84 protein-coding genes and 5 tRNA genes (2 of these 89 cut by a window edge) are annotated in these 115343 nt (G+C 31.5%); 53 read left to right on the top strand and 36 right to left on the bottom strand.

Translation table 11 applies throughout. The annotated features are described in order from the left end of the window. The 15 genes from V9L05_RS01370 to V9L05_RS01300 form a co-directional block, all read left to right on the top strand. Positions 1–63, top strand: partial view of a hypothetical protein gene (locus tag V9L05_RS01370; protein ID WP_338814074.1) — the 3' end only. It extends 252 nt beyond the left edge of the window; only the last 63 of its 315 coding nucleotides appear in the window; the start codon falls outside the window, past its left edge; its stop codon occupies positions 61–63. Positions 64–70: 7 nt separating this feature from the next. Then, a complete protein-coding gene (locus V9L05_RS01365) occupies positions 71–595 on the top strand; it encodes a hypothetical protein (RefSeq protein ID WP_338814073.1) in 525 nt (174 codons plus the stop codon). After that, the gene (locus V9L05_RS01360) at positions 567–1139 is read left to right on the top strand and encodes a hypothetical protein (protein ID WP_338814072.1); all 573 of its coding nucleotides are present in this window, start codon (positions 567–569) and stop codon (positions 1137–1139) included. Before V9L05_RS01365 ends, V9L05_RS01360 begins: the two co-directional genes overlap by 29 nt. Further along, on the top strand, positions 1126–1416 hold the full coding sequence (locus V9L05_RS01355) for a hypothetical protein (protein WP_338814071.1): 291 nt from the start codon (positions 1126–1128) through the stop codon (positions 1414–1416). Before V9L05_RS01360 ends, V9L05_RS01355 begins: the two co-directional genes overlap by 14 nt. Continuing rightward, positions 1413–2012 carry a hypothetical protein gene (locus tag V9L05_RS01350; RefSeq protein WP_338814070.1) on the top strand — a complete coding sequence of 200 codons (600 nt, stop codon included), beginning with the start codon at positions 1413–1415 and terminating at the stop codon, positions 2010–2012. Before V9L05_RS01355 ends, V9L05_RS01350 begins: the two co-directional genes overlap by 4 nt. Beyond that, positions 2005–3630 carry a hypothetical protein gene (locus V9L05_RS01345; RefSeq protein WP_338814069.1) on the top strand — a complete coding sequence of 542 codons (1626 nt, stop codon included), beginning with the start codon at positions 2005–2007 and terminating at the stop codon, positions 3628–3630. Before V9L05_RS01350 ends, V9L05_RS01345 begins: the two co-directional genes overlap by 8 nt. 541 nt (positions 3631–4171) lie before the next feature. Next, positions 4172–4759: a hypothetical protein gene (locus tag V9L05_RS01340; protein WP_338814068.1), complete on the top strand. Its 588-nt coding sequence runs from the start codon at positions 4172–4174 to the stop codon at positions 4757–4759. A 108-nt stretch (positions 4760–4867) separates the two neighbouring features. Further along, positions 4868–5200 carry a DUF6876 family protein gene (locus V9L05_RS01335; RefSeq protein WP_338814067.1) on the top strand — a complete coding sequence of 111 codons (333 nt, stop codon included), beginning with the start codon at positions 4868–4870 and terminating at the stop codon, positions 5198–5200. Positions 5201–5278: 78 nt separating this feature from the next. Then, positions 5279–5713, top strand: a complete 435-nt coding sequence (locus tag V9L05_RS01330) for a hypothetical protein (RefSeq protein WP_338814066.1) — start codon at positions 5279–5281, stop codon at positions 5711–5713. A gap of 79 nt (positions 5714–5792) precedes the next feature. Further along, positions 5793–6353, top strand: coding sequence for an ArdC-like ssDNA-binding domain-containing protein (locus V9L05_RS01325; RefSeq protein ID WP_338814065.1), 561 nt, complete (start codon positions 5793–5795; stop codon positions 6351–6353). Positions 6354–6715: 362 nt separating this feature from the next. After that, on the top strand, positions 6716–7057 hold the full coding sequence (locus tag V9L05_RS01320) for a hypothetical protein (protein WP_338814064.1): 342 nt from the start codon (positions 6716–6718) through the stop codon (positions 7055–7057). After that, complete coding sequence (locus V9L05_RS01315) at positions 7054–7398, top strand: hypothetical protein (protein ID WP_338814063.1); 345 nt, start codon at positions 7054–7056, stop codon at positions 7396–7398. The genes V9L05_RS01320 and V9L05_RS01315 overlap by 4 nt, the downstream gene beginning before the upstream one ends. Further along, positions 7392–8762, top strand: a complete 1371-nt coding sequence (locus tag V9L05_RS01310; RefSeq protein WP_338814062.1) for a hypothetical protein — start codon at positions 7392–7394, stop codon at positions 8760–8762. The genes V9L05_RS01315 and V9L05_RS01310 overlap by 7 nt, the downstream gene beginning before the upstream one ends. Positions 8763–8770: 8 nt before the next feature. Beyond that, positions 8771–9757 (top strand): DUF6712 family protein, encoded by a 987-nt coding sequence (locus tag V9L05_RS01305; RefSeq protein ID WP_338814061.1) that lies wholly within the window; start codon positions 8771–8773, stop codon positions 9755–9757. A gap of 11 nt (positions 9758–9768) precedes the next feature. Continuing rightward, on the top strand, positions 9769–9984 hold the full coding sequence (locus V9L05_RS01300; protein WP_338814060.1) for a hypothetical protein: 216 nt from the start codon (positions 9769–9771) through the stop codon (positions 9982–9984). A gap of 72 nt (positions 9985–10056) precedes the next feature. Here the strand turns inward: V9L05_RS01300 and V9L05_RS01295 are convergent, their stop codons facing one another. The 4 genes from V9L05_RS01295 to V9L05_RS01280 form a co-directional block, all read right to left on the bottom strand. Then, entirely contained in the window at positions 10057–10470 is a 414-nt protein-coding gene (locus tag V9L05_RS01295) for a hypothetical protein (RefSeq protein ID WP_338814059.1), read from the bottom strand. 72 nt (positions 10471–10542) lie between these two features. Continuing rightward, positions 10543–10740 carry a hypothetical protein gene (locus tag V9L05_RS01290; protein WP_338814058.1) on the bottom strand — a complete coding sequence of 66 codons (198 nt, stop codon included), beginning with the start codon at positions 10738–10740 and terminating at the stop codon, positions 10543–10545. Positions 10741–10889: 149 nt separating this feature from the next. Beyond that, entirely contained in the window at positions 10890–11324 is a 435-nt protein-coding gene (locus tag V9L05_RS01285; RefSeq protein ID WP_338814057.1) for a hypothetical protein, read from the bottom strand. Positions 11325–11424: 100 nt separating this feature from the next. Continuing rightward, positions 11425–11613: a hypothetical protein gene (locus V9L05_RS01280; protein WP_338814056.1), complete on the bottom strand. Its 189-nt coding sequence runs from the start codon at positions 11611–11613 to the stop codon at positions 11425–11427. A gap of 150 nt (positions 11614–11763) precedes the next feature. Here V9L05_RS01280 and V9L05_RS01275 point away from each other — a divergent pair, with 150 nt between their 5' ends. From V9L05_RS01275 to V9L05_RS01215, 13 genes are all read left to right on the top strand, one after another. Beyond that, positions 11764–11982 (top strand): hypothetical protein, encoded by a 219-nt coding sequence (locus tag V9L05_RS01275; RefSeq protein ID WP_338814055.1) that lies wholly within the window; start codon positions 11764–11766, stop codon positions 11980–11982. 106 nt (positions 11983–12088) lie between these two features. Next, positions 12089–12511: a hypothetical protein gene (locus V9L05_RS01270; RefSeq protein ID WP_338814054.1), complete on the top strand. Its 423-nt coding sequence runs from the start codon at positions 12089–12091 to the stop codon at positions 12509–12511. A 23-nt stretch (positions 12512–12534) separates the two neighbouring features. Continuing rightward, positions 12535–13098: an N-acetylmuramoyl-L-alanine amidase gene (locus tag V9L05_RS01265; protein ID WP_338815405.1), complete on the top strand. Its 564-nt coding sequence runs from the start codon at positions 12535–12537 to the stop codon at positions 13096–13098. An 82-nt stretch (positions 13099–13180) separates the two neighbouring features. After that, positions 13181–13816 carry a hypothetical protein gene (locus V9L05_RS01260; RefSeq protein WP_338814053.1) on the top strand — a complete coding sequence of 212 codons (636 nt, stop codon included), beginning with the start codon at positions 13181–13183 and terminating at the stop codon, positions 13814–13816. Further along, positions 13813–14205 carry a hypothetical protein gene (locus V9L05_RS01255; protein WP_338814052.1) on the top strand — a complete coding sequence of 131 codons (393 nt, stop codon included), beginning with the start codon at positions 13813–13815 and terminating at the stop codon, positions 14203–14205. Before V9L05_RS01260 ends, V9L05_RS01255 begins: the two co-directional genes overlap by 4 nt. Continuing rightward, positions 14205–14726, top strand: a complete 522-nt coding sequence (locus V9L05_RS01250; RefSeq protein WP_338814051.1) for a hypothetical protein — start codon at positions 14205–14207, stop codon at positions 14724–14726. Before V9L05_RS01255 ends, V9L05_RS01250 begins: the two co-directional genes overlap by 1 nt. Further along, complete coding sequence (locus V9L05_RS01245) at positions 14723–15568, top strand: hypothetical protein (protein WP_338814050.1); 846 nt, start codon at positions 14723–14725, stop codon at positions 15566–15568. The genes V9L05_RS01250 and V9L05_RS01245 overlap by 4 nt, the downstream gene beginning before the upstream one ends. A gap of 9 nt (positions 15569–15577) precedes the next feature. Further along, on the top strand, positions 15578–15979 hold the full coding sequence (locus V9L05_RS01240) for a hypothetical protein (protein WP_338814049.1): 402 nt from the start codon (positions 15578–15580) through the stop codon (positions 15977–15979). Beyond that, on the top strand, positions 15979–19767 hold the full coding sequence (locus tag V9L05_RS01235) for a phage tail tape measure protein (RefSeq protein WP_338814048.1): 3789 nt from the start codon (positions 15979–15981) through the stop codon (positions 19765–19767). The genes V9L05_RS01240 and V9L05_RS01235 overlap by 1 nt, the downstream gene beginning before the upstream one ends. Before the next feature lie 3 nt (positions 19768–19770). Continuing rightward, positions 19771–22080, top strand: coding sequence for a hypothetical protein (locus V9L05_RS01230; protein WP_338814047.1), 2310 nt, complete (start codon positions 19771–19773; stop codon positions 22078–22080). Then, complete coding sequence (locus tag V9L05_RS01225; protein WP_338814046.1) at positions 22077–22541, top strand: hypothetical protein; 465 nt, start codon at positions 22077–22079, stop codon at positions 22539–22541. Before V9L05_RS01230 ends, V9L05_RS01225 begins: the two co-directional genes overlap by 4 nt. A 10-nt stretch (positions 22542–22551) precedes the next feature. Further along, entirely contained in the window at positions 22552–24390 is a 1839-nt protein-coding gene (locus V9L05_RS01220) for a hypothetical protein (protein WP_338814045.1), read from the top strand. 2 nt (positions 24391–24392) lie between these two features. Further along, entirely contained in the window at positions 24393–24818 is a 426-nt protein-coding gene (locus V9L05_RS01215) for a hypothetical protein (protein WP_338814044.1), read from the top strand. Between the two features lie 258 nt (positions 24819–25076). On the opposite strand, the gene V9L05_RS01210 is transcribed toward V9L05_RS01215, so the two are convergent. From V9L05_RS01210 to V9L05_RS01195, 4 genes are all read right to left on the bottom strand, one after another. Beyond that, positions 25077–26264, bottom strand: a complete 1188-nt coding sequence (locus V9L05_RS01210) for a phage integrase SAM-like domain-containing protein (protein WP_338814043.1) — start codon at positions 26262–26264, stop codon at positions 25077–25079. Between the two features lie 233 nt (positions 26265–26497). After that, a tRNA-Arg gene (locus V9L05_RS01205) sits at positions 26498–26571 on the bottom strand. An 84-nt stretch (positions 26572–26655) separates the two neighbouring features. After that, positions 26656–26733: transfer RNA gene (locus tag V9L05_RS01200), tRNA-Pro, on the bottom strand. A 54-nt stretch (positions 26734–26787) separates the two neighbouring features. Continuing rightward, positions 26788–26874 (bottom strand) — tRNA-Ser (locus tag V9L05_RS01195). Between the two features lie 660 nt (positions 26875–27534). Here V9L05_RS01195 and V9L05_RS01190 point away from each other — a divergent pair. The 3 genes from V9L05_RS01190 to V9L05_RS01180 all read left to right on the top strand — a co-directional run bounded on the left by V9L05_RS01190 (position 27535) and on the right by V9L05_RS01180 (position 31828). Next, complete coding sequence (locus V9L05_RS01190; protein WP_338814042.1) at positions 27535–28554, top strand: phytanoyl-CoA dioxygenase family protein; 1020 nt, start codon at positions 27535–27537, stop codon at positions 28552–28554. A gap of 107 nt (positions 28555–28661) precedes the next feature. Next, positions 28662–30413 carry a carbamoyltransferase gene (locus V9L05_RS01185; RefSeq protein ID WP_338791238.1) on the top strand — a complete coding sequence of 584 codons (1752 nt, stop codon included), beginning with the start codon at positions 28662–28664 and terminating at the stop codon, positions 30411–30413. Positions 30414–30667: 254 nt separating this feature from the next. Further along, on the top strand, positions 30668–31828 hold the full coding sequence (locus tag V9L05_RS01180; RefSeq protein WP_338814040.1) for an MFS transporter: 1161 nt from the start codon (positions 30668–30670) through the stop codon (positions 31826–31828). A gap of 4 nt (positions 31829–31832) precedes the next feature. Here the strand turns inward: V9L05_RS01180 and V9L05_RS01175 are convergent, their stop codons facing one another. From V9L05_RS01175 to V9L05_RS01155, 5 genes are all read right to left on the bottom strand, one after another. Then, positions 31833–32960, bottom strand: coding sequence for an acyltransferase (locus V9L05_RS01175; protein WP_338814039.1), 1128 nt, complete (start codon positions 32958–32960; stop codon positions 31833–31835). A 78-nt stretch (positions 32961–33038) separates the two neighbouring features. Continuing rightward, positions 33039–33890 carry an alpha/beta hydrolase gene (locus V9L05_RS01170; protein WP_338791241.1) on the bottom strand — a complete coding sequence of 284 codons (852 nt, stop codon included), beginning with the start codon at positions 33888–33890 and terminating at the stop codon, positions 33039–33041. 248 nt (positions 33891–34138) lie between these two features. After that, positions 34139–34690 carry a hypothetical protein gene (locus tag V9L05_RS01165; protein WP_338814038.1) on the bottom strand — a complete coding sequence of 184 codons (552 nt, stop codon included), beginning with the start codon at positions 34688–34690 and terminating at the stop codon, positions 34139–34141. 103 nt (positions 34691–34793) lie between these two features. Next, positions 34794–35009, bottom strand: a complete 216-nt coding sequence (locus V9L05_RS01160) for a hypothetical protein (RefSeq protein WP_338791243.1) — start codon at positions 35007–35009, stop codon at positions 34794–34796. Positions 35010–35333: 324 nt separating this feature from the next. Further along, on the bottom strand, positions 35334–37826 hold the full coding sequence (locus V9L05_RS01155) for a DUF3160 domain-containing protein (protein ID WP_338814037.1): 2493 nt from the start codon (positions 37824–37826) through the stop codon (positions 35334–35336). Positions 37827–38653: 827 nt separating this feature from the next. Between V9L05_RS01155 and V9L05_RS01150 the strand changes: the two genes are divergently transcribed. After that, complete coding sequence (locus V9L05_RS01150) at positions 38654–43573, top strand: type ISP restriction/modification enzyme (RefSeq protein WP_338814036.1); 4920 nt, start codon at positions 38654–38656, stop codon at positions 43571–43573. Between the two features lie 187 nt (positions 43574–43760). On the opposite strand, the gene V9L05_RS01145 is transcribed toward V9L05_RS01150, so the two are convergent. After that, positions 43761–43834 (bottom strand) — tRNA-Arg (locus V9L05_RS01145). A gap of 165 nt (positions 43835–43999) precedes the next feature. Next, positions 44000–44073, bottom strand: a tRNA-Arg gene (locus V9L05_RS01140). Positions 44074–44823: 750 nt separating this feature from the next. On the opposite strand from V9L05_RS01140, the gene V9L05_RS01135 reads away from it, so the two are divergent. After that, entirely contained in the window at positions 44824–44961 is a 138-nt protein-coding gene (locus tag V9L05_RS01135; protein ID WP_338814035.1) for a hypothetical protein, read from the top strand. 136 nt (positions 44962–45097) lie between these two features. Here the strand turns inward: V9L05_RS01135 and V9L05_RS01130 are convergent, their stop codons facing one another. The 3 genes from V9L05_RS01130 to V9L05_RS01120 form a co-directional block, all read right to left on the bottom strand. Continuing rightward, positions 45098–47470, bottom strand: coding sequence for a T9SS type A sorting domain-containing protein (locus V9L05_RS01130; protein WP_338814034.1), 2373 nt, complete (start codon positions 47468–47470; stop codon positions 45098–45100). A gap of 219 nt (positions 47471–47689) precedes the next feature. Continuing rightward, positions 47690–49513 (bottom strand): choice-of-anchor Q domain-containing protein, encoded by a 1824-nt coding sequence (locus V9L05_RS01125; protein ID WP_338814033.1) that lies wholly within the window; start codon positions 49511–49513, stop codon positions 47690–47692. A gap of 579 nt (positions 49514–50092) precedes the next feature. After that, positions 50093–54577 (bottom strand): MG2 domain-containing protein, encoded by a 4485-nt coding sequence (locus V9L05_RS01120; RefSeq protein WP_338814032.1) that lies wholly within the window; start codon positions 54575–54577, stop codon positions 50093–50095. A 208-nt stretch (positions 54578–54785) separates the two neighbouring features. On the opposite strand from V9L05_RS01120, the gene V9L05_RS01115 reads away from it, so the two are divergent. After that, complete coding sequence (locus V9L05_RS01115) at positions 54786–57647, top strand: T9SS type A sorting domain-containing protein (protein ID WP_338814031.1); 2862 nt, start codon at positions 54786–54788, stop codon at positions 57645–57647. Between the two features lie 83 nt (positions 57648–57730). Here the strand turns inward: V9L05_RS01115 and V9L05_RS01110 are convergent, their stop codons facing one another. From V9L05_RS01110 to V9L05_RS01095, 4 genes are all read right to left on the bottom strand, one after another. After that, complete coding sequence (locus tag V9L05_RS01110; RefSeq protein WP_338791252.1) at positions 57731–58222, bottom strand: YfiR family protein; 492 nt, start codon at positions 58220–58222, stop codon at positions 57731–57733. 513 nt (positions 58223–58735) lie between these two features. Next, positions 58736–62557, bottom strand: coding sequence for a T9SS type A sorting domain-containing protein (locus V9L05_RS01105; RefSeq protein WP_338814030.1), 3822 nt, complete (start codon positions 62555–62557; stop codon positions 58736–58738). Between the two features lie 139 nt (positions 62558–62696). Continuing rightward, positions 62697–66521, bottom strand: a complete 3825-nt coding sequence (locus tag V9L05_RS01100; protein ID WP_338814029.1) for a T9SS type A sorting domain-containing protein — start codon at positions 66519–66521, stop codon at positions 62697–62699. Between the two features lie 150 nt (positions 66522–66671). Further along, positions 66672–70397 (bottom strand): T9SS type A sorting domain-containing protein, encoded by a 3726-nt coding sequence (locus V9L05_RS01095; RefSeq protein WP_338814028.1) that lies wholly within the window; start codon positions 70395–70397, stop codon positions 66672–66674. Positions 70398–70628: 231 nt separating this feature from the next. Between V9L05_RS01095 and V9L05_RS01090 the strand changes: the two genes are divergently transcribed. Continuing rightward, positions 70629–71423: a hypothetical protein gene (locus V9L05_RS01090; RefSeq protein ID WP_338791256.1), complete on the top strand. Its 795-nt coding sequence runs from the start codon at positions 70629–70631 to the stop codon at positions 71421–71423. Positions 71424–71443: 20 nt separating this feature from the next. Here the strand turns inward: V9L05_RS01090 and V9L05_RS01085 are convergent, their stop codons facing one another. From V9L05_RS01085 to V9L05_RS01070, 4 genes are all read right to left on the bottom strand, one after another. Next, on the bottom strand, positions 71444–75235 hold the full coding sequence (locus V9L05_RS01085) for a hypothetical protein (protein WP_338814027.1): 3792 nt from the start codon (positions 75233–75235) through the stop codon (positions 71444–71446). A gap of 28 nt (positions 75236–75263) precedes the next feature. After that, positions 75264–75815, bottom strand: a complete 552-nt coding sequence (locus V9L05_RS01080; protein ID WP_338814026.1) for a hypothetical protein — start codon at positions 75813–75815, stop codon at positions 75264–75266. A 3-nt stretch (positions 75816–75818) separates the two neighbouring features. Then, positions 75819–77306: an AAA family ATPase gene (locus V9L05_RS01075; RefSeq protein WP_338814025.1), complete on the bottom strand. Its 1488-nt coding sequence runs from the start codon at positions 77304–77306 to the stop codon at positions 75819–75821. A 480-nt stretch (positions 77307–77786) separates the two neighbouring features. Then, positions 77787–79178, bottom strand: coding sequence for a DEAD/DEAH box helicase (locus V9L05_RS01070; RefSeq protein ID WP_338791261.1), 1392 nt, complete (start codon positions 79176–79178; stop codon positions 77787–77789). 295 nt (positions 79179–79473) lie between these two features. Between V9L05_RS01070 and V9L05_RS01065 the strand changes: the two genes are divergently transcribed. The 5 genes from V9L05_RS01065 to V9L05_RS01045 all read left to right on the top strand — a co-directional run bounded on the left by V9L05_RS01065 (position 79474) and on the right by V9L05_RS01045 (position 85867). Then, positions 79474–79635 (top strand): hypothetical protein, encoded by a 162-nt coding sequence (locus tag V9L05_RS01065; RefSeq protein ID WP_338814024.1) that lies wholly within the window; start codon positions 79474–79476, stop codon positions 79633–79635. Between the two features lie 501 nt (positions 79636–80136). Next, positions 80137–80574 (top strand): hypothetical protein, encoded by a 438-nt coding sequence (locus tag V9L05_RS01060; protein WP_338814023.1) that lies wholly within the window; start codon positions 80137–80139, stop codon positions 80572–80574. An 88-nt stretch (positions 80575–80662) separates the two neighbouring features. Next, positions 80663–83563 (top strand): DUF2339 domain-containing protein, encoded by a 2901-nt coding sequence (locus V9L05_RS01055; protein ID WP_338814022.1) that lies wholly within the window; start codon positions 80663–80665, stop codon positions 83561–83563. 15 nt (positions 83564–83578) lie between these two features. After that, the gene (locus V9L05_RS01050; RefSeq protein ID WP_338814021.1) at positions 83579–84064 is read left to right on the top strand and encodes an NADH-quinone oxidoreductase subunit C; all 486 of its coding nucleotides are present in this window, start codon (positions 83579–83581) and stop codon (positions 84062–84064) included. A gap of 132 nt (positions 84065–84196) precedes the next feature. Next, a complete protein-coding gene (locus V9L05_RS01045) occupies positions 84197–85867 on the top strand; it encodes an IS1182 family transposase (protein WP_338812234.1) in 1671 nt (556 codons plus the stop codon). A 53-nt stretch (positions 85868–85920) separates the two neighbouring features. Here the strand turns inward: V9L05_RS01045 and V9L05_RS01040 are convergent, their stop codons facing one another. Further along, positions 85921–90114, bottom strand: coding sequence for a T9SS type A sorting domain-containing protein (locus V9L05_RS01040; protein ID WP_338814020.1), 4194 nt, complete (start codon positions 90112–90114; stop codon positions 85921–85923). A gap of 489 nt (positions 90115–90603) precedes the next feature. Here V9L05_RS01040 and V9L05_RS01035 point away from each other — a divergent pair, with 489 nt between their 5' ends. The 3 genes from V9L05_RS01035 to V9L05_RS01025 all read left to right on the top strand — a co-directional run bounded on the left by V9L05_RS01035 (position 90604) and on the right by V9L05_RS01025 (position 94129). Further along, the gene (locus V9L05_RS01035; RefSeq protein WP_338814018.1) at positions 90604–92328 is read left to right on the top strand and encodes a dynamin family protein; all 1725 of its coding nucleotides are present in this window, start codon (positions 90604–90606) and stop codon (positions 92326–92328) included. A 192-nt stretch (positions 92329–92520) separates the two neighbouring features. Further along, entirely contained in the window at positions 92521–93273 is a 753-nt protein-coding gene (locus V9L05_RS01030) for an SDR family oxidoreductase (RefSeq protein ID WP_338814017.1), read from the top strand. A gap of 355 nt (positions 93274–93628) precedes the next feature. Further along, positions 93629–94129, top strand: a complete 501-nt coding sequence (locus tag V9L05_RS01025; protein ID WP_338791269.1) for a hypothetical protein — start codon at positions 93629–93631, stop codon at positions 94127–94129. Positions 94130–94503: 374 nt separating this feature from the next. Here the strand turns inward: V9L05_RS01025 and V9L05_RS01020 are convergent, their stop codons facing one another. After that, the gene (locus V9L05_RS01020) at positions 94504–94680 is read right to left on the bottom strand and encodes a hypothetical protein (RefSeq protein ID WP_338814016.1); all 177 of its coding nucleotides are present in this window, start codon (positions 94678–94680) and stop codon (positions 94504–94506) included. Between the two features lie 83 nt (positions 94681–94763). Here V9L05_RS01020 and V9L05_RS01015 point away from each other — a divergent pair, with 83 nt between their 5' ends. The 5 genes from V9L05_RS01015 to V9L05_RS00995 all read left to right on the top strand — a co-directional run bounded on the left by V9L05_RS01015 (position 94764) and on the right by V9L05_RS00995 (position 100302). Beyond that, positions 94764–95504: an RluA family pseudouridine synthase gene (locus V9L05_RS01015; protein ID WP_338791270.1), complete on the top strand. Its 741-nt coding sequence runs from the start codon at positions 94764–94766 to the stop codon at positions 95502–95504. A gap of 20 nt (positions 95505–95524) precedes the next feature. After that, entirely contained in the window at positions 95525–96025 is a 501-nt protein-coding gene (gene coaD, locus V9L05_RS01010; protein WP_338791271.1) for a pantetheine-phosphate adenylyltransferase, read from the top strand. An 85-nt stretch (positions 96026–96110) separates the two neighbouring features. Continuing rightward, entirely contained in the window at positions 96111–97868 is a 1758-nt protein-coding gene (locus V9L05_RS01005) for an ABC transporter substrate-binding protein (RefSeq protein WP_338791272.1), read from the top strand. A 99-nt stretch (positions 97869–97967) separates the two neighbouring features. Continuing rightward, positions 97968–98543, top strand: a complete 576-nt coding sequence (locus tag V9L05_RS01000; protein ID WP_338791273.1) for a YqgE/AlgH family protein — start codon at positions 97968–97970, stop codon at positions 98541–98543. A 262-nt stretch (positions 98544–98805) separates the two neighbouring features. Beyond that, positions 98806–100302, top strand: coding sequence for a GH3 auxin-responsive promoter family protein (locus V9L05_RS00995; RefSeq protein ID WP_338794213.1), 1497 nt, complete (start codon positions 98806–98808; stop codon positions 100300–100302). 511 nt (positions 100303–100813) lie between these two features. On the opposite strand, the gene V9L05_RS00990 is transcribed toward V9L05_RS00995, so the two are convergent. From V9L05_RS00990 to V9L05_RS00980, 3 genes are all read right to left on the bottom strand, one after another. Beyond that, positions 100814–101962 (bottom strand): tyrosine-type recombinase/integrase, encoded by a 1149-nt coding sequence (locus V9L05_RS00990; protein WP_338791277.1) that lies wholly within the window; start codon positions 101960–101962, stop codon positions 100814–100816. Positions 101963–102049: 87 nt separating this feature from the next. Beyond that, entirely contained in the window at positions 102050–103123 is a 1074-nt protein-coding gene (locus tag V9L05_RS00985; protein ID WP_338814015.1) for a hypothetical protein, read from the bottom strand. Positions 103124–103277: 154 nt separating this feature from the next. Beyond that, positions 103278–104282 (bottom strand): phosphoribosylaminoimidazolesuccinocarboxamide synthase, encoded by a 1005-nt coding sequence (locus V9L05_RS00980; RefSeq protein ID WP_338791279.1) that lies wholly within the window; start codon positions 104280–104282, stop codon positions 103278–103280. Positions 104283–104675: 393 nt separating this feature from the next. Between V9L05_RS00980 and V9L05_RS00975 the strand changes: the two genes are divergently transcribed. Next, positions 104676–105284 (top strand): bifunctional nuclease family protein, encoded by a 609-nt coding sequence (locus tag V9L05_RS00975; protein WP_338791280.1) that lies wholly within the window; start codon positions 104676–104678, stop codon positions 105282–105284. 200 nt (positions 105285–105484) lie between these two features. Here V9L05_RS00975 and V9L05_RS00970 read toward each other — a convergent pair whose 3' ends face one another. Further along, the gene (locus V9L05_RS00970) at positions 105485–106309 is read right to left on the bottom strand and encodes a Nif3-like dinuclear metal center hexameric protein (RefSeq protein WP_338814014.1); all 825 of its coding nucleotides are present in this window, start codon (positions 106307–106309) and stop codon (positions 105485–105487) included. A 172-nt stretch (positions 106310–106481) separates the two neighbouring features. Between V9L05_RS00970 and V9L05_RS00965 the strand changes: the two genes are divergently transcribed. Continuing rightward, a complete protein-coding gene (locus tag V9L05_RS00965) occupies positions 106482–107885 on the top strand; it encodes a cyclic nucleotide-binding domain-containing protein (protein WP_338814013.1) in 1404 nt (467 codons plus the stop codon). A 21-nt stretch (positions 107886–107906) separates the two neighbouring features. Here the strand turns inward: V9L05_RS00965 and V9L05_RS00960 are convergent, their stop codons facing one another. The 4 genes from V9L05_RS00960 to V9L05_RS00945 form a co-directional block, all read right to left on the bottom strand. Then, positions 107907–109622 carry an AarF/UbiB family protein gene (locus V9L05_RS00960; protein WP_338791285.1) on the bottom strand — a complete coding sequence of 572 codons (1716 nt, stop codon included), beginning with the start codon at positions 109620–109622 and terminating at the stop codon, positions 107907–107909. Between the two features lie 342 nt (positions 109623–109964). Then, complete coding sequence (locus V9L05_RS00955; RefSeq protein ID WP_338814012.1) at positions 109965–110342, bottom strand: hypothetical protein; 378 nt, start codon at positions 110340–110342, stop codon at positions 109965–109967. Positions 110343–110668: 326 nt separating this feature from the next. Continuing rightward, positions 110669–111715 carry a hypothetical protein gene (locus tag V9L05_RS00950; RefSeq protein ID WP_338814011.1) on the bottom strand — a complete coding sequence of 349 codons (1047 nt, stop codon included), beginning with the start codon at positions 111713–111715 and terminating at the stop codon, positions 110669–110671. 7 nt (positions 111716–111722) lie between these two features. Beyond that, on the bottom strand, positions 111723–112706 hold the full coding sequence (locus V9L05_RS00945; RefSeq protein ID WP_338814010.1) for a hypothetical protein: 984 nt from the start codon (positions 112704–112706) through the stop codon (positions 111723–111725). A 616-nt stretch (positions 112707–113322) separates the two neighbouring features. Between V9L05_RS00945 and V9L05_RS00940 the strand changes: the two genes are divergently transcribed. From V9L05_RS00940 to V9L05_RS00930, 3 genes are all read left to right on the top strand, one after another. Further along, positions 113323–114303 (top strand): pyruvate dehydrogenase complex E1 component subunit beta, encoded by a 981-nt coding sequence (locus V9L05_RS00940; protein WP_338791289.1) that lies wholly within the window; start codon positions 113323–113325, stop codon positions 114301–114303. Positions 114304–114432: 129 nt separating this feature from the next. Next, the gene (locus V9L05_RS00935) at positions 114433–115056 is read left to right on the top strand and encodes a hypothetical protein (protein ID WP_338791290.1); all 624 of its coding nucleotides are present in this window, start codon (positions 114433–114435) and stop codon (positions 115054–115056) included. A 168-nt stretch (positions 115057–115224) separates the two neighbouring features. Further along, positions 115225–115343 carry the start of a hypothetical protein gene (locus V9L05_RS00930; protein ID WP_338814009.1) on the top strand. The gene runs 985 nt beyond the window's last position, so only the first 119 of its 1104 coding nucleotides appear in the window; its start codon is at positions 115225–115227; its stop codon lies off the right edge, out of view.

Below are 115343 nucleotides of genomic sequence, written 5' to 3'. Positions count from 1 at the left end.
AGTTCTGCGACTGTGGAACTACCAAAAAGCACTCGCAATTCTAAGAAAAACAAAGCCGAATAGCTTTGTCTTGAAACAGTGCGAAAAATCTGAAAGTGATTTTCATAATGACATTCTAAAAAAAGAAATTGAGGCGTTGCAGGATATTCAAGATGAAGAACCTCAACGCCTTAATACTATTGTTGCTAAAGCTCGTCCAAAGAAGTTAGAAGAATTAGAAACTGAATGGAAAGACAAATATAAGATTGCAAATTACAAATTTACCAATCTTGATTTTATGGATGAAGAACAGCGTAGGGTAGCTTGTCATGATATTCTTGATGAATTTGATATTATCAATGAATATCAGCAAATAACCGATACTTGGGAAACCGAAGGAATCGTAAAGCCTAAAAAGTCAGAAATAGAAGCTAAAAAAACAAAAGCAGATATAGAAAATTTGCCTGATGATTTAGCAGAACTTTACAGGATGTTGAATAATAATCGTTCAAATCGTTCGAAACACAAAGGGCGCAAGAAGTACGATTATTATAATGAATTGGTCATTGCAATAGAAAAAAAAATAAATGCTATTCAGTCCGAAGGAAACAAATAAAGAACTTTTAAAAAAAGAAGAAACTACAAGTAGTTGTTCAGGACAATCATTCAAAACTCCAAAAATTCAAGCAAAAGAAATCAAAACTCGTAAAGATTTGAGGGCAACTATCAAAGTTTTAGAGAAAGATTCCTTTTTAGAGTTCTGGACGAATGGAGCTTGGAGTAATGCTGATTTAGTGGAATTTGTTTTGGAGCAGACGGGTAAAGCAAATTTATATATCTGTACATGGTCAATTACAGAAGTTCCCGTCCGAAAGCTATTTCTTCTTAAAGAGAAAGACTTGATAGGGAGCATAAAGGCTTTGTTAGATTATCGTATCGAAACGACAAGTCCAAAGGCTATTCCTTTTTTGAAAACATTTGCTGAAATACACCTTACCAAGGTACATGCAAAGATTACGCTTATAGAAGCTGAAAATGCTTTTGTAACGATTAATAGTAGTGCAAATTTTACTAAAAACCCTCGTTTGGAGAGTGGATATATTTCTACTCATAAACAGAGTTTTGAGTTTTTTAAGAAAATATTTGATGAGTATAAATAATCTGACTCAAGAACAAAAAAAAGATATAGAAGATTTTGCAGCCGTGTATTTTTCTCACGAGCAAATCTGTATTGCCTTAGAATTAGATTTGGATGAATTTCAATCTGATTATGACAATGAAGGCGAAATATATAGAATAGTACAGAAAGGGAAGCTACAAAGACTATATAAACAAAGAAAAATGATATTTGAATTAGCCGAAAATGGAAGTACTCCAGCTCAACAAATGGCTATGAAGATTATAGAAGCTCAATCACTAGAGGAACTAAAGCTATGAATCCAGTAACATTAGATAATCTTGATGTAGAAATTATTATAAAAGCATTACAATCAAATAAAGGTGAATGGTTAGAAAGTCTTACTGATAATCAAAAAGCTTTATACAAAAGATGTGAGCAAGCAAATGAACTTATTCATAAATGGAAAAGTCGTAGCAAGGTTGTACCTATGTTTGTTAAGATGTTTAAAATCACTCCAACAGATGCCTATGTACTCTATAACAATACGCAAATCATTTTTGGAGAACATGTCAAGAATAACAGCAAACCATTTTTTGTAGATATTCTTTTAGAACAAATTTTTGAAGTTTACAGGCTTGCAAGTGAGAAAAATGACTTAAAAGAAATGAATGCTGCAAATAAGCAGCTTCAAGTAGCTATCGAAAAATTCTTTCCTGAAACGGATGCTTTATTGCCAGAAGATATCAATATTCCTGCAATTGTGATGGGATTCTATCCCGAAGAGCTAGGAATGAATTTGCCTACTGAAGTAGAATTACAAAAACGAGTTTCAAGAATACTTGATTTTAAAAAGAAGAAACAAAACGAATATACAGATTTTGAAGAGATAGAAGCTCAAAATAGTGATGATTGAACCTGCAAAACGACATTTCAATAAACCTCAGCTACTTTCTCATTTGATTTTTGCCCAAATAATGATACTTATTTGGGGAAGAGGAACAGGGAAAAGTACAGGAGTTATTGCGCCTTGGACTTTGAGGAATGTTATTGCAATGCCAAGAAGTAACGGCATTTTTGTCGGAAAGACTTATGAGCAGCTTCTCATCAGGACACTTCCTCCTGTAATCGCAGGATTGGAAAAATTAGGCATTTATGAAAACCGTCATTATTTTATTGGCAAATTTGCGCCTAAATCGTGGAAATGGGATAAAGCATACACAAAACCAATCAAAGCTGATCATTATATCCATTTTTGGAATGGTGCAGGAATTTACCTTGTTTCTCAGGATAGGGTAGGTTCTTCAAACTCACTTTCAGTTGATTTTGTCGCAGGTGATGAAGCAAAATTACTTAATAAAGAAAGGTTAGATGAAGAAGTATTATTGACATTGCGTGGAAATGCTCAATATTTTGGTCATTTATCAAATCATTATTCTCAGTTATTTACGACTGACCGTCCAAAAGGAGCTGCTGCAAAGTGGCTTTTGAATTCTGTAAATGAAATGGATGCCGAAGTGATAGAAACTATTTTACAGCTTTCTGCAATCGTAGAACAGCAAAAAATAGAACAATATCATAAACCTAATAAAGGTAGAGCATACAGAATTTCAATAATGGAAGAGCAGCTCCACGCTCTCCGAAAAGGGACTACATTAGTTAGTTTTGCTTCGACCTTGGATAATATTCATGCATTAGGTTTTGATGCGATTTCAAATATGAAACGTAACCTTACTCCTACGGATTTTACGCTTTCTGTTTTGAATAAAGATACTCCGACTGTTGAGGTTGCTTTTTATCCTACTTTTGATATTCAACGATTAGGTTATAATAAGCCTAATTACTCATTTATAGAGTCTTTAGAATATAAAGAACTTAGAAATAAAGAAAGAGATTGTAGGCATGATGGCGACTTATGGAATGCGCCTTTGGATATTGCTTTTGATAATAATAATAAAATTAATAGTCTTGTTATTGGTCAAGCGCACGGAAGATATTATGACATAATAAATGCAATGTTTGTGCTAGGAGAGAATAAAGAGTTCTTAAAAGACTTATGTAAAAAGTTTGATGCTTACTATAAGTATCATAAAATTAAATGTAATAAGATACACTTCTATTATGACCACACAGCAAAGAAAGGGGATGATAGAGGTAACAAGACATCAGCCGAATCTACAGTAGAAGAGCTGCAAAAATTAGGTTGGGAAGTAGAAGAGCATGACACAGGACACGCACCCGACCATACAGTACGTTATCCTTTCTTTATTACAGCATTCAACAATGAAGATAGTAGATTACCTATCTTTCGTATCAATGAAGACAACTGCAAACCTTTGATAACATCATTAGAAGATGCAGGTAGTTACCTAACACTAAAAGGAGAAACAAAGAAGGACAAGAAGACCGAACAGAGTACACTTATACCACCAGAAGAATCTACCCACTTCTCCGAAGCATTTGATATGCTTATCTATCCTAAGTTTGCTCATCTTATCCAAGAGCAGGCGTGGAGAGGTGTACCAGTACCTTAGATTATTATTATATACAATTTCCAAAAGATTGCCACTTGAATTTTTGAAGCTCGCAGCTTAACACAAAAATTCAAGTGGCATTTTGTATAGGAAGCAGTTGAGGTTGTTTTTGCCTTTATTTGCCCTTTATAACGTGTTTGTGTGCATTTCTTTTTGAATACGATTGTGTGTGTAAATCCAAATAAAGTTCAATATACGCATTAAAAAGTGTGTCAAAACAAGCGATACTCAACAGCACAAAAGCAAGTCAAATGCCCTCACATATCGGAAAAAATCACTTTTGGCAATTGCCGTTCTTACTAGTGTGTGTCGGCAGTTTAGAGAGTGATTTTTGATAAAAAATTTTTAAAAAAATGTTATTAAAGTATTGATAATCAGTCTTTTAGCTATTAAAAAACAAATCAAAAAACTTAATTTAATTTGCCTAATATATTAGGCAAATTAAAAATATTTTCGTATCTTTAGGTATTGAAAGAGGGTAGTAATGCATCATCTTTTAATACTCTTTTTATTTTTTTTATACAAAATTAAATTTATTATTATGTCAAATTCAAATGTAACAACCGTAAAAAAAGAAACTCCTAAAAATGCACCTAAAAACGGAGCAAAACAACCCACAGCAGCCGAGTTACAAAAGCAAATAGAAAAGCTAGAAAATGAAAGGCTTGAAATGATTGCAGATTTGAGAGGGTTAGAGGAGGAAAAAACAGACTTAGCGCAAGAAGTTGAAAAAACACTTTTAGAAAATGCTACTTTGAAGGCAAATGCAAAACACGCAAAAGAAGAAACTCAAAAACAAATTTCAGAAGCGCAAAAAAAAGCAGAGCAAGCAGTAAAAGCAGCTATTAACCCAACTCATGCAACAGCTGAAGAAAAACTAAACTCTTTAGGTAAAGCTAATGAAATAAGCGAACTGTTAAAAAGGAAAAAACAAAGTTATGAAGAGTTTACTTTTGCCACAAAAGCAGACGAAAGAGAGTATGTAAGAGTAATTTTTCAGCGTTCAGAAAGTAGTAAGTTTCCATTAGGAAACCCAGAAATTACGAAAACTCTTATAGAAAAAACGAAAGAGTTTATGTTAAAATCTATTGAGGAAACTGAAAAAGAACTTTTAATGTATCAAATTTAATTATTTTTTACTATTATCAAATTGATAACAGTGAAATAAAAAAATCTTATAAACGGCTATTTATAAGGCTTTTTAAAATCAATTTTCAATCTTAAATTAATTATTACAATGACTTATTATAGATATACAGGTGGTTTATTAATTACCGAAGGAATAAAACATTTTGCAGAAACAAATCAATGTTTTTGGCTACTTGATGTTATCGCATCCTATCAAAGACAATGCAACAAAGATGAAATGTTAAGAGAGTTCCAAATATGGACGGTAGAAGCAAAAGCAACACGCACTTACAAAAATCAAGTAAAAGTTATTTGCAGCCGAGATACTGACGATGACGCATTTTTTCAAAAAATACGTTTCTCTGATATTACAGATTATACAGAATTACCTATCAAAATCTATGTAATTGATAATGTTATTTTGTTGCCTTCTGAATATTAATCAATAAAAAAAAGTCTTATAAACGGCTATTTATAAGACTTTTTAAAATCAATTTTCAATCTTAAATTAATTATTACTATGTCAGTAATCGCATTCGAAAAAGAAAAATTTTGTCAAGTATTAGAACATGTTTTAGTAAATAAAAAAGTAAAATCTTTTTTGCTAAATCATATCGAAGAAATAAAAGAAGATATTTATTTCTATAAAAATGACAATGAAAATGAGGTAATTGAGTCTATAATATGTTATTGTTTTTGGTACGCTTACATAGGTAACCAAATGGCATATAACATTAATTATCAAGAAAATAATCCTATTGATTATGAAGATAAAGAGGTCGCAAAAAAAGAGTTTGAAAATGAAGTTCAAGAACTCAAATTTATTGCTTCTAAAATTAGCTCATTTAACTATAATCTTTATACAAATAATGGTAACTGTTTTTACCCCCCTAGTTATTTAAAATACTGGAATATTATATATAATTTCTTCAAACAATTTGATACAGAATTATAATTTCTAATAAAAAAAGCCTTGTCAGACGGCTATCTGCAAGGCTTTTAAATCAATTTTATTTCTAAAATTAATTATTACAATGACAAATATACAAGAAATTACGGAATTTGCAAATCTACATGCAGCCGAATACGGCACAAGCCGAAAAGAAAAATATATTTTTCTCTCAAATCTTAGCAGAAATCTAAACAAAGCAATCGAAGACGATGCACTAACAGCCGAATTTTTTGAAGATTGCGAAAATACAAATGCAATTCTTAGAAAACACTATCAAAACCAGTATAGAGTCGAAAGATTCAACACTTTTCTAGGTTGGAAAGAAGAAGGCTTTAAGGTAAAAAAAGGCTCTAAAGCTTTTCTATTTTGGAGTAAGCCAAAAGTACCAAAAGCGAATGAAGAAGGGAAAAAGATTGTAGAAGATTTTAATATAGATGAAGATGCTGACGAACACAAAAAATATTTTATTTCTCACCTTTTTTCAAATTTGCAAGTTGAAGAAATCCAAAAAAGTAAAGAAGCTAAAAAAGTTCTTGAATTGATGGATAAAGATGTCGACTATCAAAAAGCAGTAAAAATAGTTTTAGTAAATAGTAAAGTTTCAAAAAAGAAACTAGAAAAAGAGTTAAATAATTATATCTAAATAAAATCATTTTTTTATCAAACTTTTCTACTTCCAAAATTCATTTTTTGGAGGTAGATTTTTGTGCTTTATAGTGTACTATTTTTTTGAATTTGGGCGAAGGCATACTCATAATTCTTGATAACTCTAAAAAAAAGGAAACAAAGTAACCAGTTTTTTAGAGTTATCAAGAATTATGACGGCAAAAATTTAAAGCAAAAAGAAAAATCTAGGCTTTTTTGCTTTAAATTTTTACAGGTTATAGCAGTTTTCATGTCTCAGAACTTATAATAGACAAAAATTTATAGTTAGTTAGGGTTAAAAAAATTCGTACAACATTCTTTCATTCGTGTTTTCTTTCCTTTTTTGTATCTAAAAAAAGAATGAACCTACAAGTTATAGAAAATGCTCTCAATGCTTTATTACTGTCTTTTTCAGCCAAATATCTTGTATTTGATACATTAATGAATGTAAGTACAGCTACAGTTACAACAGTTGATTTAGTTGATTTAGCTAGTAAACTATCTGTTGTTGCTCTGCTACTAATTGGTGTATATTTTATCAATAGAGAACGAAACACTCTAACTGATAAAATGGAAAAAGCCTATAAAGAGTTAATTGCTCAAAAAAATGAAGTCATTGATTTAAAAAATAAAAGTATTGAAGAAGCTAATAGTGAAAAAGAGTATTGGAAAGATAAATATCTAGCTCTTTTAGAAAAATGATTTCAACCCAAACAATATTTTTACGAGATGCTCTAAAGCAAATGAATGCTAGAGACGAGGATAATAATTTGATTCCTTTTTCTCTAAGATTGTACACAGCAGATCGAAAAAATAGGACTGGAGGACAATTACTCTATTTTGAAAATTGTGTCATTTCAAAACTGGCAAGACTAACAGAACTTCAAAAAAAATATAGAAGACTTGCTTTAAAGGACAAGACAATAAAAGCAAATCATTGGGAAAACTCTACTAGAAATATTCTTTTACTAAACTCTGGAGAAATCAGAACAGTACATATTCGCCTAATCACTCATTTCAATTCTCAAAAAATAATATGGTAGACAATGTCATTCACGCAGGAAGTACACCGAATGGAGAAGCATTTGTTTTTCCACAATTAGGGCTGCTCACTCATGTATCAACTTCAACATACACAAATGCAAAAAAGCCTTTACCTGCAAATCCAAAAGATTTAGACGCAGAAAGTCAAAGTTCAGAGGTGTTTTATTGGGGAGATGATAATAATTTTCCTGCTCAGTTAATTAAAAGAATTAGAAAAAGCACAGTAATTCCTTCTACTTTAAACTGGAAAGTAAAAGCTTTATATGCTTTAGGTTTAGAATATGGATATTATGAAACACAAGGAAAAGAAAAAATATTTATTCCTTTAGATGATGATGAAATTGAAAATTGGATAGAAGATTCTAAAGTAGTACAGTATTTAGCAAAAGCATTAAAAGACTTTTATACATTTTCTAATGTATTTCCTGAGCTTGTTTTGTCAGTAAATAGAGAAAAAATAAATCTTTTAGTTGCTCAAGAAGCTAGTTTTTGTCGTTGGTCTAAACAAGAAGCTGATGGACGATTCAAATACTGTTATATAAAATCAAATTGGGATTCTGATGAAGTTGAAAAAAAGGCAATAAAACGCCCAGTTTTAGATGCTTATTTTGATAATGTAGAAACTTTAAAAGCTAGAAAAGAATATAATTTTATTTATCCTTTGTCTTATCCGTCCACAGCTTCTATAGGTTATCAAGAACCTGAATGGCAATCTATTGTACGTTCAGGATGGCTAGATTTAGCTGAAGCTATTCCTTTATTCAAAAAGGCGTTACTCAAAAATCAAATTACTGTAAAATATGTAGTAAAAATTCCTAGTTATTTCTGGTTAATGAAATACCCTGACTGGAATAAATATACGCACGAAGAAAAAATAGAAAAACAGAAATTAGTCTTTGATGAGTTTCAAACATTTATGTCTGGAGAAGAAAATGCAGGAAAAGTGTTTTTCTCACATTATGCTTTTGAAGCAAAAGGAGGAGGAATAAAATATCCAGGTTGGGAATTTGAGCCTTTAGATGATAAAATAAAAGATGGCATTTACTTAGAGGATAGCCAAGAAGCAAATAGTAATATGTTATTTGCTTTAGAAGTACCTACTGCTTTAAGAGGAAACTCTCCAAATAATTCTGGACATGGAGCAGGAAGTGGCTCAGATGTTCGTGAACACATGAACTTGTATTGGCTTCTTACAACTCTAGATGAAGATATACTTTTGCAACCTTTTTCATTTATCTCAAAATACAACGGTTGGAATAAAAGGTTAGGAAAGCGCATCAAATGGCGTTTCAAAAAAACAACCATGCAAACCCTCAATCAAGTTTCGCCAAAAGATAGAGAAACAAACCCACAACCTAACTAAAAGCAAAGATGAAATTACTTATAAAAGATACTTTAGAAGTGAAACAATACACAGAAAATGTAGCACTTACAAAAAGTATTAAAAATATTCGTCATTCTCTGAAAACAGCAACGACAAAATTTTTATTTAGATATATTCCTAGAGATTTTTATTCAGATTTCTCTAAAAAGTATGATGAAGGAGAACTGAATGAATTTGAAGAAGAACTATTACCTTATCTGCAAGAAACTATAGTATTATACGCTTTTGCTATTTCAACAGCAAAAAGGCAAGTTATAGAAACAGATTCTGGAATTCATATTGTCAGCACACCAACTCAAAAAACAGCTTTCGAACATCAAATAAAAGCATTAAAAGATTCTTATTTAGAAGACGCAAACTATGCACTAGAAGAACTTTTAGAATTTCTTACAGAGAATGCTGAAAAAAAAGAGCTTTTGAAATGGCGAAAATCTGAATTTTTTACAGATTCTACAGAGTGTTTTGTAAAAAACTCTAAAGAGTGTAACAAAATCGCATCATCTTTAAACATTGAAGCAAGACATTTTATAGAAATGAAGTCTGATTTGAAGAATGTTCAAGAAAAGCAAATCAAAGCTACTTTGACTCCTTCTTTATATGAGCAGCTACTCACACAATACAAAGAAAACAAAGTAAGTGAGTTAAATAAAAAACTCTTACAACCAATCAAAGAGGCTATTTTGTATCTAGGTTATGTAAAATACACCGACTTACAGCAGCTAAAAAATACTACAGATGGAACTACTATTCCAGAAAAATCAAATAATTCTTTGTTTTCAAGAAAACAAGCAACTGGAAAAGTTCTAAACGCTTTTTCTTTCAGATTATACGAAGAAGGAAACGCAGCTCTAGGAGAACTCAAAACTCTCTTAGATGAAAACTACAAAGATTATCCCCTGTACGAAAACTCTAAAAACTTTGGACAACCTAAAGTTATCCAAAATGACAAAAACAATTCTTATTATGTACCTTAAATTTTAAAACAATGGCAACCGTATCAGAAGCAGTTATTACCATAAAAGTAAATCAAGATGAAATTTTTACAGAAGCTAAACTCAACAAAGGCAACGAAACAATTACCATAAAAGATGCCGATGGTTTAGACTTTAGAATAGAAAATTATCCAAAAAACAAGTTAGATGATTTGATTGCTGTTCTTACTGCAATCTCAACATCAGCAACAACAGAATTTGCTGCATAACGGAAATAAATCCACTTACTTACAAACAAAAAAGCCTTTCAAATTAGTTTTTGAAAGGCTTTTTTTTGTGATTTATTTTCCTTCTATCATATCAATACGTCTCTTCATTCGTAAATCTAAGTCGTAAAGTTGTGATAAAAAAGTAGTTATACGAGTAAAATCAATGGTTTTGTGAGCAATATCACTTTGTTCAAATTCATTTTCAGGTAGATAAGAAATCCAATCTGAAAAAACGATATTTAGTGATTTGAGTGGAACAGCTAAACCATCTTGACCAAAATAATCACTGATAGTTTCTAGTAGTTTGTTTTTGTCTTCAATAAGCATTTCTCTTTGCTTACGAATGTGGAGAGGTTCTTCTTTTTCTGCTATCTGAATAGATAGAGATTCTTTCATTTCTGAATTGATAGCCTCATTCGCTTTTGCGTGTACGCTTCCAGTCTGCGTTTGGTTCGCAGTTTCTTTTTCTTTAAATTTGTCTTGCATTTTGTCTTGCAGATTAAAGTGTAATGCCCATTGGTAAAACTTCTCACGGTCGCCAATGGGTTTTTTAATTGATTAAATTTTTAAGTTTTCAATATCCTTTTTCATTTCTTCTTTTAGAAGTTTTAATAAGGTTATTTTTTGATTGTCTGTAAGTTTATCTGCATTATCTTTAGATAACTTATTGTACAATCCCCCAGAGCTTAGTCCAAGTTTTAGAGATAAATTAGTTTTTTTTATTCCCCATTTTTCTAAAAATTCTTCAAGCTCCATATAGTTATTAGTTGTGATTGATATTTCAAATATAGTAAATATATCTTTTAAACAAGAAGTCTTTTATAAATAAAAATTATTTTAAAAAAAATAGCCCTTCAAAAACGAGTTTGAAAGGCTATTTGATAAATTAATTTAACAAAGGTTAACTATTCATAAACTTCAACGGTATTTCCATCTAAATCTATTTTAGCCTTTTTATATTCTACAACCATTCCTCCAAAACTATTTCTAGCCTTGTATTTTGTAATTATGGTCATAAACTGCATATCCTCGCTAAATTCTACTATTTTGGTTTCTATGTGTTCATAACTATCAGAATCTTTCAATAAACCTTTTAAATCATATTCAAAATTGATGTGTGAGCCATCATAAGGACTAAATTGGTCTTTGAAGATTTCTTTGTTTGCTGCTTTTGTAATGTCTTCTTGAGTTGTCATATCTACTTCCCCAGATATATCTACGACTTCTTCAGTCGTTTTATTCTCAGTAGATTGTGTATTTGTACCACAAGAAGATAAAAAACCAAATAATAAAGCAACTATCAAAGATTTATAGCTAAAAAACTTTTTTTTACTGTACATTCTATGATTTGTTAAGTTGTTGATAATGTAGAAATGTTCTACAAAAACAAATTAACAAAAAAGACTTTCAAAACTAAAAGAAATGAAAGCCTTTTTGATTTTATTCAGAAGCTAACTGAATCATTTTTTTTGTGTGATTATCAAAAGCTGAAATGTAATCTTCTTTAGTATTGCATTTATCACTTTTTATATAATCCATCGTGTTTTTTGACACTTCCTTAATTTGTTGAGAATTGTCGTTGAAAGATATTTCTTTCTCATTGCCTTTTTCTTTACTTTTGCTTTGCATAAATTTAGTTTTTGTAAGCACAACATTTATTCTACCCTTCGAAAAGTTGATAAATTGTTGTGCTTTTGTTTATAAAATAATTGAAATCAAAACTACAAATTTTTATTGATTTAGCCTAATATATTAGACAATTGTTTGTATATTTGTTTTATGAATAAACAACCCGAACAACCCGAAAAGCCAAAGATTTTAAAGTTTATAGAAGAGCGTCGACCTTTTTTGAGCATACAAGGCGTTGAAGAAGGCGCACAACTTCCTGATAAGACCTTGCAAAAATATTTGTACGGTATTCGTGCATTCCCAAAAAAGCACATTCCTAAATTAGAAGCTTTTTGTGAAGAATATTTTGGTTATGTAAAAGAGGAATAAATAGGGTAAAAAAGGCTCGTACAACATTCTTTAAGTTCCTCTTTTCAAATAAATTTGAGTCTGTTAATTATTCCAATTACTTACTTTTTACTCAAATTTATTTATTATGTCATTCCTCGTACAAATCGCAGCGAGCCATTTATCGAAGGTTATCTTTCGCAAAGTTCCTGCAAAATTCAAAAAATTTCTTACTTTTCTTGTAGCTATTGTGATTAATTCTGTGTCCATTTTCACAGACAGCAACCCAAATGATGAGGAGCAAATGGAACAAATGCTTGAAGCAAAATCTTCTGAACTTTCTGTTTTCGCAGTCGATGAGCAAGCCCACATTTTGCGTAAACGTGTACAGCGTGGTGAAATCTCCCAAGATGATGCAGATGATACTATTGCAACAGGACAAGCCTACAAACTTATGCTTCTAAATCTGAATACAAAAGGCAATTTAGATATTGTCTTGACAGAAGGGGATGAAAAAAAAAGCCCCGAGTTAGTGAAAACGATAACCTCCCAAGTCCTGACACAAGCCTAGAAAACACACCAGTTCTAAACGAAATAAGTGAGGAAGATTTATTTCTACATTTACATAAACCTGCAAAGCGTATCAAATTTGGCGTTCTGCACACAGGAGCAGGAAACCCAAAAGCAACTGCTCGGTGGGTTTATGAATATCTAAGAAAGCCATTAGCCCAAGGAGGGCGTTGGGAAGATGGTTCTCCAAATGGAGGTTATCATGTTTTTGTTGAACTTGATGGTACAGCAGTTTTCTTAGTAGAGGATGAATTGGTTACTTATGGTGTTGGAACGACTCCTTTTGATGGTATCAAAAATGGCAATACACTACATATTTCGTATGCAGGAGGATTAAACGCAGGTATAATTTCAAGAGCGCAAGTCGAAAGAACAGAAAAACTAGTCAAGCAATACACAGCATTATATCCTGAAATTGAGTGGCTTGGACATAATCAAGTATCAAGAAAACTTTGTCCTTCGTATTCTGCTCCTAAATTCTTGCGTGAAATTGGAATCCAAGAGAAAAATATTTACGATAAAGACCATTACGGCATAGCAGCAACTTTGAAATCGCCTTATGAATACCTTCGAATTAAGGGAGAATAACAAATTACTAAAAACTAAGCTACTCCCATCAACATGGGATGAGCTTAGTTTTTTTCAATTAAAAAAAATTCTTTCTAAGAAAATGAGCAAATGGCAAATTTTCTTTCTCTTTATAAATCTGAAATGGTATCAATTCAGATTACTCTATTTACTACGACAAATAAGAAAAACGGATTTATGGAAAATAGAACATTTTGCAGACTGGGTAGAAGAATCTGAACGTCATATTACAAAACAATTTATTCCTTCTTTCAAAATTCGTTTTACGAAATTCAAAGGAAAAGAGAATTTTGGTAGTCTTAATTTTTGGCAATTTGTACAAGCTGATACATTCTCACAAAAGTACATTCAGACAAAAGACAAAGCTCATTTGATTTCTTTTTTGAATGTTCTTTATACATCAAAATCAAAGAACTCAAAAAAGTTATTAGCCAACTTAAACCCTTTGTATGCCAATATTATACTTCTATGGTTTCAAGGAAACAAAATTGAACTTGTAAAACGATACAAACAAGTTTTTCCTCAAGACACAGAACCGAACGAATATAATTATACAAATTTTGGTTGGGTAGGAATCATAAAAAGCCTTTCTGTTGGTCTTACAGATATGAAAAAAGTAGGAGAAGAACCAGTTCATACAGCTCTAAATTATCTAAATATGGAAATCACACATAGCAAAGAGCGAGAAGCTGAAGCTAAAAGACAAGCAAAAAAATGAAACCAAAAAAACTGATAAGAGAGAAAATCAAAGAGAAATTGAAAGAAGGTAAGTTTGAAAATATTACGGATAAAACCGAATTAAATAAGCTCTATGCCTTAAAAATCAGAGAAGAACTAGCCGAAATTCAAAATTCAGAACATAAAGATATTGATGAATTTGCTGATTTATGTGCTGTTGTTCTAGCATTTGCCTTTCAAAATGGATATTCAGTTCATAAAGTCTTTGCTGCAATGAGTTTAAAATCTTCTCAAAAAGGAATGTATAGCGATTTAGCTCTAACAAACCTAAATCCTAATAATCCAAGTAATAGAATCTATTTTGAACAATCTGAAGTAGAGATTACACCACTTAATCTAAAATTACTTACTGGAATAAGAGCAGAATAATGACAATAGGCGATTACATAACATATTTTGAAGCTATTGCTAAATCTTTAGTTGATATTCTGCACACAGAAGAATCAAAGCGTTTTACTACGCTTGATATTCATGAAGCCTTAAACGGAATGATTTCCGATATGGATTTCAATGAGTTTTGTATGCTCCTTACAACCTACGAAGGACAATTACAGCAGTATGATTATGAAAGTCCTATTTATCATCAATCTGAAGGAGGTTTTATGATAATAAAACATGTTGAACAAAATGATTTTCGCAACCAAGATCAGACTTATAGAGAAGCGGAAATAATAGGCTATAAAATTATAGCTAAGATTTTGGAAGACAAAAAACAGTCTTCTCGTTCGCATAATTGCCCAAAAATGATTACGGATTTTGATGCTAATTCTGTCGAAACGCTTAAAGTAGGTCCTAAATTCGATAATTGTTTTGGTATGCTCTTTACATTTTCAATTACTTCAAATGTATCTGATTATGTCAAATACAGAAAGGAGGATTGGCAAGAATGATAACACGTTACCCAGAAAATGAATGGAATTTTGGAGGTATTTGCGAAATACGAATCTTGAAAAGATGCGATTTTCAAAATAACCAAGTCATAATCGAAAGATATAGAGGTACAGGAACAATCAAAATATCTGCAAATGATGAACTATTAAACGTTTTTGAATTTGCTTATCATACTTATTTATCTGCTCTACACGACCAAAAAGGAAACACATCACAGCATGGTTATTTTGCAGAACAAGGATTTTCTTTTGCAGTTGCTAAAAATCGTCATGAATTGCTCAATTATTTTACACAGTTACAAGATGAACCTCTTACCGTTTTGGTCAAAAGTCAAAATGATACTTGGCGAGTAATTGGAACAGAAGAGGATTGGGCTTTAATTTCGGCTTCAACAAAATCAGGGCAATTAGTAGAAAATGCTAATGAAATGATTTTTGAGGTGCGTTGTGCTTCTCGTTATTTAGCTCCTTTTCTTGAATTTGAAAAAAGAGAAGAAGTAATTGTAGAACCTACTGGTTGTTTTGAAAGTGGAGAAGGATTTTCTCATAACAGAACATACCCGATTGAAAGGCGAATGTTATATAATTATGGTCGCTTTGACCGAGTTGGTACTTATAAGCTATCTTATTCTTTAGACTTAGGAACTAGAATAATTATAAGATATAACTCGGATTCTAGTATAATAGATGATAGAACTGTACAGCCTTCAAATGATGGTTTCTACACATTTACAACAAATGGACAACCATTTCTAGTAATAGTAGAAAAAATGAATGGTCGTAGAGATACTCAACCTTACAATTCAGTTGGCGTAGCTCCTCCTTGTCTTCCTTCTCCTTAGTCTCAAATTATGGGAATTATAATAGAAACTTTCAAATTTGCTCAACAATATTCAGCAAAAACAAATCAATTTTTACGTCAAGAAATGCAAAGACTTGATGTAAAAGATTCAGGGGATTTGGAAAAAACTCTTTCTGAATCTGTAAGACGAAAAGGCGATGAAATAATTATCGATACGATTTTCAAAACTTATGGAAGATATGTCGATATGGGCGTAGGTTTTAAATCTAAAAAACAGCAACGGCAACAAATGGAGGAAGCATTAGGAATAAAAAGAAGAAAGAAAAAAGGCAGAAAAGGCAAAGTTTGGTGGTCAAGTGTATGGTATTCAAGACTCAACTCACTTGCATCAGGAATAAGTTATAAACTAATAGAATCTACAGTAAAAACAGTCAAGAATTTAGAGAAATAATGGCACAAGAAAAAGTACAGGTAACAGCAATAATTGACGGTAAACAAGCTATAAATGAGCTTGGTAAGTTGGAAATTGCACAATCAGAACTAAAGAATGAAATAAAATCTTTAGGAGGTCCTGTACGTCAATATGAAAACGCACTCAAAAAGTTAGAGAAATACAAAGTCGGAAAAGAAAAGTTTGAGTCTGCACAAAAAGAAGTGCAAAGGCTTAACTCTTTTATTTCTAGATATGATAACTTGCTACAATCTGCAAATAATACACTTGCAAAAACAAGTGAAGGGACAGCAGAATATGGAAAAGCAAAAACAAAAGTTGATGCACTTACAAATTCTATTTCTAACTATAAAGCACAGCTACAAGCTGCAAATAAAGAAGTAAAGAAAAATGAAAATGCTGCAAAACAGTTTGATAAGCAAGATAAAGAAGTAAAAAAACTAGAATCTAGTGTAAAAAATTATGATGATGCACTAAAACGTGCAAGTGATAATCAGAAAAAAATAGAAGAAACTACAGCTTCTTTACGAGCGCAAGACATGACAATGCGACAATTACAAAAAGAAGCTAAAAAATTAAAAGTACAGCTAGATAATACAGTGTCTTCAAGCCCAAAATGGGCAGAAATGAAAAAGCGTTTTAATGAGTTGAATACTCAAATTCGTAGTCAAAATGATGAGCTAAACTCTACACAAACAGGTTGGAAAAAATTCACTTCTTCCTTCAAAGGCTTTGGCGTAATGGCTGCTGGAGTAATTGGAGGCGAAATTGTTATGCAGGCATTCCAATGGATTACTTCTTTTGTCATTGGGATTGCCACAGGAGCAGCCAAAATAAGTGATGAGCTTTCTGATATTCAGAAAAGTACAGGAATGACAGCCAAGGAAGTAAAAAGTCTAAACTCTGAATTAGGAAAGATTGATACCAGGTCCTCAAATGCAAGTTTGAGGGAAATTGCAAAAGTTGCAGGGCAGCTTGGAATCAAAAAGGAAGAAATAAAAGGATTTACCGAGCAAGTGGACAAAATGAATGTTGCCCTTGGCGATGAATTTAGTGGAGGAGCTGAAGAAATTACTCGTAAAGTTGGTACACTTCAAACACTTTTCAAAGAAACTAAAAATTTGAAAGCTGATGAAGCGATGAATAGAATAGGTTCATCACTCAATGCACTTGGCGCAGCAGGTAAAGCTCGTGCGCCCGAAGTGTCTGATTTTGCTAATCGATTGGGAGTATTAGGAAAGTTAGCTCCTTCCATTCAAGAAACTTTAGGATTAGGAGCTGCACTAACTGGGGAGTTTGGATTAACAGCAGAACAAGCTGCTGGAGGTGTTAGAGGTATTATTTTAGAAGCAGGTAAAAATATAGGAGCTTTTGCTACACAAATTGGCATTACTCAAGAAGAATTTAAAAACCTCTTGAATAATGATCCAAATGAAATGTTTTTACGTTTAGGGCAAAGTATGCAAGGTTTGAATAATGACCAAATCATCACGGCTCTAACTAATATGAAAGTCGGAACAGATGATGCTATTGCAGTAATGCAGCAGCTCGCAGAAAACACAGATTTAGTTGTAGAAAAACAAGCTCTTGCAGCAAAAGAGTTTGATTTAGCTACTTCTTTACAAGCAGAATTCAACCTAAAAAATGAAAACTTTGCAGCTACTTTAGAAAAAGCAGGCAAAGCGTGGAATTCATTCGTTGCAGGAATTGGCTCAACTTTTCAGCCTATTATGCAGGTTGCTTTACAGTTATTCACAAAACTATTTTCAAAAACGGAGAAAGCACCCGAATCTTTGCAGCCATTAATAAAAGTTTTCTCAAAACTTTGGGATAGCTTAAAAACTATTTTTGGTGCAGTTTGGGACGTAATAAATGCATTTGGGATATTTGATGGCGAGTCTGATTTATGGAGGTCTTCTATCAAAATTTTGGCAGCAGTTGTCGAAGTTTTAGCTTTTCAGTTTAATTATGTTGCAAAAAAAATTAAAGAAGCAAAGAAAGATTTTATAGAGTTTTATAACGAATCTGAAACATTTCGCAGAATTGTAACAGGTTCAGTTGCAGCAGTAAAGCAAGTGTTTCAAAATTTCTTCAAAACAGTTGGAGATGGATTTGAAGCTATTAAAGATTTGCTAGTTGCGATTGCAACAGGCGATTTGAAATTATTTGAATCAGCCCTCTCTAAAACTTGGGAGGTTTTGAAAGATTTAGCGTATGGTAATGCCGTAAAAGTAGGCGAAAAGTTCGCAGAAGGCTACATCAAAGGAGCAGATAAAATAGAAATAAAACCAAAAGTTGATACAGTAGAAGCCGAAAAAAAACTAGAAGATTTCACAAAAAAACAAGAATCCTTAATTGCTAAAGTACAAGGACTTAAAAAACTGTCCAGTTCCGATAAAAATCCAGTTATCCAAGAGTTAGAATTTTATTCGCAATCTACTGAAGAACAGCGTAAAGCAATAGAAGAAAAAGTAAATCAACTTATTGCTACTAATAATCAAAGGCTTTTTGCTTCGAATAATAAAGCGGCAGGCAAAAAAGCTAATAAGGAAACTGATGATTTAATAAAACAATGGCAAGAATTTAACAATAAAATTCAGCAGTATAAAAAAGAAAATTTTGAGAGTACGCTTTCTGAACAGGAAAAAGAAATTTCAGCCGTTGCTGACAAGTATAATGCTATGCTTGCCGAATTGGAAAAATTCCAAAAAGCAAAAGAAATTTCAGAAGCCGAAAAACAGGCTAGAGAAAATGAGCTTACTGAACTCTTCAAGCAAGAAAGACTTGCTATCGAACAAAAATACAAAGAGCAGGAACTAGCAGCCAAAGAAGAAGCTAGAAAACAAATAGACGAATCATTATTAGACGAATTCGACTCTGAGTTGCTTGCAGTAGAAAATAAGTATAACGAGCTTATTCGCCTTGCTGAAGAACATGGTTTAGAAATTACAGCTTTAGAACAAGCTAAAGCAGATGCCATAGATGCGATTTACAACAAACAAACTGAATCACAGACGGCAAAAACAATAGAAGAAAATGAAAAACAAAGACAAGCAAATTTTGAGTTTGCAGGTTCTTTGATGGACATCTTCACAGCTACAAATAACTTGATGGGCGAACAGTCAGCAGGTTATTTAGAGTTTCAAAAAATGATAACCATTGCACAACTCGCAATAGATACAGCAAGTGCAATCTCTTCTATTACCTCCAAAAGTGCAGCTACTTCTATTACTCCAATCGACATGGCTATAAAAATAGCTAGTGGAATTGCAGTAGTAATTGGAAATATCGCAAAAGCAAAACAAGTTTTGAGTACAGCAGAGATGCCAAAAGCACCAAAATTTGATAAATATTCAAAAGGAGGAGGAATTAATATTACTGGAGATAGTCATGCAAATGGAGGAGTTAGTATGATAAATAAAGCAGGTCAGAAAGTCGGAGAAATGGAAGGAGGAGAAAGCTATTTACTTCTTTCTAAAGATACGACTAGAAACAATTCTCCTTTAATAAACGCACTTTTGCAAAGTTCACAGACAAACGGAGCAGCCGTTCAGCCAAATTTTGCAGGAATGCAACAGGCTATCCGAACAAGTAACACAACTATTAATAATACTACAAATCAAAATAGTAATTCAGATGAGCTTTTGATGCGATTGATAGCAGAAACTAGAATGAATAGAGAAGCATTTGAAAATATGAAAAGAGAATCTAAATCTTATGTTGTTTACTCTGAATTTAAAGATGTAGATGATAGAATGAATTCTATAAAAAATTACCAAGGACAATAAAATATGGCAGTAACTCTAAATAGCGCATCCTTTCTAAAACCAGATACTCTAACTCCTCGTTTGGCGTGGGCTAGAAATGTTGTCTTTATAAATCTACAAGCTGATGCAAACTGGCATCTAAATAATTCTTATTATTTAGAACTAGAGATAGGTATTTTTGACATAAATACACTTTCTTTTGCAAAATTAGGCGAATCTTTAATCGAAGAGCCAAGTTCTTCAGGAACTGTAATTTTTGAAATACAGCAAAAAATGCAGGACTACCAAGGCATTAATATTCCTGTTCCTAATTTTAACTCTACACAAATTGTACAACATACAACACCAAAATTTTACATAAAAATATTTGAAGTTGTAAATGGTACAAAAACACAAATTCCACTAGATGGGATGTCAGGTTCTATCGAAAACAGATATTATTTAGTAGAAGCAGTAGATGCAGCTTTAGACAGAGAAAATTTTTCGTATCAACAACAAGAAGATTGGTTTTTTGGAGATATTCTAAATGGGGATAGACGATTTTTAACAAGCGTAGAAGATCCAAAATCTACTACAAAATATGCAAACGAGTTTTTATACTGGTTTGCTTCTCAAGCAAATAGAGATTTGACAGTAGATTGCAAAATCTACTATGATGATGACACTGAAGAAACAGTAAGATTATTTGATTACTTGCCAGGTTATCACATTCAGTGTATTCCAACTCGTTACGATATAATTAAAGCTAAATCTACACAACCTTTTAAAAATATAATTGCGTGGAGTGTATATGCTGCATATAATTCATTCCTGGTATCTCAATACTTCAGGTATGAGATTGCAGATCAACCAAACCGGGAAGCAAAATATTTTCTTGCAAAAAACAGTTTCGGTGTATTTGACACTTTAGTTTGTCAAGGCGATTTCGAAGAGTTTTTAGAAGTAGAAAATGAAACAGCTTCTAAAAGAGATTTTGCTAACTATGCGCTCACAGATGCGCAAAAATTCATTATTTCTCAAAAGGGAACTCGTGGAGGAACAGCAAATACAGCTTTTCTAAATCGATTGCAGTCTGTTGTAAAGCAAGATTTTGTCCTTAGTAGAGAAATGCTCATACAAGCAGAAACAGGATTTATTCCAATCTTTGCAGAAAAAATAAAGCATATTTACAGTCAAAAAAATAACGGATTAATAGGACTATCTTTTGAGTATGAACACGCTCACAATGTCAAACACTATACAAATAAGATATTTAGACCAGTTCTAGGAGAAGTTCCTACACCTCCTACTTTGCCAAAATTTACAATTCGTAACACAGGTGCAGTAAATAGCTACGTAAGAGTAGAATATGATGCAATTACTATAGATGTTGCGCCAAATTCTGAAGAAAGCATAGAAATAGGCGAAAGTGTTTCTATAACAGTTACTTGGGGAATTGTAGACCTAGATTTAGGTTTCTTAGATGACTCTACAATAGACATTTCTTATCCAAATTATTCTTTTCCTAGTCGCATAATAAATGCGACTTTTGATAGTGTTGTACAAGCAGGTAATACAGTGGTATCTATTCCAGATCAGAATTCTGTCAAAAGAGCAAGAAGTTTTACTTTTTCAATGCCAAATAACGATTATTTTGCAGAGATAAAGTTTAGAGAATTAGAATTACTCTTAGACTACAATTTTGAAGATCCTTATTGTGTAGATAGTGTAAATGATGGTCAACAGGTTGTAACACTAAAAGACAGAATTAATAGAATTCCTCAAATAACACAATCTACTCCTACTTTACGAGGAACAAAACAAAACAATTATATAAATCTTTCTGCAAATCAAAAATATCAAATTACTTATCCTTCTATACCTTCTTTAGCAGGAACAAGTGTAACTACTTTAAGTCTATTTTTTGTAGGAAAAGCTACACAATTAGCTAACTCAAACATACTTGAGTTTTGGGATAATACCAGTAATTACCTCTATGGTTCTGCAAGACTTGCATATGGAAGTGGTAAGCTGTTTACTGCATATAACGCAGGAGGAGGGGGGACTTCAAATCTAATACCTAGCTTTTCAAGCTACTTGAATATGCCTTTTTTATTTAGAGATTTACAAGGTTCTGCTTATCAATTTGGCAGTATGAATGCTTTTGTGGATGGACAGTATTTTAGTCATTCTCATCATTCTCATATCAAGGATTTCTTTCCCCTTCAAGGTATTACAGTAGGAGGAGCAGGAGCAACAGATATATATAGAATACTACAAATAAAAGATAGTATTACAACAGAAGAGAGTAATATAATCACAGAAAAGCTTAAAGAAAAATATAGCGTACTATGAAACTAATTTTTAAACAAGATTCTGCTTTAGAAAAAGTACGCATATTAGATAACATGCGAGATGAAATTTCTAAAAAGATTTACCAAGGTGTAGAATTTTCAAACGAAGCTACACTTGCTTTAGCTATTTTTCCTATTTCTGAAGCAGAAACTATTTTTAGTATTGTTGATGACAAAATAGTTAAAGGAGCTTATAATTTTAAAGTAGAAAATCCTAAAAATTGGGGGTATTCTTACGCAGAATTTCACCCAAGTAGGTATTACAATTTAGAACAATACGAAGGACAAGAACTAATAGAAAAAACAGCAGAACAAGAAGAAAAAAAAGACTGGGTTTGCTATTATATTTCTCCAGTAGAATTAGAAAAAATTGGCTGGACTGATGAAAAGCAAGTTCCTTTTTTCGTAACTGAAGTGTTCGAAAAGTTAGATTGTATGCCAGATGAAATTGTAAACGATTAAATAAACCAATATGCTAGAAATAAGCACAGGAAGCGCATCTTTAGACTTACAAAACGATGCAAAAATTACGATAAAACAAAAATCTTCTCTTTTTACAATACTAGAAAAAGAGGATAAACAGTCGTATTCATATCCTTTTACACTTCCTCGTTCTCGTATAAATAACAGCGTTATTTCTAACACTTTAGAAGAACAAAAAGCAGAAACTTTACAGGCTATTCTACGTGCAAATGGTGTTCGTTTGTTTAAAGCAGATTTGATAACAAAAAGAAGTAATACAGGATATGAGGTTAATCTACAATTAAATAAAAAAGTAGATTTATTTAATCGTAAATTAAACACGCTCTTTGATGAATTAGGGACATTTTTTATTACAGAAGATAATCATTTTGTAGATTTAGAATTACGTTCTGTTATTATAAATGCTTTCACTCCTTGGAGCAACTTTACAGGCTCTATTACGGCAGTTGTAACAGGCATATCTTATACCGTAACAAGCACATGGGATAATCTTATGTCCGACTTAGCAAATGCTATTAATGCAGATACTAACAGCAATGCTATTGCTACTCCAAATGGAATAGATAGAATAAAAATAGAACGATTTGATTCAAATTTACCTTTTTACGCATATGCAGATAACACAAAAACAACAAATTCTGTAAACCCTTCTGTTTTAGCTTTTTTACCATATCTAAATGATTCTTTTTATAATAAAACTCTAGCAAAAACACACGCAAATGCAATTTATTCTTTAGTAGATTTTAGAAATTCAGAATACTGTTTTCCTTTTTTTCTTGCAGAAATAGAAACAGATAGTACAAACCCGATTGGCTTTCCTTTCATTGCTATAAATGCAGTAGACCAAAGTACAGCCGAATATGAAGCCTACAACGATGCAGTATTTTTGCCAAATTTTCGCATTACTGCATTAATAGAAAAAATATTAAGTTTGGTAGGATGGAAGTTAGAAAGCGATTTTTTGAAAGATATAGAAGTCGAAAAGTTGTTTCTAACAAATGCTTATGCAGTTGCAGAAAAAAACTCGGGTACTTGGCATATTACACAATATCTACAGTTTTTTGTAGCAGACTGCTTACCAGATATTTCTTTCGCTGAATTAATTACAGAACTTCAAAGCCTTTTTTGCATTAATGCAGATTACGATCATACTCGTAAAATTTTAAAAATAGATACTGCAAATTCTATTATTTCAAATAAACTTGCAAAAGAGTATGAGTGCACAGAGTTTTTTTCAGAGAAAGAAAAAGAAACTGCATCAGGATATATTCTAAAGTACAATTTAGAAGAAAAAATGGAAAAGATAGAAAAGCTAAATACAGGCTTTTTAACTTCAAAAATAATCGGAAATGGAAAACTGCCAATTGTAAGTAATTTTCCTTTTTTGCCACTTTATCAGGCTTTTCCAGATGTTTTTGCGTTTCCTTTTCTAGAAGGAGGTTTGAGGATGCCAAATTCTTTTGCAAAATTTGGGTACGTACAAGGCTTTAATATTTTACAAAAAGAATTTTGGCTCAAAGAAGGTGTAGTAAAATCAATTAATTTTATGTCTTATGTAGATAAGCAAGCAAAATTTCAAACTAATAATTATTCGCTGTTATGGGAGGTCCTATACAATCAATTTTGGAAAAATTATCTTGAGCTCTTAGACAAAAGCGAAGTAGAAAGAGAAATTATTTTTACTTTTTCAGAACTGCAAAGCTTAGATTTATTGAAGCGCATAAGGCTAGAGTACTCTAATTACTACATAAAAGAATTAGAATATACTTTAACTAATAACGAACAATTTCGTATATTGGCGAAAGTAAATTTAATTAAAACTATTTAGAGATGAATGCATTAGTAGAGAATCTAATCAAACAAAAACATCCTAGCGATACCAAAATCAAAATTATAACAAAAGGAAAAGAGTATAATTATGATACATTTGATTTTTCTTTTCATAAAGCAGCAAAAGCTAAAGTTTCTGATACTAGAACAGTACTTATACCAATAGAGATAGATTTTAATGAATCGTATCATTTATTTGGAATATCTTTTTGTATTACAACTGAACAGTTAAAATCACATCCTAATTTTCTTAGTGATTGTGTATTTTTAAACCAGGGTAAACAAGAACACAAAATGATACTGCAAACTAGAAACAACATACTTGAACTGTTTAATTTAAAAATAGAATCACAATATTTTTTTGATGTTACAAGGTTTGTTTTTTTGATTGACCCTAAACAACACGGAAAACTACAAGGATTATGATACCAAATAAAAAAACAAGAGCATATATTTTTATACCAATAGCTATTTTAGTTACTTGGTTGATTGAATTTAAACATTTACAAATATTTGAGCATAGCGTTTTATCTTATTTAGGACAAGGGCTGTTTGTTTGTTTATTTTTTGTATTTTTTTGGCTTGGGCTATGCCATTTTACAAACAAAATATTTTCTTATTTCGGATATGAGGAATAATAACTAAAATTCATAATAAGAGGATAAAATAAGCCCTAAGTTTGATTTAATCTACCAAATGCTTCACATCATCCAAAATCTTTTCTGGAAGAACAGCAGCATAATGTCTTAATGTCGTAACGATACTAGAATGCCCTAATAATTTTGATACAGTGTCAAAGGGAACATTGTCAAAATTCAAAAGAACAGTTGCAAAAGAACGCCTAGCCACGTGTGAAGTAAGCGCAATTCTATCTATTCTAGCTAAAGTTCCTATTTCTTTTAAATATGAATTTCGGTTTCCTAATGCTTTTATAGGAAGCTGATAATTACATTTTTCTAAAATAGTCCTAGCTTTGGTAAAAAAAGGAACTTCTACAAGATTACCGTTTTTGCGTCTTCTCGTACAAATCCACGTTTGACCATTTTTTTTTACAAAATAAGCCTTGGGATTTTTTGCAAAAATTCTCAAATCTATATCCGAAAGTCCAACAGCGCACTGGAATAGAAAAACTGTTTTTTCATCTTCAAGCCGTTGCATAGGCATTTTCTTTTTTTCTATCCTAGAAATTTCATCAGGATAAAGAAAATTTATATTTCGTTGAGGTTTTTTTGTCTTAATTCCAAGATTTTTTAATTTGTTTCTATCTAAAAATTCATCATCCAATGCATTTTCAAATGCAGTTTGAACTTTAGTTACTTTTTTTCGTGCATGAGGCTCTCCATTTCCATTTGTGCGCAAATACAAAAAAAACTTTTTGCCCAATCCTTTATCGAATTGATTTGCAGGTAAATGTTTTGAGCTTTCAAGCTCTAAAAACTTTTCTAAATCTTTGTAAATAGTTTTATAAGATTCTACTGTACGATGTTGAATATCGCCTAAATCAGCTTCAATCTGTCTTTCTTTTAAAAGATTTTCGAATACTTCTAATACAGTGATAGGAGGTTTTGAGTTTCCCTTATAAGTTGTCTTGACAAGGAGCGCAGTTGGATTTGCGCCAGTATTACACAGACGATTAAAACATTCCATCAAATCCGTTTGAATTTGTGTAAGTCTATCGTTGTACTGTTTTGCGAATTTGTGGGAACGAATAACAGGGTTAACCCATTGCTTCGCAGATTCCAAAACAATTCCAGTCGCTATATTTTCTCGTTGTCCATTTATGGAAATCCGAAAGCGAATAGATAACTTGCCGTTTTTTAATTTTTGACTAAAAAGTGAAATATACAACTGATTGAATTTTTTGTAAATCATTTTACGATTTTGAAAGATTAAACAATTATTAAATTGTCTTTCAAAATTTGAAAATGATTTTAGCCTTAAATAAGTTAGAGATACCTTGATGGTTTTAAGATACCTAGCGAGATACTAAATAAAACATATAAGGGATAGCTTTAAATAGAATGCGCTTTAATTAAGTTTTCAATGCTGCAATACATCATTTTTTCTTTTAAAATGCCTTTTTTCCTTTTGAAAAATGCTCTCAGTGATTCCTTCAGGACTCGAACCTGAAACCTACTCCTTAGAAGGGAGTTGCTCTATCCAGTTGAGCTAAGGAACCAATCTATAAAACAAAAAAATTGCTAGATTAAAAATAAATTTATACTAGATAAATTAGTTTTACGACTAACAATTTTTTATATTTTGGTCGGGATAGCAGGATTCGAACCTGCGACCTCCACTTCCCAAAAGTGGCGCGATGACCGGACTACGCTACATCCCGATTGATAATTAATAAAAATAATATTTACTTTTATAGTTAGTTTATTAATTATTGTAGAGAGGAAGGGATTCGAACCCCCGGTACCCTTACGAGTACAACACCTTAGCAAGGTGCCGCTTTCGACCACTCAGCCACCTCTCTATATTTTATTCTTGCTTTTGTTTTCGTATCTGAGTGCAAAACTACAACTAAATTATTTTAATTCCAAATCAAATTAAAAATTTATTTAGAATAATTTAATTCATTATTAATATTGCTATTTCAGTTAAAAACAATTGGTATTTTTATTACCATTTTTCCCTTTTGGTGATGCAAAGTAAGTAACTATTTTTGACATACACAAACAAAAATTATTTTATTTCTAATAAAAAAACCTTATTTGTAATGAAAGATATTAAAAAATGGTTCTAAATTATTCGTTATCAATTTGTTAGAGATTACAATTTATTTTGTTTTTTTTTCTGATTTGCTCAAATATTTTTTTAAAATCAGGCAAAGTTAAATTTAGGGTTTAAAAATAAATTTCAGTTGATTATACCTTATCATAAAATGGTTATGTATATTTGCACCTAAATAGCAATTCAAAATTAGTTTTGCATTGCATGTTTAAATTGGTCTATTCAAATGCAGGTTTAATTAAATCAATAATTCAAAGTCTCATAAAATATATAATATATATTTTATTTAATGAGAAGCTAGAATAAAATAGATACATTTTTTAAAATATATTCAAACTATTTTATATTATAAAAAGCTTGTTTGGGATATATAATTTAAGCCTTTTTCTTTAAAAATACTCTTATGCAAAATATAAAAGACAATTCAGTAGATAATTTTTATGAATCTCCTGCTCCTCATGGTGGAACTTTTGAAGTTCCTATAAATTATGACGCTCAAAATGATGTTTATGATACATTAACTACTCCTGCTATACAAAAAGAATATTACGAAAAAGAGGGGTATCTGATTATTCGCAACCTGATTCCTGAATCACTTTGTGATGCAGCTAAAGAAGCATTTGATAAGGAAGTAAAATCATATCAAGGTTATATTTATAGACAGGCTTCTGCCAATCCAGAAAAACATAAATTGACGGATTATCAGTATATGATTAATTCTATTCTCAATATTCAATCTTTAGATAAAAATAAGTTTCCAGTTTTCAGAGAAAAAGGAATGGAAATATTGACCTGTAAAGAATTCAAATCAGCTTTAAACAATTTAATGTCTGATGATCCAAAATTAGTTCAGAGTATGTATTTTGAAGGAAACCCAGCTACTTGGGCGCATCAAGATAGTTATTACTTAGACTCTTCAGAATTGGGTCGAATGGTGGGAACTTGGATAGCTATTGAAGATATTGCACCAGGAGCAGGGCGTTTTTATGTTTATCCAAAAAGTCATTTGATTGATATGGAAAAAAATGGTGGTGATTTTGATATTGCTTTCAATCATGATAAATACAAAAAATTAGTTGTGGATATTATTCATCAATTCAAATTAGAATGTAGCGCACCTGTTTTGAGAAAAGGGGATGTTCTTTTTTGGCATGGAAAAACAATTCATGGAAGCCTTGCTACTACTCAACCCGAACATTCTCGTTCTTCTTTTACAGGACATTATATTCCTACTTCTACCGATTTTTTACAATACCAATCTCGCATCAAAAAATTGAATCTTAAAAGAGTAAATGGAATTGATGTAAACTTTCCAAAAGATCAAAATGAGAGCCTTAACCGTTTGATTTTGAATGTAGAAACTACATTTCCTACTGCTTTTCAGATGGCTAAAAAATTAGCTATCAAATTAGTTACTAAATAATTCTTTTTACATAAAAATATATTAATGTCTAAGTTTTTATAAGTGTTTTGGTTTTATCAAAACATAGTAAAATACTTAGACTTTTTGCTATTCTTAACTATTCACACATGTACATTTTAGGTCTTAATGCTTATCACGGAGATTCTTCTGCTTGTATTCTTAAAGATGGAAAATTAATCGCTGCTACTGAAGAAGAACGTATCAGACGCATTAAACACTGGGCTGGGTTTCCAACAGAGGCAATTAAATTTTGTCTGAAAGAAGCTGGTATTTCTATTGAAGATGTAGATTATATTACAATTTCTCGTAATCCTTCATCCAATTTATATAAAAAAATTATCTTTGCTGCCAGCAAAATGATTAGTTATGATGCTATAAAAAGTCGTCTTCAAAACTCAAAAAAAATAGGAGGAGTAAAACAAGAATTAGCAAAAGCATTTCAAATAAACGAAAAAAGCATAAAAGCAGAAGTCAAAAATATTGAACATCATCGCTCTCATTTGGCAAGTGCCTTTTTTCCATCAGATTTTGATGAAGCTGCTTTACTTTCTATTGATGCCTTTGGAGATTTTACTTCTACTATGACAGGAACAGGTAAAGGCAACCAAATTACTGTTCTTGACCAAGTCAATTATCCACATTCGATAGGTGAATTTTATACCACACTTACTCGTTATTTAGGTTTTCCAAAATATGGAGACGAATATAAAGTAATGGGACTTGCTCCTTATGGTGAGCCTGTTTATTTAGAACAGTTTAGAGATATAATAAAATTCAAATCCAACGGACTTTTTGAACTCAATTTAGATTATTTCAGACACGATAAAGATGGTGTTACGATGTCTTGGGAAGGTGGCGAACCTCATGTAGATACACCTATATCACCACTTTTAGAAGAAAAGTTTGGTAAAATGCGTACTAAAGATGAACCTCTTACACAGCATCATATCAATTTGGCTACTTCTATTCAACGCATTACAGAAGAAACAATTTTTCATATTCTAAATCATTTGCACAAAAAAACAGGTTTGGATAATTTGTGTGTAGCTGGTGGAGTAGCTCAAAACTCAGTAGCCAATGGAAAAATTTTGCAAAATACGCCTTTCAAAAAAGTGTATGTTCCAAGTGCAGGACATGACGCAGGAACAGCTTTGGGTTCGGCATTGTATTTTTATAATCATGAACTAAAGAAACCTAGAATAGAACCAATTTGGGATGCTTATACAGGAAGTAATTATTCGGATACAGAAATAGAGACAATTCTAAAACACGAAAAATCAACGAAAGAAATAGCAAAAGACATTCAGTATTCAGTTTTGAATGATGAGGAATTATATAAAACAGTTACAGATGCTATTCTTGACGCTGGTGTAATTGGTTGGTTTCAAGGAAGTGCAGAATTTGGACCTAGAGCGTTGGGCAATCGTTCAATTTTGGTCGACCCAAGAAGAACAGATGCAAAAGAATTATTGAACGAAAAAATAAAACGCAGAGAAAGTTTCCGTCCTTTTGCTCCTTCTATTTTAGAAGAATATGTAGAAGAATATTTTGAAGGTGCTGACAAAGTTCCATTTATGGAAAAGGTCTATCCTATCAAAAAAGAAAAACATGAGGTGATTCCTGCTGTTACTCATGTTGATGGAACAGGACGTTTACAAACTGTTAGTGCAAGCACAAATCCACGTTATCATAGACTCATTGATACTTTTAGAGAACAAACAGGTGTTCCAGTTCTTCTAAATACTTCCTTTAATGAAAATGAACCTATTGTAAATACGCCACAAGAAGCATTAGATTGTTTTTTACGTACCAAAATGGATATTCTTGTATTGGGAAATATTGTTGTGAGAAGAAAATAAATCATTCTAATACTTTACAAAATCCTTTATTAGCTATTTTTAATAGTTGATAAAGGATTTTTGTATTATAATTATTAATAAAACTTTCTTAAAACTCCTCAACTTTGAAAACTAACTTTGATTACTTTGTGTTAGCATGTTTTTTTATGTATTGATACTCTTTTTACAAAAGTTTTATACCTGTCTCCTATCACGTTTTGAAAAATAAATCCTTTATACTCTTTTTGCTGGCTGCTGCCAATTTCACTCATATCATGGACATCATGATAATTATGCCATTGAGTGATCGTCTCATGAAACTTTTTGAAATTGTTCCTCAAGAATATGCCCTTTTGGTTTCTGCTTACTCTTCTTGTGCTTTTATTGCTGGGCTTTTAGGAGCTGTTTATTTAGATAAGTTTGATAGAAGAGCAGCTTTTTTGTTTGTATACGCTTGTTTTGGAATGGCTACTTTTGCGTGTTCGTTTGTTCCTAATTTTTATTTTTTCTTGATTTTTAGAGGAATAGCTGGTTTTTTTGGTGGCATAATTGGCGCACTTGTTTTAGCTATGGCTAGTGATTTGTTTGTAGCTGAAGAAAGAGGAAAAGCTGTAGGAATAATTATGATGGCTTTTTCGGTAGCCTCTGTTATTGGGGTTCCGACAGGTTTGTATTTAGCTATAACATTTGATTGGCATGCACCTTTTCAGCTTTTAGGTATTCTGAGTTTTATTATTTGGATTATTTCTTTTAAATATATTCCTTCTTTGCGCTCTCATATAGATGCTAAAAACAAAGCTGATTTGGGAAATGGACACAAGGAAACAAGAAAAGAAGCTCTATTAGAAATCTTAAATTCTAGAAATGCTCGTTTGGCTTTGCTTCTAACTTTTACGCTTGTGCTTGGGCAGTTTATGTTGATTCCTTTCATTACTCCTTATATGATTCGTAATATTGGTTTTTCAGAAGAACAAATCACACTTATTTATTTTATTGGAGGAGGTTTTACTATTTTTACAGCTCCTTTAGTTGGGCGTTATGTAGATCGTTTTGGACCTAGAAAAATGTTTAATATTATCCTTCCTATTTCTTTCATTGCCGTTATTTTACTTACTCATCTGACTGATATTCCTGTTTGGGTTGCTCTCTGTGTAACAACTTTCTTTTTTGTTTTTGGAAGTGGACGTATGGTACCTGCTCAAACGCAGCTTACTATGGCAATTCCGTCCAAACGAAGAGCCAGTTTTATGAGTTTAAATTCTTCTGTTCAACAGCTTGGTTCTGCTTTAGCGTCTATTATTGGTGGTTATATTGTTATTGAATCGGCTAGTGAGACAAAAGAATTAATTCACTACAATTGGGTCGGAATTATAGCAGTTTGTATTGGCTCAATTACTTTGATTATTTTTCCTTTGATAAAATCAGTTAAGGATTAATAAGTCAAAATTTTCTTCTTAACCAATTATTCAAAGGTTCAGAAAAATAATTGAAGATTATTCTACCCAAAAAATAAGAAAGTAAAATTAAGAGCAACGAGTAAGGAATTAAATAATTGCTACTTAATTCAAGATATTTATAAATCTGAACACCAAAAATTACGACAAACATGTGTGTCAGATAAATTTCATAACTATAAACACCCATACTTTTGAGCCATCTAAAAGCTAAGTAATCTTTTTCTTTTCCCATTTTATGATGATTATGAAGCCAAAGTAAAAGAAAAGAAACTCCTACTGAAAGAATTGTGATATTTAGTCCTAAACCTACTAAACCTAAGTCGTAAACAATCTTTTTAAAGTAAATAATAAATAGTATTAGAGATAAACCTACCAAACAAAAAATACGTAAAAGCCACTTCTGAAAGGTGATTTGGTCAGCTATAACAGCAATGAAACAGCCAAAAGTGATAGCATCGAAATAAGCAAAATAGCCTTTAGAAGCTAACTCGTTTCCTTCATAGAAATATATTCTAGCATACGGCGAAAGACACATAAAGAAAATCAAAAGAAAGAAAAGTTGCCATTTATTTCTTATAAAGAAACAAATAATAGGAAAGAGTAGGTAAAATACTTCTTCAATAGAAATAGACCATAATACGTCCCAACTTGCAGGAAGATAGCCTACCTGTATTTCAAGCCAGTTGATATGAAATGTAAGTGCAGCAAATACGGAACGAGCTAGAGACGCTTTTTTAGGATTTATTACAAAACCATCTATTTGAAAAATATGAAAACAGGAAAGAATGAAGATCAATGTAAAAAGCAGAGGAATTATACGGGCAAAGCGAAAAAAATAAAATTTTTTCACATCAATTTGTGAGACTGCTCCCCATTTTGCTATTACCGATTTTGTGATCAAATATCCTGATAGAGTAAAGAAAATAACTACTCCATACATTCCATTCCAAAAAATAAGAGAAAATAGCTTTTTAGGCAAAATTTCTTTTAGAAAAGTGGTAGAATAACCAAAACGAATATTGAGATGCAAGAGAATAACAAACAAAATAGAAAATCCTCTCAAAATATCTATTCCAATATTTCTATTCTTTATAGTAATGGGATTTTTCAAATTTTATTTTTAATAATTATTAAGCATAAAAATATAATTGAGTAAAAATTTATTGAGTATTGACCTATAAAACTAAATTTAAAACTCCTCACTCAGAAACTTTACAACAGCTTTGCTTGTCTGAACAGGAGCTTCTTCCATTGGCAAATGTCCAACACGTTCATAAATTAGCATTCTATTTTGTGGAATCAGCTCATGAAAACGGTGTGCATTACGAACAGGAATCCAACGGTCTTCACGTCCCCACATTATCAAAACAGGCATTGCCAAATTTTTGAGGTTCTTTGTATTTTCTTTGTGTTTGTTATTTACAAGTAATAAAAATGCTTCTGGATTTCCATCTCTAGTAAAAAGTTCGTAGTAACGCTCTATCATTTGAGGCGTAATTTTGGACTGATTATAATATACCTCTCTTACAAACTGCTCCAAAACATTATGTTGAATAACATACTTTATTACACGTCCAAAAAATGGTGTACGAGCCATTTTGAAAGGTAAGGGAATGCTTTGAGCATCCATAAAGCCTGCTGCATCTAAAAGGATTAGTTTCTGCACTTTTTTAGGATAATGAAGCGCATACTCCCAAGCGACCCAACCACCTAAAGAACTACCACCTAAGTAAAATTTCTTTATTCCTAATATCTCTAAGAAACTATTTAGATAATGTAAATGTCTTTTCATTGAATAATCATCATCAGGAACACTTCCTGTAAGGGCAAACCCAGGTAAATCCAAACGAATAATCTGATATTTTTTAGAAAGCCGTTTTGTCCATTCTTCAAAAGTATGTAGAGAAGAAAAAGCACCATGTAGCAAAACAAGAGGTTCGCCTTTGCCCTCAATTCGATAATGAATAAGCGCACCATCAACACTCAAAAAACGTGAATGTTGGTTTGTATATTTTTGTAGAAGATTTTGGAATTCGTTCACAAAGAGCAGGTTGAAGTAAAATGAGTTGTTGTACTAAAATGAAAGTTGAATAATTTGTGTGTTTTTGGTTTTCTTATGATTTTTTGAATGTTTATTTCTCAAAAAATCTTTCCGAATAACGCAAATTTATATCAATTTTCATAATATATCTACCTAAAAAAAGTAAGCATAAGCGCATTTAAATTCACTAAAGAGGTATTTATTACATTTTATCATTGTCAAATTGCACTTTTTATTGTGTTTTCTTCCTAATAACTGCTTGTTTTTTCTAAGTCTAAACCTTGCCATTGGGGAACAGTTCGGAGATAACGATAGGAGTTCAGTCTATAATTACGACTAGTAAAAAGGCTAAAAAATTGTCCTACTACAAGTAAAACTCCCCCACCATATATCATAGTTTCTCCTTTTTCTACATTAAGCAATGTAGCCACTCCTCCCAAAACGCCAAATACAATTCCTGCACCTGTTCCACTTGCATGTGCTGCTCTTGATAATCCTGCAAAATAGCTATCTTTTTCTACATGAATCATTTTAAAATCTTCTAAAGGTATTTTTGCTACTCCATTTATTGTTATAGAGTTCGAATCAATGGCTGTAATAGTAGCTGTTCGTCTAAAATTTTCATCTTTGAGTTTGAATTTTAGCTCCTCCCCTATATAAAAGCGAATACGCTTTTTTCTTCCTGGCTTGTTGAGAGTAAGATAATAATCCTTAGAATTTAGACTGACTTGAGAAAAAACTTCGTTTCCTAAAAAAAAGAAAGTAATACAGAGTAATAAAAATAATAATTTGAATTTCATGGCAATTTATTAGATAGAAAGTAGTAGAAAAAAAAGATTTAAAAAACCATGTTCCTCTATAATTTTGAGTAGTTATGGTTTATCAAATCTAAAAGAATAAAATCTATTCTTCTTCATCCTGTTTTTTATGCTTTTCTTTCAAAGAGCCTGTTTTTGCATCTTGATTTCTTATTTTTTTATCATAGAGTGTTTTATCTAAAAACTTATTTATTTGCTCAGCATCATACGAAGTTATAATTTCGCCAAACTCATTGACATGAACATTCAACCCTTCTAATTCTGGGTTTACTTTCATTTTTTTGTCTTTTTTCTTGCTCATAATTTTATTGTGTTTGATAGAGATTTATGTAAAATGGTTGTTTTTTTTGCTGTACGAAAAAAAACAGAACTAATGTTGCAATTTTATTTCATAATAAATCACAAAGACCATCTATAAAATAGAATAACTACATAAAAGTCAAATACGTTTCAAAAAGAGAAATAAATTTGATTATTATATTAAACGTTATCACGGTTAAATTAGTAATGTTCATTTTTCCATAGCGCAGGGTTTGCAAACCCTGCGCTATGGAAAAATAAGACTGGTTTGTTTTTCTATAACTTGCTAATTATTAGACCTGTAAACAACCGTGATAACGTTTATTTAACAACCCGAACTATACATTACCTTTTCATTTGATTTTGGTTTCTGCTCTCCTTCATATAAAATTGGATTCAAAAACTTTGGAAGACTTGGTTTTTCATCTGTTTCTAAAATCTTTTGCCACTCTTCATCATTTAATCTTGTATTTGGGTCTTTTACAAACTCGTGATAACCAAAAGTTCCTCCACGAGTAAGGTATAAATAACCATCTATTTCTACAATCACAAAAATATCATTTACTTTTCCTACTCCTACGTGCAAAATTCCAGCTTTTTGAGTATCCACATTATTGGTATAAATATCTGCCACAACAGCAATTGATTTGTCAGTTCCTGTTACATTTTCCCAACTATCTAAGTAGGAAAGTTGATTATCAATAATAGAAAGGGTAAACATTTCGACTGCTCCCCCTATATATTCTAACTCTCTGTATTCTTGCTCTGTCACTTTTTGTCCTGCCAATTGCTTTTCAGAAATCTTACCTAGAAATTCTATTTGCTCACGCATTTGAGTGGTTTTACCTTCAAAAGGCTTAAATAAATTGTGTTTTTGCAAAAGTTTTTTGTTCAAATCGACAAGCTCCAAAAGTCGCTTCCAAAAGACGGTATTTGGTTCTACATAAGCAACTGTATAAGGGTTTGGAGGTCCATCACCACCACATTCTGCTGCCATAGGTTGTTCGGCATACAGAATTGCATCGTGTTTGAGTTCTGCCCACGAAGCAAGGCTTGTGTTGAGTGTTTTCAAATCCCACATTTCACTTTTCAAATGAGCAGGTGTACGTTTATCATACTCAAAACTTCCTAAAAGTGTATAAATCCATTTATTATAAACAGCTTCGTCCCATTCGTTATAATCTTTGAGTTTGGTTTGTAAGCCTTCTAGTCTTGGCATATATTCTTTCCAGTTATTTTTTTCGTCATATACTTCCACCAAATTTTTCTGTGCTGCCTGATTTCCAAAAGCTGCAAAAACATCTAACCCTTTTGGAAAAGGACGTTTTGAAGGCTGTCCTTCTTTTATATCTACCAACCTTTGCAAGATTTCATTATCTACTAAATAGCGTTGAGGCATCAGATTGATTTTGTCAGGACAAGTTTTTTCTATTTCAGGTTTTATTTTATTTAAGTTTTTTGCTAATGTTGCTAATTTAGTTCTAAGAGTCTCTAAAGGAGCTTTTTGTGTAAGTGTTTGAGGCGATTGAATACCAATTTCGCCCAAAAGATTGACAATATTGAGAGCTGAAAGATTATCAGGTTCACCAATCAAAAAAGTAGTGGGTTCTAAAATTCCTTTATAAAGTTGAATCAATGATTTTCCTTGTGCTGATTTTTCAGTATTCAAAAAGTGAGCATTGAGAGCCATTCTACGCAAATGTTCATCTTTATCCAAACACTGGGGAACAGTCTGAATCCAAATCATAGCACGAAAATAATTTTGCAATGTTTTTTTGCGTGTATAATGTCCACGAGGTTTGAAAAGACTATATGCAAATTTTGTATCTTGATAATCTAAAAACTCTGATGTCTCATCACTTTCTGCTAGTACGTTTTCAATTTCTTGTTTGTAAAATTCTTTATGTGCTTCAATGACAGGCTTATTTTTTTGGTTTAATAAATGAAGTGCAATAGCAAAATAAGTAGAGTTCCACTCGGCTGCTTTTTTGAGTTCTGGGTCTGTTTCTGATTGTGCTAAATTATAGTTTGCCTTATACAATCCCTCACAAAGATTAGTGAGCATAGGAGCAAAATTTTCTTCTTCTAAGGTTCTCAAAACATACATAAAATACATATGAAAGAGCTGTAAATACATATCATTTGTTACAAAATGTGGGGTTTGACGATAATCATTTTCTTCATATACATGAAAAAACTGAATATTATCATTTGGAACAATTGCAAACCCATTTTGAGCTATTTTATTCAAAAACTGCTCATCTACATTTTCATATTGCCAAAGATTGATAACATTGTTAATATTGGGAACTGTTTTTCCATTTACTTCAATATAATTTTCTTGCTTTTTAGCTTCTTCCAAAACCTTTATTTTTTCTGCAAAAATACTTTCTTCAGCACTTAGTTCAAGGGGCATTACTTTATCATCATATTCTTCGGCTTCCCAACGTTTCATCATCAAGGAATCATACCAACCTTGTGCGCTAAAAAAACCACGTAAATCAGCATTCATAAATAAATAACCTTTCCTTGCTACAAGTGCATTTCTAAGCAAGCGAAGTTCTTCTAACGATTTGGTAGTCAAATCTTGGTTAAGGTCAATATTGTAATAATCACCTTTTAGAAGGTCTTTTTGATAAGAAATCGCATTATTATCTTTATATTGAGTACTATCTGTTTCTAGATCAGGATTAGTTGATACAGAGGTAGTATCAGGAGTATTGTTTTCTTTGATGGGTTTGGTATCGCCACACGAAGAAAAAACAACCACACAAAGACTAAAGACAAAAATTTGCAGGAAAATTATATTTTTTTTCATTAGATAAATAATTTGGTCAAAATTGTTTGTAGTGAAATTGTTTAAATTAAAACGAAAAAATAGTAAAACCTTAAACAACTTCAACGATTTTATTCCAAAAGTTAGATAAAATAATTTAGAAAATGAATTTTTGAGTAGTTTTTTAACTTGAGCAAATTTACTTTTCTAGTAGATTTGAATCCTTAAACTTTGCTTTTTTTGTAAAAAATACAAAATAGTTAGTTTGTCCTTACAAATTTTAAAAATCCTCCTTGTAGGTTACATAAATGAGTTTTTTGCTAATTTCATGGAATATTCTATTTTGTACAAATCTACCTACTCTTTTTCTTAAGGTATTATTCCATCTTTCGACATGGTTAGTTTGTCCCACATCTTTCCCAACACTATGGTGTTTTCCAGTTTTGATTATATTTTTATAGGCTTTCCAAAAGTCGAAACACGTAGTAGATTGTTTATAATTTTCTGAGGAAGCATTTCGTTCATTTTTGAGAACAGTGAAACCTGTCTAGTGCTGAAATAGTGTTACAGGTTTTTAGATAAATTAAATATAGATCAGGCAGTCTTTAGATTTTCTGATTTTTCTCTTTTCAACGCATTGATTTGTAAAGAAAAAGACAAAATTTTGTCAATTCTATCAATTTTTGAATTTTATGCAACTACTCTAAATAGCCTTCAAATGACTTGAAAAGAAAAAATAGGTGTAACCACAAAGCTATATTTGTGAACCATCAAAAATATGCTTTTAACCTTCAAAAGAAATTCTAGTCTTTTGAAGGTATTTTTTTTATGTATATATTTACTCACTATTTACAAAAAAGTGTATTAAAATGAAAAACTCCTTTATTTCCGTATTAGAAAAATATCGTAAAATTTCCTTTTCAGAAAGAGATAAGGGAGATAGATTTGAGAGGTTGATGAAAGGTTATTTGCTTACAGACCCAAAATATGCTCACAAATTTCAATATGTTTGGTTGTGGGAAGAATTTGTAGGCAAAAATGATTTAGGGGGAAAAGATACAGGAATTGATTTAGTAGCTCTTACTCACGAAGGCGATTATTGGGCTATTCAATGTAAATGTTACCAAGAAACAGCTACTATTGATAAACCTTCGGTAGATTCATTTTTATCTACTTCTAGTCGTACTTTTAAAGATGCAGAACTCAAAACTCAATCTTTTTCGCATCGCCTTTGGATTTCTACTACTAATAAATGGGGAGGGAATGCAGAAGAAGCAATCAAAAATCAAACTCCTCCAGTTTCTAGGGTTAATCTTTTTGACCTTATAGATGCGCCTTTAGATTGGGAAGAATTAGAAAAAGGAATTACAGGAGAAAAAGCAAGAACAAATAAAAAAACACTCCGAAAACATCAAACAGAAGCATTAGACAATACAGAACAACATTTCCAAAATCACGACAGAGGAAAATTAATAATGGCGTGTGGAACAGGTAAAACATTTACTTCACTCCGTATTGCAGAAAAACAAACACAAGGAGAAGGACTTATTTTGTTTCTTGTTCCTTCTATTGCACTTTTAGGACAAACTCTAAACGAATGGTATGCTGATGCTTTTGAGCCAATAGATGCAATTTGTATTTGTTCTGACCCAAAAATCACTAAAAAAAGACAAAAAGCTGATGATATAGATACGACTTCTGTACACGATTTGGCTTTACCTGCTTCTACCAATGTAAAGGATATTATAAAACAATTTCAATCTTTTGAAAAGAGTAAAAATAAAGGCTTAAAAGTCGTTTTTTCTACTTATCAATCCATTGATGTAATTATCAAAACACAAAGAGAATTAGAAAAAATAAATTCAAAATATGCTCAATTTGATTTAGTAATTTGTGATGAAGCACACCGAACAACAGGCGTTTCATTAGCACATGAAGATGAATCGGCATTTACAAAAGTCCATAATAATCAGCTAATCAATACTAAAAAAAGAATCTACATGACGGCAACACCACGCCTTTATGACGATACTAGCAAAAGTAAAGCAGCACAAGCAGATGCTATACTTTGTTCTATGGATGATGAAGAACTCTATGGACAAGAAATGTATAGAATTGGATTTGGACAAGCTGTCGAAAAAGGCTTATTAGCTGATTATAAAGTGCTTATTCTTACGCTTAGTGAAGATAATGTTCCCCCAGCAGTTCAGAAAATGATAACCGATAAAGAAAGCGAAATCAATACCGATGACGCTTCAAAACTAATTGGTTGCATCAATGCGCTTTCCAAACAAATGCTAGGAGATGAAGGACTTTTGAAAAAAACTGACCCAGACCCAATGCGAAGAGCTGTTGCATTTTGTCAGAATATCAAAGTTTCAGAAAAGGTAACTTCTAATTTTAATACGGCTTCTGAAACCTATATATCAGAATTACCAACTGAAAAACAAACCATTACTCAACTTGTAAGTTCTAAGCATATTGACGGCTCAATGAATGCAACAGAAAGAAATGATTTGTTAGCGTGGCTTAAAGATGAGCCTAAAGAAAGAGAATGCCGAGTTTTGACTAATGTACGCTGTTTGAGTGAAGGTGTTGATGTGCCTTCTCTTGATGCTGTTTTGTTTCTTTCTGCTCGTAATTCGCAAGTAGATGTAGTACAGTCGGTAGGTAGAGTAATGCGAAAATCAGAAGGCAAAAAGTACGGTTATATAATTATTCCTGTTATTGTGGCTTCTAGTATGGAAGCAAATTTGGCTTTAGATGACAACAAAAATTATAAAGTTGTTTGGACAGTCTTGAATGCACTTAGAGCGCACGATGACCGTTTTGATGCCATTGTAAATAAAATAGAACTCAATAAAAACCGTCCAGAGCAAATACTTGTCGGAACGCCTGAAATTTCTTTTGATAGTGATGGAAATCCTGTCTATGGAAACGAAGGAGATGGAAGTAGTGAAAGAGAAAAAGCAACTCAACTAAATATTCATTTTGAAAACTTGCAACAAATAGTATTTGCAAGAATGGTGGATAAAGTAGGAGATAGAAGATATTGGGAACAATGGGCAAAGGAAGTCGCTCAAATTGCTCAAAGACAACAAGAACGAATTACCAAATTAGTCAAAGACAACCCAAAACACAACGAAGCATTTGAGAGCTTTTTGAAGGGATTGCATCAAAATATTAATCCCTCTATTTCGCAATCAGAAGCTATCGAAATGTTGTCGCAACATATCATTACAAAACCTGTCTTTGATGCTCTTTTTGAAGGCTATTCATTTGTAGAAAATAATCCAATTAGTCAGTCTATGCAAAAAATGCTAGATGTGTTGGAAGGAGAAGTACTTGAAAAAGACGTAGAAAAACTAGAAAAATTCTATGATTCTGTCAAATTACGTGCCTCTGGAATAGACAACGCAGAAGGAAAACAACGCATTATTATCGAACTCTATGATAAGTTTTTCAAAACGGCTTTTCCTAAACTCGTAGAAACATTAGGCATTGTATATAGTCCTGTTGAGGTCGTGGATTTTGTGATTCATTCGGTAAATGATATTCTCAAAAAAGAATTTAATCGTTCTATTTCTGATGAAAATATACATATTCTTGACCCTTTTACAGGAACAGGAACTTTTATTACTCGTCTTTTGCAAAGCAATCTTATCAATAAAGAAGATTTACTGCGAAAATACACACAAGAAATCCATTGCAACGAAATTGTATTACTTGCCTATTATATCGCTGCCGTAAATATTGAAAATGTCTTTCATGATATTCTACAAAAACAAGAGAAAGAGGAAAAAGAAAGCGAATACCAAGCCTTTGAAGGAATATGTTTGACAGATACTTTCCAATTAGGAGAAGCACAAAATAGTGAACATCTTTTTTCTGATATGTTTCCTCAAAACTCAAAACGAGTAGAAAAACAACAAAAAGCACCATTACGAATAATAATTGGAAACCCTCCTTATTTCATAGGACAAAAATCAGCAAATGATAATGCTCAAAATCAAGATTATACAAAGCTAGATAGCCGAGTTGCAGATACATATACAAAATTATCATCAGCAGGATTAAATAAATCTTTGTCTGATTCTTATATAAAGGCTTTTCGCTGGAGTAGTGATAGATTAGATGAAACAGGAGGAATAATTTGTTTTATTTCGAATGGTGCGTGGCTTGATGGAAATAGTACAGATGGTTTTAGAAAATCAATAGAAACAGAATTTACTTCTATTTATGTATTCAATTTGAGAGGAAATCAACGAACAAGTGGAGAACTAAGCAGAAAAGAAGGAGGGAAAATATTTGGTTCTGGGTCAAGAACGCCTATTTCGGTTACTCTTTTAGTTAAAAATCCTGCTGTTGAAACTGAAAAAGCAACTATTTATTATCATGATATTGGAGATTATCTAAATAGAGAAGAAAAATTAGAGATTATTAAAAAATTCAAATCATTTGGAAATGAAGAAATGAAACTCAAAATTTTAAAACCAAATGAATACGGAGATTGGATAAATAAACGAAATGATGCCTTTGATGATTTTATTCCTTTAACACCTAAAAAGAAGTTCAATCTAAAAGCACAATCATTTTTTAATGTTAATGTAATTGGAGTTTCCTCAAATCGTGATGCTTGGGTGTCTAATTTTTCACAAAAAGAATTAATAGAAAATATAACAAATACTTTGAGTTTTTATAATGCTCAAATATTAGAATACAAAGAACTTAGTAAAAAAAATAATCAACTTGATATTGATAAATTATTTTTAGGCAATCAAAATAAAATCAGTTGGACAGTAAATCTCAAAAAGGACTTATTAAAATCAAAAACCCATAAATTAAATACTTCTTCCATAGTTAAAATTTTATATAGACCTTTTTGTAAATTAAATCTTTATTATGATAAATCTCTAATTGAAAGACCTGGATTAAGTAGTAAATTATTCCCAAACAAAATCTTATCTAATAGGATTATTTGTATTACTGGGGTTGGCTCATCAAAACCATTTTCAATTATTGTTTCAGATAATATCGCAAATTTGGATACGCTTGAAAAAGCTCAATGCTTCCCACTTTATTACTACGAAGAAAACGAATTTATCCAAAAAGGAATGTTTGATGATGATAGTAGTCGTTATGTTCGTCGTGATGGAGTAAGTAATTTTATTTTTGAGAGAGCAAAAAAGCAATATGGCAAGAATGTAAGTAAGGAGGATATTTTTTATTATGTCTATGGTTTTCTTCATTCTGTTGATTATAGAGAGGAGTTTGCTAATGATTTGAAAAAAATGCTTCCTCGTTTGCCTTTGGTAGAAGATGTCCGTGATTTTTGGAAATTTAGTAAAGCAGGAAGGCAATTAGCAGACTTGCATCTAAATTATGAAAATGTAGAAGGCTATAAAGGTGTTTTGATTTTGTATAATAGAAAGTCCATACAAGAAACAGTCGCCCAAAATGCCGATGAGATTATAAATTATAAAGTCAAAAAAATGCGTTTTCCTAAAAAAGACAGGAAAGACACCATTATTTATAATTCTCAAATCACGATTGAAAATATTCCATTAGAAGCCTACGACTATGTAGTCAATGGAAAAAGTGCTATTGAATGGATAATGGAACGCTATCAAATCAAGACGCACAAAGATAGTGGCATTGTCAATGACCCAAATGATTGGGCAACCGAAGTAAATAATCCAAAGTATATTTTAGAATTGCTTTTGAGTGTGATTAATGTCAGTATGCAAACGGTAGAAATTGTAAAAGGACTTCCGAAAGTGAGTTTTTAGTTTTTATGAAAAATCCCTATTCAAATTAATGAATAGGGATTTTTATTGATTTTTATATTTCTACTTTGTCTAAATTTTTAGCTTCCAAAAAGTAGGTGTAACCAAAATACACACTTTGGAAAAAACAAAAAACCCTGTTTAGGTAATCTAAACAGGGTTTTGAGTGTATTAAAAAATACTGAAATTGTGAACCCGACAGGAGTCAAACCTGTAACCTCTACAGCCGTAATGTAGTGCTCTATTCAATTGAGCTACGAGTCCATTTTATTTAACTAATTCGTTTACTTAAAAACGAATGCAATTACAATTTGTTATATTTTTTTTATCAATCTGTAACTATTTACAAAACTACTCAAAATAATAAATAGTTCCAAAATAATTTTATGTAGTTGTTGATGTTTCCACCAACAACTAAACATAAACTTGTGAACCCGACAGGAGTCAAACCTGTAACCTCTACAGCCGTAATGTAGTGCTCTATTCAATTGAGCTACGAGTCCAGTACAAATTAATAACATTCTTTTGTTGTTATTGCGAGTGCAAAGGTAAGAATGTTTTTCTAAAATACAAACTAATTTTAGAGATTTATTTGATAAAATAGTGCAAAAAAAGAATATACAAGTTTGAAAAAGAAGTGTTGTGTTCTGTAATACTTTTATAATCAAATGTTTAAGTCGTTTTGCTTTCTAAAATTGACTTTGTTTTTTTTTCTAAAACTTTCAACTCTAGCTATTTTTTACTTCATAAACTAAACCAAATTTTCTGAGTATTTTTAAAACTAAGAGCAAAATTATCAATATATAAAGTCAAGCAACAACTTTTAGATGAGTATTTATTAAAAAAGCTAAATAACTCAACTGTACAGGAATATACATACTGAAAATACAAACTCATGAAACAACAATCACAGAACGTGTTGTAATTACAAAATGATTTTCATAACATAAAAACGACTTTTTTATTGCAGAAAAAAGGATTTGTTAAAAATTATTAATTAAAATAAAAAAACATCTCCAATATAACAGAGTATATGTTCTTGCAAGTAGACAGTATTTTTAATAATTTTTCCAAAAATCACATACTTTTATTACCTACCAAGTTTTTGAAGCCACATTTAAAACAAACAAGTTGAGTAGTAATCATTAGGAGAGTTTAGAAAAACGTGAAAATAAAAAATAAAACAAGAATAATAAATCACTCATTCAAATTATACACCCAAAATGAATATCTTTTTAGTGAAAAAAGTGTAGATGATTTATTTTTTCCAATACATATCAGTTTCAGATTTTATTGGAATAACTCCATTAGAAACATTTGCTAGTTATGATGTTATGAAAAATCCTGAAAATGAAAATGATTTTGTTCATTTTGTAAGGCATTTAGAATAATATTTTTCTGTCTTAGCTATGGAGACGAAAAAATATTGATTTATCTTTGAATAAGAAGTAAAAAATGGCTATCCATCAAAAAAATGAATAGCCATTTTTGTATTAAAATTTGATTGCTACTTATATAGACTCTTTTTTACTCTTTAACGATACGTTTACTGATAGTTTTTTCATTATTCGAAATTTGTAATAAATAGATTCCATTCGAATAATTATTCATATCAATCATTCCTTCCAAAAATGCACCTTCTTTTTCTTGTTGTATTTCCCAAACAATTCTACCCAAAGCATCTATAAGTTGAAGTTGATAACTTTCTTGAATAGCTGTTTTTAGACTGTACGATACTGTTTCAGAAGCAGGATTTGGATAAACAACTAATTGATTTTGCTCAGAAAAAGCAGTTATTGATGGTTTTTTGAATAGCAAAACAAAACGTTTTACATCATTTCCTTTTTCAGCTAAAAATTCATATTCTTTTTCTTCTTTTAGATTGTGCAACGTTTCGGTTAAAGAATCATACAAATATAACTCACTCAAAGAATGAAAATACTTAATTTCTCTAACACCAATGATGTGTTTTCCTGCTTCTACTACATTTATGGCTAAAGGAATTTGTAGAGTTTCATCAAACGCATCTAGTCCATTGATGGCAAAAACTTTATTTTCAGTATTATAAGAATATAAAGTAGCAAAATTACTATTTTGCTTATAGATTTTGAGCGCATCGTATTTGGAATCAAAATTTTGAGTTGCTCCTTCTATAAAATAAATAGCTGTTTCATCTGTTTTATTATCTTTAGTAATGCCTAATTTAATTAATCCTTCTTTTAAGCCTTGTGTTTGAGAAGTTTTGAAGAAACGAGTATCTTGATAAGTAGTCGGACGGTCTTCATTTTTCAATTCTAATGTTCCTGTGGGTGCAGTAGCTTGTACAAAAAATCCTTGTGCTGCTGCAATATCTTTTGTTCCTCCATTTATACCTACACCTGTTCCAGCTACATAATAGGCAAAAGTACCATTGTACTGACTGGTAGGAATGTCCAAATAAATTGTATTTGCAAGATTATTATTTCCTGTATTGTCAGCTATTATTTTTTCCCAATCTAAAGGAGAAGGATAAGGATTTCCTACTAAATTATAACCTTGTTGAGGCAAACTTCCACCACTATTTGTAAGATTAATAGTATAAATACCATTATTAAGATTTCCATTAAATTTTAGAGTTTGCTCAGTAGCAATATTAGCTTGATAGCCTTTTCCAACTTCTAACAAATCAGTAGCAGTAGAGGTAGGAACACGATAATTAGAGATAAACTCATTATAAAACGCACTCGTTGATGCACCTGCATTGGTTTCATCATAGATAAAAAAAGTAGGAAAAGGACGAGTATAAGCAGGTTCGGCAGCCGTATTATAGTTTATATTCAAAATCAAATCCATATAAGGAGCAAATTGATTAATAGCTGCATTAGAGAAAGGAGAAGAAAATAAATGATAGGCTTTTCCATCAAAACCAATTCCCCCAGAAGCAGGAATGGTAGAAGGAGTAGGCAAGTATCTTTCCATAATCACATTTCCTTGAATAGTATTATCATCAGCATCATTAATAACCATGGCTGTTCCTGTGACTGTTGAGCGAAGCGCAAATTCTGTACTTCCATCAATTATCATTTCACTAGTAGCTTCTAAATGAACAAGTTCTAAAACAGACATTTTTCCTGTAATAGTAAGTCTATTTCCATTATTTACTTTGATTTGGTCAATTTCTATTTGATTGTAAGAAGTTGCATCAGAAGTAAGAAACAAGGTTTTATCAATTACTACATCTTCATCATAGCGACGATTAGTAAGAATTTTGAGTACATCGTTGGGATTTGCAGCATCAACAGCAGCTTGAATAGAACTAAAAACAGTAGTTTGATTTACATTCAATACATCATCAGAACAAGATATAGGCGCAGTAAAAAGTCTATTTTCTGTGAAATTACAACTTGCTACTGTTGAAAAAGAAGCAGTTACATCAACTACATTTCCATTAGCATCTAAATTGGTAAGGGTAACGGTTTGAGGACTTGAAGTAATCGGAAAATTTTGTCCATTGACTACCAAAAACCCTGTTGAAGGCGCATCGGTATAAGTAACGATTACTTCTTGATTATATTTATTAGTTGTAATATCACAAGTGGTTTGAGTGGCTGTTGTAATAGCAGAAATAATACAAGAAGTAGGGACAGTTGTGGTACAATTGATTCCTGTTCCATTGTCCCAACCTACTGCTGAGGCACAAACAGCTGTTTGAAGGTTTGGAGTGAAAATGATGGTATAATCGTGAGGTGAACCTCCTGTTCCGATTTGTGTCATACGAGTTCGGTCTATTTTTAATGGACTAAACCACGAATCTGCCCGAACTACTAAATTATTATCTCCATTCAAATACATGTCGTTTACTACTAAAGTATTGGCATTTCCACTACTCAAAACAGATTTTATATAGGTTCCATTATTCAAAATACCTTCTCCTGTTGTTGTATTTATTTTTAAAATAATGGATACTTTTGCCCCTCCTCCTTGTCCATAGCTTGTTAGCCAGCCTGCTGTGGTAAAGCGAGTATAATTAAGTCCAGGTTGTGTTCCTGTCGCTGAAAAAACAGCATATAAATCTGTTCCTGACCAAAAAAGTCCATAGCCTTTTCCGTCGTCATTAGTTGTTTCATAATCTTCTCTACATCAATCCAAAATACCACTTGTATATTTAAGCAAGATAGGGTTTTGATTATTTGCACTTACTTGACGATAACCAATATAATAAGAAGAACCTCCAAAAGTAAGTGTAGCACCTCCAGCAGCAATAGCTTGTGCTTCTGTCATACCACAATTTAGAAGTACACCATTCTCAATATCAGCAGGAAGAGGAGGATCTTCAAATTCTACTGCCCCAATATCACATTGTCCTACTCGTGCAACTCCTCGCTGGTCAGTAGAAGTACATCCTGCACCTGTATCAATAGCTGGACTTGTAGGTTGTAACATCATAGTAGGAGAAATTCCTCCATTATCAGCAATGGCTTCCAATAAAGGGTTTGCAATCGTAACAGAATTAGATACATTATAATCATTAGCATTATTAGTAAACTTATTAGGAAACTGAATATTATTTCCCAAATCATTCATAGCATTAGAAGAATGTTGTTGGATATTCCACGTATTTCCTCCATTTGCAGCAGTATTCTGATAAAAAATGTTATTCTTGATTTTTGTATAAGTAGGTGCTAATAAAGCTCCCCCTACCCAGCCTGCGTGATTATTAGCAAACGTACAGTTGGTAATTCTCAAATCTCTAGCTGCACTCATTTGATAAAAAGCAACTGCTCCACCATTAGCAGAAGTTCCTCCAGTTAGAGTAGTTAGCAATGCCTTATTATTATAAAAAGTACAATTTATGATTTCTGTATCTACAAAATCAGCACGAATAGCTCCTCCAGTAACAGCAGCACGGTTATTAGAAAAAGTGCAATTTTTGACTGTAAAACCTCTGTTGAGAGAATTATTCATGTGTTCTAATGCACCACCTCCACCACCAGTATCGGCACCCATACTATTGGGAAGTCTTCTAGCTTCATTATTATTAAAATAACAATCTTCTACTGTTACTTTATCTGTCTCATCAGCATACAAATGCAAAGCTCCTCCATCGGATTGAGCTATATTATCTTCAAAAATACATCTTCTTATTTCTATATCTCCATTGTCTATATTAGCTGCATTACTTGCTCTATCTGTATAAATACACCCTCCAAATCCTCTCAAAAATGGATTCGGATTTCCATTATCATAAAAAGCATCTTTGGTAGTATTTCCTCTAAAAATGCAATCTTCCACCGTAAGAGAAGAATTCAAGCCATTAATGGCAGCTCCATTTATGCCTTTATTATTTGTAAAAGTACAATTTCTTATTATGTGTGCTTTAGAACCCCACAACATAACCGTCGAACCTCTTTCATTATTAAGCGCAACAGAAGTATTTTGGTCAAAAGTACAGTTGAGTATCGTAGAAGTTCCTTCAAAATGATTAAAGATTGCACTTCCACCTTGGTCTGCACGATTAGTAGAAAAATGACAATCTTCAACTCTCAAAATACCTTGATGTGTAGTTCGAATTGCCCCTCCATATTCTACTGTTCGCCCATTTATGAAGCGTAAATTTTTTATAGTTAGTGAAGTAGGATTAACAGAGGTAGAGTTTAATCTTAAAATACGAACGCTATTATTTCCACTTAAAGTAAGGTTTGGAGCATTTGAACCATCAATAATTAGATTTTTTCCTATCGGAATTTCTAAAGTAGAAGCAAGTGTTATGGTCTGACCTGCTAAGGCAGCATCAAAAGTGATGGTTTCGCCAGAATTAGCACACGAAATAGCCTCTCTTAGAGAACCTGTCCCCAAATCGGCATTTGTACTCACTACAGTAGAACACAAAACACGAGTAGCTTGTGTAGTAGTAGAAATAAAAAAGACGAACAACATAAATAAAATTGAAATATAGTTTTTCATAGAGATGTAGGGAAGGTTTGAAAAATTAGATGAGCTAATAAACATTAATGAAGTTAATTATATTTTTTATTAAATTCAAATTTAGATTCTTTAAATTATCTATTATTTTTTATTTTAAAAAAAACTCTATTATAGCCTTATTTATGAATTTTAAGACGTATAATTCTTAACTAACCTTTGAATAAAATAAGTATAATAAATGGATAATTTAAAAGAAAAACAATGAATAATTATATTTTAATCAAAGAAAGAATAATGGTCTTCTTCCTTTTTATTGTGTAGTTAGCCATGAGGATACTTCACTACGACTACAAAACACTCCTTTGACTTATTTAGGGATTTGTTAAAAAAATTAGGCAGAGAGGAAAATCTAAAAAACTTAGGGTAACTCAAGTTTGAAAGTAAAATAGAGCTAAGGAACAATTACTAATTAAGATTTTAAATTATTGATTATCAATGATTTAGAGTTTGTAAAAAGAGTGCTTTAATTAATTTCTATTCCTAATCAAGAAAAAAACGGCTATCCATAAAAAAATGAATAGCCGTTTTGTATTAAAGTTGAATTTAACTGATAACTGTTTACTGCTGACTGATAACTGAAATACCTTTTTTCCAGTCTTTAAATTCAGAAGTATAATAGAGATAAGCCGAAGAGGCTGCTCCTTCATATTCTCCTGCCAAATCTGCCTTCAAATCAAGATGAATAACTTTTTTCTCGTTTGGAGTCATCTGACGGTAATAAAAAATGACACTATGCTCACGAATTTCATAAAAATCAACTTTGTTTTTTTCTATGAGTTCTTTGAGTTGCCAAGGCTGTGCCGAAAGTCCCCCTGGTAAGCCTACAATTGCTATTGTCATCGGCAAGCCTTCTTTAGTTGTGTTTTCTAAAGTGGTTGTAAGCCTAACTGTTTCGCCTATTTTTACTTTACTTTCAGCCAATGACGTTTCTAATTTTACACTGCATTTATCACTACTTTTTGGTAAATCTGTAAACCATTCTGCCGAAAATGTATAAGGCAAAGGTTCTTTTACACCTACATAATTAATACGAACAGTGTTTTTGCCAGCCTTCAAATGCTTTCCTAAATTATTTACTTCAATAGCATTTTGCTCTCCTGCTTCGTAGTGTGCTGTACTGATTTTTGAGCCATTTACATAGATTTCAATATCGCCACTTTCAGGAGTTCTTTGTGCATATTTTGCATACGTGGTCAAAGATTTGAGAGCCAAAACGGTACTTTGTGTATTTCCAAAACCACCATAAGGCGAACGAGAACCTACTAAATATTTTACACCATTTTGTAAAATAGGCATTCGTTTTTTATCAGACTTCATTAAAGCAAGAAGAGCTAAAGAAGTCGTTTCTGCTGTCAGTCCTTGTCCTGTTGAGCGAGTGATGGAATGTTTTGTTCCTTCCCATTGTCCTTCTTCTTTTTGAAGTAAAATAAGAGTTTCCAAAAGTTTTTCAGAACGATTATCATTCAAATTCTGTAACGTATTTACTACAAGTCCAATCAAATAAGGATCTTCAGATTTAATTGCATTTTGATATGCTGCTTCTGCCTCTGCTTTAATATCCTTAAAGCCAGCTTCTGAAAGGGAATAGGTAATGTAGGCATTCGTAATGTCATCATCTGCACCACCAAAAGCATCTAAAGCTCTTGAATTGCGCTTAAATCCACCTTTTCCATCTTTACGTTCCATCAGCCAGTTGGTCGTTCTGGTTAGCATTTGCTCATCAACTAAATTTCCTGTAACGGCTGCCATGTCTTTAAATTCCATCAAGCCATAAGCTGTTAGAGCTTCATGAGCAGGATTTGCGCCAAACCATTCGTAACCTTTGTCTTTCGATTCGAAAGAAATTAGGCGTTTGTAACCTCTTTCTGTCAAATCTTTTGCTTTATCTAAGGCTGTTTGTTGTTCTGTAGTTAGATTTTTTTGAACAGAAAGATAATCCATTACCAAAAGATTTGGATAAGTAGAAGATGAAGTTTGCTCAAAACAACCATACGGCTCTCTCAAAATAGATTCAATTCCTGCCAAAAGATCATCCAAAACAGAAGGAAAAGCTGTAAAAGTTGCTTTACTTGTTCCCATTACAGGACTTGCAATTTCAAACGAATAGGTTTTATCAACACTTTCTCCAGATAAAGCAATGGCAGCAGGAAATCCTTTTGAAAAGACTTCGACTTCTTGCTCAAAACGGTCTTGAACTCCATTTTGTCCGACAAACTGAACAATAAATTTACCTTTTCCAGCTTCGTTTTCAATCAAGAAATCCATATTGACAACCTTTGTTTCATTGGGTTGTAAAGTGATTCTACTTTTCCATTTGCTTTCAGAAACAGGAATCCAAGAAGAAGGATAATCTGCTGAAATGCTGCCACTCAACTCCTTTTCAGTATTGTTTTGTAACATTAAAGGAATAGAAATTTTATCTCCCATTGACATAAATAAAGGCAATTTTGTATCTAAACTAAAAGGTAATTGTGTATAAAAAACACTTTCAGTTCTTCCAATTCCTCCGTCTGTTGCAATTCCTTCACAGATAGCACGGAAAGCCGTAATTTCATCAGAAGCATAAAATTCTACTTGTGATTTTCCTTTTGCATCAACTTTTATATTTCCACTCCAAAAAATGGTGCTTCTAAAATCAGTTCTTGATTTAGATTTAGTTTCGCCTTCTTTCTCATTATTTTTGGTGGAATAATCTACTTTAGGAAAAACTCTAGCACGATGATAAGTTATGACTGGAAGGTTTGGTTTTTCTTCTTTTGCAATTTTTTTATTCATTTTACCAAAATCCTCTCGTCTTCTGTCCATTATGATGACTTCATTTAATTCCTCTTCTACCTCTGCTACTTCCTCTTTATCAGCTATTTCCACAACAGGAGCATTATCAAGAATTGCAATTTCGTTTTCTAAAATATCTCCTTTTATTTCATTTTTTGGCATTTCTGCCATTACAACTCCATCATCGAATTCTACATCTTTTTCTCCACCACCTGCACGCATTTTTTGCATTGCCATCATAGGAACACCATCATTTAGTGCTGCTCTATTTACAGCACCTGTTTTTCTTTTTAGTCTTCTATAATCATAAAATGTCAAAGTATATGAAGAAGAATATGCTCCAACACTTTGAGTGGCAGTTTCTGAGCTATCAGTTGCTACAAGTGTAATAGGTTCATGAAGTTTATAATTTTGAAATTCAAAATATCCTTTATCATCTGTTTTGGTAGAAATATCTTGTCCTTGAATTTCTACTTTCACATTTTTGGCAGGTTTTCCACTATCATTTTTTACATATCCTGCAATAATACTTTTTTCTGCATTGTATTTCAAAGTGATAGACGATTTTTGAATCTGTTCCCAAGTAAATTTTCTCCAACCGTGAGTAAGCATCAATAAATCTCTAGCTTGTGCAGCTTTCTCTTCCTCCTTATCAAAGTAAAAACGAGGTTCTTTGACTTCTCCTTTCAAATCAGCTTCTAATAAAAGATGCGAAAGAATATGACTAGATTTGTCATCAGCGAAAGAAAGCAATTTATCATCGACAACAGAAAGGGAAATATTTGCTGGCATCGGAATTCCTCTGTGGTCTGTAACTTTAATATCTAAGGTAACTTTTTCACGAGGTTGGTAATTATCTTTGTCTGATTTTACTTCAATATTAAGCTGTTTTTCTGTATTCAAGAAAACCAAACGCTCTGCTCGTTCTATTTTTTTAGAATCAAAAAGTGTAAAATTAGCTACACCAATAGGCATTTCATCTGTCGGAATGTTGATAGTATTCTCTCCTTTTTTGACAGAAACTTTCTTTGAAAAAATAATCTCTCCACGCAGTGTTCCAACTAAAAATACTTCTTCCATTATAGGAGAGTAGATAGAAAACTTCAAATTTGAAGTATCATACGTCTTTTCTTTATCAGATTTCGAAATAGGAAAGTTTAATTTTAATCCATACCCGATTTCTACTGTTTCGGGTAATTTGTAACTCGTTTCTACTCCTTTTGGACTTGTAATTTGGGCTGTGTAAACTTCTCCTTTTTTAGCTTCAAGCTCAAAATTTCCCATTCCTTTATGAAATGATGAAAAATTACCCACTTCTTTTCCTTTAGAATCTATAATAATTCCTTGAACATCAGCAGGTTTTCCAAATTCGTCTTTACACCAAAAAGCTATATTTGAAGAAGTGTTTGCCAAAATATCTCCTCCTTCTGGAAAAAATTGCAAATCAAAAACGGTATTTGCTAAAGGAATAGAACGAGAAATAGATTCTGTTTGTCCGTTGTGAGAAAGCAAGACATTTAAAAGTCCGTCGGCTGTATCTAGTTTTTTAGGTAGTTCGAAGGAAATAACTGTTTTTCCTGCTGCATCTGTTTTGGCTTTTGATTTTGAAATAACTTGACCTTTCAAACTCACTACAAATTCAACATCTTTATCTGCAAGAGCTTCGTTGGTAAGGCTTTGCAAATCTAAATTTGCCTCTACTTTGTCGCCAGCACCATAGGCATCTTTTTCAAAATCTAGTTTCATTTTTAAGCGAGGCAAAACTACTTTCTGAACAGTTATTTCCTTTTCAAAAATGAGTGGATTGCCGTTTTGATCTTTTTTATCACTTTCTTCTATTACAAAATTTTCTTGCCATTTTGTGTAGGCTTTTATTTTATATAATCCTCCTGCTGCATCTTCTGTCAGGTCAAATTCGCCTGATGCTGTACCATCTTCCAAAATTAATTGAATCTTTTTTGCTACGTTTCCTTTTGGGTCAATAAATTCGACGTGCAAAATATCGCTCCTTTTTGAAGGTTTTAAAGTTGCTTCGTCTTGGACGTAGGCTTGAAACCAAATTGTTTCTGACGGTTTGTAAAATGGTTTGTCTAAATGTAAATAAACTCTTTCAGAGCTATATTTTTCTTGAAAAATGTTATTTATTTCTGTTAGTTTTTTGAGCCATTCGTCACCAGTTTTTGAACGAAAACCCCAAAGAGTAACTGCGCCTGCTGTTAGAGCTGCGCCTGCAAGTAAGTGCCACATACGAAAAAATTTGAGTTGCATAATTGATGTACTAATAATAGGTAAATTAGGAAATTTTTATGAATAATTTGTCACTATTGTCTTATTTTATTGATAAGATGCAAAACAAATAGAAATTCCATAATTTTTAGGAAAATAATTTTGACCTTTTTTTTATTGAAAAATTGTAGTAGGAAAAAGAGAGTTATTAACTCTTTTTATTTTTTTATCAAAATTAACCTTTCATTTTATGTTTCGTTCTCCTTTACAACCAATTGGATACCTGTTTTCTCTTCAAAAAGTTATTTGTGTGTCTTGCTTTGCTTTTTTATTTAACCTCTTATTTTTATCTACTACATTTGGAAATATTTATACTGTAACAAACCTCAACAATACAGGATCAGGTTCTCTGAGAGGATGTTTAGTGATAGCCAACTTTGTTCAGGGTATAGATACAATAAAGTTTGATGTAGAAGGTACAATTTATCTTCAATCTGAATTACTAATTACAGAAGGTGTTTTTATAGATGGTACTTCTTCCCCAACCTACAATTATGCTTTAACACCTCGTGTAACTCTGAATTGGTATGCAGGGAGTATAATAAAAGCCCAAAATTTATCTAATCTTACTATAAAAGGATTAAAAATAATGAGTAATTATCCCTCCTTTCCTAAAGATGGTATAGAGCTTTACAATTGTAAAGCAGTAGTAATAGAAAAAAATAATATTTCAAATAAAAGAAATGCCATTGTGGGAAATAATATTACTGATATTAAAATTGTAAATAATGATTTAAGAAGTTCTGGATTATATTTTAGTAGTGGTTTGTCAGCAGCTATTTATCTTAATAATCTTACAGCTAACAATTTAATAGGAGGAGCGTATATTTCAGGAAATAAATTTGGGTATCTAAATCCAACCAATACTTCTCCAAAAATAGCTCGTTTATTATATTTGGAAAAAGCTAAAAATATTACTATTTCTACTTCAGGAGGAAATATTAATATTACAAACGGAATGAATGTTGAAAATCCTATTTACTTGAAAGACATTGAAAACCTACAAGTTAGTTATCTTAATCTAAGTGCTAATACTGTTCCCTCAACCATTGAAGACTCTCGTTCATGTGGAATAAATATTATAGATAGTAAAAATATTATTTTAAATTATCTAACAATTCGTAACAGAAATAATGGCATCATAGCCCAAAACTGTACAGATATTAGTATTCAATACAATGATTTAAGAGATAGTGGTTTTGATTTAGGAAATCTTGCTATTGATGGAGCTGCAATAAATTTGAATACTATACACAGTAAAAATATCATAGGAGGCTTGTATATTAATGGAAATAGATATGGAAATTATCTTCACGATGTTCAAAATATATTTCGTATCACAAAAGCTAATAACATAAAAATTGATACTAGAAGAAGTTATTATAATAACAATACTAACATTATTATTGATAGAGGTGGTTTGGGAGCTACTAGTCCTTTTATTTTAAGGGAAATCAATAATTTATCTATTAGTAATATAGATGTTACTGCTGATCAGAATAGTATTTTTGAAGGTATTGCTTTTGATATTGCTGATTCTGAAAATATTAGTATTGTAAGGACTAGTGCAAGAAAAAGATTAGCTTCAGTACAAGCTATTAATGTTAGAGATATACAAATCCTAAACAATGATTTTAGAGATGCAGGAGTAGGCTTTTTTATAGGAGGAGCAGCTATTATATTAAAAAATATTAGTTCTAATACTTTGAGAGGTGGTGTTTTTATGAGCGAAAACGATTTTGGAAGTTATCAGCTTTCACCTCCTACAACTATTTTATGGATAAGAAATGCAGAATATATTTCTATATCTAGTCAAAAAGTAGATAATCCTAATATTATTATGAATAATAGTGGATTGGATACAGAACACCCTTTGATGTTTGATAATATAGCCAATCTGTTCATAAAAAAAATAGACTTAAGCACCTCACAAGTGGGTGGAGTAAGTATAAGTATAAACAATTCTCAAAACATAGAAATAAATAAAATCAAAGCTAGAGGTAGAAATATTTCTGTGAATGCTAGTCATATTACTGATATTTCCATTGTATCAAATGATTTTGTAGATAGTGGTTTTATGAGTAATGACAATGGTGTTTTTCCTGCTATTAAGTTGTATAATGTAGAACAAAAGAGATTAGACGGAGGACTTTTTATCGCTGATAATAAATTTGGAAAAAATAACCTTAATCCACAACGTATTCTAGAAATAACAAATGCTGAAAAAGTAATTATTTCTGATCCAATAAATTCTTCTGGAGCTAATGTAATTTTAAATGAAAGTGGGCTAAATCTTGATTATCCTATTGGTTTACATTCTATTAATGAGTTTTTGGAAGTAAGATATCTTAACTTTTTTGCTGATAACCCTCAAAATTCCATGGCTTTACAAATCCATAAAGTGGATAAATCGTTTTTGCACCAAATGAATTTTATAAACTGGGAAAATGCAATAGAGCTTAAAGAAACTAATAACGCTGAAGTTTATTGTAATAACTTTATGAAAAATAATATAGGTGTTAAACTAATCAATGCAGAAGCATTTTTGAAAGAGAATAATTTTGAAAGTAATAATTATGCAATTGATGCAAGTCAAGGAGTTGCTTTTGCCGAACATAATTATTGGGGAGCATCTGATGGATCTATTACTTATGGAGGTTCTGGAGATGCTTTTTTAGGAAATGTAAAAGAAACAGAGTTCTTACAACAACCTAGCAAATGCCAAAAAGGTGAGGTAAAAAATACACCTTACTCCACTACTACTCAACAAAAAAACAAAATGGCAGTACGTAGTCTTGAGAAAGTTGAAATAAAAGCCTTTCCTAATCCTACTTCCTCTAAGTTTACATTACAGATTGATAATATGGGATATCAAGAGAAAGTACAAATTCGAATTATAGATGTTTTGGGAAGAGAATTACATCAAGAAGAGCATTATAATCAAAGAAATAATTTATCTATTAGTATAGATTTGAAAAAACAAAAAACAGGAGTATATTTTATAGAAATATTTACTACTACCAAACGAATAATCAAAGTAGTTAAAGAATAAATTTAGAACTATCTATTTATCAAACATTTCATGTATCAAAACTTGATATAGGAAATGTTTGATAAATCAATGTAAAAAACATCTTAGGGACAAGCTACAATACGTTGTGCCATTCTGAAAAGTCCTACATCCAAACCAAGATTTGATTTTTGAGCAGCTTCAATATTGAGTTCGAAACGGTAGGGTTTCTTATCTACGGTTACAAAATTAATGATTCCACATTGTTCTATAAAGCCTTTTAAATTATCTCCGATAGTAAGTGTTGGGTATCTTCTGAAATAATCTAAAATATCAGTTAGTTTGCTTTGCTCAGATTGACTGATATAAATCACTTGACAGCCCCACAAATCAGAAGCATTTTTCTTTCTGCGAACACGCAAACCACGTCCATTTATTTTGTAGTGCATAAGAAAAGATTCTAATTCGTCACCAAAAGGGTCATCTCCTAAGATTCCGATTTGTATCATTTCTTTTGGACTCTTAAAAGCCTCAGGGGGAAATTTTGTGTGTTCAATAAAATGAACAATCAAAGCAATTTTTACTTTTGTCGCTGAGTATTGTGCTTTAGAAGGCAAAGTAATAAAGCTAAATAAAAGACTCAGTAGAAAGATAAATATAGTTTTTGATAGAAATTTAGTAATCAAATTTGTTTTATGTAGTTTCTGAGAAAGTAATTTTATAAACATCGAATAAACTTAAAAGAGTAGAAATAAACTTAAATAGGCAAAAAATGGACTACTTTTTACACAAAGCATACGACAACAAAAAATGAAGATGGATAGCAAAATTATGCAATTATTTTTAATCTTAGTGCAATCGCTGTGTAATTTAAACTATAAACGCTTCTGCTACAAATAAAATATACAATGACTTAAAAAATTGTGCAATTTTTAATTTTTTTTTAAGTCATCAAGGTTATAATTTTCATATTTAAATTATTCTTTAAATGAGAAAAATTCTACTATTTCACAATTTTATAGATGGAGTTTTCTAAAAATTAACTATTAATATTTCTTACAAAGCAAAAAAGTCATCAACAAAACAAATTTGCTGATGACTTTTTTTATTCTTTTTAAAAATGCTAAAAATTACTTTTTCAAAACTACTTTTTTATAGAAAATTCCTTTTTGAGAAATGATTTTTACAAAATAAATTCCGTTACTCAAGTTATTCAAATCAAGAGTGATTTTATCAGAATTGATGATTTTTGTTGTTTGTAGTTCCATTCCCAAAGCATTTACTAAAGTTACTTCACTTGCATTCAAAATTGTATTCAATTCTATATTCAATAAAGAAGTAGTCGGATTTGGATATATTTTGATGTAATTAGCCTTGATAAAATCATCATTAGATAGAATCCTATCTATTGTAAATGGCTCAGAAGTAATAGAAGTAGCACCACTAGAAATAACGACTGTATAAACTCCTATTCTATTTTGTAGAGTTTCTAAGTTTAATGTTGGGTTTGTTTGCCCAGTTATCAAAACGCCATCTCTGTACCATTGATAAGTAACTTTTCCAGTCGGAACAGATAATATATTTTCATTTTCATCAAAGTTAATATCAAACTTATAATTTGTATTTGTAGACTGTACAACCACAGTATCTTGTTTTGCCTCTCCACAAATTGCTACTCTCCAAATGAGCTTAGTAGGAAAAGGTAAAAGCCCTGTCACTTTACTATTATTTTTAGAAGGATTTTCTACTTCTCCAAAACCAGAAACTAACATCCAAATTCCACTTATTCCCATGTTTTGTGCAGCAAGAGTTACTGCAGAATTTGATGTTTCTATATCTGCTCCTGCATTAGCAACGATTTCAGAGTTAGAGTCTGAACAGTTGAAGACAGGTAAGTTCAAGTTAGAATTTGTAAGTGGAAGAACAGCAACTTTATTAGAAATTGTATTTGTAATAATTGGCGAGTTAAAATCAAAATAAATTGCAGCACGGTTTTTTATGACCGTTCCGATACGGTTATTTGCCTTTTGTTTGATTTTGAACTTAATAAATCCGTGAGAAGCTGGTTCGTTCGAATTACTATCTGGAAGGTTAATATTATCAAACTCAAAACGCAAGACACGAGTATCAGCATCGCCATCAATTATAAAGTTATAATTGTGCGAAACCATTCCCAAACGAATTGTTTCTATGTCTAAAAAATCAGAAAGCGTATCCAAAACTACAATATTTACAGCTTCAATTGTTCCTGTGTTTTGAAAACGAATGGTATAATCTAATTCAGTAGTTTTTTCAATTAAGTTTTGATTTGTCAAGCCAAACGGAACAACTTGTTTGTCATTAGGATCATAACTATCCAAAATTTCAGAACACGAAGTTTCCGAACGCACTCCACCATCATTTTGAGGAAGTGCAACTCCAGATTCTTGAACAGGAGCAACACTTACAATAGGATTAGGGTTTTCAGCTTTTGTCTTGTAAGGAATAGCAACTTGACAGCCTTCCACAAAAGCAGAAATAGGGTCGTGATTTTGAGGAAATAATTCCATTCTCATCGTCATTCCATTGGTAAATACCTCAATTTCTACCTCTCCGTTAGCAGGAAGTAATGTGTTTGCTTCTTTGAAAACTTGTGAGTTGGCATACAAACGATACGGAATAGAATCAGTAGCTGTATTTGTTAGATTTTTGATGGTATAACGAGCAATTCCACCACCAACACAACGTCCAGAAATTTCATATTTGTTTTCATTATCTGTCCAGCTTTGACAACTGTTAGCAGGAGAAATAGTAGCTTTTACGCATTGAGTAAGACCTCTTATTGCTTCAATTCCACAAATAACAGAATCTTGAAAAACAATTTTTTCAGAATTTCTAGCAGCCAAACTACCAATATCGAAGAAATAGCTATTTCCTTCTTTCCTAGTCCAAGTAGGAGAACTAGAAACAGGAAAAATATAATCTGGGTATTCTACTTTTACTTCTACATTTTGTGCAGTTGCAAAACCTTTGTTTTGATATTCTACTGTTGTACTGCTCATAAAACATCTTCTTCGACGTGCATTTGTAATATCAACAGTAAGGTAAGAACATGGTAGAACTTTAAATCCAAAGTTTAAGTCTTCTGGGTTTAATACTCTTCCGTTTTCTATTTCTATCTCTTTTACAGAATCACATTTATTGGTGCTAAAGATTCTATAATATTCTGAGTCAAGAGGTTTTGCTTCTAATACTAAAGCTGTACTGTCTTGTAGTGTCAGCCTATATAATCCATTATTATTTGATACAGTATATTTTCCTTGATTGGATTTAATGAGTATCTTAGGAAAGACAGTTTCGTTACCATCATAATAACAGTTGGCAGCATTTTCAATAAATGTATTTCCTTTTATTTTTGCATAAGGAGCTTTATCTCCAAAAGTTAGCAGCGTACTGGCATCAGAGTTGGAATTTCGTCTTGGAATAAATATTCCATTGATAGTTGTATCTTTTTGCATATTAACTATTGCATATATTTTCCCTTTATTTCCTATAGTTATTTCTCCTTGTCCAACAGCATAACGTTCGAAACCGTTTGAATTTTTAAAATAAAAGAATGGAGTAATTACGCCATTTTCTATTTTTGCTAGATAACGATCAGCATACGTATAAAAATAGTCATACTGTTTGTTGATTACCATTCTTCTAGTAGAATAATTAGCTACTGTATTTCTCAAATCTACTTCAGACTCTAAAAAATTTACCTCTTTATCTAGTTTTAATAAAACAGTTTCTCCTATGACACTAGTATTATTTAGTTCTGAAGACACATCTACCTCTCCGTACATATAGATATTATCTTCTTGATCCAAGTCTACAGTAGTGTGCGTATATACTTTAGTATATAAATGTCCATTGACTCCACCAAAACTTCTATTGCCTGAATATGCTTTCAATATGTCAGGCGTATCTTTAGCAAATAATCTTTGTCCTCGCTTATCAAACTTGACAATAATAATATTAGGATCATATTCTGTAGTCGAAAAATCACTTGTTACTCTAGTGCTTATTACCTCTTTATCAGCGAACTCAAAACTACCACTAGCAGCTAAAGCATAAAGTACATTTCCTTTACTATCTACCCTTACATTGTTTGTGTTGACAGCTTTATGACCACCTCTGCCACTTAATATTCCTTCATCTGGCATCATCGTTCTGTACCATATCAGATTACCAGCTGTACTAAACTTTAGAAACAACATTCCTGTAAGATAATAAATGTTGTTTCCGTTAATAGGTAAATTTATTGTTGTACTTCCTATCTTTATAGGTGGACTAGTGTGCGATACGACGGATATGGCAGTATAAAAATTTCCTTCTTCATCTACTTTAATCATATTATTAGGTGAAGAAGATACCTTTACAACATCAGTTGCTTTAAAATCATATCCTCTTTGCCATATAATTTCTCCTTCAATATTATATTTTATAAATAAATTATCTACACTTTCATAAACTGTTCCCTCAATAGTAAGGGGTTTACCTATTCCAGCAACCCAATTCAAATAAATTTCATTCTGTTTAGAAACATCTATATCTACATATCTTTCTTTATAGTTACTAGGGTTTAGTGTGTCAGTAACTACTGTTTTTATCCAAAGTAGATTGTTATCTTTACTAATTCTTGCCACAAAAAAACCACCTGCTCCTAACTCTTCTTCATAAATAAAGGTGCTACCATATATTTTTCCTGCTTGGTCATTTGGAACAATGTAAGTGCCTGTTATTACTTTGCTATCGTCAGACAAAGGTATTGCTTTAACAATATTCAACTTGCTATTTTGTACTATCTCACCACTTTCACTCCCAATATACATTTCCATTGCACTTTCTAATTCTTGTGCAGATGTTCTTTCTGTAATTGAAAAGAAAGCAAGGATAATTATACATATTACTGTAAAATTCTGTTTCATATAAAATTGTAAATAAGTGAATGAAATAAAATACAAAGGTAAGGTTTGCTATTGATAAAAGAAAATTATTACAAAACAAAAAAGTCATCAACAAAACAGATTTGCTGATGACTTTTGTGTGTCTAATAAACGCTATAATTTATTTTTTCAAAACTACTTTTTTATAAAATATTCCTTTTTGAGAAACAATTTTTACAAAATAAATTCCATTACTCAAGTTATTCAACTCAAGAGTTACTTTATCAGAATTGATGATTTTTGTTGTTTGTAGTTCCATTCCTAAGGCATTTACTAAAATTACTTCACTAGCATTCAAAACCGTATTCAATTCTACATTCAATAAAGAAGTAGTCGGATTTGGATATATTTTGATGTAATTAGCCTTGATAAAATCATCATTAGATAGAATTTTATCTATTGTAAATGGCTCAGAAGTAATAGATGTATCTCCACTAGAAATCACAACAGTATAAACTCCAATTCTATTTTCTAATGTTGATAAGTCTAATTTTGCGCCTGTTTGTCCAGTTATCAAAACGCCATCTCTGTACCATTGATAAGTAACTTTTCCAGTCGGAACAGATAATGTAGCTTCAGTTTCATTAAAATCAATAGTAAATTTGTAGTCTGTGTTTGTAGATTGTACAATAACTGTATCTTGTTTTGCTTCTCCACAAACAGCTACTCTCCAAACTAGTTTTGTAGGGAAAGGTAAAAGTCCAGTAACTTTACTATTATTTTTAGAAGGATTTTCTAGCTCTCCAAAACCTGAAAGTAAAGACCAATTTCCAAATACTTGTGTCGCTTTTGCTGCTAAAGTGGCTGTAGAATTTGAAGTTTCTATATCTGTTCCTGCATTGGCGATAAGCTCAAAATTAGCATCTGAACAATTGAAAACAGGTAAATTCAAATTATCATTTCTGAGTGGTAAAATAGCAACTTTATTAGAAATTGTATTTGTAATAATTGGCGAATTGAAATCAAAATAAATAGCTGCACGGTTTTTTATGACCGTTCCGATAGAGTTATTCGCTTTTTGTTTGATTTTGAATTTGATAAATCCGTGAGAAGCAGGTTCGTTTGAATTACTATCTGGAAGATTAATGTTATCAAACTCAAAACGCAAGACACGAATATCAGCATCGCCATCAATCAATAATTTATAATCATGAGAAACCATTCCCAAACGAATTGTTTCTATATCTAAAAACTCTGAAAGCGTATCTAAAACTACGATATTTACAGCTTCAATGGTACCTGTATTTTGAAAGCGAATAGTGTAATCTAATTCTGTATTTTTTTCTATTAGATTTTCATTTGTCAAGCCAAAAGGCACAACTTGTTTGTCATTAGGGTCATAACTATCCAAAATTTCAGAACACGAAGTTTCCGAACGCTCTCCACCATCATTTTGAGGAAGTGCAACTCCAGATTCTTGAACAGGAGCAACACTTACAATAGGATTAGGGTTTTCAGCTTTTGTCTTGTAAGGAATAGCAACTTGACAGCCTTCTACAAAAGCAGAAATAGGGTCGTGATTTTGTGGAAATAATTCCATTCTCATTGTCATTCCATTGGTAAATACTTCAATTTCCACTTCTCCATTAGCAGAAAGTAATGTATTTGCTTCTCTGAAAACTTGTGAGTTGGCATACAAACGATACGGAATAGAATCAGTAGCTGTATTTGTTAAGTTTTTGATTGTGTAACGAGCAATTCCACCACCGACACAACGTCCAGTAATCTCATATTTATTTTCATTATCCGTCCAATCTTCACAAGAGTTAGCAGGAGAAATAGTAGCTTTTACGCATTGAGTAAGTCCACGTATTTCTTCAATTCCACAAATGACAGAATCTTGAAAAACGATTTTTTCAGCATTTCCAGCAGCCAAACTACCAATATCGAAGAAATAGCTATTTCCTTCTTTTCTACTCCAAGAAGGTGAGCTAGAAACAGGGAAGATATAATCAGGATATTCTACTTTTACCTCTACATTTTGAGCAGTAACAAAACCTTTGTTTTGATATTCTACTGTCGTACTGCTCATAAAACATCTACGACGAGGTTCGTTTATGATGTTAATAGAAAGGTAGGAACAAGGAAGAGTCTGATAACCAAAATGAAGTGAAGTAGGGTCTTGAATTTGTCCTCCATTAATAACTACTTGCTTTACTGTATCACAATTTGGAATAATATATTGAGCTAAATAATTATTAGCAAGAGAACTTCTTAGTGTATAATTTCCTTCTGAAAATGGCATTAAAAAATCTCCATTAAGATTAGACATTGCATAATAACCATCATTTCGTTTTATCAAAATACTTGAAATGGCTTGATCAGTTGGATTTAATTGACAATTTGTATTTAAATCTGCAAACACTTTGCCTTCTCCCCTAAAAGTAGGAAAAACAAAACTATCGTCTTTTATTTTACCGATATATTGTAATAAACCTTCTGTGTTTTGAATAAAGGGTACATTAGGCAAGGTAGTCGTTCCGATAGTGCTATTAGGAACATAAACGCCACTTACATAAATATTTCCTCTATTGTCTACAGCTAAACCTCTTTTATTGTCATTATAAACATCGCCATTTAGTTTGGGAACACCTAAGTTTACTCCCCAGTCTACACCTACAGATTGATTGATTTTTACTAAAAAATGGCTTTCACTTTCGTCAGTCAAAATATGAGAGGTATTACCAAACGTTACATTTGTTCCTCTTCCATCAACTCCCTTTATTGTAAAAGCAACATATATATTTTCAGAATTATCAACTACCATTCCTTGATAATTTGAAAGGTATGTTGCTACTCCATTGTTTGTTGGAAAATCTTGTTGCCAAATTATATTTTGGTTATTATCTGTTTTTACTACATAACAAGTTCTTTCACTTGTTTGCATCTCATTGCTTGATACTCCAAAAATAAAAATATGCTCTCCTACTCTATCAAGTAACAAACGCAAATAAAGCTCTCCAATTTCAGTTTGTACATTATTATGGTATAACAAATTTCCATTTGTATCATACTTTATCAAAAAAGCAGGAAAAATTTTATTTCTCAAATTATTGGTTTCTGAGCTTCCATTGAATACTAAAGTTTCTCCAGTAGCGTGTATTGATATAATAGGATTTCCATTAGAATCTATTATTAAGTCGTCAAAATTCACGTAGCCTAATTCTGATACTATTTGTCTGTTCCAAATATATTGTCCATTACTACTAAATTTTAAAGTTAAAACTTCTGAGCCTTGTCCTCCACCATATATAGGGTCATTAGCAGGGGGATAAGTGTTTTTAGGAATAGTAAATGTAGTTCCATCTATATTAAACTGATAAGGCGTTCCGTCTTTATCTTGTGCTAAAACAGTAAGAGCTAAGAATACGTTATTTTGGTCATCAACAGAGATTTTTGTTCCTTGTCTAACAAAATTCAAGCTTTCACTATGCAGCAATAATGCTTTATGCCAAATTTCATCTCCAGTAGGAGATAGTTTCAATATAAAATTATCGATTTGATTGTATTGATTGTTTGACCATGTAACTCTATCTAAAGTTCTGTTGTAGCCTGAACTAAAAACTACATGAATATTTCCAGAATTGTCAATTTCTATATTTGAAAAATCTAAATCATTGTATGAATTAGCTGTTGGATTAGTAGCAAAATCTGTAAACCATTCACCATTTTTTATCCAAATTACTTCATCAGTAGGAGATATTTTGGCTACAAAAAACTTGTTATTTTGACTTTGCGTAAACGGAACATTATTTCCTTCTACACTTAAAGCATTTCCAATTCCAAAACCAGAGATAATTTTATTATTATCTGCATCTATTTTGATACTTGTTATATCACAATAATGCAATTCTAAAATATCTGTCCAAACCTGTGCAGAGGCTGCATTACTCAAAAGAGTGCAACTAAATAAAAGCACTAAAAAACAGGTAAAAATCCGTTTCATTATCAATTTAATTTTAAGTGAAAATAGCTTTTTAAAATAAAATACAAAGGTAAGGTTTGCTATTGATAAAAGAAAATTCTTATAACTAAAAAAGTCATCAACAAAACAGATTTGCTGATGACTTTTTTGTGCCTAACTAAACGCTAAAAGTTACTTTTTCAAGACTACTTTTTTATAGAATATTCCTTTTGACGAAACAATTTTTACAAAGTAAATTCCATTACTTAGGTTTTCTAAATCAAGAGTAATTTTATTAGAATTTGTAATGAGAGTTTTTTGTAGTTCCATTCCCAAAGCGTTTACTAAAATTACTTCACTAGCATTCAAAACCGTATTCAATTCTACATTTAATAAAGAAGTAGTCGGATTTGGATATATTTTGATGTAATTAGCCTTGATAAAATCATCATTAGATAGAATCCTATCTATTGTAAATGGCTCAGAAGTAATAGATGTATCTCCACTAGAAATAACGACTGTATAAACTCCAATTCTATTTTCTAATGCTTCTAAATTGAGTGTTGGGTCTGTTTGTCCAGTTATCAAAACGCCATCTCTGTACCATTGATAAGTAACTTTTCCAGTTGGAACGGATAATTTAGATTCTGTTTGATTAAAATCAATAGTAAATTTATAATCTGTATTTGTAGACTGTACAATAACTGTATCTTGTTTTGCTTCTCCACAAACGGCAACTCTCCAAACTAGTTTTGTAGGAAAAGGTAAAACTCCATTAACTTTGCTATTGTTTTTAGAAGCATCTTCTAACTCTCCAAAACCTGAAAGTAAAGACCAACTTCCAAATACTTGTGTTGCTTGTGCTGCTAAAGTGGCTGTAGAATTTGAAGTTTCTATATCTGTTCCTGCATTGGCGATAAGCTCAAAATTAGCATCTGAACAATTGAAAACAGGTAAATTCAAATTATCATTTCTGAGTGGTAAAATAGCAACTTTATTAGAAATTGTATTTGTAATAATTGGCGAATTGAAATCAAAATAAATAGCTGCACGGTTTTTTATGACCGTTCCGATAGAGTTATTCGCTTTTTGTTTGATTTTGAATTTGATAAATCCGTGAGAAGCAGGTTCGTTTGAATTACTATCTGGAAGATTAATGTTATCAAACTCAAATCGTAAAACACGAGTATCAGCATCGCCATCAATCAATAATTTATAATCGTGCGAAACCATTCCTAAGCGGATTGTTTCTATATCTAAAAACTCTGAAAGCGTATCCAAAACTACGATATTTACAGCTTCGATAGTTCCTGTATTTTGAAAACGAATGGTATAATCTAATTCTGTTGATGCTTCAATTAAGTTTTGATTTGTCAAGCCAAAAGGCACAACTTGCTTATCATTAGGATCATAGCTATCCAAAATTTCTGAACAAGAAGTTTCTGAACGCTCTCCACCATCATTTTGAGGAAGTGCAACTCCAGATTCTTGAACAGGAGCAACACTTACAGTAGGGTTAGGGTTTTCAGCTTTTGTCTTGTAAGGAATAGCAACTTGACAGCCTTCTACAAAAGCAGAAATAGGGTCGTGATTTTGTGGAAATAATTCCATTCTCATTGTCATTCCATTGGTAAATACTTCAATTTCTACTTCTCCATTAGCAGGAAGTAATGTATTTGCTTCTTTGAAAACTTGTGAATTAGCATACAAACGATACGGAATAGAATCAGTAGCTGTATTTGTTAGGTTTTTGATGGTATAGCGAGCGACTCCACCACCTACACAACGTCCAGAAATTTCGTATTTATTTTCGTTATCTGTCCAATCTTCACACATATTGGCAGGAGAAATGGTAGCTTTTACGCATTGCGTAAGTCCACGTATTGCTTCAATTCCACAAATAACTGAATCTTGAAAAATGATTTTTTCAGCATTTCCAGCAGCTAAACTACCAACATTAAAGAAATAGCTATTTCCTTCTTTCCTAGTCCAAGCAGGCGAACTAGAAACAGGGAATATATAATCAGGGTATTCTACTTTTACTTCTACATTTTGAGCTGTTGCAAAGCCTTGATTTTGGTACTCTACTGTTGTGCTACTCATAAAACATCTTCTGCGACGTTCATTTATTAAATCAATAGTAAGATAAGAACAAGGTTTTACTTTGTAGCCGAAGTTAATAGAGTTTGAATCTTGAAGTTGTAAATCCTTTATTACGACTTGTTTGATAGTATCACAGTTATTTTGGCTAGGAATATACTTGTAGAAATCACTGTTTAGTATTTTACTTTCTAGAACAACTGAGTCATTTTCGTTTGGTATAAAATAGCTTCCTTTTTTATCTGAAATAGTATAATATTGACCATTTTTTAAAATCAATGTATGAGGTAGGCTCATATCACTGCTATTTGGCTCACAGTCAAAATTTCTATCGCTAAATGTTTTTCCTTCAAACCAATGTGGGGAATCTACAAAATCTGTATCACGTATCTTCATTACATAATTAAGCCCACAATTATAGCAAGGTACAAATGGAAGCTGTCCTGCTAATTCTTTGTTTTTTATATATAGACCACTCACATATATATACCCTGTGTCATCTACTGTTAAGCCTGGTCTTTTTGAATGTGACATAACATTTGAATAATTTTCACGTAATCCTAAATTAATGCCCCAGTTTAGCCCCTCAGATTTAGTATGTTTTAATAGAAATATTTGTCCCATAGGTAGCCCAGATTTTGTTTCAAGTGGGTATACCGTATTTCCAAATTTCACATTTTCCGAATAGGGCAAAAAACGAGCTATGATATATTTATTTTCAGCTCTATCTACAACAAAATCCTTTACCTCGAAATATTGATCTACACCACTTCCATTTCGCACATAATCATCTTGATGAACCACGTTACGATAGTTTTCTAGTTCTAAGACTGAAAGGAAAGGAAAGCTTCTTCCCGCAGCAAATAGCTTATTTTTCAAGTAAAATAATTTTAATTGTCCGAAACCTCCATTAGCACCTTCAATTACCCCATAATCTAATACTTCTCCATTAGGATTATAAGTAACTAGACAGCTACCAGCAGAATTGGGGTTATTGAAGTCATCGAATGTATCAAAGTTTTTAAAGGAAATTGTACCACTACCACCATAAGAACTAGTATATAGCGAGATATCATCGTCAGCACTAATTACTATATCTTCTAATATTGTTCCATGGGCTACATCTACTATTCCTCTGCTCCATACATATTTCCCATTTAAATCAAACTTAACCGTAACAACACCTGTATTAGTGTTTGATAATTGCCATTCTTGTATGGTAAAATCTTTATCATCTATTGTAACCCAAAACTCCCCACTAGTAACACTAGGTTTTCTTCCCATTATTGTCTCACACAAAAATGTATTACCTTGACTATCTACTACTATCTTAGCAGTTTCCCTTGAAGGTTTATTGAGGTAAAGAGCTCTGTGCCAAACTTCATTACCTTGTGGATCTAGTTTAAGCAAAAAATTGTCAATATCATCATATGTATTACCTTTCCACTTTAATTCTCTAATTAGGCGATGCTCATTTTGAGAAGACACTACAGGAACCCCTCCAACGCTATATAAAATTGATATATTATTAAAGTTATCAATTTCAACACTGACTTGATCACCCTCATAGGAGCTTTTGTCTGAAAACCAAACTCCGTGTCTAAACCAAATCAGTTGGTCATATTTATCCATTTTTGCTACAAAAAACTTCAAACCTGAATAGTTTGTAATTTTCATATCTATTTCTATAGAGTCACCAATGAAAAACGTAGAACCAGAAGTATAACCTGCAACTATTTTATTTCCCTGTTTATCAATTTTGATAGCCCTGATACTAGATGGTGCCCAAATAGATATGTCTTCAATTTGTTGTGCCAATATTTTTGACGATAGTAAGGAAGAAAAAAGAAATACCAAAAAAACCGTAAAAATCTGTTTCATATAAAATCGTAAATAAGTGAATAAAATAAAATACAAAGGTAAGGTTTGCTAGTAATAAATAGAAATTATTTTTTTAATTATAGATAATTATTTCAGAATGCAGCATTGAGTTATAAAATAACGTAAAGGAAATAAATTTAAAAGTCATAAAACGATATTGAATTAATTATGAAATCTACCTTACTTTATTTGCTTTTTATGGTTGTTATTTTTAGTTCATGCCAACCTAATTATTATGTTCCCAACATGCATACTGTTCCTTTACTTACTCAAAAAGGAGAAGGGTTTTTGTCAGTAGCATCAAGTAATCCTACTTTTGACTCTACAAGTCAAATAAGTGTTCAGACTTCTTATCTAATCACTAATCATTTTGCTGCTCAAACAAATAACGCATTTCATAATCTTATAACGGGTTCAACTAATATAATTAATTCGAATAATACTAATAAAATAGGAACAAAAGGACAAATGCACGAACTAGGTTTTGGCTATTTGTTTTCAGATTCTATAAAAAATCGTTTTCTAAAAAAAAATATTAAAAGGACTAGACATATAGGAATTTGGGGAATAGCAGCAATAGGAAATATAGAAACCTATATTCAAAATCAAGGAAAACTAAATGCTAATATGTTTTTAGTGGGTATAAATCCTACTTTTAGTAAATCAATGAAGTATATTTCTGCCTCTATGTCTTTCAAAACATTTTATTTGAGATACACTAAAGTAGAAGGAGATTTGCTTTTTGGAGGTAAAGAGGAAGTGGAATATTTATCAAATCGCAAACATAATTTTATAATAGAACCAGCCATGACAGCAAGAATAGGACTTGAAAAGTTTAAATTTGTATTTCAGTTTTTGTGTAGTAATAATATTAAATATGGTAATGAAAGACAAACCTCATTGATTTTAAGTTTGGGATTGACCTATAATTTTTATACGCAAAAAAATAGCAAAATCGATTGAGTTTTGAGAAAAACAAACTACTAAAAAAGCGCAGTAACCTGTATTCTACCAATATGAATGGCAGCATTATCTTCTGATTTTCTACCTTCATAAACGACACTTAGCTGCAAACCATTGAAAAGTTTTTGTTGTAGATTCAAATCCCAAGTTAGGTTTTGACCTGCTCGTAAGGCTTCCAAAAGTTCGTAACTGACAGGCGTGTTATTTTCTCCATTATAATCAATATTGAGCGTTCGGAGTCGGACATTAAAAACTCTATCGCCTACTTTTGAATATCTAAGTTCGGTTCTAAATTCATTAATTGTCGCTTTTTCTATGCCTAAAGTATTTTGTTTTTGCTCAAAACGGTAGGCTGTTGTTAGTCTGAATGCTGTTGTGGGTTGCCAAGCGAGTTCTAGTTGTGGACGTAAAAGCTCTAAATTATAGGTTCTGTTTTCCAAAAAATCAGAGGCATTACTTCGTGCTCCTATCAAAAAACTAGATTTTGAAGCAACCGTTTTTGAAAGACTTAATCTAAAAATAGTTTCATATTCTTCTACATTTTTACTTTCAAATCCACCTGCTAAAAGGTTTTTTTGATTCGTTAGTGTATAGCGAAATTCTCCTCCCCATTTTGGATTTGTTCTATTTAAAAATAAGACATTTCGAAGCGAACTTTGCTCACTCAAAACGTTTTCTTGATTGTGCTGCACAAAAGGAAGAAAACGTTTTTCAAAATCACTTTCTGTAGTTTTGACGGAATTTTGAACCGAAAAAACCATCGAAAATAGTTGTAAGGATTTCTTTATAAATTTTGCTTTTTTCCATTTATTAGAAGGAGTAAGTGTGATTTTATAAATAAAATCAGTAGAAAAAGCTGTTAAATACGTACTTGTAGGTGTAAAAACTTTGATATAATTTCGTTCATCTGGATTGATGGCTTCATAAAATTCTCCCAATTGCTGCACACCATCATCGTTATCATCTCGCCACGTATGCGTTCCTTGCGTTCCGTCGACACCAATAAAAGTAAACTCTCGTGCTGGTTCTCGCCCCGTTACCGTCGAATAAGTGAGTTCTTGACGGATAGCACGCTCAAAAAAATCACTTCGCCAATCGATTCTTCCCATTAGCGTTTCGGTGTCGTCTAGTTGTAGCGTATCCAAAAATTGTTGATTGTATTCTAATTTTCTATATGTAGAATTAAAAGTCAGTTTTTGATTTGATTTTTCTCTCTCAAAATCCAAAGACATTTCTGCTCGTGCCGTTTGCGAATTGGTATAAGATTGAATAACTCCATTTTTTGGCAAAAAATCTTCTCTCAAAGCATATTCAACTCTATAATTTGCTTTTTTGCTACTGTCACCTTGAAAAAGATAAAATTTGTGTTGCTCATAATTCATCAACGACGAAGTAACCGAATCTTGTGTTCTAAAAGTCTGTTTATCAACCGAATACGTATAAGCAGGAATAATGTAATTATTTTGATATTGCAAATCAGCATCATAACGCAACCAAGAAACATTTTGAGGGGTTGATAATATAGCAACTTGACTATTTGGAATCGATGAAATAATAGAATTTTGAGAACTAGAATTTGTATTCAAATCTGAAAAAGAACTGGCATTATTATTCTGAAACTGTAATTGATTTTCTCCATTCAAATAAAAACCATTGGTAGAAAGTTGAAATTTACCTACTTTTTTATTGAAAATAATTTTGTGTTGCTGTCCTGTAATGGCATTTTCTCGGTTTCTGTACGTAAAATTATACTCAAATTTGTTGCTTACATTTTGTTCAATAATCGCAAAAGCCTGTAAAATCTGGTCTTGACCTTTTGGCAATGCACCAAAAAAAGTGGGCAGCGTCCAATCTCTATCAAATTCTATATTTCTAAAACGGTCTATCGGTTCAAAGTTTTTATTATCTAATTCATAATCTATTCCGTAACTCAACTTATAATTATTCTTGAAAATAGAATTTTGAAATTTCTTTTCTTTCGTATGAATTCCCACAAAAAAAGCATTTCCTTTGTCGTCTTGGCTATCAATTTCTGAAAAAATATTTTTATCTCGTTTCGAAAAAGCTGCTTCTGCAAAAATACTTGTATTGCTATTTGGAGAAAAACGAACACCAGTATTTGTTAATTGCTTTGAGTTTGGAGCAGGAAGTTGTCTAATTGGCGCAAAGTTTCCTTGATTAATTCCTACAAAAACATATTCTTTTCCATTTGCAACGGCTTCTCCTAAAATATAATCGCCTTTATTCTGTCCTACTTCGGTAAAAGAAACGGTATAAAAAGTTTGATTTTCGTTGTCTTGTGTGGCTCTCTCAAAAATTTGATAAAAGAAATTATTTATCAATGTATCTTTTTTGATATATAGAATTTGATTGACAGAAAAATTTTCTACTTCTTCCGCACTTTCTACAATCGCCAAATTCAAACTATCGCCAATATTTTCTAAAAGTGTTTGTCTTTCTTCTGAAATATCAAAATTAATGGGTTGTTTTTCATTATCGCTTTCAGAATAATTTTCTATAAAAACGTTCCAAGATGATTTTTTTAGTTTTTTCGAATTGCTACTTTTATTCTTACTTGTAAAGTTCACACTTGCACCCAAATTTGAAATCATTCGATTATAAAACTGATTTGTATATTCAAATTCTACACGAACCCTAGAAAATTGCGTAATCACAACGTGAGGATTAAAGGTAATTTCGGCAGTATTGTAGTCGATAATGTAATCATAATTAAAACCACGCTGCAAAAGCTGTCCATCTAAAAATATTTTTTCCGAACCTGCTTGAATGATAATAAAACGTTCATTATTTGCACCTACAAGTCTGTACGCACCTTGTACGCCTTCTTGAACAGGTAATTGATAACTTTGAAATTGTCCTTTTGCAGCAGCTAAACCGATTTTTTGCTGCGTAGAAAAAGTAGAATCTCTTTGAAAATTGGTTTGTAAAACTCCACCCAAAACATTTTTATAAAATCGCATAAAATGAGGCGTATTTTTGCCAATTCCTTGCTGTAACACTACATCGCCTGCTGTAAGCGAAGCATTTTTATGACGAAGTTGTATCTGAATCCTGTCAAATTGCTGAATTTGTTGTGTATTTCCTTCGGGCTGAAAAGGAACATTTTGGTCGGAAATAATGGCTGTCAATTCTATTTCATCGGTTAGTTTTCCTTCTAATTGCAGATTTAGATTCGAATTTACAAAAACGTCTTGTCTATTTCCCACCGAAACACCACGAGTAATACTTCCTGCTTTTTGAAGGTTTGAGCTAAAAAGTTCTTGTCTTTCTTCTGTAATAACAGTATTTTTTTCTGCTTTTCTATCTACTGTATCGATGAAGTTTTGCATAGCAGCTTGTTCGTATTCTTCCTGTGAACGCTTAAAAGTCCAGTTTTTTATCTTGAAAGGAATAGTTTGATACGATATTTGGATAGAATCTAATTGAATATCTTTTAGACTTGAATTTAAATAAAACAAAATAATCTGTTTTTCAAAGTCATAAGTTGCTTTTATTTTATTTATCTCGTTGGTGGACACAGGGGCAACGGCTAATTTTGGTTTTGTTTCTAAAACTTGAATAGAAATAGGAGGAAGAGAATCAATTTCTTTGAGCCAAAATGTGGTGTAATAAATTTTGTCGTTGGTGGAGACACCAACAACGGCAGAGTTTTTATTTACGGCAACCCACTTTGTTTTTTGAGAAAATGAATTTAGAGAATCAGTTTTAGCATCGTTTTTTTGAGTTTGTGCAAAAACGATTTTTGTGGAAATAAACAGGAAAAAAAATGATAGGAAAAAGAGGAAACGCATTTTTCATTTTCTTGATTTGAGAGCTTTTTTACTTATTTTGTTGAGAAATGAAAGGGTGTATTTGAATAAAATTATCTTGCCTACTAAAACCTTGATGATAATATTCTACATCTTTAGGTTTTCTCTTTGTGATTGCTCTGTTTGTTATTTTTCTATCAAAAAGAATATTTATAGCTTCAAATTCCTCTTGAACATCAAAATGAATCTTTAAAATCCCATTTATTAGACTAATAAAAATTTGACTATTTTTGAATTTTTTAGATATATCAGAAGTTTCATTTGACTTTAATTCTATTGAAAAAATATAATTTTTATCTCTTATTCTACAAAAAATAATAGCATCACAAGCCTTATTCAAATCTGTTACCTCATTAAATAATCTTCCTAAAAATTTATTAGTTGGATGGTCTAACTTGAAAGCCAAAAAACATTCATCAATTCCTTTTATAGTAACCGCACGAAGTTGTTTTGAATCTGTATTTTGTTCTTCTTCAATTTTGATTGATTTTTTCTCATTATTAAAGTCAATACAAACTTCCTCACAAATCAGAGCTTGAAGAGCCTTTTTTATATCTTCCATTAGCTAGATTTTAGAGTTGTTTTTTAGATTTTCTTCTTCTTTTTCGGCTGCCTTATTTTCATCAGATTCCAAAAAAGTATAATAAATATTATCCGAACGTTCATTAAGGTCTGTTATGACTTCATTAATCGAATCTATTTCAATTCCACGTTTTAAAAGTGGAACAGAAACGGCTGTATTTTTTCCTTTCTCAAAATAATAAACTCCTACTTGTTCGTTTTTTAAAAGTTCGTTTTCATTATATCTATATGTTTTCATTAATTCTTCTTTTTCTCCAAAAGAATTAGAAAGCATCAATAAATTACTCAATTCTCTAATGACATAATCACTATGCGTACTGGCCACCACTTTAAAACCTTCATTGACAAGACGAGCCAAAAAACGAGCTACCAAAATTTGATTATCTGGGTGTAGATTTAGTTCTGGTTCATCAATAATAATACAATCATTTTTTTCAGCTAAATGACGTAAATAAAATACTATTGGAGAAAGTGATTGAACCAAAGAAGATGCTTGTGCAATTTCTAAGACTATATTTTTAGATGTATTTTGAGGTTGATATTGCAGTCCTCCGTATTGTCCTACACTTATTTTTCCTTCTAAAATATTTTGTTCTAACTCAATAGCTAGAAATTCAAATTCACTAGTAAATTGAGAAAAATGCTTTTGATTTTCTGCTATCTTTATGCTATCTATTATAGGATATGAATGTTTTCTGCTTTCTATTTTATCTTTTTTAGATAATAACTGGCTAGAAGCACTAATTCCTTCTATATCTTCAAAACCTTTCAAAGATAAGTCTTGGCTAAAATTATTTATTGCAGAACGTTCAGATGTAAATATATAAGTATCATTTGAAATTTTTAAATTTTTCGAAAATACCATATCAAATATATGTCCTCTTATTGAAAATTTCTCGTTGTCTTCTGTCCTAAAGTAACTTAGATTAGCTTCATATTCATCAGCATTTTTTTCAGATCTAAAACCATATAACCAAGATTTATTTTTATCTATTTCTTTACTATGTAACCTTTGCTTTATTTCCTCCTTTGAATATTGAGGATATAGGATTGTATTTTCAAAACCTCTATTATGCATAAATTCACTAAATGAAAAAAGATGTCTCTGAACTTCTAAATAATTTTTTTCATAAATAGGAAGTAATACGGGAATAATTTCTTCGTATAAATCCTCTAAATTTACTCTTATTTCGTTTCTTGTTTGTAGTGTTTTAACTATTTTATCTGTATCATTTAGGGCAGGAAAATCTACAGCAATAGCTTTACCTTTTGAATTTGTAGTTGAAACAAATATTAATTTATTATTATCAAGATGAAATAAAGGTGCTATGTTTTTATCCAAAGCATAATAAATCGCATAAGCCACATAAGTTTTCCCAGTATTATTATGTCCACACAGTAAAATTAGGTCTTTGCTAAGGTCTATTTCTGCTTCTTTGAGTGCGCCTAGATTTTTTATATTTAGTTTCATTGCTTTTATTATTTTGCTAGTTTTTCTCACTCTAAAGAATGAGTTATATTTTTATTTTTTTTCGTAAATTTAGGTATATTTAATGCCGTTGTTGGCATTTTAACGAAGCGACACCAACAACCAAATAACTTATCATATTTTTTACACCACCACCAATGAGTTGGTCTTAGTGTTTACAAATGTAAAGAAAAATGAATTATTTTGGATTATAAATTTCTCTACTTTCTTTTACCCTTTTTGTGAAAAATTAAAATATTTATACCTGTGCATCAGTTCAAGTTGAGTGAGGAGCTATTATTTGGTATCCTGCCGTGGTTTTTGTAGTTGGTATTATCTAATTGCAAACCAAAAAAATAGAGTTTCAAAAAATGAAACTCTATTTTTTTACCTCTATGTTTATTGTTGTTCATCGTAACGGCAAGTCGAAACTAAAGACCAACAACAGCACAGGTATTAAACTAATAATTAGGAGCTATTTTTTTATTTTCCTCTTCCTTTTCCTCCAAATTTGGGGTTATTTGTTTTACGTCCTTTTGTTTTTGACTTTAGTTTTCCCAAATTTACAGAATTAGATTTTCCTCTAGAGTCTGAAGTACGGTTTCTTTCTCTATTTCTAGCAAAACCACCTCTTCCACTTCGTTGACGTGCTGCCAATTCTGCTTCTTCGATGTCTTCTTTTGAAGGGGCAGTAGGTTCAAAACCTTCTACTACTTTTTTCTCAATTTTTTCGTTAAGAAGTTTTTCAATATTCTCTACAAATTCAACTTCATCATGAGAAACCAATGAAATAGCATCTCCACCTGCACCTGCACGACCTGTACGACCAATGCGATGTACGTAATCTTCAGCAACGTTAGGTAATTCATAATTAATTACATACGGTAAGAGTGGAATATCTAATCCCCTAGCTGCAATATCTGTAGCTACCAAAACACGAATAGAACCATCTTTAAAGCCTTGTAGAGCTTTTGTACGTGCATTTTGAGTTTTATTTCCATGGATAGCTGCTGCCTGAATCCCTTTTTTTGTCATTTTTTCACTCAAACGGTTTGCACCATGTTTTGTGCGAGTAAAGACTAAAACCTGCTCCCATTCTCCTTCATCAATCAATTTTATAATCAAATCTGATTTTCGTGTTTTATTGACACTATAAACAGTTTGATTGATTTTTTCTACTGTTGTGTTTTCTGGAGTTGCTTCTACAGTAACATGATTATTTAATATTTTTCCTGCTAGAGCTTTTATTTCTTTAGAGAAAGTAGCCGAAAAAAGAAGATTTTGCCTTTTGGTAGGAACAAGTTTGATAACTCGTTTTATGTCATGCAAAAATCCCATGTCTAACATTCTATCAGCCTCATCTAAGACTAAAATCTCTACATCAGCAAGTGAAAGAGCTTTTTGTCCTTCCAAATCTAACAAACGACCAGGAGTAGCTACCAAAACATCAACACCATTCTTTAGCGTTCTGATTTGTGGATTTTGATTTACACCACCAAAAATAACAGCACTTCGAATATCTAAAAATTCACTATATTCTTTTACATTTTCAAAAACCTGTGCTGCTAATTCACGAGTAGGAGTGAGAATAAGACAACGCAAAGTACGTTTTCTAATCTTGGAACGTTGTTTTACATCTTGGGTAAGCAGTTGAAGCATAGGAAGAGTAAAGCCTGCTGTTTTTCCTGTTCCTGTTTGTGCTGAAGCCAAAACATCTTTTCTATCTAAAACAAAAGGAATTACTTTTTCTTGAATAGGCGAAGGCGAACTATAACCTACTTTTTTTACAGCTTGAAGAAGCTCATCTGAAAGACCTAAATCGACAAATGATTTGGTCGTAGTATCTGGCGTATTTTTTTTACTAATTTCTGACATATAAATGGATTGTGAAATGAGCATTTATAAATCACAAACAGAAAGTTTTAAAATAAAAGCAGTATGTTTGTTAAATCTCATTTCGGAATGTAACTACAAAGATACTACTTATTTTTGATTGTTATTAAACATTATACAGCTTTGGAGTAAAATGGTTTGTCTTTTCCATCTATTTCAAAACAATGAAAATATTTTTTGATAAAATGAAATTAAGACAAGAATTTGAACCTAAAATAGAAATGGCGAGAAGAAAATAGTAGAATATATAGGTTATTGTGATGAAAATGGAAATTTATTGAAATATAGAGAATTAGAAGATGAGCTACATAGACTAACAGATGAAAATAGGTCAAAATTTGACTTGTATGAATGGTGGGAAGCTGATGGAGTTGAAAATTTGTTTTCTAGTATCTTATCAAACCATGATAAAACTCAAAAACTATTTAAATCTAATTAAAAATAAATAAATTTGAGCTAAAGCTAAAATAACTCGTTTTTTATACACTTTATGAAACAATGTCTTGATTTGTAGTATAAAAAAATGTGTTTTATAAATTATTTTATAAATTTAGCTTTTAGTACACTGTTTCAAAAGTTTTATTGCATTTTGTTGTGCATTCAGTTCCTCAGAACTGAATGTTTCGCTTCCTCAGAAGCATGATTTATTTGCTTGAATCACGCTTCTGAGGAAGCGTTTCGTTCAACTCTGAGGAGTTGAACACACAAAAAACATTGTAAAATTTTTGAAACAGTGTATTTAGATATTTTTATAAATTGTTTTCATTATAAAATATTCGTAAATTAGAAAATTAATTTAGCCAGCTTATAGGTAAATCTATAAAACTATTTTTTGGCAAAAAACTTATTATAAGTAATTCAAGAAACTGATACATTTAATATTTTACAGAAAAATGTATCATTTTATTATTTATTAAAAATTAAATCAGTAATTATCAGTATGGATTTTAATGCCCTTAACAAAGACCTAGAAACTATCATTCAGCAGAAAAGCATGCTCGCCGATATGGATTATAACGACGAAACGTATGACGATGCAGAAGAAAAATTACACGAATTTGAAGATGATTTCTTAGAAAACTATGGTGAGTATTTAGAAGATATTTTGGAAGATTTGTATGAACAACATAGCCCAAGTTTAGATGTCCTTTCTCCTATTGCTTATATTGCTCGTAATTATTCTCCTTTAGAGGAAACCGAACACGGACAGCAGTATAGCTTTAAGCCACAAGATGCTGTTCAGTTTGAAGTACAAAAAGCTCCAAAAATGGATGCTCGCTTGGTTTTTATTCCTAACCCTGTTCGTCTTTTGCTCGTTTTAGACAAAAAAGAAGTAAGCGAACTTTGGAGACAACCTGAAGAAAGTTCTGTAAAATAATAATTTAATTATGAATTACGGATTATGTTATGTTCTTAAGTTATAAAACATCGTAATTCGTAATTTTTAATTCATAATTGAAAATAGTATGAACGAAAAAAACAATCCTAAAAATCCTGATAATTCCAAAAAAAGACAAGATAATTTTGAAGAAGAAAATGAAAAATTTCCCAATCAAAAATTTGATGAGAAGTTAAATCAACTTCCAAAAAATCTTGTTCCCAAAAGATATACTTCACAATCTTCTACTCAAAATAAAGATAGTGAAGCTAGTGATTTATTGAAAGTTGCTGAAGGATTTAGAGAGGAAATACAGGAAACTCGTTCTTATTTACGTCGTTTTGATAAAGATTATGAAGAAAATGTAAAGAAAGACCCTATTTATCATCATCTTAGTCAGATGAGTGATCTTACCATTGAAGATGATGAGTTGGCGCAACGTATCTATAAAAATAAAATAAAAGAATATAAAGGAACACGAGAAGCACCACGCCAAACAGGCGATATGGTAGGTAGAGGACGAAAAGTATATCTAAAAGTTTTTGGAGAAGATGAAGAAGGAGAGCCACAACAAAGACAAAGTCAGCCTGATTCTCGTTACCAACCTAAAGGAGTCACATTACAAAACCAAACTCGTGCATTAGAAAATATTTATAGCCAAAGTAAGAAAGGGTTAGAAGAATACTTAGGAGAGAATTTACTCAACAAAATAGGTATTGGAATGCTTATTTTGGGTATCATTATGCTTATCAATTTTGGTATTGATGCTGGTTTTATTGGAAATATAGGACAGCTATTTATTGGGTTTTCGGTAGGAGGAATTCTTTTGGCACTTTCACATCGTCAGAGAAATAGCAGTAAAAGTTTGAGTGCAACTTATTTGGTAGGTGGAATGATAATTTTATATTATTCAGCCAGCTTACTTTTTGAATATTATTCGGTTGGTAGTCAGATTTGGGCGTATGCAATAAACTTACTTATCACATTGATAGCTGTAATTTTGGCAATTGCACATAATAGGAAAACACTTGCCTTAATTTCTATTGTTGGTGGGTATGTTACTGCTTTTGTTGTGGTAGGCTTTGAATCGACTAATTATTTTGCCCTTTTTACTTATCTTTTATTATTAAATATCATTGCTCTAGGTATTGCACATCGAAAAGAATGGGGGAATATTAATATTTTTACTTTTATAGCTTCTTTATTTCTTTTTGATATTTGGGTATTTTTGGCTGATTTTAATGTCGGAAATAATGCTCTTACAGCTCTTGTATTTTCTACTCTTTATTATGTTACATTTTTCTTAATGAATGTAGTTTATAGTATGGGTACAAAACAGCGTTTGAAAGGATTTAATTATACCATGCTTTTGGCAAATGTGATTTCTTATGTTATCATTATTTCTTATGTGCTTTATCAAATTGATAGCTTTGGTTATTTAGGAGTGTTTATTTTTGGTCTAGCAGTCTTCAACTCTATTTATTCTTATCTTCTTTACAAGTCAGATAGTGCAGATGTAAAACTTTTTTATACTGTTGTTGGCTATACCATCTTATTTTTTACGATTGCAATTCCACTTATTGTAGATAAAGAATATATCAATATTTGCTTTGTTTTTGAAGGCGTGATATTGATTTGGGTAGGTGTTCGCTCACAAATGAGCGTTTTCAAAACAGCTTCTATGTTTTTGATTGGAGCTTCTATTGTGGTTTGGTTTTTAGATTTATACTGGTCGTATGAAAATGATTTGACAAGGCGATTTTTATTAAATGGTGCAGTTTTGAGCAGTCTTTTAACGATGGTCGGACTTGCATTTTCTATTTATCTATTGAAAGATGAAGACGAAGACGAAGATATTGGATTCATAACAGTAGGAATGTATACCAATTTTTTAGGTGGTTTTATGCTTCTTGTTTTGTTCTTGATAGGAAATTTAGAACTCATTATTCATAAGTCAAATAATTTTGGAAGTAATGATTTTAGACTTATTCTTATCGGACTTTTCAATATTATTTATGCTGTTGGTGTGTGGCAATTTGCCAAAACAGTAAAATGGAATGGAGTAATGCAAATTATGGGAGGAATGGTCTTTCTGATGGCTTTTGTATATTTAGGATTAGTTCAACCTCAAGCTATGGATTTGCTTTTAGAACATATTCGTACAAAATCAGCAGAATCACACTGGTTAACCAATAGCAATGCACTTTCTCAATACTTGGGACATTATCTCAATCTTTTTATTACTCTTTTTGGTTTGCTTTTACTTACTCGTGATGTTTATTATGAAGATGGCGATAAATCAGTTGTTTATGCAACCACAATTTATATTTTATGCTTTGCTGTAGTTGCTTATTTATCTTTAGAGCTTCGCAATACAGTGGTTTGGATTTTCTATGATATTGGTGATGGAATAGAAGGAAAAGATGCTATTTTACAAACCAATAGTCAGTTTGGCTATCCTATTTTATGGGCTTTGTTATCAGTAACAGCAATTACTTTAGGAATGAAATACAAAATAAAAGAAGTGCGTTTGTTTGCCCTTATTTTATTTGTGGTCTTGTTATTAAAGTTTTTTGCTTGGGATTTTTGGCAAATGGGAAGAGTCGAAGGAATTATTACTTTTGTTATTATTGGTGCAATTTTGTTGCGTATTGGCTGGAAATACAATCAACTCAAAAAGATTGTTATGGAAGGAGAATTACAAGAAATTTATCAAAATACTTCTGAAACAGAAACTCCTAGACCAAAACCAACAGGAAGAATTTCTTCTGAGAGACAACCAACCCATGAAACTAAAAATAGAATGAACCCAAATCCAAACAGGAATATTGGTTCAGAAATGGATGCAGAAGACAAGAAAAAGGAAAGAGATGAATTAGCTGATTTGCCTCCACCTCCAACACCTCGTCCGACTTCTCAACAACGCCCTCCTTCTCAAGAGAAAGCTCCCAACAAAATGGAAGATTCACAAAGTGATGAAGAGGAATAACTTATTGTTTCAATTATGATTTTTGAAGAACTAGCAAGCACTTTACAAGAAAAATTTCAAGATTCTATTTCAGTTCAGAATACAGAAACGCTACAACCTCGTATTTTGATAGAAAAAAAAGAATCTCTCTTAGAAATTGCTCATTTTCTATATACTGACGATAGGCTTTATTTTGATAACCTAGTTTGTATTACAGCATTAGATAATGAAAATTCTTTTGAAGTAATTTATCAACTCTATTCCTATCCGTTTGAGCATTCTATTACTTTAGCTATTTTGTTAGCACATGAAGGAGACAAAAATCTTGTTGTAGATTCCCTCACTTCAATTTGGAAGGCTGCTGATTGGCACGAAAGAGAAGCCTTCGATATGATAGGAATTCAGTTTGAGAATCATCCAGACCTTAGAAGGTTATTAATGCCTGCTGATTGGGAAGGTTTTCCATTACGAAAAGACTATAAAACACAAGAAAATTATCATGGAATAAAAGTAGATTATTAGCATAACGATTTCTATTTTAGAAAATATTGCATAAAAAAGAGGCTGTCCGAAAAGTACGGACAGCCTTTTTTTTATGGTTAATTTTTTTTATTTTCGAGGTATATATACTTTTATACTAACGTTATATAGCCTATGGCAAAAGTAGTTTTCAAAAACCAAAGTGGTAAGCAGCCCGAACTTTTTCCTGTCAATATATTTGACAAAATTCCAGCTCACCATCCTGTTCGTTTAGTTGAAAAGGTGGTTGATTCATTGGATATTAGCGATTTGATTTCTCAATACAAAGGTGGAGGTTGTTCAGCTTATCATCCAAGAATGCTCGTTAAAGTGCTATTCTATTCTTATTTATCCAATATTTATTCTTGTCGTAAAATAGCTAAAGCTCTTGGGGAGAATATTCATTTTATGTATTTATCAGGCAATTCTACACCAGATTTTAGAACAATTAATGACTTTAGAGGTAAAATTTTGAAGGCACACATTCATCGTTTATTTGGAGAAGTTGTTAAAATGTTGGTTGAAATGGGTTATGTAAGTCTTGATGTTCAATATATTGATGGAACAAAAATAGAGGCTTGTTCTAATCGTTATACTTTTGTTTGGCGTGGTAGTATTGAAAAAAATAAAGAAAAGTTAGAAACTAAAGTAAATAAAATTTTATCTGATATTGAAAGTAGTATTCAATCAGATAATCAAGAAGAAAATAAAGAAGAAGTATCTACTCCATTAGATTCAGAATTATTAAAAGAAAAACTCGCTCAAATCAATAAAAAACTAAAAGAACCGAGTAAACAACAGGCAAGAGAACTAAAAAAAATGCAAGATGAATATCTTCCTAGATTAAGTAAATATGAAGAGTCTCTGAAAATTTTAGGTTGTAGAAACTCGTATAGTAAAACAGATACGGATGCTACTTTTATGCGGATGAAAGAAGATCACATGAAAAATGGACAACTCAAACCTACTTATAATGCTCAAGTGTCCACAGAAAATCAATTTATTACCCACGTTTCTATTCATCAAACGGCAGGAGATACCACCACTTTATCCTCTCATTTAGAAGGATTTGAAAATCAGTACAATAAACAAAGTAAAGAAGTAGTAGCTGATGCAGGTTATGGAAGTGAAGAAAATTATGAATTACTTGAAAAAAAAGAAATTACTGCCTACGTTAAGTACAATTATTTCCATAAAGAGCAAAAAAGGAAAATGAAAAATAATCCTTTTTTAGTTCAGAATTTATTTTACAACAAAGAATTAGATTTTTATGTCTGTCCGATGGGGCAAAGAATGAAGAAAATAAGAGATGGAAAACGTACTTCAAGTAATGGATACGAATCGCAAGTATCTTATTATCAAGCAAAAAGGTGTCAAGATTGTCCTCTTCGCAATTTATGTCATAAAGCTGAAGGCAATAGAATAATACAAGTGAATCATCGTTTAAACCAACTAAAAGAGAAAGCTAGAAATTTACTAACTAGTGAGAAAGGATTAGAGCAGCGCAGTAAACGCCCTATAGAAGTAGAAGCTGTTTTTGGGCATCTCAAATATAATAATAAGTTTAATCGATTTACTTTTAAGGGATTAGTAAAAGTAGAAATGGAGTTTCTATTGATGGCTCTTGGACATAATTTTAGAAAAATGGTGGCAAAAACTGCCGATAAGCTAAAAAATACTTTCAATTCTAAAAAATCATCTTTTTGCACCTTTTTTTATACTCAAAAAAATCACCAAAAGACAAAATTTGTTTGCATCATCAAAAAAATCAACCAAAAAGAAGAATTACAAAAAATAGCTGCATAAAAAGAGGCTGACCTTTTCGGACAGCCTCTTTTTTGATAATTAAATTTTGAATTTTATTCTATCATAAATTTGAAGTTTTCTGCTCCAAAATCTGTTGCTATATTTAAAATATAAATTCCTTTTGAAAGTGTTTTTGGTAAATTAATAACAACAATTCCGTCAGATGCAGATTTTACTTCTATATTAGAGCTTACTTCTTGTCCTGTAATGCTCATGATTCTGAGTTGTTTTATCATTGAAGCGTCTACAAAACCACGCATATAGAGTTCTCTTCCAGCTTTATTTGGATTTGGATAAAGTGCTGGAGGAAGATTGTTTGTAGTACGTGTAACCGAAACAGCTTTTGTATTAGTCCATTTGCCATTATAATCTACTTGTTTGAGCCTATAATAGGCAGTTCCTAATAATGGTTCATAATCATTAAATAAATAATCGGTGCGCTCATTTCTAGTTCCTTTACCAACTACTTTTCCAATAGCTCTAAACTGTAAATCTTCTCCAGCACGCTCTACTAAGAAATAATCATTATCTAACTCAGTAGCTGTTGCCCAATGAACCACTACTTTTTTAGATAGATTTTCAGCATAGAGAGAAATAAGTTCTACTGGAAGAAGACATTCATCTATAAAAGTTGGTTGTCCATTATCGCTATAATCACACTCTCCATTTTCATATATAGAATTATCTGCTGCTGAATATTGAGGCAACGGATTTGCATTTCCATCGATATTACCCAATACATACATATTAAAATTACCTCCATTTACATTTATTGAGAAAGATAGAGTCTGTGTTGCTCCAGGAGCTAGTACAATACCTAAAGTTAATACATTCAAAATATTTGAATTAGAACTAAATGGATTTTCATCATAAAATGTAATTGGTGTACTTGCAGGCAAGTTTGCATCTCCATCATTGGTTACTGTTACAGAAATGATAATTTCACCAGTAGGGAGACAGTTTGAATAATCTACATCTCCACCTGAACTTGCAGGCGTAGCATCAATAGTTGTTATTACCAAATTTCCTGTTGGTGTAAGCGAATTATTATCTTTATCAAAAGAAGATACTTGTCTGATAAAAGAATTTAGAGGACCTGTTTGAGCAGGCGGACCTGCTATATATCCTGGTTGTATATGATTCTGTTGATTAGAAGGAATAGTAAGATTATCTTCTACATTAGTAATAAGATAAGTATGTTGATTCCACACAGGACGAGAACTAACCCAAGGACTACCCGAACCAGAGGCATACACAGTTACTCTACCAATAGCATTATCATCTGGTCCGTTTTGGTTTTGGGAAGTTACAATAAGTTCAGAAAGTCCATCCTTATCTACATCTGCTACAATTGGATACTCACTACGAGTACCTGATAGAGATACTACTCTCTCAACTACTGCTCCTGTTGCTCCATTAAAGATAATTACATCAGCTTCATCACTATAAATTACTTCTGAAATTCCGTCTCCATTAAAATCAAAGGTAGAGCCACTTGTACGGTCAGAAGTTTCGTCTGTAATTCCTACCCATTTTAAAGCAAGAGCAGGACCAAAAAATCCATCTGCATCCGAATCTGTTTCAATAGCATAAAGGCGATTGCGTCCTCCTACTACGACCTCTAACATTCTATCTCCATCTATATCTGCTAGATTAGGACGACCACCAATAGTTGTAACTTGTCCTCCATTTGTTAATTTAAAAGTTGTACCCATTTGTGCTTGTGTGCGTGGATTCCAAATAAAAATAGCTCCAGCAGCAGTACCTGTATTATCATATCCACAGGTAACCACATCTACACGTCCGTCATTATCCATATCAGCCACACTTGCACGTCCATCAGTAATATTAGCAGGTGCAGAAGAAAGTAAAGTAAGCGTACCTGCAGTTAGGTTTACAGCATATATTCTGTTTCCTGTAACAAGTTCTAAACCCTGACAATCTCCACCACAAGCAACACCAGTAGCAGGAACAATATCAGAAGGAGAAAAGACATCATAAGCTACTGGAAAAGCTGCTGTATTATCATTTGGATGATTCCCTGAACTCAAAGTATTATTTGGTGCAATATAGTTGGCTAATGTAACAGCATTATAAATGGCATTTCCAACATATACCTCTGGCACTCCATTTTGGTCAAAATCTGCTAGAGCAGGAGACATTTCTGAATGTCCTACAAGAACAGAAGATTGTGCTACCCAATTATTAGTAGATTGCGTTCCAACTGCTGGAAGGGCAGCATCGTATAATTGAAGAGTTGGATCAAACTCAAAGCGATATATTCTTCTATCATTACCCGTAACAAATATATCTCCATTACCATCACTATCCACATCAGCTAGAGCAAGCATACTAAATTTATTTGTAACAGGAGTAGGTATTCTCTGAAGTAATCTTCCATCATCTCCTGAATAAATATAAATGTAAGGACTACGAGCCTGTCCATTTTTAGGACCTGCTGTATAAGGTGTATCGTATGGGTTTTTAGCGACCACTTCTGAATGGATAGCATCATCTCCTGTGATTCCATTGGCTGCATATTCAGACCATGTATCAGGAACAACATCTCCAATAAATACGCCTCCACGTTGTTCTACTTCAAAATCTATATCATCAGTTTCAAACTGAATAGTAGTTGTAATATCTGGGTCTGGCGTATTAGGAAGAACACAGTCTGGTGGAACTTGTCCATAATAATAATCATCACAAGTAGAATCTGGAGTAGCAGAATTACCATTACAATCTCCATCATAACAATCTACTAAACCGTCTCCATCATCATCACAACCATTATTACATAAGCCTGCTTCTGAAGTAGGTATAGTAGTATCATTTACACCAATAGTAATTTGTGCGCCATCTATCTCACTAGCAGGAACTATAAAAGTAATTGTTTGAGCTAAGGCATTATATGTACCTGCTCCAAGGCGAGTATTGACTCCATTGATTCGTAAATAATATTCAGCAGCACTATTAACACAAGCAGGTGAAGCAAGACTCAAACCTCCTAGGTCAAAACTTACTTGTAGATCACCATCATTATTATTCACATCAGTAACTTCGACTAACCAAAGACGATTTGAATACTCTCCTGCACCCAAAGGGGTTGTGCCTACACCAGAGTTATGAGCCACAAATACATAATCTCTAATATCTTTGAAAAAATCTACATTTGCAATAAAAAAGCCTCCACTACTTTGTATATTAGAAGAAATTCTATCTCCTGTTAAGTTTGTTGTTTCTTGTCCTATTCCTATCATTTGACTTCTAAAAGAAGGATTTTCAGGAAACATATCATCTGTTGCTAGTGTAAAAGCATACTTAGTAGAAAAATAATTCTCTACTATCTTACGAGCTACATTCGAACCATTATTATAATAAGTAATTTCTCCAATACGACCATCAAAAAAAGTTCCTCCAGAAGTAGTTGGTGTTACATTTGTATTTGTCAAAGAAGCATTAGTAATATCAAATATTTTGGAAGTGCTATTTACTGCTCCAATACCTGTATCATCAGTATGAGCTGAAAAAGTTCCTACAGGTAATGATGTTCTAACGATATTATCACTGACACTCATTTGAGTTCCATTCAAAAAAGCTCTGAATGTATTAGTATAATTATTATCATAAAGTAGAGTTACAAGATAATCTGTATTAGCTGTAATTGTTTGTCTAAAAAAACGATAGCTTTCACCATTAGAAAATAAAGTGCTACCACCTCCCACATTAGGCCAAACAGCTCCATCATTCCAAATGGCTACATAAAGTACATTACCTAATAAATATATTCCCATTCCATTTGTTCCTCCACCTTCTTCATAAATAAATTGTAAAGTAGGAGAAACATCGTTTGCACGAAAAGTCAAAGTCAGTGCTTTTTGGTCATGAGTAGTGCTATTTATAGAATTGTCATCAGCCATTTGTAACCATTCTGTGTTAGCTCTATCAAAACGGACAGAAGCATTTGCATAAACACCTGTATTATTATAGTTTGGACGACGAGCAACAGTAGGCTGTGTAGCATCATTAGAACCTCCTACAACAAGGGCATTATCTATCCAAATCTGCACATCATTTCCGTTAGTTGGTGCTGGGTAGGGAAAAACTCCTGTGGTATAGGCTTGAGAAGGCAAAAACCAAAAAGGCATAGCATCTCCTCCCATGCCTCCAGGATAAAATTGTCCATAGCTCAAAGAGCTAAATCCAAAGTACAGACAAAATAAAATAAATAATAAAATTTTTCTCATGATAAATAATGTTTGTTATAGATTATATAAAAAATAAGAAGCAAAAAAAATATTCTTAAATGACAACAATGATTAAATTTATGCTAGTAGCTTGAAATATAACAAATTAATGAATAAGGATTAGTTTCAAAACCCAATTTATAGACTATTTGTTAAACCCATATATACTCCAAAATTTACGCCACTAATACAAAATAAAAATAATCATGCTGAAACTAGTTATTACAAAATAAGAAAAACATAAAAGTTTTGTAGAAAAAGCCTAAAATAAGGACATGTAAGCTAAGCTATTTTGATTCAAATACTCTTATTTAAATCAAAAATAACCTTTAAGCTAAACAAATAAAACTATCATTATTTTCATGTATTTGCCCTAATTACTAAATCAAATCTATGGTATTGTCTATCTTTTTTAGTAGCTTCGTAGGAACTTGTAGGAGTTATTTTTTAACCCAAACTCTCTTTTATTAAAAATACAAAAAACAATCAATGAAAAGCCGTATTATAGACAAACGTCTTCAAAAATTTCGTCTTCGTTTGGACGAAACAATCAAAAATTTACACAATCTCACTCAAGATATTCAGAGTAAGGAGCTTTCTAGTACGGTTAGTGAACTGCGCCAACGCATCAACGAACCCTATATGTTTGTAGTTGTAGGTGAAGTAAAGGCAGGAAAGAGTAGTTTTGTCAATGCACTTTTAGAAACTGAAAAAGACATTTGTAAGGTAGCACCAAACCCTTGTACGGATACAGTTCAGCAGATTTTATATGGTGAAGAAGAACAGATTATGGTAATGAATCCACACCTGAAAAAGATTCTTTTACCTGTTGAGATTTTAAAGGAGATTGCCATTGTTGATACCCCTGGAACAAATGCCATTTCGGAAGGACACCAAAAAATTACAGAAGATTTTATTCCTTCTTCTGATTTAATAGTTTTTGTCTTTGAGGCTAAAAACCCATATCGACAATCTAGTTGGGACTTTTTTGATTTTATTCATAAAGATTGGAGAAAGAAAATAATTTTTGTTCTTCAACAATCTGATTTATTAAATGAAGCTGATTTAAACACAAACATTGAAGGAGTACGAAAACATGCAGAGAAAAAAGGATTATTAGAACCTCAAATTTTTGCTGTTTCTGCTAAATTAGAACAAGAAGGAAAACATGAAGAAAGTAATTTTGCAGGAATAAGAGAATACATAAAAGACAATATAACAGGAGGACGTGCGCCACTTTTGAAGCTCAAAAATAATATTGATACTTCAAAAACTATTCTTTCAAGAATAAAAGAAGGGGTAAATCTTAGAGAAAAACAGCTTGAAGCAGATAGTAAATTTAGACTAGATGTAAAGAAAACACTCAACGATCAAGAAAAAAAATCCTTGTATCAAGTTGATGTTTTGATAGAAAATATTTTGGGTGCTTATGAAAATATCACACGAGAAACCGAACAAGAAATTAGTAAAGGATTAAATCCTATTAATTTGTTGGGAAAATCTTTTAAATCAATGCTTTCAGATAAAGAATCTGTAAAAGTGTGGTTTGAGCGTGTAGCACAAGATTTGGAACGCAATCTTACCAAAACCTTAACAGACAAACTTGGAGAAGGAATTACAGCCATTGCAGATACAATTCAGCAAATGGCAAAAATGATTGACTTACAACTCAATAATAGTCCAAAAATTTTGAAAGAAAATCATGCTATTTTTGGAGATATTGCTGACCGTAGAAGTAGAGTTTTACAAGATTTACAAACTGAATTTCACGAGTTTACCAAAGAAACTGAAAATTTTGTTCATAAAGATTTGTTTCCAAAAGACACCAGTTTTGCAACTGATTTTGCAGCAGGTGGAGGCTTGGCAATTGTAGGTGTTGCCTTGACAGTCTTGACACAAGGTGCAGTTTTTGATATTACAGGTGGAATTATTACGGCTGTTGGTCTACTTTTTACGGGCGTTACAGTAATGGTCAAAAAACAGAAGATTATGCAAAAATATATAGAGCAGATTAGCCAAGGAAAAAAAGCTCTCAAAGAAGAAATTTATCTAAAACTCTCTACTTACATTGCCAATCTAAAAAATCAAATCGACGCTAACTTCAAGGATTTTGATTTATTGATGGAAATGGAACAAAAACAAATCTTAGAACTCAAAAATCAATACGAAACAATTGATAGAGAATTAGAGAAAATTTTAGATGAGTTGATTTAGTTTTATAAAACACTCAATAAAGGTTATCACAGTTATTTTTGTATAACAGTCTTCCAGACTGTTAAATTTGATGAAATACTGTTTTTGATGTTCAGACTGGAAGTCTGAACTACCTTAATACAAACCGTGATAAGGTTTAATGATAATAATTATTCTCTTACAATTATTCAAATCCAAAAATAAAAAAAGAATATGATACTCGTAACTGGTGGAACAAAAGGAATTGGTAAAGCAATTTTAGAAAAATTTATGCAGAATGGGCATGATGTAATCACATGTTCAAGAAATAATGAAGAGCTTTTTGCGCTCAAAGAAGAATTAGAAGGCAACTATTCTACCAAAGAAAATCCTGTTGTTTTATATTATCGACAAGCTGACTTATCTAAAAAAGAAGATATTATTTCTTTTGGAGAATACGCAAAGAAAATCATTTTACTCAACGAGAAGGAAGCAAAAAAGGAAAATAGCACTACCAAAGGCTTTGAAGTAATGGTAAATAATACAGGTGTTTTTATTCCAGGGAAAATCTTAGAAGAAGAAGAAGGTAGTTTTGAAATGCAAATACATACAAATCTTTTTAGTGCTTATCATCTTACTCGTCTGTTAGTTCCTATTTTAGTAGAACGAAAAAGTGGTCATTTATTTAATATTTGTTCGACAGCAAGTATTACAGCTTATCCAAATGGAGGAAGTTATTGTATTTCTAAATTTGCACTTCATGGCATGACCAAAGTATTGCGTGAAGAACTCAAAGAACACAATGTAAAAGTTACTTCAGTTATGCCTGGCCCTACTTATACATCAAGTTGGGAAGGTTCGGGTTTGCCTCAGGAGCGTTTTATGCCTTCAAGTGATATTGCTGAATCTATTTTTTCTGCTTATTCACTTTCAAAACAAACGGTTATAGAAGAAATTATTATGCGTCCACAACTTGGAGATATTTAAAATACCACCTGCTATTTTCTATTATTCTATACCTGTTTTTCCACGATTAAAATCGTGGGTTTCATTTATTTATGCATTTCTTTGCATGTAAAACAGGTTAAAACCCTATTCAATTTATAATTTTGCCATTGTCGGTGTCTTCACCGACGATAGCAAAACATAAATAAGAATCATTTTTTCTATAATTTACGACTTTTTGTTTTGTATACTTAAAATACAACAAAACGTAGCGTCAAGTTTTTACTCAAACAGCTTCTAAAGTTTAATCTACAAGCAAAGACAAAAAACTTTATTTTTCAATTTCCGTATGCAAAAATAGAAATTTAGATTATTCTTTTACTCAAAAATTCACACAATGAACGCTCACTCTACACAAATTTTAGAACCTCATAGAATTACAGAAGCAAAACTTTTTTTACAGACCACTATTCCAGCAGCTACATCAAAACTTTTAGCTACAAAAAAACCTCATTGGGGAAAAATGACTCCTCAACACATGATAGAACATCTTTATACGGCTGTTATTGGCTCAACAATTATTAAAAAAACACCACCCATTCCTCCTAATTCTAATCAAGAAGCATTTAAAAATGCACTAATTTATTCATTAGAACCTATGGGTAGAAATTTAGATAATCCTGCTTTTCGTTTTGGATTACCAGACTATACAAATGCATCATTAGTTGAAGCAAAATCAAAATTATTATCTTCTTTAGAACGTTTTTTTGAAGTGTATCAAGGGAAAGAAGATGCTTACAATTTTAATCCTTTTTTAGGGGATTTACACGCACAAGAAACTTTAATTTTTCATTATAAACATTTTAAGCATCATTATACACAGTTTGGATTGATTTAAGAAAAGCAGGTTTTGAAAAAATCAATAGCAATCAGAATAAACATTCTCAAAATTAATTTAGTACTGTGTAACATAAATTATTTTGTATTTCTTTGCAGGTCAAACAGAGTTAAAACCCTGTTCAATTTATAAATTTTGCCATTTTCGGTGGCAACACCGACGATAGTAAAACACAAATAAATTTATGTAACACGGTATTTAGTAACCATAGAAGTTAGAAATTTTCTAGTATAACATGAACTCAGGATTGAAAACAAAAACAATCTTTTTATTTGTGGCTGCTCTACAAATGAGTTTTATGTTACTCATTTGAGGTGTCTGACAGTGAACAAAAATATCTAATACCGAGGTCACTTTAGTATAGAAAAGTAAGATTATTTTTGATTCCTAACTTTTTGATTATTACTATTTTGAGAAAATTTAATGGCTTTTGAATATAATTTATCTTGATTGAAGTCTAAATTGCTGTCAATCAAGATATTAAAAAAACGCATAGCTATTGTGTTTTTGTGTTTCAAGAAAGTAAAATCATCTAATTTTCGTATATCCATTTTTTTAAACAAATAATCTGTATTTTTGTGTGAATTTATTAAGCCGTTGTTGGTATCATTATCAATAACACAATTTATACAAAATGGCAATTACAGAAAAACCGTTCCGAGTTATCTACGAAGATAATCATTTACTTATCGTTAATAAAGCAGCAGGTTTGCTTTCACAAGGAGATAATACAGGCGATGATTCGTTAGTAGATGTAGCAAAAGAATATATTAGAGTAAAATATGACAAACCAGGAAATATTTTTTGTGGTTTGGTGCATCGTCTTGATCGTCCTGTAAGTGGCGTTGTTGTGCTTGGCAAGACTTCAAAAGGACTAGAACGTATGTCCAAACTTTTTAGAGATAGAGATATTAATAAAGTATATTGGGCAGTTGTCAAACGCAGACCTCCTAATAAAGAAGACAAACTTATCCATTACCTTGAAAAAGATTCAAGAACAAATACAACCCAAGCCTACGACCAGCCTCAAGGAAAAGCACAACGAGCAGAGTTGAAATATAGATATGTTGGAAAACTAAATATGTTTCATTTGTTAGAAGTTACACCTCTTACTGGAAGACCTCATCAAATTCGTGTTCAGTTGGCTGCAATTGGTTGTCCTATTCGTGGCGATGTAAAATATGGCTACAAAAAAGCTAATGAAGATGGGAACATAAATCTTCATGCACGAAGAATTAATTTTATTCATCCTGTCAAAAAAGAACCTTTAATTTGTGTGGCTGCTCTACCTCAAAATCCATTTTGGGAAGAATTCTTAACTTTAGATGATTTTCATATTAAAGACAAACAATTAGCATATTTGCATTCAATGTAGTCTCATCAAAAAAAGCTATTATGGAGAAAGAAAATAACACACAAACACAATCTAAACAACGTATTGCTATCTTTCCAGGTTCTTTTGATCCATTTACAAAGGGACATGAAGATGTTGTAAGACGTGGACTTCATCTTTTTGATAAAATTATTATCTCTATTGGATTTAATAGTACCAAAAAACGTTTTTTTCCTTTAGAAACAATGGAAAAAATGATACACCAAACATTTAAAGATGAAAATAATATTGAGGTACAAGTCTATTCTGAACTAACAGCACTTTTTGCAAAAAAAAATGGCGCAAGGTTTATTCTTCGTGGAATTCGGAATACTACTGATTTTGAGTATGAAACACCCATTTCACAAGCTAATAAACATGTAGATTCAGATATTGAAACTGTATTTCTGATTACTTCTCCTGAATATACCTTTATCAGTTCTTCTATTGTAAGAGAATTATATCGTTACGGACAAGATGTAAGCAAATTTGTGCCTTATCAATTACCTCCTATCAGTAAATAACAATCAACTACTAGTAAACAATTAATTTCTAAATCAGTAGTATTTTATTTCTAGTAGTTCATAATTCACCATTCACCAATTATTTATGCGTTTTACTTTATTTTTGAGTATAATAGCTAGTTTGCTATTTACTTTGCCCTCAGTATCTTCTTTTGCTCAAGTAGATTATAATAGTTATTACCAAAAAGGTAAAACAGAGCTTGCCAATAAAAATTATTCTGCTGCTCGTCAGAGTTTAGTTATGGCAATGCAAGAAAATCCTAGTAATAGTTTTTTCTTTCCAGCAAGTTATCTGTATTCGATGGCAAGCTACAAAGGAGGAGACCTTGCAACAGCTTATACAAAAATTAGTGAACTTTTAGTAAAAGCAAAAGATGCAAGTCTTTCTTCTGACCAGTTTCAAGAGATGCTTTATTTAGGTGGAGTAATTGCCTTCGAAAAAGACCAATCATTACAAGCCATGACGTGGTTAGAAGAAGTAAAAGGTTCAAAACTACGCACTGCTGTACAAAACTTAAAAGCTACTTTTTTACCCAAAAAATCAATTGCAGAACTTAAACTATTATATCAAAAATTCTCAAAAGATCGTACTTTATCAGAAGTTCTAGCTGATAAAATTGCAGATCAAAGAGAACTCTCAGAAGAAGATAAAAAATTATTGAAAGATATTGAGTTTGCTTATGGTTATACCTCACCTTATCAAAAAAAGCAATATTTAACACCTGATAAAATAATAAAAAAGAAAGAATATAATATAGCTGTAATGCTTCCTTTTAGGTTGCAAAATGAAAGTTCGGCTCGTGAAGTACAATCATTTTTAGATTTGTATGAAGGAATGAAAGTAGCACAAGAAGACTTAAAAAATGAAGGAATAACAATTAATTTATTGCCTTTTGATACAGAAAATGATGCAAATAATGTAAGACGTTTAGTAGGACTTCCTGCTATGAAAAATATAGATATGTTTTTTGGACCTTTGTATCCAACTACATTTCCTTTAGTTTCAGATTTTGCACAAACAAATGGTATCAATATGGTAAATCCTCTTTCTTATACTCCTGATGTAATTGAAGGAAAAAGAAACACCTATCTTTTTGAACCAAGTTATCATACACAAGCAAAAGCTGTAGCCAATTATTCTTTTGACTCTCTGAATGCAGATAAAGCATATATTATTTATGGAGATTCTCGTAAAGATTCTACATTAGCTTATGCTTATAAAAGAATAGTAGAAGAAAAAGGAGGAAAAATAATGGCTTTTGAAAAAGTTAGTGCTGGAAAAAGTACATTTAATAAAATAAATTCTATTTTAAAGCCAATAGCTTCCAAGCCTCCAAGATTAAGAGAAGGTGAAACATTCAAAAAACCAGAAGGAGACACAACAGCACATATTTTTGTTGCAAGTTCTGAATTAGCTGTGGCAGGTTCTGTAATCAGTGTTTTGAAAACATCTATGGTAGATATTCCTCTTTTTATAGATAAAGACTGGCTCAAATTTGACCAAATTGATATGAATGATTTTATGGATAGATCAGTATTTTTTATCTATACAGATTATGTCAGTCCTCTAAAAAATAAGGAGTTCGTTACAAAATATATCAACAAAACAAACCTTTTGCCTTCCGAATATGCGTATGTAGGTTACGAATCGCTTTACTTTTTTGGAAAAACGATGTATAAATATGGAGTAAATTTTGAAAGCCAATTACAAAAAGAACGTTTTAGAGATGGAAAAGTAATGATAGGTCAAAATTATTATGAATCAAAGGACAATCAACTTGTTCCTTTACTTCGTTTTGTAAATAATCGTTTAGAAATTGTAAATCATTTTTATAAAGATTAATATAATATACAATTGCTGCTTTACACTTTTCAATATCTTATTTCTTTTTACTTCGCTGTTGTTGGTGTCATGACTAACAACATCAAACTATATTTTTGAATGCAATTTTTTGATTCTCCTTTTAATGATGATAATGCCATACAAGCAGGTTATTTCTTGTTGGCAGAACCTTTACTAGACGACCCAAATTTTGATAGAACTGTAATTTTGGTGTGTCAGCATTCAGAAGAAGGTTCTTTTGGGTTAGTTGTCAATCGTCCGACTGAAATTAGTGTGAGTGAAGCCACCGATTTATTAGAAATTGAAAACAGGCTATTTGTAGGAGGACCTGTCGAACAAAACACGATGCACTTTTTACATACGCTTACTCAGCTTAAAGAATCCCTTATTATTTCAGATGATATTTTTTGGGGAGGAGATTTTGAGGATCTTCAAACACTTGCTTTAAAAGGCAAAATTACAGAACAAAACTGTCGTTTTTTTGTGGGATATAGTGGTTGGTCAGAATTGCAATTGGATGCTGAATTAGAAAATAATACGTGGATTATATCAAAAGTAAATCCTAAAATTATGTTTGAACACGAACCAGAACAGCTTTGGAGTGCAATTTTACAAGAAATGGGAGGTAAATATAAAATCTATTCAAATTATCCAACTGACCCACGTTTGAATTAATAGAAACCAACAAGGCATGTTCATAAAAAATATTTGTGTGTTCGTTTGCTCACAAACGAACTTTACGCTTCCTCAGAAGCGTGATATTTGTATGAATCACGCTTCTGAGGAAGCGTTTTATTCAGTTCTGAGGAACTTAACACACTGTTTTTATTTTTATGAACATGCGCTATAGAAACTGATAGCTTTCAAACTATCAGAAAAAAATAACTTAACATAGACTTGCCGTTGTTGGTGTCTTTACCAACAATATAATTATCAAATTATGATTCGTTCTCTTCTTTCTCGTCCCTTTGCTTCTTATGTTGTAAGTCAGCAAAAAAAATGGATTCAGAATTCGGAAAAAATTCAACATCAATGGTTACAAAAATTGGTTGCAGAAGCTAAAGATACAGCTTTTGGAAAAGACCATAATTTTGGTGACATCAAAAATTATGAAGACTTCAAAAAGAATGTTTCCATAAACGATTATGAAGATTTACGTCCTTATATTGATCGTATTTTGAAAGGAGAACAAAATGTTCTTTGGAAAGGAAAACCTTTGTATTTTGCCAAAACATCAGGAACTACATCAGGAACAAAATATATTCCGATTACAAAAGATTCTATTCCAAATCATATCAATTCGGCTAGAGATGCACTTTTATGTTATATTCATGAAACTGGAAAAAGTCAGTTTTTAGATAAAAGTTTGATTTTTTTGTCTGGAAGTCCTGTTTTGGAAGAAAAAGCAGGCGTTCCGTTGGGAAGGCTTTCAGGAATTGTAAACCATCATGTTCCTTCTTATCTCAGAACAAATCAGAAGCCTTCTTATGAAACAAATTGTATTGAAGATTGGGAGCAAAAATTAGATAAAATCATTGACGAAACTATCAATTCTGATATGTCTTTGATTTCTGGGATTCCACCTTGGGTACAGATGTATTTTGACCGTTTACACGAGCGAACAAATGGAAAACGAATCAAGGATATTTTTCCAAATTTTGATTTATTTGTTTATGGAGGAGTTAATTTTGAACCTTACAGAAATAAAATTTATGAATCTATTGGAGAGAAAATCGATTCTATCGAAACTTTTCCAGCCTCAGAAGGATTTTTTGCGTATCAAAATTCTCAAAACGATAATTCACTTTTGCTACTTTTGAATAGTGGAATTTTCTTTGAATTTGTTCCTGCTGAAAATTTTTATGATGAAAACCCTCCTCGTTTGAGCATTTCGGAAGTAGAATTAGATAAAAATTACGCTTTAATCTTGAATAGCAATGCAGGACTTTGGGGATATAGCATTGGAGATACAATCAAATTTGTAAGTAAAGATCCCTATAAAATAATTTTTTCTGGAAGAATAAAACATTTTATTTCTGCTTTTGGCGAACATGTCATCGGAAGTGAAGTAGAACAGGCTTTGCGTTTTGCGTTAGACAGAAATCCAGAAACAAGGACAACAGAGTTTACGGTTGCGCCACAAGTTACACCAAAAGAAGGTTTGCCCTATCACGAATGGTTTATCGCTTTTGAAAATCAGCCCAATGATTTAGAAAAATTCTCAACCGATTTGGATAATAAACTACAAGAACTCAATTCTTATTACAATGATTTGATAAGAGGTTCGATTTTGAGAAAGTTAGTTATTCGTCCTCTTCCTGCTGATGGTTTCCAAACCTACATGAAATCAATTGGAAAACTAGGAGGACAAAATAAAGTTCCTCGTCTTTCGAATGATAGAAAAATTGCTGATGTGTTGGAGAAAATTATCTAAGAAGAAATAGTTATGGAACAACAATTATAATATTTAAATATTTGTCATTTTTGCTCAAAGGAAATGATTATTCTAAAATACGAAAATATTATATTATTCTAAGTCAAGATTCTATTTTGTAGTGGTTTTTTTTATCAGTAGATGCTGAAAAAATAGTAGGCATAAGTTGGAAATATTGCACCAAATGAGTAAAGTTACTTAACTATAAACAGAGGGGGATGTGTTAAAAGAAATTTTACTAATAAGGGTATATAAAAAACTCAATATGACATTTGTAATACATAATAAGCCTTCTAAAGTTTTCATATTCCTCCAAAGTATAGGTACAAAAAACATATATATACCACCTATTATATAAACCCATGTAGGGAACAATCTCAAATCAATATAATCAAAATACATTTCTATCATAAATATATCTTGTACTAAGATGAATGTACTAGCCTTTAAAAGGCTTATCAATATACTGTTTTTCTTTTGATCAAATTTTACTTTTTCCATTATTCTTCTTTCAAAACTCATAATTCAAAAACTCTCTATCTTCTTGTTTTGCTGTGTAGGTGCTTGTCATAGATTCAGATTTGTGTCGTAGAAAACGCTGAACCATTGGTTTTGGAATTCCTTTATCAAGCATGAGTTGTGCAACAGTATGACGCAAACTGTGTGCAGAAACATTTTCACGTTTCAGTCCTGCTATAGTGAGCCATTTATTTGTGATTTTTCTGATGCTACTTGTTTCCTTAAAATCAAACATACTTCCCTCTGGACGAGTGATAGACATTTGGTAATCAATCAAAATCTTGTGGCATTCTGGTAAAAGTGGAATGAGTTCTTTTTCTTCTCGTCCTTTTCCCCAAACAGCTAAGTAATTTTTTCCTTCTTGCACTTTTATATCTTTCCACGACAAACGCACTACCTCAATCGTTCTCAAACCTTGATATGCCATAAGTCCGATAATTGCTTTATCTTTTGAGTTGGTAATGGTTTTTAATAAATGAGTGCGTTCTTGTTCTGTGAGCGAATCTTTAGCGTATTTTTTGGTTGTTCCTCCTGTTTTCAACACTTTTACATAGGCTACATCACGCATTTGCTCTACTAACTTTTTTTCTATTTTCAAATCTTCTCGCTTCAAAACACAAAACTGTACAAACTGCTTTATGGCTGATAAATAGGTATTTGTGGTATGTGGACTCAGTCCATTATTTTTGCATTGCTGAACAAAGGATAAGACAGTTGTACGATTAGGAGGAAGAGATTTCGCATTCATAAAAGAATAGAATTCTTGCAATGCTCTAGAATAGGTTTCTTTGCTATTTTCACTTAATTGTGCATTGGCAAGGAAAGCCAACACATATCTATTTCCTTTATAATTTGGTGTAGCGTCATCATAAACTCTATGAATATCATTTTTTTGAGCAAATTTCAAGAATTTTCTGCACGCAGTTTTGTAAACGGCTGCTTTTTTTTCCACAAACATGTCTAAGCTCATTTTGTCGATAGCAAAATTAAACTCCATTGTAAAGACTAAATACTGCTTTGCTATTCGGACGTAATTATGAGGTTTTTCAAGAGATTTTTCGAAATAAGTAATGGTTTGGTTGATACCAAAATTGTTTTTTGAAACTGTTCGTAAAGACTGATTTGTGTTTGTATTTTCCACGTATTTTTTGCTGTATAATTGACTTAAAGAAGTTTATACAAAAATACATTTTTGGGATTTGTTATACAAATCTTTTAAGATAAATTTCTACTCAATATTACTCGGTTCATCATAAATAACATTTGTTTCATTTGGATTTATTTCAGTAGGAGTTGGCGAACTAGACAGCCCATTTCTATTTTTACGAACAATATAATTTTCTTGCAAAACGAATGTAGAATCTTTTCCATTTGGAAGCTGAATTTTAACTTTAGCAGTCCATGTTTTGAAAGCAAGTCCACGCTCATCATAATCATCTGCTTGTGCAACAAAAGAAATATTTATGATTCCATTTTTTTCCTGTGTTTTGAGGTCTTGATACATATCTTCATTTTCTACTTCTAATTGAGGTTTGTTAAACGAAGAAACACCCACTACTTTCATTTTGGCTTGATACATATTCCCTTCTGAAAGCACAATTTCACTTGGTGTAACAATACTTATTAAGTTATTTATCTCAAAAACAGGATATTCTATTTTCTGACTGATATAATAAATTGCTTCTGATTCTCGGTTGGCAATTGCTGCATCAATGGAAGTAAGGGTATACAAACGAACAGCAACAGGAAGATTATCAAAATAAGCTGCAAATTCTTCTACTTCGAAAGCATTTTTTCTTACTTGTTCTGACTCATTTTCTGATTCATCATCAGAAATAGAAGAAGAAGTTTTTGTAACATCAGTAAAAAGAGGATTCAAAATTTCAGAATTAGAGATAGAAATTTCTGTAAAGCTCCTTAATTTAGAAATATATTCTTTTTGTGCTTCTGCAAATTTAAGTAACAAATCTGTTGGTTTTTCATCAGGGTTTTGAAGCCATTGCGCTCGTATTTCATTACTTTGTTGCAATAGGTCAGAAGAAAGTGTCTGTACTTGTTTGATTCGTTGCAACGTATTTACACCAATACTTGCCTTTCCATTTTCATCTAAATAATTTTTAAATTTTTCTATAAAAGCATTATTTTTTACTCTTTTTTCTGCCACAAATTGAACAGCAATTCGGTCAGTATCATGAATGACTTTCAAATCTTTCTCTGAAAATTCATAAATATCCGTTCGCATGTAGGCATAAACACCTGATACAATCAATAAAGCTAAAAGAGGAAATAGTATTCTTTTCATTATAAAAAATTATGATTTAAAAACTAAAAATCACGAAAATCTCATTGATAAAATAAACTAATTTATGAAACTGTTTAAGAATGAAAAAATGAAACTTATTTCTTTATTCTCAAACAATTTCTATATAAAAATGAAATTGACTAGTTACTGTTTACTAATTACCACCAACTAAAGAAGATTGATAACTGATAATTGCCTGTTCAATGCTTTTTTCATTCATTAAATCAGGATTTTTGTCTAATTCTTTTCCTGTCAGTAAAAAATAAAGATGACAATAGCGTTGAGAAATTCTTTCAGTAACCTCTGGAGTCATTTCAGGAATTTTTTGTCCTTCTTTTCCCTGAAAACCATTTTCCATGAGCCACTCTCTTACAAATTCTTTAGAAAGTTGATTCTGACGTTCTCCTTTTTCCTGTTTTTCGTGATATTCTTTTGAATAAAAATAACGGGAAGAATCAGGCGTATGAATTTCATCTATTAAAATTACTCTGTCTTCATTATTTTCAGTTTCATCAACATAGACACCAAATTCATATTTTGTATCTACCAAAATAAGACCACGTTCGGCTGCAAGTGCAGTTCCCCTTCTAAAAAGGGAATGTGTATATTCTACCATTTTTTTCCATTGTGCTTCTGTAACTAAGCCCTGTTTCAAAATTTCTGTTTCTGAAATATCTTCATCGTGCGCTCCATTTTCAGCTTTTGTAGAAGGTGTAATGATAGGAGTTGGAAATTTATCATTTTCTTTCATTCCTTCAGGTAATTCTACGCCACAAAGAATTCTTTTTCCTTCTTTGTAAGTTCTCCAAGCGTGTCCAGCCAAATAACCACGAATAACCATTTCGACAGGTAGTGTTTTGGCTTTTTTTCCAATACTGACTTGTGGATGTGGACTTGTTTCGAACCAGTTTGGAACAATATCTTTTGCATTTTCAAGAAAGTAGGCTGCCAGTTGATTCAAAACTTGACCTTTATAAGGAATTGGTTTTGGCAAAACTACATCAAACGCAGAAATACGGTCAGAGGCAACCATTGCTACAAAATTTGGAAAAGAATATACATCTCTTACTTTTCCTTGATAAAAATCAGTTTGGTTTTTAAATTTCATTTTAGAATCTGAATCTAATGTAGAATCTTTTAAAGAAGATTTAGAAGTCATATAGGTATCTTAAAGTTTTGTTCTAACTTATCTAAATTGATAAATCAAGTTGTTTCTAAAAAGAGTGATTTTGTTTATTCAATTAAATTATTCTATTTGAATTTTAAAATCTTTGTTTTTTACAAAAATACATCAAACTTTATAAAGACTTTCAAGTTTATGTAGAAGTTTCTTAGAAATATAATAAATTTTGAAAGAAAATTAGGTAGTAAAATGAAATTTTTTAACAAACTCCTATTTTTGAGTTTTAAAAACTTTAGGCTTTCAAAACATTTTTTTGTAGTTTTGCACGTGATTTTTAGGCATAAATAGCCATATTTTAGATACAATAAAGATAGACAAATCGTATTTTCATAAAGATAATTTTTTATATCACTTCTACACCTCGAACTTGTGAACAAAATTCGCTTACAAATATTAGGACTTTCCTCTAGTCAATCTCAATCCGATTCTTTTGCCTTAATTTTGGAAGAAGAAGAAGGAAATCGCCGTTTACCTATTATTATAGGTAGATTTGAAGCACAGGCAATTGCCATAGAAATAGAAAAAGTTACTTCTACACGTCCTATGACGCACGATTTATTCAAATCTTTAGCAACTCAATTTCAATTTAAACTCAATGAAATCGTAATTTCTGACCTTCGTGAAGGTATTTTTTATGCAGAAATGATTTATGTGGATGAGCGTGAAGGCAAAAAAATAATTGTAGATGCACGTCCTTCTGATGCCATTGCAATCGGTTTGCGTTTTGATGCACCTATCTTTACAACAGACACTATTATGCGTGAAGCAGGAATCACCACTACAAATTCGGAAGAAGGAGAAGCATTAGAACAAGAAGAAAGTGCAAAAGAACCCAAGAAAAAGAAAACAAAGAAAAAAGCTGTTTCTTTAGAAGCTATGTCTGTAACAGAACTAGAAGCTGAAATGGAAAAAGCTGTGGCAGATGAAGATTATGAAAAAGCTGCCAAAATTAGAGATGAAATGAATAAACGAAATTAATTTTTCCAAAAAGAATTTTAAAAAAGTCTATCAAATTATAATTTTTTGATAGACTTTTTTTTGAATAAAAACTAACAAAATAACCTTACTAAATGAATTCTGAACTTAAAATAATTGTAGAGATTTTACACACAAGTCGTTTAAGCGTCGAAGCTTGAACAGTTGTGTATCAAAATTACAAATTTTTCCCTAATAATTTCTTAAAAATAATATTCTACTGGATTTGTATTCGTTTCACAAGCTATAATTTTTATATCAGAAAATTTTTCTTGAAGGAAATCTACTAATAAATCTTTCGTAAAAACTTCACTTTCATAGTGTCCAATATCACAAATCACAATTTTATCTTCAGCATCAAAAAACTCGTGATATTTGTAATCTCCTGTAATAAAAAAATCAGCTTCTTTTTTGAGAGCTTCTTTTAAAAGAAAACTTCCTGCGCCACCACAAATGGCAATTTTTTTAACTTTTCTATCCTTGAAGTTCTTTAAGCTAGTATGTTTTATCAAAGGCAAATTCATTTTTGATTTGAGATTTGCTAGAAAAGCAGTGACAGAAATGGCTTCTGATAATTCCCCAATCATTCCAGAGCCTACGTTTTGAGTTTCATTATTTCCTTTATGAAAAATAGTAGGTTTGGGAGATAAAATTTGTGTATTAATAAGTCCTATTTTTTCGGCTATTTTTGCGTTTACTCCATCTTGAATATTATCCAAATTAGTATGGATGGCATAAATGCCAATACCTTCTTGAATAGCTTTTATGACCGTTCTTTCAATATAATTTTTTCCTGTAATGCTTTTCAACCCTCTAAAAATAATAGGATGATGCGCCACAATCAGATTGCAGTTTTTTGCTTTTGCTTCTTCAATAACGGATTCAATTGTATCTAAAGACACCAAAATACCTGTAATTTCTGTATCAGGGTTTCCTACCAAAAGCCCAGAATTATCATACGATTCTTGGAAATTGAGTGGAGCAATAGATTCTAAGTAAGATGTAATTTGAGAAAATGTATAAGTCATTTTTTTATTTTTATATTAGAATTCAAGCGAAGACGCTTAGATTAGTCGTTTCAATTTTGCTTAAAATACAAACATAAAAAATAATTCTACCATTTTATTAAGAAAAATAGTAACTTTAAAATTCATTCTAATATTTGTATTCCTACTCAAACGTTTTTAAAAAAATATTCCTGTGATAGATAGAATTAATAAAGTAGAATCGCTCAAACAATCTCCTCTTTTTACTTCACTTCCTCAAGAAGCACTAGAAAAAATAGCTGCAAAGGCAAAAATGCGCCAGTTTTTTCCTGATGAAACGGTTGTTTGGCAAGGAAAGGCAAGTGATAGTTTGTATTTGATTATCAATGGAATTGTGGCAGTAAAGAAAATTATTGCAAGTGGAAAAGAACAAATTTTTGCTTATCTGATGGCAGGAAATACATTTGGAGAAGTAGGAATATTAGAAAATCAACCTCGTTCGGCTACCGTTTCGGCATTGAGTGATGTTGATGTGTTGGTTATTCAGCGAGATGATTTTATACAGATGATGTACGATTATCCTCAAATCGGAATTGGTCTTTGTAAAATGTTAGGAAAGTATTTGGTAGAATCAAATAGAAGACAAACAAGAGCATCAAAAAAGGCTCGTTTGATTTTGGTTTTTAGTCTTACACCAAATGCAGGAGGAACAAATATTGGCAACTCTTTGGCTCGTATTTTACACGCACAGACCAAACAAACAACTGTTTATACAGAGTACCCAACACCTCAGAATTTGATTTCGGATTTGAATATTCGTAAAAGAGCAAAGATTTATAACCATAATGCAGGCTATGATATTTTGCTTTCTCAAGATGAAAATACCGATTTGCCACTTTCTGCTCGTCTGACGTTGTTTTTAGATACAATGATGTCAGATTATGAAAATATCATCATTACGCTAAAAAATCAAACCTATATTGATGAGAATTTGGCAATGCTACTAGAATTTGTCAATCAGATTATTATTGTTTCCCCACCTTTGGAGGAAGCGATGCATGTTGTTCCAAAATTACAAAAACAAATTCGTGACCATGTGCGAAGTGATGAGGCTACCATTTTTACTATTATCAATCGTTGTAGTCCAGAACACGAAAAAACAAAAATTAAAGCAGGTTCAGATTTTGATGTTCCTTATATTCCAAATTTGCCTTTACTTGTAGATTCGGAAGATGTAAACTACAAAATTCCTCGTCCAATAGAAGAAATGTTAGGTGCGATTATAGACCGTTTGGAACGAACACATCAAATTGGCGTTTTTATTCCTTCTACTATTTCAGTTGATAAACCAATTGATACAACTAAGTATGTCGAACAAACACTCAAATTTTTGGCAGAACGTTTTGGAGGAGCAACAAGCAAAGAAGCAAAAGGCGTTTGGAATAGCGAAAAAGCAGGTTTGGTAGATGAAAAAGTATATGTAGTTCATACCTACGTTACGCAAAAAGACATGAATAAATACCTTGATGAAGTAGTAGATTATATCAAAATGCTAAAAGTAGAACTCCAACAAGAAGCAATGGCTTTAGAAATTGATAAAAAAATGACGATTATTTAATTGCTCAACAATTCTTATTCTTTACTTATTTCCTCCAATATTACTTCGAACAATCAATAAGAATAAAAGCACAGCTAAATAAATAGCTAATCCATATCCCAAAAGACTTAGATAAGGAATTCCTCCATCTGTTTTGAGGTAATCTGGAAAGTTTGCATTTAGAGCAATTGTAGCCGAAAGAACTAAAGCACAAATGAGCATGGTAAAGGTAAAACGATTAGAAATTGATTCAGCTTTTCTAAGAATAGGCTCATCGGCTTGAATTTTTATATCAAAATTAAATTCTCCTTTTCGGAGTTTTTTGAGAATATAGCGAAGCTCAGAAGGAAAATTGTATAAAAGTCCTCCAAATTCGGTTAATGTATAAGAAAGCTCTGAATTGACATTAGAAACTGAATATTCTTCTGCCAAAATTTTTACACCATAAGGACGAATATATTCTAAACTCTGAAATTCTGGATGTAGCGTATTTCCAATTCCTTCTAAAATAACCAAAGCACGTAAAATCAAAAATACAACTCCTGGCATTTCTAATTTATAATTATAAATAATTTTTTGTAATCTTTCTGTCAAATCTGCCATTCCCATGTCGCCAGCAGCATCTAAGACAACAAACTCTTCTATCAATTCGTGTAAATCATATTCAAAACTTCGCATGTCTTCTATCTCACTATCAATGGCAAGTTTTCGAAGGTTGGAAGCCATTCCCCGAGCATCTTGTTTGGCTAGATTAATAAATACACCTGCAAAAGCAAATTTTTGATGTGTCATGAGTTTTCCTACCATCCCAAAATCTAATAAAACTATCTGACCATTGGGTTTTATCAATATATTACCAGGGTGTGGATCTGCATGAAAAAGTCCGTATTCAAAGATTTGTGTTAGATAAATATCCATTCCTCTCTCAGCAATACGTTTTGGGTCAAGTCCCCACGCTTCAAGTTGTGCTACATCTGTAATTTTGCAACCACTTACATATTCAATTACTAATACTTTTGAGGTAGAAATATCTAAATAAGGCTTTGGAATATGAAACTCGTCTCTTTTTTCTTTATACATTTTTCTGAACTGTTCCATGTGCCTTGCTTCAGTCATGTAATCTAGTTCTTTTTGCATGGTTTTCTCAAAAGCAGTTACTATTTCTAATGGATTTAAGATACCAGCCGAAACAAAAAAACTTTCTGTAAGTCGTACAAACTCTAACAAAAGAGCAAGATCAGTTTTTACTTTTGCACGAACATTCGGACGCTGAACTTTTATTACAACATCTTCTCCTGTATGTAATCTAGCACGATGAACCTGTCCGATGGAAGCTGCACCAATAGGCACTTCATCAAAAAATTGGAACAGTTCGTCAGTCGTTTGTCCTGTTTCTATGAAAATAATTTCTTTAGCAATTGTAGTGTCAAAAGATTGAACACTATTTTGTAATTTCTTAAACTCAACAATTAAATCTTCAGGAATAAAATCTGGACGGTTACTCAATACTTGTGCTAATTTTACAAAAGTAGGACCTAGTTCTTCAATAACCATTCGAAGGCGTTCCGAACGAGTAGAGAAAACCATCAAGGCTTCACTTTCACCATCTTCATTGTTTGTCCAAGTAAGTGTAGTTTTTGGTGGAATCAGTTTTTGAAGAGGTGTATTCATTACAATATCCTCAAAACCGTATTTCAATAAAACTTGAATTAATTGTCTAAGACGGTTTATATTTTTGACGGTATTCTGAAAAAACATATAGTTTATACATTTTTTGCACCTATAAATACTGTGTAGTATAAATTGGTTTGTATGTAAAACAGGGTTAAAACCCTATTCAATTTATAATTCTGCCATTGTCGGAGTTTCCACTGACAATAGTAAAATACAAACAAAATTATGTTACGCTGTAATAAAAGGTACAGTACATTTTGGCATCCTAAAGGATACGTTACATAAAATTACACATTCTGAATCAAAAAAGCCAAATTCTTATTTCTTTGACTTTCTGTATAAATGAATATAAGAAAAAAGAATAAAAATTTGGCTTTATATATTTTAGCTACTTGCTAAATTGTAAAAAAGTAATGCGTTTGTAAATTACTTTGCAGATACAACTTTAGCAGCAGATTTTGCAGGGGCTTTCTTAACTGTTTTTTTCTCGCTTTGTTCTACTTCACCAACAATACCAGCATGAGCTTCTAATGTTTTGATACGATCAGTAAGTTCAGATACTTCTTTGTTTGAAGCAAATTTGAAAGAACGAACAATTTTCTCTACGATAGAAGAAAGTTGAGTTTCGAATTCTTTTTTCTTTTCTTCAGTAGTGTCAAAAAATTCATCTACTAATTTTTTGCCTTCGTCTGCAGACATTTTACGCTCATCAACTAATTTGTCAACAGCTTCTTGTAGTTTCTCAGCAGTCATTGATACTACACCAACACCAGTGTAAACGAGTTTTTTTAATAAATCTTCCATAAGATTGAAATAAAAGGTTTTTGTTTGGAATAAAAAATTGTACTACAAGTCAGTAATTTGTATTTTTTAAGGATAACTAAGTTACTGAAACAATCAAACTTTCTACACACACTAAGAAGAGTTTATTTGTTATGCTTGCATACTAATAACGACACAAAGTAACGATATGTTACAGAGAAATACAACTTTTTTACATAGATACTTAAAAGTTTCGCCTATTTTTATCGAAAACATAATTTTGTTCCAATTTTTTTAATAAAAGAAGTCTTTTTTGGGAAAATTTTAAATGATTGGAAATAAAATGACTATTGGTCATTTATGTATTGTTATTTTCTTTTTTTATCTTTTGTTTTTGGGTATAGGAAGTAACTATATTCTGTCCAACTTTCTAGCTTTGGTTCTGATTTTTCTTCTTCTGATATATGATATTCTTCAAGTGCAATTAAACGATTATAACGATAAAAATATTTATTGATTCTTGTTAGTTTTCCATTTCTAAAATAACTTTTTTCGGTTACTGTATTTTGTAAATATTCTTTATCATCAGAATAGTCAGTAAAATATTTTTGTTCTTGGATATTGCTTAGTGAATCTACCTTTTTATATGAAAAGTGTATTTCAATTTCTGTACTATCAGTAGTATAGATGGAAGTTATTATTTTCTTTGCTATTCTATTTTTAAAGTTCCCTTCTAAAATATAATCATAACTCTCTAAGTTTGCTTGATAAGTTTGTTTAATAGATGAATTGTCAAATTTGAATATTTTTTTAGTTATTAATTGCCCTTCTTGATAAGTTATTTCTGCTTTCTCAATAAGAATCTCTTCATCTCCTAAAAGAACCAAATAACCTATTTTATTTTCATCATTATCATAAGAATATCTAGTTTGGGTTGTTTTTATAGAATTACTAGAGTCTATAAGATTAAAAGTAGAATCATAGGTAATTTCTACATGTATTAAATCTTTATTCTCATAAAATTCAAAATCTAATTTAATATATTTATAATAACCTATTTTATCATGAACTTCTATTTTTTGATTTTGAGAAGGATAGTAATAATTAATTATTCCATTACCAAAACTTTCTCCATAAAGTCCATCAATTTCTATTATTCTATCTAAAGAATCATATTTTAATTCTTCTTGCACATGATAAGGAAAATATTCCCAACGTGTTAGATTTTTTCTTCTATCAAAATTATATTCAAAGAAGTTTTCAGATGTTGTGTCTCCTTCATAAATAGAATATTGAACTGCTGTTATCTTTTGAATACGGGGAGGTAAAGGCTGGAATAACTCTAAATCTTCTTGAGCAAAGGCAGAAAAAGATAAGAATACTAAAAATAGAAAGGTAAAATGTAGTTTTTTCATAAGGTTTTTAATAAAAAATATACTGATAATCTATCCAACTCATTACTTTTCTATCTTGGTTTTTTTGGGGCATAGAAAAATATTTTTTGCGAATGAGTTGATTGTTTTTATAAATTAATTGATAAGTTTCTTTGCTGGTGGGATTTATACGTGTGTTTGTTTGAGTAATTTCTATTTCTAATACATTTTTTTGAGGGTAAATATACTGTTTTGTCTTAGTTTCGGTGGAATAATCTGAAATTAATGTATTATTAATTATAAAAATCTTTGGTTTGGTTTCTCCTTTATGCAAATAACCATAATAGCTATATTTTGTAATTGAAGTGTTAAAATTACCATCATCTTGCTTAGTATTTATTTCTTCTCTTAGAATTTGATTGTACTTGTTGTACATATATTTTGTGGTTTCTGCTGTGGTAAGATTTGGCAAATCAAATCTATTTTTCTCAATCAAATTATCATTTTTGTCATATTTATAGACAGTTACAGAATGATATATTTCGTATTTGTTGCTAGAAGGATTAAAGACTTCATCATAAAGGGAATCATAAACTTCTTCTCGTATCAACTTTCCTTTTGAATTATAAGAAAATTGTTTTTTTATTAATACTGAATAGCCAGATAATCCATGTTTTTCTATAATTGTATTTTTAGATGGGTAGGAAATAGTTATAATTCCATTATCCGAACTTTCACCACAGTATTTTTCTAAACTAATAATTCTATTTTGCTCATCATATTTTTTTTCTATTTGACAATACATCTGCGGCTTAGCCCAAAGAAGTAGATTTTTGTTTTTATCGTACTGCCAATATTCTGATTTTGAAGTTATGGTATCTCCTTTTTCTGTAATTTCAGAATTCCAAGCAGTAATTTTTTTTATATTTGAAGGAACATCATCAATAAAATCAGCAAAACTATAATCCGTCTGAGCAAAACAAGAATAGACACATATAATTAACAATAGAAAGGTGAAAGGCAGTTTTTTCATAAGTAGATTTAATATGACTTGATAAGGTTTAATATTAAGTAACTGAGCAAAATAAAACATATCTAAGAAAATAATTAGAAAGTGTAAGTTTAAACTGCCAAGACCCCTTTAAGATTTCAGATAGGTTTCATTTACATATAAATAATTTTGCTCAGCTCCTTATTTTAGATAGATATGTTCTAGTTGAGTATAAAAATCTTACCTATTTGAATCAAGTTAAGTTAAATGGGTGAAAGAATATAGAGATATTTTTGAATTAAATTTAATCAACCTATTCTAAATTCAATCATTCTTTGCCGTTGTTGGTGTCTCACCGAAGACAAAGAGACTATTTCTAATCCCGAGTTCACATTAAAATTAATTTCTATTTTTTACAAAAAAATGTTACTTTCTTTGAAAATACGGATTATCCAAGAGAAAAGCTCTCATAAAATTTATTGAAGATTTTATCAATAGATTACAAAAGATTGAGAAAGATTTTGAGAAAGACACAAATTTTATTTTCTTATTTGGCTATATTCTGTAAATTTACCATTACAAACGAAATTTAAAACAAAACAGACCTATACACACTAGCTATATTTTCAAAAGATATTAGCTCATACTATAAAAATTTATGCGAGTAATTCAATTTAGAGAAGCCTTACGTGAAGCCATGAACGAAGAAATGCGTCGTGATAAAAGCGTTTTTTTGATGGGAGAAGAAGTAGCAGAATACAATGGAGCTTATAAAGTCAGTCAAGGAATGTTAGAAGAGTTTGGTGAAAAGCGTATCATTGATACACCAATTGCTGAATTAGGCTTTGCAGGAATTGGCGTTGGAGCAGCCATGAACGGCTTACGTCCGATTATCGAATTTATGACTTTTAATTTTTCATTAGTTGCTATTGACCAAGTTATCAACTCGGCAGCCAAAACACTAGCTATGTCAGCAGGACAGTATGGCGCACCGATTGTTTTTCGTGGGCCAACAGGAAATGCAGGTCAGTTAGGTGCACAGCACTCTCAAAACTTTGAAAATTGGTATGCCAATACACCTGGTTTGAAAGTAGTTGTTCCAGCTAATCCGTATGATGCAAAAGGTTTGCTCAAATCATCTATTCGTGATAATGACCCTGTCATTTTTATGGAATCTGAGATGATGTATGGCGACAAAGGCGAAGTTCCAGAAGAAGAATATTTGATTCCTTTGGGCGTAGCTGATGTAAAACGTGAAGGAACAGATGTAACTGTTGTTTCTTTTGGCAAAATTTTGAAAGTAGCTCAACAAGCTGCCGAAGAATTGGAAAAAGAAGGGATTTCAGTTGAGATAATAGATTTAAGAACGGTTCGTCCGATTGATTATGCTGCTATTATTAAGTCTGTAAAAAAGACAAATCGTTTGGTAATTGTGGAAGAGGCTTGGCCATTAGCTTCTATTGCAACTGATATTACTTATAATGTTCAACGCCACGCTTTTGATTATTTAGATGCTCCTATTCGTAGAGTAAATTCTATGGACGTTCCTTTGAGTTATGCACCTACACTTATCGAAGCTGTTTTGCCAAATGTGAAACGTACTATTGAAGCTATCAAAGATGTAACTTATGTTAGCTAATTCTATTCTAAACCTATAAGGTTTGTCAAACCTTATAGGTTTAAACACTAAAATTATTTTGATTTATCAATAAAATAACGAAATTTACAGTCATATACTGAATTTCAAAATTTACTTTTCTTTTAAAACATGAAAAAACGAACCATTTTTACTGTTGTCTTTTGGCTTTGTGCTGCTGTACTTGGATATGCTCTTGTAGATACTATCAAAACAAGTATAGAACAAGAAGCTCTTATTATAGAATCTGAAGCTCGGGTCATCGAACGCCTCAAAATCATTCGTGAAGCTCAAAAAACATATCAATTACGTTATGGAAGATACGCTGCTAGTTGGGATGACTTAGAAAAATTTATGAAAGAAGGTGTCATTTACAACGTCAGTAAAAAAGAAATTGTAATTCCAAAAGACAAAATTCGTACTCTTGAAACGTATTACTTAGGTGATAGTGTTCGTACTATTTATGATACACTTGGTACAGTACCTGCAATTAATAGTGTTTTTGAAGATGGAAGACCTACTTTTAGCTTAGATAGTATGGAATATATCCCAGGAAAAGGTGACAAGCAATTCAAGATGTTTGTAGAGAAAAAACCTACTGGAAAAACAGATATTATGGCTGATTATATCGAAGTAATTGATCCTTTTCCAGTTAATAAAGAACGTTCTGACGAAAGCCTAAACCGTCGTACAAAATTCTTACGTTTTGGCTCTCTAAATGAAGTTTCTACAGTAGGTAACTGGGAAGATAAGTAAACAAAATAAATCTTTCTTGTATAGATATTTTATAAAAACGATTATCAATCTTTAAATTGGTAATCGTTTTTTTATGAAAAAATTAAAAATAATCTAATCTTTAAATGGATTGTTTACGTTCAAACTATAAGAGTTTTTATTGACAAACAAACTTTAAATGACAAAATTATGAATGCTACAATTCTTCAAAATTGGAAAAATAATAAGCAATTTCTGTTACTTTTTATCCCTGTACTTCTTTTAGGAAGTCTTATTTTTTTTATTCAATCGCCTTATTTTCTCCCTCA

Origin of the sequence: Bernardetia sp. Wsw4-3y2, from assembly GCF_037126295.1 — a bacterium.
GTDB lineage: Bacteria > Bacteroidota > Bacteroidia > Cytophagales > Bernardetiaceae > Bernardetia.
This window is presented reverse-complemented; position numbering and strand designations above follow the sequence as displayed.

Coding starts and splice junctions, on each gene's coding strand:
- V9L05_RS01360 (WP_338814072.1), top strand. CDS start 567: ATGCTATTCAGTCCGAAGGAAACAAATAAAGAACTTTTAAAAAAAGAA.
- V9L05_RS01355 (WP_338814071.1), top strand. CDS start 1,126: ATGAGTATAAATAATCTGACTCAAGAACAAAAAAAAGATATAGAAGAT.
- V9L05_RS01350 (WP_338814070.1), top strand. CDS start 1,413: ATGAATCCAGTAACATTAGATAATCTTGATGTAGAAATTATTATAAAA.
- V9L05_RS01345 (WP_338814069.1), top strand. CDS start 2,005: ATGATTGAACCTGCAAAACGACATTTCAATAAACCTCAGCTACTTTCT.
- V9L05_RS01340 (WP_338814068.1), top strand. CDS start 4,172: ATGTCAAATTCAAATGTAACAACCGTAAAAAAAGAAACTCCTAAAAAT.
- V9L05_RS01335 (WP_338814067.1), top strand. CDS start 4,868: ATGACTTATTATAGATATACAGGTGGTTTATTAATTACCGAAGGAATA.
- V9L05_RS01330 (WP_338814066.1), top strand. CDS start 5,279: ATGTCAGTAATCGCATTCGAAAAAGAAAAATTTTGTCAAGTATTAGAA.
- V9L05_RS01325 (WP_338814065.1), top strand. CDS start 5,793: ATGACAAATATACAAGAAATTACGGAATTTGCAAATCTACATGCAGCC.
- V9L05_RS01320 (WP_338814064.1), top strand. CDS start 6,716: ATGAACCTACAAGTTATAGAAAATGCTCTCAATGCTTTATTACTGTCT.
- V9L05_RS01315 (WP_338814063.1), top strand. CDS start 7,054: ATGATTTCAACCCAAACAATATTTTTACGAGATGCTCTAAAGCAAATG.
- V9L05_RS01310 (WP_338814062.1), top strand. CDS start 7,392: ATGGTAGACAATGTCATTCACGCAGGAAGTACACCGAATGGAGAAGCA.
- V9L05_RS01305 (WP_338814061.1), top strand. CDS start 8,771: ATGAAATTACTTATAAAAGATACTTTAGAAGTGAAACAATACACAGAA.
- V9L05_RS01300 (WP_338814060.1), top strand. CDS start 9,769: ATGGCAACCGTATCAGAAGCAGTTATTACCATAAAAGTAAATCAAGAT.
- V9L05_RS01295 (WP_338814059.1), bottom strand. CDS start 10,470: ATGCAAGACAAATTTAAAGAAAAAGAAACTGCGAACCAAACGCAGACT.
- V9L05_RS01290 (WP_338814058.1), bottom strand. CDS start 10,740: ATGGAGCTTGAAGAATTTTTAGAAAAATGGGGAATAAAAAAAACTAAT.
- V9L05_RS01285 (WP_338814057.1), bottom strand. CDS start 11,324: ATGTACAGTAAAAAAAAGTTTTTTAGCTATAAATCTTTGATAGTTGCT.
- V9L05_RS01280 (WP_338814056.1), bottom strand. CDS start 11,613: ATGCAAAGCAAAAGTAAAGAAAAAGGCAATGAGAAAGAAATATCTTTC.
- V9L05_RS01275 (WP_338814055.1), top strand. CDS start 11,764: ATGAATAAACAACCCGAACAACCCGAAAAGCCAAAGATTTTAAAGTTT.
- V9L05_RS01270 (WP_338814054.1), top strand. CDS start 12,089: ATGTCATTCCTCGTACAAATCGCAGCGAGCCATTTATCGAAGGTTATC.
- V9L05_RS01260 (WP_338814053.1), top strand. CDS start 13,181: ATGAGCAAATGGCAAATTTTCTTTCTCTTTATAAATCTGAAATGGTAT.
- V9L05_RS01255 (WP_338814052.1), top strand. CDS start 13,813: ATGAAACCAAAAAAACTGATAAGAGAGAAAATCAAAGAGAAATTGAAA.
- V9L05_RS01250 (WP_338814051.1), top strand. CDS start 14,205: ATGACAATAGGCGATTACATAACATATTTTGAAGCTATTGCTAAATCT.
- V9L05_RS01245 (WP_338814050.1), top strand. CDS start 14,723: ATGATAACACGTTACCCAGAAAATGAATGGAATTTTGGAGGTATTTGC.
- V9L05_RS01240 (WP_338814049.1), top strand. CDS start 15,578: ATGGGAATTATAATAGAAACTTTCAAATTTGCTCAACAATATTCAGCA.
- V9L05_RS01235 (WP_338814048.1), top strand. CDS start 15,979: ATGGCACAAGAAAAAGTACAGGTAACAGCAATAATTGACGGTAAACAA.
- V9L05_RS01230 (WP_338814047.1), top strand. CDS start 19,771: ATGGCAGTAACTCTAAATAGCGCATCCTTTCTAAAACCAGATACTCTA.
- V9L05_RS01225 (WP_338814046.1), top strand. CDS start 22,077: ATGAAACTAATTTTTAAACAAGATTCTGCTTTAGAAAAAGTACGCATA.
- V9L05_RS01220 (WP_338814045.1), top strand. CDS start 22,552: ATGCTAGAAATAAGCACAGGAAGCGCATCTTTAGACTTACAAAACGAT.
- V9L05_RS01215 (WP_338814044.1), top strand. CDS start 24,393: ATGAATGCATTAGTAGAGAATCTAATCAAACAAAAACATCCTAGCGAT.
- V9L05_RS01210 (WP_338814043.1), bottom strand. CDS start 26,264: ATGATTTACAAAAAATTCAATCAGTTGTATATTTCACTTTTTAGTCAA.
- V9L05_RS01190 (WP_338814042.1), top strand. CDS start 27,535: ATGCAAAATATAAAAGACAATTCAGTAGATAATTTTTATGAATCTCCT.
- V9L05_RS01185 (WP_338791238.1), top strand. CDS start 28,662: ATGTACATTTTAGGTCTTAATGCTTATCACGGAGATTCTTCTGCTTGT.
- V9L05_RS01180 (WP_338814040.1), top strand. CDS start 30,668: ATGGACATCATGATAATTATGCCATTGAGTGATCGTCTCATGAAACTT.
- V9L05_RS01165 (WP_338814038.1), bottom strand. CDS start 34,690: ATGAAATTCAAATTATTATTTTTATTACTCTGTATTACTTTCTTTTTT.
- V9L05_RS01160 (WP_338791243.1), bottom strand. CDS start 35,009: ATGAGCAAGAAAAAAGACAAAAAAATGAAAGTAAACCCAGAATTAGAA.
- V9L05_RS01155 (WP_338814037.1), bottom strand. CDS start 37,826: ATGAAAAAAAATATAATTTTCCTGCAAATTTTTGTCTTTAGTCTTTGT.
- V9L05_RS01150 (WP_338814036.1), top strand. CDS start 38,654: ATGAAAAACTCCTTTATTTCCGTATTAGAAAAATATCGTAAAATTTCC.
- V9L05_RS01135 (WP_338814035.1), top strand. CDS start 44,824: ATGATTTATTTTTTCCAATACATATCAGTTTCAGATTTTATTGGAATA.
- V9L05_RS01125 (WP_338814033.1), bottom strand. CDS start 49,513: ATGAAAAACTATATTTCAATTTTATTTATGTTGTTCGTCTTTTTTATT.
- V9L05_RS01120 (WP_338814032.1), bottom strand. CDS start 54,577: ATGCAACTCAAATTTTTTCGTATGTGGCACTTACTTGCAGGCGCAGCT.
- V9L05_RS01115 (WP_338814031.1), top strand. CDS start 54,786: ATGTTTCGTTCTCCTTTACAACCAATTGGATACCTGTTTTCTCTTCAA.
- V9L05_RS01105 (WP_338814030.1), bottom strand. CDS start 62,557: ATGAAACAGAATTTTACAGTAATATGTATAATTATCCTTGCTTTCTTT.
- V9L05_RS01100 (WP_338814029.1), bottom strand. CDS start 66,521: ATGAAACGGATTTTTACCTGTTTTTTAGTGCTTTTATTTAGTTGCACT.
- V9L05_RS01090 (WP_338791256.1), top strand. CDS start 70,629: ATGAAATCTACCTTACTTTATTTGCTTTTTATGGTTGTTATTTTTAGT.
- V9L05_RS01085 (WP_338814027.1), bottom strand. CDS start 75,235: ATGCGTTTCCTCTTTTTCCTATCATTTTTTTTCCTGTTTATTTCCACA.
- V9L05_RS01080 (WP_338814026.1), bottom strand. CDS start 75,815: ATGGAAGATATAAAAAAGGCTCTTCAAGCTCTGATTTGTGAGGAAGTT.
- V9L05_RS01075 (WP_338814025.1), bottom strand. CDS start 77,306: ATGAAACTAAATATAAAAAATCTAGGCGCACTCAAAGAAGCAGAAATA.
- V9L05_RS01070 (WP_338791261.1), bottom strand. CDS start 79,178: ATGTCAGAAATTAGTAAAAAAAATACGCCAGATACTACGACCAAATCA.
- V9L05_RS01060 (WP_338814023.1), top strand. CDS start 80,137: ATGGATTTTAATGCCCTTAACAAAGACCTAGAAACTATCATTCAGCAG.
- V9L05_RS01055 (WP_338814022.1), top strand. CDS start 80,663: ATGAACGAAAAAAACAATCCTAAAAATCCTGATAATTCCAAAAAAAGA.
- V9L05_RS01050 (WP_338814021.1), top strand. CDS start 83,579: ATGATTTTTGAAGAACTAGCAAGCACTTTACAAGAAAAATTTCAAGAT.
- V9L05_RS01045 (WP_338812234.1), top strand. CDS start 84,197: ATGGCAAAAGTAGTTTTCAAAAACCAAAGTGGTAAGCAGCCCGAACTT.
- V9L05_RS01040 (WP_338814020.1), bottom strand. CDS start 90,114: ATGAGAAAAATTTTATTATTTATTTTATTTTGTCTGTACTTTGGATTT.
- V9L05_RS01035 (WP_338814018.1), top strand. CDS start 90,604: ATGAAAAGCCGTATTATAGACAAACGTCTTCAAAAATTTCGTCTTCGT.
- V9L05_RS01030 (WP_338814017.1), top strand. CDS start 92,521: ATGATACTCGTAACTGGTGGAACAAAAGGAATTGGTAAAGCAATTTTA.
- V9L05_RS01025 (WP_338791269.1), top strand. CDS start 93,629: ATGAACGCTCACTCTACACAAATTTTAGAACCTCATAGAATTACAGAA.
- V9L05_RS01020 (WP_338814016.1), bottom strand. CDS start 94,680: ATGGATATACGAAAATTAGATGATTTTACTTTCTTGAAACACAAAAAC.
- V9L05_RS01015 (WP_338791270.1), top strand. CDS start 94,764: ATGGCAATTACAGAAAAACCGTTCCGAGTTATCTACGAAGATAATCAT.
- coaD (WP_338791271.1), top strand. CDS start 95,525: ATGGAGAAAGAAAATAACACACAAACACAATCTAAACAACGTATTGCT.
- V9L05_RS01005 (WP_338791272.1), top strand. CDS start 96,111: ATGCGTTTTACTTTATTTTTGAGTATAATAGCTAGTTTGCTATTTACT.
- V9L05_RS01000 (WP_338791273.1), top strand. CDS start 97,968: ATGCAATTTTTTGATTCTCCTTTTAATGATGATAATGCCATACAAGCA.
- V9L05_RS00985 (WP_338814015.1), bottom strand. CDS start 103,123: ATGAAAAGAATACTATTTCCTCTTTTAGCTTTATTGATTGTATCAGGT.
- V9L05_RS00980 (WP_338791279.1), bottom strand. CDS start 104,282: ATGACTTCTAAATCTTCTTTAAAAGATTCTACATTAGATTCAGATTCT.
- V9L05_RS00970 (WP_338814014.1), bottom strand. CDS start 106,309: ATGACTTATACATTTTCTCAAATTACATCTTACTTAGAATCTATTGCT.
- V9L05_RS00960 (WP_338791285.1), bottom strand. CDS start 109,622: ATGTTTTTTCAGAATACCGTCAAAAATATAAACCGTCTTAGACAATTA.
- V9L05_RS00955 (WP_338814012.1), bottom strand. CDS start 110,342: ATGGAAGATTTATTAAAAAAACTCGTTTACACTGGTGTTGGTGTAGTA.
- V9L05_RS00950 (WP_338814011.1), bottom strand. CDS start 111,715: ATGAAAAAACTACATTTTACCTTTCTATTTTTAGTATTCTTATCTTTT.
- V9L05_RS00945 (WP_338814010.1), bottom strand. CDS start 112,706: ATGAAAAAACTGCCTTTCACCTTTCTATTGTTAATTATATGTGTCTAT.
- V9L05_RS00940 (WP_338791289.1), top strand. CDS start 113,323: ATGCGAGTAATTCAATTTAGAGAAGCCTTACGTGAAGCCATGAACGAA.
- V9L05_RS00935 (WP_338791290.1), top strand. CDS start 114,433: ATGAAAAAACGAACCATTTTTACTGTTGTCTTTTGGCTTTGTGCTGCT.